Here is an 86,933-nt window from a genome sequence, read left to right as displayed (position 1 = left end):
GACCATGGAAAGTAATTTATGTTGAATTTTTCGATGCAAAAGCTGAAGCTATCAAAAAAGAAAAATATTTAAAAACTGGAATTGGAAGAGAATTTATTAAAAATTTGATTCTCAACAATTAACTCGTAGGGCTCATATCCGCCGCGGCGGACACAGGTTCGAGTCCTGTTCCCGCTACTAAAATGAGTAAAAGCCTGAGAAATATAGATTTCTCAGGCTTTTTTGTGATTCGAAAAAAATCTTGTTTCATTTTTTAAAGATAAAAATCACCAATGTTTTCAAGAAAAATTGGTTCGAGTCCCGTTAAAGATGATAAAACCCATGTTATAAAAATTACTTAGATTTACAATTCCAAAGAAGTAAGATAGTACATAAAATTAGACTCTGAAACACTATCCATTTTTAGTTCTTTTAAGACAATATTAAAACTAAAAAGATGAGCATTACGACTCATCTTTAAATTGTTTATTGCTAATATTTGTTCTATTTCAATATGTTCGAAATTTAAAAAACACTACCGCAATCGTTACTACTAGTATGTTTGAATTAGAACATCAGTTGGAATATTTAGAACTTCGTGTAATTTTCTAATCATTTTAAGAGATAGTTTTCTTTTACGATTTAGGATTTCGCTTGCGCGACTTTTTAGACCTACAATGTTTGCCAAATCATTTTGATTATAGCCCATCTGTTCCATTCTGAATTTTATTGCTTCTATTGGATCTGGCAAGCCAATAGGAAAGTGTTCATTTTCGTATTGGTTGATTAGAATACCAAGTATAAAAAGAGGCTGTCCATACATTCGGACAGCCTCTTTCTTCTTTTTAAAACATTCCTCCTGCTGACATGAACGTCTACGATTCTTATTTTTATAATCACATTCAAGTTAATGAGCGAGACGACCCGATCGCGCGGATTTGTAATCCGTGCCCGCAAAGTTATTCTACAAGAAAGAGTAAATAAAAGATATATGAATTAGTTATTTATAGCTTTTGTTGTATTTTTAAATAAAAAAGGATGTCAACAAAATATAAAGCAACAACAACGGATCAAGCTTATTTTATAACGATAACCACAGTCGGTTGGGTTGATATATTTACCCGACTCAACCAAAAGTACAATATCGTTAATGCTCTACAATATTGTCAAGAAAAAAAAGGACTTGAAATTTATGCATATTGTATTATGCACAGTCATATCCATTTAATGTGCAAAGCCACAAAAGGTTTTATTTTATCAGATGTCATGCGTGATTTTAAAAAATATACATCCAAGAAAATTATTCAAACTATAAAAGACGAACCTGAAAGTAGAAGGGAGTGGCTTTTGGCATATTTTGAAAAAGTGTGTGAGCATCTAAAACGGGATCAAAGTTATAAAGTTTGGCAAGATGGCTATCACGCCGAAATAATTGAAACCAATTGGTTTATAAAACAAAAGGTTAACTATATTCATAACAATCCTGTAAAAGATAAAGTAGTGACCTTGCCAGAGGATTACTATTTTAGCTCAGCAAGAAACTATGCAGGTTTAGAAAATGAATTGGATGTTGAAGTGCTAGATTTGTTTTAGATAATTGAATTACTATGTGGGCACGGATTGCAAATCCGCGCTATCGGGTTTGGAAGAGAATTTATTAAAAATTTGATTCTCAACAATTAACTCATCGGGCTCATATCCGCCGCGGCGGACACAGGTTCGAGTCCTGTTCCCGCTACTAAAATAAGTAAAAGCTTGATAAACATAGATTTATCAGGCTTTTTTATGATTCAAAAAAAATCTTGTTTCATTTTTTAAAGATAAAAATCACCAATGTTTTCAAGAAAAATTGGTTCGAGTCCCGTTAAAGATGATAAAACCCATGTTATAAAAATTACTTAGATTTACAATTCCAAAGAAGTAAGATAATATATAAAATTAGACTCTGAAACACTACCCATTTTTAGTTCTTTTAAGACAATATTAAAACTAAAAAGATGAGCATTACGACTCATCTTTAAATTGTTTATTGCTAATATTTGTTCTATTTCAATATGTTCGAAATTTAAAAAACACTACCGCAATCGTTACTACTAGTATGTTTGAATTAGAACATCAGTTGGAATATTTAGAACTTCGTGTAATTTTCTAATCATTTCAAGAGATAGTTTTCTTTTACGATTTAGGATTTCGCTTGCGCGACTTTTTAGACCTACAATGTTTGCCAAATCATTTTGATTATAGCCCATCTGTTCCATTCTGAATTTTATTGCTTCTATTGGATCTGGCAAGCCAATAGGAAAGTGTTCATTTTCGTATTGGTTGATTAGAATACCAAGTACTTCAAGCTCATCGCCTTCAGGCGTTCCATTTTTAGCATCAAAAATTATTTCAAGTCTTTCAAGAGCCTGATTATAATCTGTTTCTGTTTTTATAGGTTTAATTTCCATAGTTCTTAAATTTCGTTAGCGTTAATTTTATCATATTCCGAATGCGTTCCAATAAAACGAATCCAAGCCATTTGATAATCATAATTTATTTTCACAATCAATCTGTAATTGTTCCCTTTTATATTGAAAACAACACGATTGTCATTCAAAATACTCGCACTTGGATATTCTTGCTTTATTTCGTTTGGGTTTTTCCATTCAGCTTTACTTGCTTCCTGATACCAAGACTTCAATTGTTGTTCACAATCGGCATGTGACTCCCAAAAATCTCTCAATATTTTTTTTGCAATTACTCTCAAGTCTCTAAGTTTTGGACAAAGATAATAAATAAGTTCCCGATACGGGAATTGCTTATGAATTTTATCTGCACAAAATTTGTCCCATGATTACGAACTTATTTATATGTGTAACAAACCACACAAAACCATCCAAATCCGGATAGCTATATGTGATAAATTTCATATATTATTTGTTTTCAAATATTTTTTTTACCAAAAATTTTCAAAAGGGCTTTAATTTGATTGATGATTTTTGGCGTTTATATAAATGGCCATGCAAACAAAAAGCAGAGAAAAAGTTAAGATGCACATTCCAAAATATCGTAATAATCCAAGATAATCTGGTTAGATAATTGAATGCTTCCCGCTACTAAGTAAAGCTTCAGAGAAATCTGAAGCTTTTTGTTTTATAACTTCTGTTCTTGTCCTATGAAACGAAGTCGGAAACTAAGACATTCGCCCGCTATCTATAATAACTCTTTGATGAGCAGGGAATATTTTATTCGGTTACAGGGATAATTTCTTCTGCTTTTTTAATTTTTTCAATGCCTCTTTCTCCCATAATCTGCCCGGCATCCAGCATTCTGATTAAATGGATATAGCACGTTACGAGATCATAATCAAGCTCTTCGGTATGGGGAGACAATGAGATCTGGACAATTTCATAGAGAAAAAAAACAAACTCCTCGGGAGTTTTCTCTTCAAATGCGCTTTCGAATACCAAAAAGGGATTCGCGTATTCTTCTTTACTAAGTGAAGCCAGCTGCGTTATGGACTGATAATCGCCCGAACCTTTCACTTTCCATTTTATGCTTTTCCTCTTTAAGCAATAACACACTTTGATAAAAGAGCATACAGCAGTGTAGAAAACAAAAATTTCGCATGGATTGTCTTGTTTGTATATCTTGTTCCTGTGGCAATGCATGACCACATCACTCAACATCTGCTTGTAGTAATCGAGTTGGGCAAAGTCAAAAAAAGAGTAAAGAGCCTCTAGTGGATTTTCTGCTTCATAGGCTGCCCAAAAATTAGTTTCAAAGTATATCTTATTCTTTTTCATGGCGGGAAAATTTAAAATTTACAAGCGAAGTTCTACTCTTTCAAAAGGATAAACTATTCCGGATTTGGATATACTATCTGACAAAGGGATATTTTACAGATATTTTTTTATCTTTGAAATTCACACTTTTTAATGCAGATGGCTTTATCTTTGCCCCTTTAGAAAATTGATATTTATTATGGAACAGAAAATACATCAGGGAAGAAACGTAAAACGTTTTAGAGAAATGCTTAACATCAAGCAGGAAGCACTGGCTTATGATCTGGGGGAAGACTGGAACCAAAAGAAAATTTCTATGCTGGAGCAAAAAGATGTAATAGAAGACAGTTTGCTGAAACAAATCTCTGCTGTATTGAAAATTCCTGTTGAGGCTTTTCAGAATTTTGATGAGGAGCAGGCAATAAATATTATTGCCAATACTTTTGACAATGGATCAATATTGAATGGCATCAATCATAATCCTACTTTTCATCCAATTGAAAAATTAGTTCAGTTGCACGAAGAAAAAATTGCGTTATACGAACGTATGCTGAAAGAGAAAGATGAAATGATGGCGAGGCTTGAGAAATTGATTGGTAAATGATTATTTATAAAAGATATAGAGGCTGTCCGAAAAGTCGAAGCTAGCCTCTGAGGATTGCATAAATGAAATTCGTCTCCAATAGGAGTCCAAATATTTTAGTATAAAAAGAGGCTGTCCATACATTCGGACAGCCTCTTTCTTCTTTTTAAAACATTCCCCCTGCTGACATGAACGTCTACGATTCTTATTTTTATAATCACATTCAAGTTAATGAGCGAGACGCTAGCACTAATAGAAGATTTTTTAAGGCAAAAGTCTCAAAACCAACACAAAAAATTGATTTATAAATAATTATTAATATTCCAAAAGCTATTGACTTTATAAAAAAAAAAATATAACTTCGTCCAGAAATTAATCAGGTGCGCGTAAAATTTTACGCGCACCTGATTAATAAAATGGCATAATTTTAGTACACTAAGTTAATCATAACTTAAATTATTATTGAGCTTACTTAAATTTTGTGTACTTTTAATAAAGCAATATAATATTATTTATATACCTATCCTCTTTTGAAATTTTATATCGCAAGAGGGAATCAAAATTTTAAATTTAAATCGTTATGGAAGAAACTAAGGTAAAACATAAAACGGATTATCTATTTTCAAAATGTACATTCTGGAGAGGTATTGGTTCTGTTTTTAATGTGCCTGGTAATTATTATGAGTTTCACATTTCAGAAACCGAATTAGAAGCAGACCACAAAGCCTTAACTTCAGATTGGGAAAATATTGGTGAAGACATAAGAGAAGCCAAAAAGAAATTTGAAACGTTAAATCATACTAAGCTTTGTTTAAAATAGATATAAATCATGTCTGAAAATCCTAAAAAAAGCAACAAAAAATCCAAACTTAAGGATGTCGTTCCTATAAAAAATAGTTCATTCAAAAATGATGATAGCACAGATGAAATTGAGAATTCTGAGATTGTTGAAATAAGAGAGGAACTAGAAGAAATAAATCCACATGTTTTCGACGGCTTAGACGAAATAAAACGTAGTGAGGTTTTACAAACGGTTAGTCGAATGACATTACGTGTTACCCAGAGCCACCATTCTGGCCCTCTACCATCCGCTGAGACAATCATTAAGTATGATGCTGTAATACCCAACGGGGCAGACAGAATTATGATTATGGCTGAAAAACAGCAGGATCACAGAATGGCAATGGAAAAAAAAGCCATTTCATCTCAACTAAATCAAAGTCTTGTTGGTCAAATTTTTGGGTTTTTCTTATGCTTATTTGCTCTTTCATTAGCAACTTATCTAGGATTAAACGGGCATGAAGCAATTGGATCAGTAATTGGCGGTACTACCATTTTAGGTTTAGCTGGAATATTCGTTCTTGGCAAAAAAGACAATCCAAAACCTGAAGACAAAAAGGACAACAAAAAACAACTTTCAAAAAAGTCCGAAGAAGAGAAAGAAGAATAAAAACCTCTCATTATAATACAAGAAGAGGCTGCCTCAAAAGCGAAACAGCCTCTTTTTGCTTATATATGTCTAATAAATATATTGAATTACAATACTAATTTTAAATAATTCACTGCGACCCCGATCGCGCGGATTTGTAATCCGTGCCCGCATTCTATCTTAACAGATTTAATAAAATCCAGTTTTTAACTATATCCTTTTTAATAATATTAGGAACGGGCACGGAAAGAATTTACACGCTATCGTTGCGGATATCTGAGCGATCGGGATTATCCCCTCCCGTAATATGTTCCATGAAAGCAACAGCACCTTTCATATGTTTTCCTATAATTGGGGATGATGACCCGTCGAATGCATTTAAAGTAATCGTTCCATAATTTAAAAACCAACCAAAAAAACCACCACTGTCTACTGTCATTCCCAATACTCTTGCCACTGGAATTCGTATGTAACTTTTTTGCCATGGCAGCACACCCGATTCAATTAGGATTTCCCCGTCTTTTGCTATCCATTTGTAGCTTTTAATTGTAAAATATCCTAGTATATTGAATCCTAATAAAATCCAACCAAACAAATACACATTACCATTTCCAAATATTAGCAACATGATACTCATTATAGCTATAAACCATACTGGAGTGTAACATAGCCAGTGCTTTCCTATTTTCATTTCGACCATCTAATTTTTGTTTTTACCGTTAAATTAACACAATAGTAGTCAAACCTAACGAACATATCAAATTTTTAGACATTAATTACCCCGAAGAGTTCTTATGAAAAGCTGTGCGAACGTCTCCTGACTTCGCACCCGCATAGAGAATAAACAAAGAGAAGTCTGTAAAAGTAATAGCATCACATTTATAGAATGTTGGAACGGGTTACTGAACATAGTACGGAATACTATATAAACATCGTACTGGATTTCCATCTTTGATTGCCGGAATCCAGTTTGGGGATAATCTTAAAACCCTTTCCAATTCTTTTCCCGATCCGTAACCAATATCACGAAGAATTTTTATTTCAGAGAAACTGCCGTCTTTTTCAATTTTTATAGTTGCAAAAACACCGCCTCTAGAAGCTTCATCATTCATTAATTCTTGTGGTATAACATAATTTTTCTTTAAAAAAGCATAAAACTTTTGAATCCCTCCCGGAAATTTCGGAAGAATTTCTACCTCAGAGACACTATAAACTTTATTATCTTTTGGCTTACTATCATGACGCTTTTCTAGTTTCATTGTTTGTTCTGGCAAAATCTTATCGATATTTTTAGAAGCCGGCTCTGCCATTGCCGGAACAGTAGTATTTTGACAGCTGAATAACAATAAAAAACTAATGGCTCTTAAAAAATTTCTCATCATAGGTTTTTGTTTAGTGCAAAGAGTTTATATGTAAAAAAACAAAATTTATTCCATTTTGAAGTCAATAATTTAATACAGTTTAAATTTAATTTTAACGAAATTAATTACTTTATCCCGCTCCCCGAAGAGTTCTTATGAAAAGCTATGCGAACGTCTCCTGACTTCGCACCCGCATAGAGAATAAAGGCTTAATTCTACTATTTACAGCTTTTGTCATTCCGATGAAGGAGGAATCACATAACGTGAGCAACTTGTGCGATTCCTCCTTCGTCGGAATGACAACAAAATCAACAAAATTGGTTTTCAACAAATGCTGTGATTAATAGAATTAAGCGCAATTTTTTTAAAACGAATTTTTTGCCACCGATATTGTGACATTTTTTATGAACTGAAAATTTTGTCACCGATTTTGTGATTTTTTTTTCGTTTTAAAAAAAATGTCACAAAATGAAAATAGAGTTAATTCTGTTTATCTTAAATTTAGGTTACTATTGTTTTTCAATTGCCGTTGACTTTAGTCAACGGAATTTAGGTTAACTATTGAATTGGCTTTAGCCAAAAGAGTTATATCATTTTGGCTAAAGCCAATAAATACAATTTCTAAATAACCTTTGGCTAAAGCCAAAGGTTATTGAACTCAAAAGAGCAAAACGTTTTTTATAATGTTCTCAATCTGCGAGCGGATCTATTTAACCCGATGGTTCGGATTTGTAACCGTGCCCACAAAGTATATCTTAACAGATAAATCCAGTTTTTAACTAAACCTTTACATCAGCTTTTATTAATATAGAAACGGGCACGGAAAGAATTTCCAAGCTATCGTTGAACATATCAGGGCTATCGGGGGTTAAATGTATATAATCTAAACATTTAGACAGCTTTTCCGTTGAGGGACGAGCGAGACGCTCATACCAGCTGATTTACTGTATTTATAAAAGAGTAATTTAAACTTTTTCAATTAGTCTGTGATTAATTTGAATTTTACAGGTTGAAAAAATATATCGGAATTTTTCTCAAAATAAATTCCATTTTCTTTTTTATCCAATTTTACCTGGTAATTATGAATTAGGGTAGTTTGTGCAATCACATTGACCTGGTATGTCTCTCCAATTTTGTTTTCTTTTGCTATATCCTGAACAATACCATTGATCACAATCGATTTAGGAACAACAGCAGTGTTATTTAATTCAAAACTAACTACATATCCTCTCTCATTATTCCTGTTATAACTTTTATACGTTTGGTTTTTAATCTCTAAAAGTTGTCGGGAACAGGAAAAAAGAAAAAAAACTCCGAAATAAAAGAATAAAAAGACGGCTTTTGGAATACTATTTTTCATACTTTTAGCGTTTATATACCCACAAATTTAACTTAAATTAAACGATTGAAAAAATAATGAAATTAAAATATATTGTTACAACATTACTTGTAGGATTGGTTTTTACAGCTTGCAGCAAGGATTCTGATGCTAATGAAACTACAGCTACCGAACCAGACGAGATTAACAATTTTGTCTGGAAAGCTATGAATTCCTGGTACTACTGGCAACCTAACGTTGCCAATTTGTCTGACAGCAAAATCGCTTCTACCGCAACATATAACAATTTTATTAACGGAAAAACTCCCGATGCGCTTTTTTATTCACTCCTATATCAAAGAGGAACTATTGACCGATTCTCCTGGATTGAAAACAGTAATGAGATAGTGAATGCTTCAAAAATTGCAGAAGTCGAAAAAAAAGGTGGTTTTAGCTATGGAATTTACCCTAAAGACGCATCCAATACAAATATGGTAGCTTTAATTGACTACATTGTACCTGGCTCACCAGCAGCTTTGGCGGGATTGAAAAGAGGCGATGTTATTACAAAAATAAATGGAAGCCAGCTTACTTCAAGTAATTATGACCAACTAGAAAATTCACAAGTCACCATTACTCTGGCAGCAAGTGTGAAATTTACAAACGGCAGCATGGTAACCACAGACAAAGCAGGAACGGTGACTGTAACAAAAGCTACTATTGATGAAAACCCGGTTGCTTATTACGAAAAGAAAGTATATGGCAGCAAAAATATTGGTTATTTGGTATATAATGGTTTCAAGTCTGATTATAATGACGAACTCAATGCCGCTTTCGCTAAAATGAAATCGGATGGAATTAACGAATTGGTTTTAGATTTAAGATACAATGGAGGCGGTTCATTAGAAACAGCAGTTGCCCTGGCACAAATGATTAATGGCAGTTTTACCAACAAACCCTATATTTACTTAGACTTCAATAATAAACACAATAGTGAAGACGGCTATGAAAATCTTTCCGAAAAAGTGAATATTTTTAACCTGGTTGATAACGAACCCACTTTTCAGAGAGAAGAAAGTATCAACAGCCTTGCTTTGACCAAAATATATGTGCTGGTAAGTTTTCAAACCGCTTCTGCCAGCGAGCTCACCATACAATGTCTGAAAAAATACATTAACGTAATCACAATAGGCGAAGAAACTGTTGGTAAATTTGTAGGATCCAACACACTATACGATTCTCCTGCTTATAATTATATCTCGTATGCCAATCGAAGTACTAAACACAAATGGCAATTGCAACCCATTACCTTTTCCTATTATAACAAAGACAAAGACGCAAATCCATCGAAAATTACACCTGATTACGAAATTAATCCATATAGCGCTTTCTTAAATTTGGTTGAATTTGGAAACGTAAAAGATCCTTATTTGAATAAAGCTCTTGAATTAATTACAGGCCAAACCCTGCGAACTACAGCAAAAACCACCAATCCTTCTTTGTCCTTAAATATTAGTAATCTTGCTGCATTCAACCCTACAAATACTGCCAAAGGTTTATATATAGAGGATTTTAAAGGATTGAAAAAACAATAAATTAAAAACTCAGACAAACTTTGCAAAACTCCATTTCGATGCCATCAAAAATTCCTCAAATGTTTTTTTAACCATAAAACATCAAATAATTCCCCTAAAACACCAAAAGGTGTTTCGCATTGAATTTGATCTTTCATGGTTTTGAATCCATTAATTTAATTAAAAAATGTTTGTGTTTGAATGATGTAAATTTCACTTCTTCTCTAAAATGAGCGTATAGGTTCATTTTGGTAATTCGGCTTTTGTGAGTAAGGTAAAATCCAAAATGCTTTCCTCATGAAGTTACGGTTTCATTTAGATTGATTAAGCCTGATGTAACTCCAACAATGGTCAATTCCAGCTTTTGAAGAAGTCCTCGAAGATTATTATGATGATTTAGTATCGGTAAATCGGCGAGTAATAATTTTAAGCCCACCTCATGTATTGAAATAGCTGTCCTATGACATTTTTTTGTCTTAGACTTGACTTCTGTTTTACTTTTAGTCTAGAAAATAAAATGAAAGATGATAAAATTTATTTTTAATTTCTAACCCAGTTCCAAAAATGAACTAGCTAACAAAGAACTAAATAAATAAACAAACAATACTATGGGAATAATTACAGATTCTGAAAAAGACGGACTTACTAATCCACCAGGAACACCTTTGTATACAACAGTAGTGGTAACTGAAATTGGAAGTATTAATTTTGGTAAGACTTTTAAACAGCCTTTGCCGACTTTAAATCAGGCTATAATGACTGGAAATGGTTTGGAAATTACAGCTATTGTATTAGTTAGAACAACATTAAGTGCAATTGATTTAAAACCTAAAATAAATCAGCAATTCACAATAGGTACTTATGGAGAAAACCAACTGCAATTTTTTATTTACTGTGATGAAAAGCAACTTAAAGCAATTATTGACAGTAATAAAATAGCTGATGGTGAAACAGTTGATAACACATATCGAGTTTTTAAAGTTGAGTTTACTACTACAGATGAAACGGGTTTCCCTACTGGACCTATAGGAATTGAAAATAAAGATATATTTACAGGGATAGATGTTAAATTAGAACACATTAAACAAGTACAAACTTTCCTTTGGAATATCGATCCTGAAACTTCAAGAGGCACTGTGACGACTGTTCAGAATCTAGGACTATAAATGATTAAAAAAATCGAAATAAATAATATAAATTTAAATAAACTTAAGTTTTTTTGTTTTCTTTTTTTGTTTAATTTGAATTCATTTGCTCAAATGAATGGGATTAATCAAGAAATTAAAAATGTAATTAAGAAAAATAAAAAAGTTGATTATCTGGAAAAAACGTATGAATTTTATAAATTAAATAAATGGGATTCTACACTGTTGTATTCTGGAAAGCTATTAAATGTCACTAAAAGGAAAGACTTATTAGATTTAGCTCACTATTTTAGAGGAAAAAGTTTTTTAGGAAAAAAAATATTCAATGAATCGTTAAAAGAATATAATTTAATATCTCAAGAATTTTATTTCTATTCTTATGTTCAATGTTCAATTGGAGAGATATTTTTAAATCAAAAAGAATATAAGAAAGCATTAAAACACTTTACTTCTGTAGCAAAAAACGATAAAACACTTTCTTCAAAATTAGAAAAAAGTGTTTTATTACATAATATAGGTCTCTGCTATTTTCATTTGAAAGAATTTGAAAAGGCAGAAAACTATTTGTTAAAAGGTACTGCATTACAAAAAAAGGAAAACGACACATTATTGTTGATTAGTTCCTACATGGATATGGCCAATCTCTATTACGAGCAATACAAAGACAATCAAGCCATCCCCTATTTTCAAAAAGCCTATGCCTTGTCCAAAAAAATAAAAAATTTTGAGATAAAACAAAACGCAGCTTTGAATATGGCGGTTGTGGAAGAAAACAGAAAAGATCTTACAAAAGCTATGCTGTATCGAAAAGAATATGATACCTGGAAAGACTCCGTAAATAATCAAAACAAAATATGGGCTGTAGCAGAAACAGAAAAAAAATACGCTATAAGCCAGAAACAAAAAGAAATACAACTACTAGAATCTGAAAACAAAGTAAAGGTTTCGCAACGAAATGGTTTTGTGGCATCCTCTATCCTATTCTTATTACTTTTTGGAACAGCTTTTTACTTTTATAATCAAAAAAGTAAAACCAATAAAATTATTGAGGCTCAAAAAGAAGATTTAGATGCTTTAAACGCTACCAAAGACAAACTTTTCTCCATTGTTAGTCACGATTTGCGTTCCTCTGTCAATATGCTGAAAGTTACCAATACAAAGTTGTTAAAAGATATTGCAAATCGGGATTATGATGCATTAGACAAAATTGTACATAAAAATGCGGCGATTACCAACAGTACTTTTAATTTATTAGAAAACCTTTTGCATTGGGCAACGCTACAAACGCAGCAATTGTATTTTCATATCGAATCTGTTGATCTATATTCTGTCATCCAACAAATAGAGTACAATTATAAACCTCTATTTGAAAATAAAAACCTTGTTTTTACGAATACTATTCCAAAAGCTACTCTGGCACTGGCAGATTTAAATTCTTTGAAAATAATTCTTCGTAACCTGCTCGATAATGCTATTAAGTTTTCAAACGAAAATGGAACAATCTCTGTCTATATTGATGATAAAAATGATGCTTTTTATTACCTCATCATTGAAGATACAGGAATAGGAATGGATGAGGAAACAAGGACAAATTTACTCAAAGAAGGAAATTTGCTCAACAAAAAGAAAAACCAAAAAGGAATTGGTACTGGCTTAGGTTTACAACTTTGTAAATCGATGATTCAAAAAAACAATGGTATCTTTACTATCGAAAGCATTGAAAATAGTGGTACAAAAATGATTATCGGACTTCCTAAATACAAATCTAATGGATAAAATAAATATTCTCATTATTGAAGATACTCCCGAAGAAGCTACTGCGCTGCAAGAAGTATTAGAAGAAAATAATTATAATGTAGTTGGAATTGCCAATACTTATCAGGAAGCTTTATCCTTATTCTACAAATTACCTATAGATATAGTTATCATTGATGTTTTTTTAGACGGGAATCCAGATGGTATTACTTTTGCTGAAACTATTTCGACTATACCAGATACTTTAAAACCTTTCGTTTTTTTAACGAGTTCTATAGACAGACAAATTTTTGAAAGAGCCAAACTAACCAAACCTTATAGTTTTTTGCTAAAGCCTTTCAATGGATTAGAAACTTTATATGCCATAGAAATGGCTTTAGAGAAATTTTATGATCAATCTAATGTTTTTATCAACGATCATCAAGATACTATAATAAGTGAGTGCTATCTTTTCATAAAAAAGAAAAACGCCTTAAACAAAGTAAAAATAAGCGACATTATTTACATTGATGTAGAAGATCGCTATTGTAATATCATCACAAAACAAGAGAAATTTGTCATTCAAATCTCCCTAGGAAAAATCAAAGAGTTATTATGCAGTAAAACCTTTGTACAAACCCATCGAAAATACATTGTCAATACGAATACTATCGAAAAAATTATTCTTGAGGATAATTTATTGATTTTAGAGGGAAATCACCAAGTCACGTTTAGCGGAAAATATAAAGAAACAATAAAAAGTTTCACTATTTTAAAATAGGGTATTGTTAGCTCCTACCATTTAAAATCTTCTCCATCGGGAAGATTTTTTTATTTTACACTGATTTGTAAATTTCATTCACACCTCTTTTTCTTTCCATTCACAACAGAGAGTCTTCCATTCACAGCATCTTTTTCATTTACCTCTTATTCAAGAACTAATTTTATCTCAGAAAACAAAAACTAGCGCTAGAGAGTAGTTTTTAAAAACAATTTAACTTTTAAAACAAAAATATTATGTGTACGAATATAACAATCAAATCAGAAGATAATAACGTCATTGTAGGGCGTAGTATGGAAAATGCAGTTAAATTAGAGTCTGAAATTTTTTTCCGAGCTGCTGGGTATGAATATAATCAAGAGTCGTTTCTAGAGGAAACTAAACTTTTATTAGATAAAGTGCCAGTGATGGATGGTAAAAGAATAACGATTAAAGATATTAATTCACTATTGTTGTATAGGTGGAAAGGGAAATATTCATTTGTAGGGCTTAATGCAAAAGAGATTGATGTGGCATCACACGGGATGAATAGTGAAGGACTTGTTACTGGAGATATGACTTTAACTCAAAGTGAATACCAATCGTTTAATGAAAAAGATGAAGGAAAACTAATTGTATATCCTTATTTAACCAACTGGATCTTGAGTACTTGTGCTACTTGTCAAGATGTTAAAGACAATCTAAAAGAATTCTTAGTTGTCAATCCTTTTGAGAACGCTATTCCAGGCTTTTTCTTTCATTTTCCAGTTAATGATGCATTAGGGAATGCAATTGTAATTGAATATGTTAATGGAGAATTACAAATACATGATAATGAGATAGGAGTACTTACTAACGATCCTTTATTTCCGTGGCAAAGGAGAAATTTAGACAATTACGTAAATATTTCACCTGTAAATTTTCCTAGTATAGTTTATGATGAAGATTCTGATAAAGATTCTAAAGGCATACGTCCTAAGGGTAATATTTTTAATGCAAATACTTTAGCGCAGGGCACAGGTTTTATAGGGTTGCCAGGGAGTTCTACTCCTTCTGATCGATTTGTTAGAGCTGCAATGATGAGTAATTATATCTACCAGCCTAAAGATGCAAGTAAAGCTGTTAATATAGCTACACATATTTTGAACACAGTAGATATTCCTAGAGGAACAAGTAGGGAATATGTTGATAGTAGAGCTGATCAACAAGAAAGTGATTTTACGCAATGGATTACTATTTCTGATACAAAAAACCGTAAATATTATATACGCCGTTATGAGAGTCCTCTAATGTATTTAGTAGATTTTGAATCAATACTGTCGAAGTATGATTCAAATTTAGGAGAATTAAACAAGCTTACAATAAAATTTCCAGACAATGATTTAGCTATAAATTTACCTAAAAAGGCTGAGATTAAGAGTTAGAATGTTAAGTGATTAGTTCACAGTTATTAATTAATGCCTGCAAGGACTTAAAAAAAACTTGCAGGTATTTTTCTAGTGCGTTTGTGACCAAAAATATTTCAGCGATTTGAAATTGTATGTTCATATTTTTATACAGTTCAAATTAAAAAACTAAAAAAAACAGGCTTTTATTTATTATTCAACCCCTAGAGTTGTTTATACTAAGAGGCTATATTCAATCTTAAAAAAAACTACAATGAAAACTATTTTTACAATAATGTCATTTGTGATTGCAACGACTTGCTTTGCACAAATCAATACGTTTTATGTTGAACCAAATGAAACAGATAGTGCTTATAAAAAAACAGACACAAATTATGTATGTAATAAAAACAGTAATTATATTGTTAGAAATACAAAGACTAATTTGAATAAACTCTTATTATTTCTTGGAGGAACAAATAGTAAACCAATAGATTACAAAATTTTTAGCGATTTTACTGGAAACCTTGGTTATGATGTAATAAACCTTTCTTATCCAAATAATGTTATGGCAGCAAGCTTAAGTAGTAGTTCTGACAGCTTGGCATTCAATAATTACGAACAAGAAATTTGCAACGGGACTCCTGGAAGTTCTTATGTAAAAGTTGACACCTTAAATTCAATTTATACTAGAACAGTGAAATTGATTAATTATTTAGACAAAACTTATCCAGAACAAAACTGGAAACAATATTTAACCAGCCCATCAACACTTAACTGGTCTAAAATAGCTGTTGGAGGGCATTCACAAGGTGGAGGACATGCCTGTTATTTTGCGAAATTTAATAACGTTGAAAGAGTTTTAATGTTTTCAAGTCCAAACAACTATAGCAACTATTATTCTAGACCAGCAAATTGGATAAGTACTCCAGGTAAAACTGCTATGGATAAGCACTTTGCGTACTTAAATCAATTAGATGATGTGGTACCTTTTAATAACCAAATAAGTAACCTTAAGAACTTAAGACTTTACCCAGCATACGGCGCGTGCTATGTTGAAAATTCTTGTCCTCCATATGGCAATTCCCACTGTTTGTACACGACGCAGCCTCCTGGTTTTCATATTTATTACAAAACTCAAATTTATCATTTTTCAACAATCATCTTTGGGACTAATTTAAATAAAAATGTTTGGACTTATATGCTTACAGCTGTCCCTTCATGTTCAAACGAAAATAAAGACAAATAGTAACATATCAATTTACCGGAACTCAACATCGTCAATATTAAATATTAATTCAAATGATAATTTATTTGATTGCATATAAATTGATCATTTTTTTTTTAGAACATCTATTTTTTAGGGGAAATCAACAAACGAAAACATATCACTATTGACTTTTCATCTCTCGTAACAGGAATAAACATTGTAACTGTTGATAAGAAAACATAGCCAATATAAAAATTTCATGACTTTTTATGTAAATGACTTTAGGAATTTAAGTGTTTTTTAAGACATAGTATAGAACCTATTAGAAAGTCAATATTTAACTTTTAAGTACAAAAGCATCTCTTTTTTAAGGAAGTGCTTTTACTTTTTAAAACAAATCAATATCACAATAACGTTAGGTCATACCGTCATGATTTTAACTGATATCTTCTTTTTAAATTTACACTATCAAATATTAAGGAGGAAGAATGCTTCGTAACGATACTATATTTATTGTTTCATCCAACCATTTAAAATCTTCTCCATCGGGAAGATTTTTTATTTTACACTGATATGTAAATTTCATTCACACCTCTTTTTCTTTCCATTCACAACAGAGAGTCTTCCATTCACAACATCTTTTTCATTTTCCTCTTATTCAAGAACTAATTTTATCTCAGAAAACAAAACCTAGCGCTAGAGAGTAGTTTTAAAAAGTTCTTAAAATAGAAATCTAAACTACATACAATATAATGATTATTAGATGATTATGCATGATGTAATAAGGAGTAAAAACTGTTTTTAAGAATATTCAAAAGATTAGAACAGTGGAGCAGAACCCACTTAAATAAACGAACCTTTCTGCAAAGGTTAATTGTAGGGGCGGAAACCGAAAAGCCTTATGAGTAGGGAAACTAAATATTAACATTATGATAAATGTACATAACAATTCAGGAAATACAATTGATGTTGCTGTCAATAAATGGGCAAGTGATGGAGATACTTCTTTTTTTACAATTAAAAACGGGGGAACTGAAAAGTGGCATAGAGGAGACGTAAATGGCTTTGTCATGGCTATTAAATTTGACAGACATTTAACAAGAAGATATTATGTGAAAGCTGATAGTGTAATTAATGTTGAACCACTGAATGTTGTTTTGGATGGCGGGAATACTATAAATCCTGTAGGGTAAAAGAATTTCTACTATTAGAGCTTGTATAAATTTCTTCTTTATCAGATTTCAAAAAAGAGATTCTATGAAGAAGAAATTTATCACCCTAACAAAACACTAATTCATCACACTCATCTATAAAACACAACAGTGGAGCAGAACCCACTTTAAAAAACGAACCAAAGTCTAGAAAGGACAACTATTCATTTTAAAAACAAGAAATTATGTGTACAAGAATTGTTTATACAAGCGAAAATAATAAAACCATTACAGGAAGAAACATGGATTGGGCTGATTGGTCAAAAGCAAGTGTTTGGGTATATCCAGCAGGTATTGAGAGAAACGGAGCTATTGAAGATCTTCCGGTTAATGAGCAATATTCATGGACCTCTTTATACAAAAGTGTAACAACTGCTGCTCAGGATGCTGCAACGGCTGACGGAATGAATGATCAAGGGTTAGCGGCTAACTTACTTTGGTTATCGACTTCAGAATACCCAAGTGCTACAACACCTGTTCAAGGATCTCCTATCTCCATTAGTGTTTGGGCGCAATACATACTTGATTTGTGCAAAGATGTTCATGAAGCGATTGAAGCCATGAATCAGGTGTATGTCATTACGGCTAATTATCCTGGAACAACTAGAACTGCTGATTGTCATCTGTCTGTCAGTGATAAAAAAGGAAATTCTGCCATTTTTGAATACATCGATGGCGTATTAAATGTTTCAACGAACGTAAAAAGCAATCTGAATAAGGATTGTATTTTGATTGATTCCTTTACACAAGCGCAAGTGCGTGTTATGACAAACCAACCTGTTTTTACAGAACAAATTAAACTCAATTATTTTTGGGAAAACGTAAACGAGAAAGTGTATTTGCCCGGAAGTAGTCAGTCCGTTGATCGTTTTGTGAGGGCTTCCTTTTATACGAAAAACTTAATAGAAGGAAACATCAAAGAAGATGAAGCATTAGCAGGTGTTTTGAGCATTATGCACAATGCTGCACAACCATTTGTTAATAATAGTGCAGATGAAGAAGATCCAAACACCAGTATCACTCAGTACACAACTCTTAGTGACCAGGAAAAAGGGGTCTTTTATTTCGCTGCTTCCCGAAGTCCATTTGTTGTATGGATAGATCTAAATAAGATTTCATTTTCTCAAAATGCTTCGGAAAATGAAATGGGACTTACATTAGAATTTGAAGAAAATGGAACTTCAATTAAAGGACATCCCTTCGCATCTGGTAATGCAATAGATTATTTAATTGAAAAAAAGACTTTCTCGTTTTTAGAAGCCAGTATGGAATCAGTTTCGGCTTAAGTTTGTGATCAGTATCAAGATTACTCGGTAGTAGGGGACAATTTATTACTGCTAAAAGGTAATCACAAAGTAACTTTTAGTAAAACACACAAAGATAGCATAGGCAACTTTACCATTTTCTAAAACAATCTTGTCCTTGTATAAGGTATTTCAAAATCTTCCTTTCTTAGGGAGATTTTTTTATTTGAAATAATTATCCGGAATCAAAATTCATTTATAATATGCTATCTACAGCAGAAAATCTTCTACTCACGACAGAAAAACCTTCATTAACGACATCTTTTTTATTTGTTTTATTTTCAATCATTAATTTCATTTCAGAAAATAAAATCTAGAGTTAGAAAGCGTTTTCAAGAGTAAACCAAAGAAAATACATTCTAAATGCCAATATCATAGCAATCAAAATTTTTTATTTATTAACACTAAATTTATATAAAATGGGACAGTACAAAAGTCGTCAGGAATTTTTAAAAAACAATCCAAGAGCAATTGCATTCTCAGCATTGGCTGAAGCTACGAACATGCAAGAAAAAATTGTCAATCAGGCGATTAAACTTCTCCCAAATCAACTAGAAGGAAAGGAAGTTATAATCATCGGGTCTGGAGTTGGTGGACTTACGACCGCCTATGAACTACTGGCTCAAGAGTCTGGTGCAAAAGTAACCATCTTGGAAGCATCTCATAAAACGGGAGGACGTTGTATGAGCTTACGCACAGGGGATACACTCATTGAAGATGCAAACAGTGATTTGTTCGATTCGAAACCAGGAAAACCACAAGTTGTTCGATTTAAACGCCCAGTGGGAGACTCGGAACCTTACCTTAATGCAGGTCCTGGTCGTATTCCAAGTAGTCACAAACGACTCCTTTCTTACTTAAAACGTTTTTCGGTAGATGTTGAAATATACGTGATGAATTCTGAATCGAATTTGGTTCAAAAAAACAAAAGTTTTGGAGGCAAACCTATGGTTTATCGTCGTTTGGATCATAATACAAGAGGCTGGTTGGCGCACATGGTATACCAAAATGCAGAAGAATTACTTCGCAATTCAAAAGTGGGAATTAGTCAAAGTAACCTTAAAACACGCGTTAAAGAATTACAAAGTTTGATGATTAGTTTCGGTGAGCTTGATGCAGATGGGACCTATAGCGCAACGGCTGGATCACCTGGCTTCGAAGATGGAAAAACACGCGCTGGATATGAAGTATTACCGGGTGTTGCGGCTGGAATTGTAGCCGATGTTTTGAGTTTTGATAAATTGCTAGAATCCAAATTTTGGGAAGGAACGAAATTCTATCAACCCTCAGATTTTCTTTGGCAACCTACTTTATTTCAACCCGTTGGAGGAATGGATCAGGTGCAGCATGCTTTTGCTCAACAAGTGGCAGCTTTGGGCGGAAACATTCTTTTGAACAGTCCTGTCAAAAAAATAAAATGGGACTCAACTAAAGAGAAATACATCATTTCGGTTGGACAAGTTGGAACAGATGAACCGATCTATTACGAAGCTGATTATTGTGTTTGCAACCTTGCGATGCCCTTTTTGAGTGAAATCCTTGATGAAGATCTTTTAAATAAGAATCTTAAATCAAAATTTAAAGAGGCATTAAAAGCCGTTTTTACGGCACAATTTGAACCAACAAAAGCTCCAGGTTACAAACCGCGAGAAGACGGATACGTTCCTCGTTTTTTAGCCTGTACCTCCAAAGTGGGTTGGCAAGCTAATCGATCCTTATGGCAAGGAAGCCCAATTAATCTGAAGACCATGGGAGTTGAAAAATCCGAAGTGGGAGTTGTGCCTATTTTTGGAGGAATCTCTTGGACAGACAATGAAATTCAACAAATCTGGTATCCATCTACGGCGTATCAAGACGAAAAAGGCGTGCTCACAGGGGCTTATAATTTTGATAAAGTAGCACACGATTGGGGTAAATTACCCGTTGAAGAACGACTTGCCAAAGCACGAAATGATGCCAGTAAATTCGGTAGGAAATTTGCCGAAGGATTGGAAGATGGCGTTGCTATCGCTTGGCAAAACATGCCACATATTAAAGGTGGCTGGGCATATTGGCAAGCCGTAGGAAATGCCGAATATGCAACAGAACAGTTCAATACTATTGCACAAGGTTCTGGAATTTATGACGAAACAGGAAAAAAGATAAATCCTAACTTCTTTATTGTTGGGGATCAAATTTCCTCTCTTCCAGGCTGGCAAGAAGGCGCAATTGCAGCTGCATTAAATGCAATTTCGAGAATGGCAAAACCAGAATTTAAAATACCCTATTTGAAAAATTTACCAGATACTCGTTTGATGGTGGAAGGTATATAATCAATACAATAGAAACGAATGGGCGACGTAGAAAGTATGCTGCGTCGCTTTTTTATTACCCTTTCGATTCGAAATTACTATTCGAACCAACAACTGGTTAACTCATTCATCAAATGGGATACTGTATTATTCTAAAATATCTGTCACTTTCACATAATTTTATTTTTGTTCAAAAATTACTAATGTTTTGAAATTTTAAAATTATGATAAATACAGTAGGTATTCCTAGAGGAACAAGTAGAGAATATATTGATCGCACAGCTAATAAACAAGAAAGTGATTATAACCGATGGGTTAGTATTTCAGACACAAGAAATCTTAAATATTATATTTGTGGTTATCCTAGCCGTTTACTGTTTTTAGTAGATTTTAATTCAATACTATCAAGTTATTCTTCAAATTCAGAAGATTTAAATGACCTTAAAACAGATATTCCAACAGGTGATTTAGTTATAAACAGTAACGAAAGTATTTACAAGGCTTTAACTGTAGTTCTCAAAATATTTAATTAATACCTGCTAAGACTTCAAAAGCTTACAGGCATTTTATCAAGTATGTTTGTAACCAAAAGATTTCAGCGATATGAAATGGTATGTTCAAATTTTATATAGTTGAAATTAAAAAACTAAAAAAGGATTTCATTTATTTAGCCTCCTGAGTTGTTTCTACTTTGAACTTTGATTATTATATGCATTTATCACATTCAGCGTTATGCTTATCTGCATCTCTAACAGCTTTTTTTAAGATTTTTTTCCTAATTGTTTTTTAATTCAGTATTTTTTTTGTACCTTACGTTAATAATTATCAATAAGGCATAACCTTATATAAAAGTATTTAGAAAACGATTACGAATAATTACTGTCTTTAATTAATAAAAAATAACATAAACGGCAAGTTCTATTAATTTTAAAACAGAATATCCAAATTGGAATTTTTACAATACTCAAAGACAAATCCTTAGTATTAACTAATAAATACCCCCTTAATCATGAAAAAAATTGCTCAAATCATCTGCCTTCTTTTGACGGTTATCACTATGAGTGCACAACAGGAGAAAGGAATCATCGGTTACTCAAACTGGCTTACCAACTGGTCTGAATTTAAGCCTCATAAAGTAGATTATGGAGAGGCCAATCAAATTTTAGCTGGAAATATTTCTGTTAATACTAAATTACTCAAAAAAAATATATATATATTGCAAGGAAACGTTTATGTAACCAATAAAGCCGTTTTAACAATCGAACCCGGAACAATAATTATAGGTGATTTCGAGACAAAAGGAACCCTGGTTATAACAAAAGGTGCGCAGCTTGTTGCGGATGGATTAGAAACAGATCCCATTGTTTTTACGTCAAACCGCAGCATCAAAAAAGCAGGAGACTGGGGAGGAATTGTAATTCTTGGTGATGCCCCTATCAATAAACTAGGAAACATTGGTTCTTATAACTTAGATCTTGATCCGGCATTAACAACATATGGTGGTGATAATACTTTGTCAAATTCAGGAATTTTAAGATATGTAAGAATCGAATTTGCCGGGAAAAATGTTAAAGGTGTTGATTCATTCAATGGTTTGACAATCGCAGGTGTGGGTAGCAAGACCATTCTGGAGAATATAATGGTAAGCTATTGTGGCGGTAACTCTTTTGCTTTTTATGGCGGAGATGTAAATGCCACCAAGTTTGTTTCGTACAAATCAATTAACGACGATTATAAATTCACACAGGGTGTGCAATGCCGTTTATACAATTCACTGGCTGTAAGATCATCTTACCTGTCCAGCAACAGAGATGGCTCACGCTGTTTGGAGGTAAAATCATACGAAAATAAAAATGAAACTGATTTTACTAAAAAACAAACCTTAGTTTCGGCTGCTAATATAACAATGCTTAACGATAGTGAAAACATTAATGCCGATATTCAGTCAGGTCTTGTTAAAGAAGCTCTTTATATTGCTGAAAATGCTTCTCTTGAAATGAAGCGCAGTGTTATTTCAGGATTTAATCCTGCTGTTTTATTAGACAGCAAAATAGAGATTAATAATGATAATCTCAAAAAAATTAAATTTGAGGAAATGTTTTTTAATCTTTGTACGGCAAACATCCTGACAGAAGGAAACAGCAACAAAGAAGACTTAGAACACTGGTATGGCAACAGTTTGTTTTTTAATGTATATTCTAAAAGCGACAATAAAGAAACATTTGTTGACATATTCGATCCAAAAAGACCGGATTTTAGATTACAATTAGGAAAAATTACTGCTTCAAGCAAATAGATAATCGAAATTAAATATCTCTCGAATTAAAATTAGAACTATAACTTTAGAAAAAAATAAATTTTCTTAAGTCTTGTATAAAAAGTTTGCTGTTTTTTTGAGACGGCTATAGAGTTAAGTGAAAAGCCTGAGAATCCAGATTGTCAGGCTTTTTTTATGTTCAAGAAAATTTACCTGATTTTATCAATACAAAACCAGCTGAGCAAATTGTCTTCATGAATTAACAATACTAAATCCAATTACAGAATAGTCAAAAAATTGCAAGATAAAATTATAATCAAATCCAGAAATTGATTTTATACAATCCCTGGTAATAGATTTAATCTGAATAGTCATAAAATCACTCAATTCTTCAAGTTTTTTTGTAAAGCTTGTTTGTAAATGCCCTTTTTATATTTATTCCAACATATTTTTTTCAGATGTTTGATTCACGAAGTAAGTGGCAGTTTAAATTATCGAAAATGGTTTGAAAATTATCCCGTTAGATCTAAATATTAAAACAAAAGCCTGAGAACATAAACCCTCAGACTTTTGTTATGGTACAATAAAATTTACTTAAATTTTAAAAAAATATAAAAATCCAGAATTTACAAAGGAAATCAGTAACGCTCTGCCTTCAATTTTATCTTCCCTTTCTCAAGCCCTTTACCTGTTACTTCTAACTGGATTGCACCTGCAGTTTCGATTGCTTTAACCAATACCACAAGTTTACCACTGAAAAGCTTCATATGATCCTCGTGAAATATTTCCAGTGATGTTGCATCTCCATTACAGGCAGCTCTGTACGTTCCAGCACCGGTTACTTTAAACTGTAGTTCATTGACTGCTGTAGGACATGGAATTCCGTTTTTGTCTACTACCGAAACCGTTACAAAAGAGATATCCTCTCCATCAGCTTTAATTGTTTTCCGATCTGCATTGAGCACAATTTTATACGGATCTCCGGCAGTTTTAACCTCACTTTTAGCAGCTATTTTGCCATTCGAATCAAATGCTACTACTTTTACCGTTCCTGGCTCATATTTTACATCGTTCCACATCAGGCGGTAGCGGTTTTGCGGGGTAGCATTGTTTTTTTTCTGGATTCCCATACTTTTTCCGTTTACAAAAAGCTCTGCGCTGTCATAATTGGTGTAAACGAAAACCGGAGTAATTTCGCCTTCTCTTCCTTGCCAGTTCCAATGTGGCAGCATATGGATCGTTTTATCTTTCGTATTCCATCTGCTTCTGTAAAGATAAAAACGGTCTTTAGGAAGTCCGGCTAAATCTGAAATTCCAAAATAAGAACTTCTTGACGGCCATTTTTCATCATAAGGCGTAGGCTCTCCTAAATAATCAAAACCTGTCCAGACAAATTCTCCAATAACCCAGGGTTTGTCATCCTGCAATACAAAATCTTCATCCGGAACATTGGACCAGCTGCAGGCTTCGAGATCATACGAAGAACTTTGAAAATCATCGTATTGTTTATTCTTATCCTGCACTACAGGAAACTTATAAATTCCTCTTGAACTTACTGTTGAAGCGGTTTCTGAACCTAAAATAAATCCTTGTGGAAATGTTTTATACGCTTCTTCATAAAGATGCACTCTGTAATTTAATCCCGGAATATCCAGCAAAGCTCCAAAACCAGATTCCATAGTTGCTTTTACCTGATCCATACCAACAGTCACTGGTCTTGTAGGATCTTCTCGGTGAAAAATGTCCTGTAGCCATCTGGCACGTTTTACCCCTTCAGCCCCCCATTGATCCGGAACTTCATTTCCTGAACTCCACATTACAATACAAGGATGATTTCGAGTGGCCCTCACTAAATTTACAATGTCTTTTTCTGCATATTCTTCAAAAAAGCGATGATAACCGTTTTCTACTTTTGGCTTTGCCCATTCATCAAAACTTTCAGCCAGGAACATAAATCCCATTTCGTCTGCGAGTTCAAGCTGTTCAAAAGAAGGCATATTATGGGAGCTTCTAATCGCATTACATCCCATATCTTTTAGAATCGTAAGCTGTCTTCGAAGTGCTGCTTTGTTAACCGCCGCGCCAAGAGGACCTAAATCATGATGAAGACAAACACCTTTGAATTTTGTGACTTTACCGTTAAGGCTAAATCCTGCATGAGGTTCGTATTTAATAAACCGGATACCAAATTTTATGTTTTGTTCGTCTTTTAAAGTTCCGTCGGCTGCGTATAATTTGGTTACTGCGGTGTATAAATAAGGCGTTTCAGGACTCCATAAATGAGGTTTTGCTACTGCTATTGTTTGGTGGAATTTCCCATCCTTCGCTTCTGTGCTTTTTTGTGTTGCTATTATCTTATTACTGGCATCCTTAATTTGGGTCACCATTGACACATTACTGCCATGAAACGCTGCTTTGATATCGACAACAGCATTATTGTCTTTCATGCCGGGAGTGGTAATAAAAGTTCCCCATTGCGCAAAACTTTCGTCTTCGTTTACCACAATACTGACTTTTCTGTAAAGACCGGCTCCGGGATACCACCTTGAAGAAAATGGCATATTGGTCAATTTTACGGTCAATACATTTTCTGATCCAGCGATAAGATCATTGGTAATATCGATGTAAAAATAGCTATACCCATATCCCCAATGTCCAATGTTTTTTCCATTTAAAAAAACCTGTGGTTCACTCATGGCTCCTTCAAAAATAAGAAGTGCTTTTTTTCCTTTTTTAAACTCCGGAAGCGTAAATGTATTGCGGTACCAGCCCGTTCCGATATGCGGGAGCGCTCCTGTACGACCTGTTTTTTCGGTTGGAATTTTTTCTCCGTTTTGTTCGATTGCAGAAACCTGTTTGTCCCACTCTTTATCAAAAGGGCCGTAGATAGCCCAATCGTGAGGTACACTGACTTTCTCCCATTTAGAAGAATCGTAATTTACCGCAAAAGCATCATCTTTTACTTCTTTAGAAAAGTGCCAGTTATCTTTTAAAACAAAGGTTTGCGACATCATTTTTCCGGACGAAAAAATCAGTAGCACTAAGAATGATATTGACTTAAAAATTAGTTTCATTTTCGTTTTGTTCGTTTACCATTAAGAAATTAAGTTTAACCCTAATGGTAAAACTTAATTGTTTATTTAATTTTTGAAAGCATCCAGTGCTGGTGAAGGTTTTCCGTTTTCCAGCCATGCATTTAACTGATAACCGCTCCAGCTTTTTTCGCCTTGTGGCTCCCAGTAAATAACGCCTAAACCTTTATTGTCAGGAACGTTTTTCACGGCTTTTATAGTGGCATAAAGCATTTCTTTGGTGTTTTGTTCTAATGTGTAATCACCGCCAACTTCGACCACCATCACTTCTTTATTATAGCGGGAAGCCATGTCTTTTAGGTTATTTTCTAAATCGGCAATGTTTTCTTTATAATCAGTTTTTAGCCAAAACGGGTAGTACGAAAGACCAATTACATCGTATTTTACATTCAGTTCTGTTGCTTTGTCAAAAAACCATCTGAATTTTTCGTTTTTGTTTCCTTCATCCAGATGTACAATGACTTTAATTTTTGGATCGATAGCTTTTGTAGCCTCATATCCTTTATTAAGCAATTGTGCCAATTGAGGAAAATTGTCTGTATGCCCTTCCGGCCAGAGCATTCCACTCGGAATCTCATTACCAATCTGAACCCATTCCGGAGTTACTCCTGCTTTTTTCAGCAAGGTCAAGACATCAAAAGTGTGCTTGTAAACATCGTTCAGCAATTCTGGAAAAGAATGGTTTGCCCATGCTGCCGGTTTATTTTGTTTACCGGGATCTGCCCAGGAATCACTGTAATGAAAATCGATCATGATGCGCATCCCCATCTTTTGCGCGCGAACCGCCATGACAACTGTTTCTTGGGGGCTACAGTGTCCGCTGGCTTTATCATTATTGGGGTTTACCCAAACGCGCAAACGAAGGGTATTGATTCCTCTGTCTTTTAATAATTGCAGGCAGTCTTTTTCAGAGCCGTCTGCATCATAAAATTGATAACCTGTAGCTTCCATTTGTGGCAGCCAGCCCACATCTGCTCCTTTAGAAAAAGAACCTTCTTTACTTGTCCTTTTTGTTTTACATGAAGTAAATACAAGTGCCATGATAAGTAAAGAAGGTAGTATTATAAAATACTTTTTCATGCTTTATTATCTGGCAAAAGCCTGCATTACAGATAAAGCATTATTGTCAAAACTATATAAGGCCTGATTTTCAAAAGTAGAACCGTATGCAGATTGTTTTCCTCTAAAAGCAACCCATTCTCCACCCCAGTAAGCAAATCCCTGTCCGTGTGTTGAGGCTTTAACTGAAGCTCTGACAGCAAGAACAAAGGCTTTTTGTCCCGCCGGAGTTGCCGGATATCCGGGTATTAATTGGTCATTTGATCCTACAATATTGTTCGTAAAATCATTATACAACAATGTAAAAGGGTAAGCAGTTTCTGCAATCAGTACTTTTTTACCATATTTTTCTCCTAGGGCATCAATTGTAGATGCTACTTCAGTCAAATCTTTTCCGTGCCAGATTGGATAGTATGATAATCCGATATAATCATAATCAATACTATTCATTTTACCAAAAAACCAATCAGTACCGCCACTTTGTATACCAGCATAATGAATCATGATTTTTGTTTTTGGTGCTTTGGCACGAACAGTTTGGCTTGCAGCAGTCAATAAAGCAATACATTGCTGTTCATTGCTAATTAAGTTTCCTTGTGGCCAAAGTAGTCCGCTGTTGATTTCGTTTCCTATCTGGATAATATCAGGATTGATTTCTTTGATAATTGTTTCTGTGTAGGTAGTTACCGCTTTTTTCAAGTCCTCAAAAGATAATTTTTCCCATTCTTTAGGAGTTACCTGCTTTTCCGGATCTGCCCAGCTATCAGAATAATGAACAGTTAACCAAACTCTAAGACCTGCTCTTCTTGACTTTTCTGCCAGTTCTTTTACTTCTGCCATACCGGAACGGCCATTTACCGGATTTTTCCATAAACGGATTCGAACTGTGTTGCAACCTGCATTTTTAAGTGTTGCAAGCATATTTTCTTCCTTGCCATTATTGTAAAACTTAGTCTGAACAGCTTCCATTTCAGGAAGATACGAAACATCAGAAGCTCTAATAAAAGTATCATCTGCTGGTGGTTGAGCAACAATTGTACCTTTGTCATCGTCCTCTGAACAAGCAAATTGAACTGCTGCTATTACAAGCAATCCAAGAAATTTTATATGTTTTTTCATATATATAAGTTTTTATCGATCTATATGTAAAGTAGTTACCAAAAATTAAACCTTTTAAAATAACACACCAATACATACAGCTTTTTGTTTTTTTAATATAATTTAAAAAAGAGGAATAAGAAGCCTCAAATAATAGAAAATTTGAGGCTTATACTTATTTTATTGATTATTGTACTTTGATAAAAGTATAACGACCATCTAAATCGTTTAACCAAATATCATATTTTCCTGCTTCAACAACTATATCTCCACCGTTGTCTCCCCATTGTGTAGCCCATCCGCTTGTGTGGAATTGCATTTTTCCTGCTTTTAAAGTTTGACCTGAAACTTTCCAGATGTGTGGATCAAATGTTGATTTTGTCAAAGCAATGTGTTGCTGCCAACCACTGTCATCTCCGGTTATAGTACTTCCTGAATAAAAAATTTCGCTATGTGTAGTTGCAGTTGATCCTGTGAACGGAGCGATTGTATAAGTTAAATCTTTAATATTGATCTCGAAGGTATAATAACCTGCATTGTCATTCCAGAAATTACCGTCAGGTTGTGCGTCTGAAGTTCTGTAAAATACCTTGTTAGCATCACTAGCATAATAAATAGGAAACCATGAACCAATTTTTTCGATTAGTTTAAATTGGCCAGCATTAAAATATCCTGTATAATAATGTTTTGTATTGTCTTTAGGATCTGCGAAAATTGGCATGTTGTTATTGTTAACATCCCAACCTGCAGAAGTACCCGGACCTACTAAATACAAAGTAACAACAGGTGTTTCTAAACTTCCGTATGGCGTTACTGAAATGGTGATAACATCGGAGAATTTTGGTTGCGCATTTGCTACTCCTGTAGTTGCTTTAATCCTTACATCAATGAAGCTTTCAACATTTGGTGCTAGTCCAAGCTCCAATGCTCTTGTATTAAGTTCTGCAACATCAATGATCGAATAGGTCGAAGTTGATGATGTAACATCAATAGGAGCTGCAAATTCAGTGTCATTGGCTGCAATTTGAACAGTGTATGTAACAACAGTTGGTGCTCCGTAACTTACTTTTTCCCAGCTTACTGTAAGGGCAGTATTGGCTGGTGTAGCTTCATTAAGAATAGTTGAAGAACCACTTTCTGGTGTAATGATGGAGAAAGCCGCTTCCTGAGGTTTTAAAATCATTAAATTCTCTTCGTTTTCACAAGACCATAATCCTGTAAGTATCGCTACAGCAATAAAAATTTTATAAATATTTTTCATTTTTTATCTTTTATATTGTTAAAAAAGGATTTTTTTAGTAACCAGTATTTTGAGTTAAGTTTTTATTTGCTCCCAATGTTGCCTGAGGAACTGGAAAAAGTCTTCTATGAGAAGGAATTGAAATTCCTCTGGCAGCATTTCCTTTCCATGACCAATTGTAAGTTCCTCCGGTATATAATCCAAAACGGATTAAATCCTGTCTTCTGTGACCTTCCCAGTGTAATTCACGTGCTCTTTCGTCAATTATAAATTGTAGATTTAACTCGCTTGCTGTAATATTTGAAGTTGTAGCGTTATTATTTGCTCTCTCTCTCAAAGCATTTACATAAACAAGTGATTGGGCAATGGTACCATTTCCTCCTCTTAAAGTTGCTTCTGCATACATTAGGTAAACATCTGCTAATCTGAACAATGGGAAATCAGTATCTGCAAAATCGGTGTTTTTTCCCTTTACTCCAGCAGACGTTTTATTAGAAAATTTAGATAAAATATATCCTTGCGTTTTTACACTAATATCGGCAATATCTATTGTTCTTTGTTTTGATGAGTTACCGGCAACACCTGTTCCAATAGTATTTCTGTCATCCTGACTGAATTTTGTACCATCAAATTTTTGTACAAATTGTTTTCTGATGCGGAGTGCGCCTGTCCATCCGGTAATTCCAAAATCAGCCGCATTATTTTCCCATTCTCCAATTTGCCCATTGATTAAAAAGGTTGTACCTCCCCAGTTTTGAGTAAGAACTCCATCTGACTGAATTGTAAAAATCATTTCTTCAGATGTATGGTTATCAGCCATAAAGTTTTCCAGATATTTTGGTTTAAGCGTGTATCCTCCTGCAATGATTTCGTTACACATTGTAACACAATCATTAAATCGGTCAGTTTGTGTATATACCTGAGCATTCAAATATATTTTAGCCAGAATCATACGTGCCACAGCCTGATCTACTCTTCCGTATACATTGGTTCTTGCAGGTTTTAAGTCTGGTAAAACCGCTTTTAATTCGGTTTCAATAAATTCAAATAATTGCTTTCTGTCATATTCAGGACCCGAAAAATTCAACGGATCATTTTCTGTATACATAGCCGCTTTTCCAAACAAGTCCATCATGTTGTAATAGGCATACGCTCTTAAAACACGCACTTCTTTTCTGTAAAGTTCAATTTCGGCTACAGTTTCAGCATCTGTAATATTTCTTCCTTTTAATTTTTCAGGTGTACTTTCGCGCAAAAAATCATTGGCATAGGCAACAGAAGCCATTGTACGGCTGTACATTCCTAAAATGATAGGATTTGCAGCTGTCCATATATTTCGTTGTAATTCTGCAGTTCCTTCGTCATTTTCATAACTCCAGATCATTTCGTCTGTTGTTAGTTCCTGTAAGTTCAATAAACATCTCACATACTGGCTTGTTCCGGCAGCTAAACCTTCTAATGAAGAAAAAACTGGACCTTGAGTACCTGTAAGAGTAAGGTTTCCGTATACCCCTGCCAATGCTTTTTTATACCCTTCCGGAGAAGAAAACAAAACATCAGCTGAAAGTACGTCATCATCTTCAGAAACTACATTCAGGTCATCTGTGCAAGAATGAAAAACAGTAGCTATAGCTATAATAGTTATTATTATATATTTTTTCATTTTATTAAAATTTAAGGTTGGCACCAAACAAGAAAGTGCGTTGTCTTGGATAAATCGTTTTATCAACACCGTTATTTGTAATTTCAGGATCTAAACCACTGTATTTGGTAATTACAAAAACGTTTTGTACTCCTGTTGATAGTCTTAAAGAAACTTTTTCATTAATAACTTTATCGAAAGTATATCCTAAAGAAATATTGTCCATTTTTAAGAAAGAAGCATTTTCTACATAAATATCTGACATTAGAACATTCTCAGTGGTTTGAAAGTTAGTTTCTTTTACCTGAGTTGGTATATTATTTAAAACTCCGGCATTTATCAAAGAGTTATACTGTGCTCTTGAAGCATTCATTCCATTAAAAATATTGTTACCAATACTTGCTCTTAAATTGAAAGAGAAATCAAATTTCTTGTAATTCATATTCGATGCAAATCCTAAAGTAACATCTGGATCAGGATTGTTATAAATGTATTTATCAGCATCATTCTTGATATTATCACCGTTCAAATCAGCAAAAGCACCATCAATTGGTTTTCCTGCAGTATCATATAATTGTTTGTAAACGTAGAAAGAATATGGTGTGTATCCTTCTCTGAAAATTTGAGAAGTACTTCCGTTTCCGGTAATATTGTCTCCTAAAAAGATATCTGCATTATAAGCTAATTCACTAATTCTTCTTTCAAATTTAGCCGCATTGAAGTTAACATTCCAAGAGAAGTTTTCCGTTTTAATAGCACTTGCATTAACGGTAAGCTCGACCCCTTTTGTAGTAAAACTACCAATGTTTTGATATACTCTGTTAGAAAAATTACTTCCGTCAGAAATCGCAACATTTGCTAATAAATCTTTAGAGTCTTTGTAGTACATATCTAAACTGGCAGAGATACGGTTTTCTAAAAATCCAAAATCTATACCTGCATTGTAAGTAGTTGTTTCTTCCCATTTCAAACCATTTGTTCGTTTGTATGGAAGTGCGATTGTAACCGGATCAGTTCCAAAATAATACTGAGAGTTTCCTGTTCCGGACTCGTATTTTTGAAGATAACCGTTTGGTTCCGGAATATCCTGCTGACCTGTAATACCATAACTCAATCTTAATTTTAAATCAGATAACGTTTTGTTATCTTTAAATAAATCTTCTTTAAGTTTCCATGCAAAAGCCACAGAAGGGAAATTACCCCAACGATTTTCTTCATCAAATCTTGAAGAACCATCTCTTCTGTATGATAAAGTCAATAAATATTTATCTCTGAAGTTTAAGTTCGTTCTGGCAAAAAAACCAATTAAGACAGTTTCAGTATCTAAAGTAGTCTCTGGGAATGTTGACGGTAGATTTGGGTTTAAAATATTACCGGTCTCGAATCTTGAACTTTCAAATCTTTGATAAGAATATCCTCCTGTTAATTCAAAATTTAATGAGTCAAAAGTTTTATTATAAACTAAATAAGCATCTAATAGTTTATTTTGTCTTTTTGCATCAGTGTATTCATTAGTACCGTAAGGGAAGTTGTTAAGTGTTGGAGATGAAGCTGCATTTGGGTTAACCTTTCTTGTTCTTTCTCCATTAGATTCATCAAAACCTACATTGACAACTGCTCTCACTTCCGGGAAAAAGTAAAGTTTGTAATCTACTTCAAAGTTTCCAAAAAATCGGTTACTTTTTGCGATATCCCTTGTATTAAGCAATTGCGAAACCGGGTTTCTGGCGGCATTTGGATTCAAAGGGTAGTTTCCTTCTGAATCAACCGCGCTAAGATATTCGAAAAAACCATCATATGGTGCACCTTCAACTCTTATAGGCTGTGTTGGGTCAAAACCAATAGCAGTTCCTTCTACAGCATCAGTAAACCTGTTTCTTTCGTGAGCATAATTTGCAGACAATTTTACTTTTAAGCTGTTTTCAAAGAAGGTTGGATTCATTACCAATCCAACAGTATTTCTTTTAAACTCATTTGTGATACGTAAACCTTCCTGATTTGTATTTCCTAAAGTAAGACTCGTAGGAATAATATCGAATAAACTTCCTCTAACCGCCAAACTCTGATCAAAAGATCCTGTGTTTCTGTAAATTGCTTTTTGCCAGTCTGTATTTGCTGTACCTAACTTACCTGAATCCTGAGGTCTTCTGTCTGCGATAAGTTTTCTGAATTCATCTGCACTAAAAACATCAACTGTTTTAGTAAGTTTTCCGGCAGCATATTGTGCATTATAATCAATGGATAATTTACTGCTTCCTTTTTTTGTTGTAATCATAATTACACCATTTGAAGCTCGTGAACCATAAATTGCTGTTGCAGATGCGTCTTTTAAGACTGTCATCGATTCAACTGTAGCGGGATTTAAAGAAGCCAAAAAAGAGGCAGAACCAGTATTCGTTGTGTTTTCTAATGGTAATCCGTCAATAACGATCAACGGGTTGTTGCTTGCAAAAAGCGAACTACCTCCCCTGATTCTTATTTCAGATAAAGAACCCGGAGCTCCAGAAGAATTAATAGACAAACCTGCAACACGTCCGTTCAGAAGGTTTTCAGTGGTAATATTGTTACCTTTATTAAAGTCTTTTGTTGTAAGGGCGACTACAGAACCTGTCGCATCTTTCTTTTTTACAGAACCATATCCAACTTGCACCACAACTTCCTGAAGCAGATTAGGATCTTCCACAAGGGTAACAGTGATATCTCTCTGTGTACCAACAGTAATAGTCTGAGTTGTGAAACCTGTAAATGAAAAAGTAATTTGAGTTTGTTCTTTCAAGCCGTTAAACTGGAATTTACCGTCAAAATCCGTAGTCATACTTAAATTACCTTGTGATACTTTTATATTTACTCCTGGTATAGGTTGTCCGGTGCTTTTGTCCAGAACAACTCCTTTTACTGTGCTCTGAGCGAAAACACAAAAAGGAAGCAGTAATAATAAAAGTAAAAATTTGTTGTAAATTTTTTTCATACTTTTTTATTTTTTTTTGTTTGAGTTGGGTTTTGTGATTAGTGTGCTTTAAACGAAAAAATAAAACATAATTATTCAAACATTCTAGCTTATCAACTCACGCTGCAAAATTAAGGATAGTGGTCGTTCTTAAGACAGGGAAAAATTCATTTATAAAGGGGGGTAATTTCGTAAAAACACCATTGCAATACTTTATAAAAAACATGCTCTTCATTTTTTAGTCCTAAAAAAACGATAAAAACAACAATCAACAATTACAAGAATGCCTTTAATAATCATTTAGTCTGTAATTTTTAACCAATATAATCCCAAAAAACTGAAAGAATAATCTTTAAATTAAAAAGACGCAGAAACTTCAACCATCAATTCATCTAAAAAACAAATGTTGCTTTATACATTATACAATAAATTATTAATTTCGCAAAGTCACAGATTTACTATATTCATAAAAAATTGATCCTGCTTTTAGATCACACCCTTCTTTTTTCTCATACGAAGAGCTGCTTTTTTTAAACCAAAAAATTCTATGAATAAGCTAAACTCCTTTCTTATTATTTGTCTTCTTTGTGTAACTGCATCCGGACAGAATTACCCGATAAGGCATCTTGATATTTCATCAGGACTCTCTAACAATTCTGTTGCATCAATCTATCAGGATCAAAATGGCTATATGTGGTTTGGAACTTTTGACGGGCTCAACAGATATGACGGAAATGATTTTAAAGTTTACCGTCATGTTCATACTGATCCTAATTCTATTCAGGGAAATGCCATAAGCTGTATCGAAGGTGACTATCAAAATAATTTGTGGATAGGAACAACAGCGGGTCCTGTTATTTTTAATGCCGAACGTTCGTCGTTTACACCATTACAATATTTCGGAAAGAATAAAAAAGCTAAAACTTTAAACGTTACGGCTTATGAGATAATTGCCGTACACTCTCAGAATATAATTCTGGTCGCTACAAAAGAGGCAATTGTAGTCTATAAAGAAGGTGAGAAAATTGGAACAGCAATATCTTTTAACGGAAAATTAAATTATATCGCAAGATCAATAGCTTATAATGCAAAGAAACAAATCTTCTATGTTTTTATAACCGGATCCGGCCTTTGCCAATACGCTATTAAATCAAAAAAACTAACACTTCTTAGCAATACCATTACATCAGCAAATTGTATAAAGTTAACCGATGAAGGATTGTGGATTGGCTCAGACGAAGGGGCGTACTTATATAATCTGACCCTGAATACGTGTTCTAAAAATTACTTTCCGGAAAAAACATCAGTACGCGACTTTTTTCAGCAAGACAGCAGACTCTGGATTGCTACTGATGGATCAGGTCTGTTCACTATTACCAAAAAACAGTCTGTACCTGTTTCCTATCAGGCAAGCGGACCTGTTTCATTACTAAACAGTAAATCCCTTTATGATATATTCGAAAGCAAAAACGGAGAAATGTGGTTTGGAACCCTGCGTGGCGGTGTAAGTATGATGGGGAAAAAGCCTCTTTATTTTAATCATTTTAAAAGCAAGTCTCCACAGACTCATAAGCAAGATGAAGATCCTGCCGCAAACTTCATGCTTTCTTTTTGCGAAGATGAAAAGAAAAATATCTGGATAGGCACAGATGGTGCCGGAATGCGATACTGGAACAGGAAACAAAACACCTATGAAGCCTACTCTACAACAGCAGCTGCCGGCAGAAAAATTCAGAGTAATTTTGTGACCAGCATCGTCAGGGATTCTGATAATGCCATCTGGGTATCGATGTGGAAAGGCGGAGTCTGCCGTATCGATCCAAAATCAAAGGCAATTCAGAATTTCTCCATTTATAACCAGTACACTAAAAAAGCCGAACAGGAATCATGGCTGCTGTTTTTAGATTCAAAAAAAACGTTGTGGCTTGCCATTACCAATAACGGAGCCCTTTATCAATTTAACAGAAAGCAAAATAAATTTATCTGCTACAGCAATACTTTGCGCGATGTTACTTCCCTTTATGAAACTAAGGACGGAAAAATCTGGGGCGGAACATTTAATTCTTTTTTTGAGATAAACCCAAAAACAAAAAAAATAAAAAGCTATCATTCTGGTCATACCATCAGATGCATCACTGAAGATCAAAACAAAAATCTTTGGATTGGTTCCGTTGAAGGTGGTCTGCTTTTATTTGATAGAAAAACGGGGACTTATAAAAAATATACCACTCAAAATGGTCTCTCAAGCAATACAATACTCCGCCTTTTAACAGACAAACAAGGAAATGTATGGATGAGTACGTATCACGGAATCTCAAGACTGAACCCTAAGAATAATACTTTTAGAAATTTCGGGCTCACTGATGGACTACAAGGAACACAGTTTAGCTGGAATGCAGGCACAAAACTGTCTACTGGAGAGTTTATTTTTGGAGGGATAAACGGATTCAATGTTTTTCATCCTGACAGTATTAAAGACAAAAAAAATACAGGCAAATTTTTATTAAATGATTTGCTTGTTAATAATCAGTCTCTAAAATTAGACAGTCCTTATATAACAGAAAAAAAACTCGAAATGATAAGCGGTGTTGAGCTTCCTTATGAAAAATCGGCATTGAGTTTTGACTTTGTTTATCTGGATTATGTAAATTCTGAAAAAATTAACACCGCTTATTTTCTCGAAGGGTGGGATAAAAACTGGAACTATACCACAAAGGATAACCGGGCTAATTATTCGAGGCTAACAGAAGGAAACTATGTTTTTAAGGTAAAAACTACTGATGTGTTTGGAAACTGGACCAATGAAGTAACCCTGGCGACGGTAAAAATTCTTCCGCCCTGGTACAGAACATGGTGGGCCTATACCTTTTATCTAATTGCTGCTGCCGGTGCGATTTATGCATACGTAGGCTACCATAAAAACAAGGAAAGGCTTCGCTACGAAATAAAACTTACCCGAATGGAGCATAAAAAAGACAAGGAACATGCCGAAAAACAGTTTTCTATGTTCACCTATATGGCACATGAATTGCGAACTCCCTTGTCTTTAATCATAAATCCGCTCAAAAGTACTATTGACAGAAAAAACGCCCCTGAAGATGATCTTGACCTGAATCTCGCCTATAAAAACGCCAAAAGGTTATTGAGTCTCACAGATCAGTTACTGTTGTTTAGAAAAGCAGAAACGGATCTTGATGAACTCAAAATTTCAAAGATTAATTTAAACAGCCTGTGCCGGGAAATCTATGAAAGCTTTACGCAGATGGCAACGGTAAAAAGTTTGAATTATCAGTTTATTGAAGAAAAAACAGTCGTTGAAATATATGGCGACTACGAAAAAATAGAGATTACGCTGTTTAATTTAATCTCGAATGCTTTTAAATTCACCCCTAATAATGGAACGATAAGTATTGAGATAATCGAGAATAGTGCTGATGTTTCGATCATTATTTCGGATACCGGAAGCGGAATCCATGAAAATGATATTGATACTATTTTTGAAGAATTCAAGCAAATTCAGTCTAAATCCAGCAATGGTTTTGGAATAGGTCTTTATGTTGCCAAATATTTTGTGAATAAACATCATGGCAAAATAAAGTGTGAAAGTAAATTAGGAAAAGGTACTTCGTTCACTATTACGCTTCCAAAAGGAAATAGCCATTTTGCAACAATGAACATCAATGACAATCATCCTAAAATGTCACCTCTGGTAGGAGAACTTCTTGAAGGAATGCCAACTGCTCATCAAAATACATCTGAAAAAAGCATTCAGCCATCAGATCCGGAAAACCTGCAGTCAGCATTAATCAGTACAAAAAAAGTATTGCTCATTGTTGAAGACAATCCCGAAATGAATCATTACCTGGTGCAGCTTTTCTCTAAAAATTATATTGTGTACTCCGCAGCAAATGGACTCGAAGGACTAAAACTTGTCGAAAAACACATGCCTGACATTGTACTAAGTGATATTTCTATGGAAGGCATGAACGGATTGGATTTATGCAAAAAAATCAAACAAAATGATGATTTAAGCCATATTCCGGTGATACTTCTAACCGCTACAACCAGCAATGACATTCATTTGCAAAGCATTACCGAAGGTGCAGATGATTATGTTACCAAACCTTTTGACAGTGAAATACTGCTCGCACGAGTTGATTCGGTTCTTCGCAACAGAGGGCAGTTGCGCAAGTATTTTCTGGACAGCATAACACTTCGTGAAAATGTAAATAAGGTACCACTTGAGTACAAAGAGTTTCTTGATAAATGCATCGAAATCGTAGAAGCCAATATTGAAAACAGCGATTTTAACCTAAAGAGTTTCTCTGCCGCAATGGGCATGAGCCATTCGAGTCTTTACAAAAAGATTAAAGCAATTTCGGGACAAACCGTAAATGTTTTTATCCGGTCTATCAGAATCCGAAGAGCAGCCGTAATTATGTTAACTGAAAATATTAATATCGCGCAGGTAGGCCCTCTGGTGGGAATTGAAGATCAGCGCTATTTCCGTCAGCAGTTCGTGAAACTGTTTGGACTGAAACCTTCAGAATATATTAAAAAATACAGAAATTCTTTTAATAAGGAGTTGAATATTATTCAGAAAAAAGATGATGTTGGATAGTTAGCTAAACAAAGAAATGATTAAATCAAAAGGAATTATGTGATGCAATTAAACTAATTGACATATAATTATCTCCTCATAGCCATCCGGTTATGAGTACTTATGTATGAATTAAAATTTAGAAAACCCCAAAACTGCACCATTGAGTGACAGTAATGAGACCCGCTAAAACTAGAGATTAGTAGATTCAAATTGTTTAAGATCTCTGGTGTTTTTTTGCACCGCAAGGGCAGAAAACATTCCTAATACAAAGGACATTCCGAAAAATCCCTTTTCACTAAGTAATAAATCGGCATTCCAAAGACCTATTATTAGCAATACGATGGAGGCAATAGTACTAAACCAGCTTATACTGTAATATAAATCGGTTACAGGAATACCCTCCAGCCTGTCACGCACACTTTTTTGTACTGATATTACAGAGAAAAGACCAAAAAGAAGAATGGTAAAATAATAACCTTTTTCGTTGTAAGCCATAGCCGAATTATAAAGACCAATACAGTAGGAGGTCATCCCTATAAGTAACGTCATCCAGGATGCGCCGATGAAAGCAGCACTTGGCTTTAAAGGACTGTATCCGTTATTAAATCTTGCATTTTTTGATTCTGAATTGTTGTTTGATTCATTTGATTTTAGCGGTTCCATAATTTTATGTTTTTATAATTATGAGGCAAATGTCTGCATGAAACGGGAGTTATAAAAATCAATTTTACAATAAAACTGATGATATAAAAATACATTTTACTATTTTTGTCCGGATAAAATTATACTTATGAATGCACTTCAGGAAATAGCCAATATGATGAATGAACCTGAAATAAAAGCATTTAAACAGTATCTTTCAAAAAAGAACAAGCGTAAGGACACCAGCAATACAGATTTATTTAATTCTTTAAAAACTGATGATATAAAGTCTAAAAAAAATATTTTACAAGACAGAAGTACCGATGCCTATCATGCCCTCAGAAAAAGACTTTATGACAATATGGTCGATTTCATGGCGAATCGAAGTTTTGAAAATGATACTTCGCAAGAAAATGCAGTACTTCGTCTTATTGTTGTAAGCCGTTTGTTTTTTGAACATAAACTTATAAAAACAGCTTTTAAATGTCTGGCCAAAGCCGAAGAAACTGCGTTGAAGATCGAGCATTTTAGCCTTCTTAATGAAATCTATATGACTCAGATACAATTTGCTCATTTCAATTTGTCAGAACCAATCGAAAAATTGATAGCGAAATTTAAAACCAACAAAAAACAGCTCGAATATGAGGAACAACTGAATTTAGGTTATGCTGTTTTGCGTCGTGAACTTGCTGCTATTCAACACGAAGGCCGAATAACAAACTTTCAGTCACTTATAAAAGACACAATTGAAACACACGGAATATCATTAAAACAGGAGTTAACTTTTAAATCTCTGTATCAAATATTATTTATTGCCAACGAATATGCGTCGCTAAATAACGATTTCTCACTTATACCATCTTTTGTTGTCAAAAGCTACCGGTTTATTAGTAAAAAAAATAATTTGACAGAACGGCATTTGTACTATCATATCTATATCTTATATTTTATAGCTAATTTCTATTTTCGTAACGGTGAGTTTAAGAAGTCTTTGAGCTACCTTGATTTGATGCTTACAGAACTTCAAAAACAATCTGGTAAGTATTATCAGCGTTTCTCTCTTAGATATTTTTTGTTACTGGCATTCAATGAAAATTATCTTGGTCGTTCGCAAAAGGCCATTGAAATTGCCGAAAAAGCGCTTTCTTCAAACAAAAAGTCAGACCCCAACGACATTAACGACATCCGTCTGATGCTGATCGTTTTTTACATTCAGCAAAGTGCCGGGCGTAACGCCGTAAAAGAACTGGCAAAACTAAACCATACCGACAGTTGGTACGAAAAAAAAATGGGCAGAGACTGGACTATAAAAAAGTGTCTTGTGGAAATCCTCCTGCATGTACAGCAGGAAAACACAGAACTGGCTTTATCCCGAATAAAAAGTTTTAAACGTCGTTATAAAAAATACCTTTTAACGGTAAATGAAGAACGTGTTATTCAATATCTTTTATTTACAGAGCAATATGTACTGAAACCTGAAATTATAGAAACACAAAAATTTCAAAAAGGAATAGAAGATTTTATAGTTGCATCACAGCGTGGTCCAAAAGATATTGTAATCATGAGTTTTTTATCCTGGCTGCTTGCAAAAGTGAGGCAAAAAACGATCTATGAAACAACTTTAAATCTACTAACAACCTATTTTTATTCCAAAAAATAACTACGGTCAAAACTTAGCCACATTTACCAGTCCAGAATTTTTCAACTAATACAAGAAAACGATTCAGGCAAACCGAGTTTGTAATTTTACCTGTTTATCCCACACCAACCTTATAATAAACTACCGGGCATCTAAAAAAACCAAAAACAAAACTATTTTGCATATAGATTCAGAAGTAAATACTCCTGAAAATTTAAAATTAAAAACCTTATAAACAATAGATTAACCGCTCATTTTTTTATTTCAAAATAGTTTTGGATACCTTTTTTTATTCCATTTCTCCACAAAAAAATCGCAACTGACGAAAATTACCATCAAGAACTAATTACACCAACGCATTTTAAAAGTTTACAAAATACTGGTTATTAAACTGAAAAATCAAGTTAATCGTTTTTATTTTAAATTTTATCGTTGTGTGCATAATCAACAAAAAAATTGAAAATATCTCAACAAAAAAGTGAGAAATATTTTAACTTTTTAAAAAAAAAATTACATTTGCAGTGAATTTAACAAATAATTCTGTGACAAAAAATTACAAAAACATTTTAATATTCTGTAACTCAATAGCAATCATAATCTTATTACTTTTTATGCTACTTAATTATAACAATTCTTCTAAAATTGTTTACGTAGATAACATCAGGATTTTTGATAATTTTAACATGACAAAGGAATTAAAAAATTCAGGCGAAAAAGAATTTAACTTACAAAAGACAAGAGTTGATTCTTTGTATACAAAACTCCAAACTCCGGGAATTTCTCCTTCAGAAAAAAAAATGATAATGCAACAGTTCATTCAGCAAAAAGAAGAACTAGAACAATTCAACCAACATTTTGCTACTGAGCAATCAACAAAAATCTGGGCAAGAATAAAAAGTTATTCTTCTGAATTTTCCAAAGAAAACAAATACAAGCTTATAATCGGATCAGAGAATAAAATCAATGTCTTATTTGCTGATGAAAATATTGATGTTACCAACGAATTACTTACTTATATAAATAAAAAGTATGAAGGACTCAAGTAGACTTATTTTGGCCTTTCTACTTCTTGTTTTGTTTTCCTGTAAAAAAGAAGATTCCCAATCAAAAAAAAATGACGATTCTGAAATCAGGGATCGCTATTTTAATCTGGAAAAAATAGGCTGGAAATCCCGCTCCTATACACAGGTGGTTGATGACATTGGTTTTACAGCTACCGAAGTTCCTATTCAATATTATTTGTTAAAAGATCAGGGTATTGAAAACCTTCAGCATGTTGATTCTCTTTATGAAGAAAATAAAAGAGAACGTGTAATAGAATTTGTTTTTCAGCAAGATGAGGAAAAAGATTTACTAGGCAAAGATTTTACAGGTATGGATTATACCGCTGCTGTAAAGTACATGTCTTTCGGACTAAACAATGATTTTTATGTGGTGACTTCAAAGAAAGATACAATCCCTTGCTCAGGGGTTAATTTTGAGCGTAATTATAAAATTGCTCCTTTTCAAAAAGTACTACTATTCTTCTCAGGTATTGACCCCAATGACAAAATACAACTAATTTATAATGATTACCTTTTTAGAAAGGGAACATTAAAATTTAAATTCAAAGATCCTTTTACCCCTATAGCCTTATGATTAAGCCAAAAAAAATAAGTAAATTAAAAAAAGTAGTTGCTATTTATTTAGCAATGATGATTCTTTTAGAGACTTTTCAACCAATGCAGATGTATGCTTTAACGGGTGGCCCCTCCCAACCTGAATTTGAAGCCTTCACTCCTATTGGGACTTCTGATATGGTAGATTTAGCAAGCGGTGATTTTAATTATAACATCCCTATAATGGATGTTGGCGGTTACCCTATAAACCTGGCTTACAATTCAGGCGTAACTATGGATCAGGAAGCTTCTTGGGTAGGACTTGGATGGAACCTGGATGTTGGACAGATAAACAGACAACTACGTGGTCTCCCAGATGATTTTAACGGAGATGAAATGATTTATGAAAATAGCTTAAAACCAAATATTACTATTGGTTCAAGTGCAAATGTTTTTATAACCGCTTTCGGTATTAAGGAAGCAAAAGCCAGCTTTGGTTTAGGCATCAAATACAATAATTATGATGGTGTTGGCGTATCTACAAATGCCGGCTTGAGTTATCAGATTAATGATAATCTTTCAGTCCGCATGGATCTTACCTCTTCTGCTTCTGAAGGAGTATCCGTGTCGCCTAGTGCTTCTTTTTCTAAAAGACTTTCTGGCACTGACGAAAAAAACACCAGTTTAGGCATCAATATGGGGGCTAGTTATAATAGCAGAAAAGGTGTTGAAAGTGTTACAATTTCTCCTTCTATTGCAACAACTGCAACAGTTAAAAATGTTAGAGGAACACTAGGCTATAATTTCGGATCATTATTATCTGTTAATAATGCCTCTTTTACCCCTACCAAAAGAGTTGGAATGACTTCTTCTAACTATATGTTTAGTGTAAATGTGGAGGGAGAATTTTGGGGAGTTGAAGGAGGTGCTAAATTCTCCGGATATGTTACAAGTCAGGGGATCAAAGATTCTGAAAAGTATAAAACGGAGAAAGCATACGGTTTTGAAAACACATACAATGCCGGAAAATCGGATATTTTAGATTTCAATAGAGAAAAAGACAGGACTTTTAATAAAAATACGACTTCTTTACCTCTTACCAATAATACTTATGATTTATACAGTATTCAGGGACAGGGAATTTCAGGAATGTACCGCCCTTATAAATCCCAGGTAGGTTATGTATATGATAATGAGACTACAGATGCCAGTTCAGGGGGCAGTTTAGGTTTAGAATTTGGAGCTGGAGGTGGTGTGCACTTTGGGGTTGATGCAACAGTAACCTTAGGCAAAAGCAAATCTGTGATATGGAACCAATCAAATCCTGCATTAGGAAGATTCAAAGAAAAAAAGGGAGGAAACAGACCCGATTATGAAAAAGTATTCTTTAAAAATATTGGAGGAAACCATGTTGATCAGGAATTAAATATCCTGACTAAAAATTTAGGAGGTTATAGACCTATAAGATTAAACATTGAAGGAGAAAAATTTTCAAGAAAAACCAGTCAAAACTACTACACGGATAGTACTGAAACTCCAAAGGTAGATGGAACTAGTACAATTATACGCACAAAGCGTCTATCGAGAAATCAATCTATTCAGAAATTAACACGTACAGAAGCGTTGAGTTACGGCTCAAGTAAATACAAAGACGACCAAGGTCTTGATAATATCAGCCCTTTTTCAATAAAAGGAAAACATGATCATCATACTTCAGAAATAAAGATCACTAAAGACGGTGGAGAGCGCTATATTTATGGCCGTGCGGCTTATAATGTAGTTAAAAAAGAAACCACCTTTGATATAGGTTTAGCAAAAAATGCAGATTATAAAAATGGTTTGGTCCCATATACAAGTGGTACTGACAATTCTACAAATAATGATCAGACAGGAGATAAATATTTTAATCGTGTAACCACACCTGCATATGCCCATTCTTACTTACTAACTTCTGTTTTATCCTCTGACTATCAAGATTTAACTGACAACGGCCCATCTGATGATGATTTAGGTACCTATACAAAATTCGAGTACGAAAATAAGAACAAAGCCAAAACTACTTATAAATGGAGGGTGCCATTCAAACAAAATATGGCTAATTATGACGAAGGGCTACGTTCAAGTAAAAAAGACAATAAAGGAAGTTACATCTATGGAGAGAAAGAATTACTTTATGTTAAAAAAATAGTCACCAAAACACATGTAGCTATTTTTCATCTCACAGATAGAAAAGATGGTTACGGTGTTGCAGATGAAAATGGAGGATTAGGCCTGGATTCAAAAATGTACAAACTGGATAAAATTTCACTTTATTCAAAACCTGAATATGATCTAAGAGGAGAAGAGGCAACACCAATAAAAGAAGCACATTTTGAGTATAATTACAGTTTATGCCAGGGAATTGACAATACTGCAAGTGTTGAAGATGGCCAAAAGGGTAAACTTACACTAAGCAAAGTATATTTTACCTATAAAAACTCAAAAATGGGCAAATTTACACCTTATGTTTTTAATTATGCTCCTAAAACATCTATTGGCAACAAAATATATGATTTGAATGTACCTTATGACATGAAAGCTTATGATGTTTGGGGAGGTTACAAAGTATCAAATGAAAATGTCAATGGCAAAACATTAGGAGAGCTTTCCAATGCAGAGTTTCCATTTGTTGACCAGAGTGATCGGCAAACAGCAGATTTATATGCTGCATCCTGGTTACTTAAAACTATTCAATTACCATCAGGTGGTCTGATAGAAGTCAATTTTGAAGCAGACGATTATGCCTTTGTTCAGGATAAACAAGCCATGCAAATGTATAAAGTAGTCGGGAGCGGAGGCATAACACCTAATGAGAATGATATGGCTAATGATACAAACCCCATACAAAAATTTTCACTAGGGGATTATATCTACATTGAAATCGATAAGAATTTTGATATTACTCAAACGGATGCTGCTAAAAAATTTAAAGAAACTTATTTAAAATCGATAGGAACAGAGGAAAACCCTCTTTATTTCAGATTTTTACTCAATATGGTTAATCAAAATCCTATTGTCCCCGGAGCAAGTACGGATAAATTTGATTACGTTACGGGTTATTTAAGAACTGAAAGTGATTGCGCTCTTTTTATAAAAGATGGAAAAAAATATGCATCGATTCCAGTTCAGAAAGTTGGAAATGGAGATGGGTTTAACTCAGATTCAGAAGTAAATGCTATACAAAAAGCCGGCTGGAATTTTGGAAGACAGTACTTAAGCCGCCTTATGTATGATAAAAATAATGAAGAAGACACTAAAAATGTAAAGGGTGTTGTGATGCAATTGATTGGCTGGATGCCGGAACTTTTAAATATTTTTAAAAGTCCAAACCAACAATTGAAAGATAATGGAATAGCCAGCAAATTTGTTACCAATAAATCCTGGATCCGTCTTATGAATACAAACGGCTATAAAATTGGTGGAGGCAGCAGGGTCAAAAACATACAGCTTCATGATCAATGGGATGTAATGAATACTACCGATAATGTAAATTACAAGCAATTTTATGGTCAAAAATATACCTACACAGATAAGGATGGCAAATCATCCGGTGTGGCTACTTATGAACCTTTGGGCTGTAAAGAAAATCCATTCGTAAAACCCTTTTACGATAAAAAGAAAAAAGAACTTTTATTGGGACCCGATACTGAAAATTATGTCGAAGAACCTTTTGGTGAATCCTTTTTTCCTGCTCCAAAAATAACATACAGCAGAGTTTCAGTTGCTAATTTACCACGGGAAAAAACAGAAAACAGTCAAACTATGGTAGTGAAAAAACATGCTACAGGGACTGTTGTAAGTGAATTTTACACTTCAAAAGATTTTCCAACAATTGCAGATCGTACCACTTTAGCATCCAAATTTGATAAGTCGACAGCTTTAGCCAGCTTATTGAATTTGAATGTAAAAAACCACATTACTTTATCTCAGGGATTCGCTATCCACACAAATGATATGGATGGGAAAATCAAAAATCAAGAAGTGTATGGCGAAGGTCAAAAGGAACCAATCTCTGGAGTTGAATATAATTACAGCAAAACAACTACTGTTAAAAGCTTAAATTCAGGAAAGCTCAATAATACTATACCAACAATTGACTCAAAAGGCCTTATTAGGAATAAGCTGGTAGGTGTAGATTATGATGTTATAAACGATTTTAGGGAAAGTACAACAACAACAACAACTGCAGGAGCACATTTTAATCTTGCAACTTTACCTTTCACCCTGATTGTTATTGTTGTTCCTACGCTTATTCCAACATATTCTAAACATGAAGATCAAATCAGGATGGCTACCACCACAAAAGTGATTCATAGTTCCGGAATACTAGTTGAAAAAATAGCATTTGATAACGGATCAAAAGTGTCTACCAAAAATCTGGCCTGGGATGCTGATACAGGCGAAATTTTGCTCACAGATACCACTAATGAGTATAAAGACCATTATTATAGTTTTAATTTCCCTGCTTACTGGAGTTATGTCGGGATGAGTCAGGCTGCTAAAAATGCAGAATTAACGTTGGAAATAGAACCATCTGATAACAGCTACAGATTCAAAGGAAATTTAACCGAAAAACCTTCTGACTATTTGATTGATGGTGATGAAGTCTGGGTTACAGGACGTAATGCAGAAAAATGGAAAGAAAATATCAGAGCCTGGGTCGTAAAACTATCCGATACAAATTTCAAATTGCTTGATATCAACGGACAATTAGTTAAAAACATCATAACCGATGGAAAAATGAAAGTAATCCGTTCAGGATATCGTAATATGCAAATGGCCTCAATGGCCAGTATAACCTCTATGAGAAACCCATTGTATAAATATGATGCCAATAATAATATAACCTCCGCAAGAACTGTAATAGCTGCCGCAGAGTCAAAGGATAATCCTGCCTATCTCCCAAATGCTAATGACAGGATTGTAAATGCCTCCGCCATACAGTATAATGATATATGGCCTTCACAATGCGAATGTAATCTGCCAAAAATGACATTTGCAGAAGATGGAAGTTTGCAATATGAATACGAAAAAGCTATAAAATCTGATGATGATGACGCAGATAAATATTACAATCCGTATCTATATAATGTTTTAGGAAACTGGAGAGCCAATAAATCTTTTGCGTATTTAACAGGCCGAAATTATACCGCTGATCCTACACCGCGTAAAACCGGATTTTTCATCGATTTTGATTCATTCTATCTTTTTGAAAATAATAAATGGGCAATTAAAAACACCAACAAGTGGACATATGCATCAGAAGTTACACAGTACAACCCGTATGGTCAGGAAGTAGAAAACAAGGATGCTTTAAACCGGTATTCATCTGCTATTTACGGATATAACAATCGCTTTCCGGTGGCAGTTGGTTCCAATACAAAATATAATGAACTGGCTTCTGATGGTTTTGAAGATTATGACAGTAACCCTTTTGACTGCGTCAAAGCATCACACTTTGATTATAAAGCGCAGTTAAAACAAAATGACGTCAGTGTGTCTTCTTCTCAGTCCCATACAGGAAGAAAAAGTCTGAAGGTCGCCCCGGGTAAAAAAGCAACAGTAAAAAAACAAGTAATTCCGTGTGTAACAACAGGAAATACTGTCCAATAATAATATCAAAATTCAAATGAAACTAACCAGCCGATTTATTTTTAGTTTACTATTATTTTTTAGCATAACTAATTTATTTGCTAAAAATACCAGAAATCCAGAAATAAGTTTTGATGTTGCCAAAATTACCGCACCATTAAAACACAGAGATACTGCGAAGCAAAATATAAAACACGAAATTGCAATAGTAAGTGGAATAAATAAAAAACACTATAATGTAATTAAAAAAAAGAAGGATGAAATTTTGCAAAGAACAGCATCTGAACAGAGTGCAAGCACGGAAACCAATAAAACGGCAAATACGTTAGCAATAGTTGATATTCCTCAAACAGAAAAAGATGCTTTATTGGCGCTATACAATAGTACCAATGGAAGCAACTGGACCAATAAAACAGGGTGGGATTTTAGTACTCCTGTTACTTCTGGCTGGTACGGGATTACAGTTACCGAAGGGCATGTTACTGGTGTTGTTTTAAGTAATAATAAATTAAGCGGAACGATACCTGCGGAAATTGGACTGTTAACAAAACTTACATCACTTCAATTACACACTAATCAATTAAGCGGGACAATACCTGCGGAAATTGGACTGTTAACAAAACTTACATCACTTCAATTACACACTAATCAATTAAGCGGGACAATACCTGCGGAAATTGGGCAGTTAACACTACTTCAAACACTTCATTTACATACTAATCAATTAACCGGAACAATACCTGCGGAAATTGGACAATTAACAAAGCTTACATCACTCCAATTACACATTAATAAATTAAGCGGTACGATACCTGCTGAAATTGGACAATTAACAAGTCTTACATCTCTTCTTTTATACAATAATCAATTAACCGGAACAATACCTGCTGTAATTGGACAGTTAACAAAACTTACATCACTCCAATTACACATTAATAAATTAAGCGGTACAATACCTCCTGTAATTGGGCAATTAACTCAACTTAAAACATTTTATTTAAATAATAATCAATTAAGCGGAACAATACCTACTTCAATTGGACAGCTTACAAACCTTACAATACTTTATTTACATACTAATCAATTAAGCGGAACAATACCTACTTCAATTGGTAATTTAACACAACTTAATACCCTTCATTTACATACTAATCAATTAAGTGGGGCAATACCTGCTGAAATTGGACTATTAACAAAACTTACATCACTTCAGTTACAGGTTAATAAATTAAGCGGGACAATACCTAATTCAATTGGACAGTTAACAAAACTTACAGAACTTTATTTACATACAAATCAATTAAGCGGAACAATACCCTTTCAAATTGGACAGTTAACACAACTTCAACTTCTTTATTTACAACAAAACCAATTAAGCGGGCCAATACCTGCGGAAATTGGACAGTTAATAAAAGTTACAAATATTAGCCTGGCTATCAATCAATTAAGCGGGACAATACCTGCGGAAATTGGACAGTTAACACAACTTCAAAACCTTTATTTACATACTAATCAATTAAGCGGGACAATACCTGCTTCAATTGGACAATTAACAAAACTTGTATCACTTCAATTACACGTAAATCAATTAAACGGAACAATTCCTACTCAAATTGGACAATTAACACAACTTAACACCCTTTATTTAAATAATAATGAATTAACCGGGACAATACCTGCTGAAATTGGACTATTAACAAAACTTACAGGACTCCAATTATATGGTAATAAATTAAGCGGAACAATACCTGCTGTAATTGGGCAGTTACCACTACTTCAAACACTTCTTTTAATCCAAAACCAATTAGAAGGAAAAATTCCGGATTTAACAAATGTTAAATCCAATTTAAATTTTCAAAATAATAAGTTTCGATTTGTCGATTTTGCTTCCGAATATGATACATACAAAAGTAAACTTTCTCTTTTTTCATATTCAAGCCAAGCTAAAACAGATTCTGAAATAACAATAAAAAAAGCGGTTGGCGAAACACAAACGTTAACCATGTATGAAGACAATCGTTATACTCCAGCCGATACTTACCAGTGGTATAAAAATGGGCAGGCTATATCTGGTGCCACTTCCAGACAATACACCCTTGCGAATTTAACCCTTGCCAATGCAGGCGATTATTATTGTATCTCCAAAAATCCGCAAATGACTATTACGACGGTCACTAATCAAAATCTTGCTTTAACCCGAAATACAATTCATTTAAATGTTAATAATTGTATTTCTGTTTTAAGTTCGGCTGTGGGAACAGATACGCAAACTATATGCAATTCAGCTGCTATTGCCCCGATTACGTATACTACTTCCGGGCAGATAACGGGAGCTACTTTTTCCGGACTACCAGCTGGTGTAACAGGAAATTTCACATCTAATACTGTAACTATCAGTGGAACGCCATCTTATGCAGGAACTTTTCCTTATACCGTAACCTATGTAGGAAATTGTGGTTCAACTGTAACTTCACAAGGAACTATTACCGTTTCAGTCGAAACAGTAAGTGCGGCTTCAGCTGCGCCGGTTGTATGTAGCAACACAGCTTTAGCTCCAATTACGCATAACACCTTAGGAGGAACATGGACACTTGGCACTCCATCCGGATTGCCTTCGGGGGTAACTGCTGCATGGGCATCAAACATCTTAACCATTAGCGGAACTCCTACAGCCACAGGAGTATTTAACTATAGCATTCCTCTTTTATCGGGATGTGGAAACACTATAAATGCCACCGGAACCATTACCGTTTCAGAACCTGGTACCATAATACTCAGTTCTCCTGCAGGAACAGATAATCAATCTAAAAACGTTAATTCAATCATCACTCCTATTACCTATATTACTACAGGTACTTCCGGAGCTACTATAACAGGATTACCAACTGGTATTACAGGCACTTATGCTTCTAACACGGTAACTATTAGCGGTACACCTACCGTTTCCGGGACATTTAATTATTTAGTAACTCTGACAGGAAACTGCAAAGTTATTGCAACCGGAAAAATAACAACATTGTGTGAGCCAATTACTGGGATCATTAAAATCATTAATCAAACAATACCAACGGTAAGTTATCCTTTTCAATTCTCAAATTCTGCAACAATCAAATCAACAGCTTGTAACGAAACAAATTTTCCAAATACATTTTATGCAAACACTCCAACATTAGCTGTCGACACTATGATCTACTCAAACGATAGCTTAACCACTCCGGTAACTACTGGAAATTTATGGTATAAAAATCAGGACAAAGCATATAAAGTTGACAGCTCAGGCAAAATAGTTATGATTTCTACTTGCGGTACCTCCGGGTCAGGTTCTGGTTATGCATTCCAATTTTCAAATCCCGGTAGAACATCTGCTTCATTAGCTTGTGCTCAAACTAGCTTTACCAATACATTCTATGCCGCAACATCATCTTTAGGAATTGGCACACAAATGTATACAAGCTCTTCACTAACAACAATGGTTGGGAGTGGAAATTTATGGTATCAATTTGGCATTGACGGTGTATCTTATTTAATAGATAATTCAGGAAAAATATCTCAAATTTCGAATTGTGGCGAAACTCCAAACTCTCCCGTTAATTGCATTGTTTCTGATTGGTCACCATGGTCAGATTGTATTGACGGAAGCCAAGTTAGAACAAGAAATATTCTTACTCCAGCATCAAACGGAGGTTCTTTATGTCCTGCATTAACAGAATCTCAATCTTGCACAGTAACGGCAATGACAAGTTATTATCGCTCAATGGGTGGTAATCCACCTGAGGATCCTTGTGCAGGATGGAGCGATAGCCAAAATCCTTGTAATTTGGACCCTGAAGGATTTGAAGATCCTGGATATGTTACTTATTGGACAAATGCAGCTCATACTACTCAGGTAAAAAAGGGTTTTTCGGGTACTCATTATCATTTGGGACAAATCACAGACGCCCCTTGTCTGACTTTTACACATTATGGAATAATAAGTTTAGAAAATGTAGAGTCTTGCACTCCATAGTAATTTGCAAATAATAAATTTAAGAGAAAAAAATAAAATAGATTGATTTGTTAAATAGTACAAATATTCTGTAATTAAAAAATTATGGCAAACCTTTTTAAAATAAAAAAATACTGGATCATTACAATAGGCATGATGCTATTTTCATTGACTTCTTTTGCTCAGGAGTACAACGATGAAACTATTGGTTTTGATGTTGTCAGAATAACTGCTTCATTAAAAGAACATGGTGTTGCGGATCAGGATTTGAAGCGTGAAATCGCTAGAATGCGTGAAATGTACAAAAACCAGTATAGCGTAATGAAAAAAGAGGAAGATGAAATTTTGCAAAAGATAGCATCTACTCAAACTTTAAAAGCGAATAAAGCAGCGAATAGCAGGCTAACCAGTAAAACTTTGCCTTACATAGAAGATATTCCACAAACTGAAAAAGATGCTTTATTAGCTCTATACAACAGTACTAATGGATACTATTGGGCAAAAAAAACCGGTTGGGATTTTAGTACCCCAGTTAAATCGTGGGTCGCAGAGGACCAAACCGGTTGGTATGGTATTAGTGTATATAATGGGCATGTTGTTGGGATTGATTTAAGGAGTAATTTTTTAGGTGGTACAATACCTATAGAAATTGGGCAATTAACTCAGCTTCAATTTTTAGATTTAAGTAGTAATGAAGTAAATGGTGCTATACCTCCTCAAATTGGACAATTAACACAACTACAAAGTTTGAATTTACATGCCAATAACTTTAGTAGTACAATACCTTCTCAAATTGGGCAATTAACATTACTACAAAGTTTGAATTTAAGTAGTAATGAATTAATTGGTACAATACCTCCACAAATCGGGCAATTAACACTACTACAAAGTTTGCGTTTAGATGGTAATCGATTAAATGGTACAATACCTCCACAAATTGGGCAATTAACACTACTACAAGGTTTAAATTTAACTAACAATCAATTGAGTAGTACTATACCTTCTCAAATTGGGCAATTAACACTACTACAAAGTTTAAATTTAACTAATAATCAATTAAGTGGTACAATACCTTCTCAAATTGGGCAATTAATACAGCTCCAACTTTTGGATTTAGGTGGCAATAAATTCAGTGGTACAATACCTCCTCAAATTGGGCAATTAACACTATTACAAAGTTTGAATTTATATAGCAATAACTTAAGTGGCACAATACCTCCTCAAATTGGACAATTGTCACAACTTAATTGGTTAAGGTTATTTAATAATCAATTAAGCGGTCGGATACCTCCTGAAATTGGGCAATTAACACAGCTTCATTTTCTAAATTTAGGACTAAACCAAATCACAGGCATGCCTAGTGAAATTAAGCTATTACACCAACTTCAGGATTTTGATATAAACTTTAATAAAATAAGCAGCATCCCTGCTGAAATTGGACAATTAAAAAGTCTTAGATATTTATATATTAACTATAATCAATTAAGCGGAGTTTTACCCGTTGAAATGGAACAATTAACAAATTTAGAAACGCTTCATTTAAACGGCAATAAATTAAGTGGCAACCTAATCAATTTAGAATCCTTTAACGATTTAGTAGAACTTTATATTGGCGAAAATAATTTTCGGTTCATCGATTTAGCCAGTCAATTTTCAATGTTAAAAAATCGATCATGGCTCGACTTTTATTATACTCATCAAGCAAAAACAGACACTGAAAAAACAATTACAGGAGGTATTGGTGGTACTATAACTCTAAGCATGCATGAAGACAATAGGGTTTTAGATATTGATAGCTATCAATGGTATAAAAACGGTCAACCTATAGCAGGAGGGACTTCCAGACAATATACACTTTCTAATTTGACACTCGACAATGCAGGTGATTATTATTGTGTTTCTACAAATCCAGAAATTACCGGTTTAACATTAACCCGAAATACAATCCATTTAAATATAATAACCTGTACTCCAATTGCAGGAACGATAATCTCTCCTTTAGAGAAATTCTGTAATAATACAGAAAGTGCATTTTCATTTGCCAGCAACAACAGCAATTTGACTTATGATTGGTCTGCAACAACACCAGCAAATATTGTTGTCAACTATATGAAAGGGGACACCTCCGGCATTTATAAATATACGTTTACTACTCCCGGTTCTTATATCATTAAAGCAGAAGTTACAGAAACTACAGGCTGTAAAACAACTTTTACAAAATCAATTACTGTCGACGCCTGCGATTTTGAAAGTACTTGTATCAACAAACCGGTTAATATGTCTTTTGAAACGACTTCTGTTAATCTAAACTACAATTGGTATACCCTAAAACAAGGCAGCGACATACATCTTAACCCCGTTACCAACACAACAGGTTTGTATACTTTTATTCCAACAACAACTGGTACTTATACTATATATCTAAGTACTTATAAAAATAATGAGTGCCAGTTTGAGTTCAGTAAAACTATAGTGGCCAAGTCTTGTGAACCTTTTGTTTCCTGTACAAAATCAAACAGAAATACTGCTAACATAAAAAGTATTTTCACCACTTTGGTAAATAAATTAATTAGTACCCCGGCTGCAACTATTACCGATGGATATACCTGTGATGAACTCAACGCATTAGCGTTTTATGTTAAAGACAAAAATCCGGCTATATATAATTTTACTCATGATACACAACAAGGATTTATTGCCTTCTCGTTTACTGACAAAGCCGAATATGATGTCAAAATTGCTACCAACGGAAATGTTGCTGCTGCTTTTAACTTAGATAATTATGATTCTGATACTATTGAAACAGAATTGCGTACCGGTCTCAATGACCCTTTTAGAAGTTTTGTCAATCACGTAGACTTTTGTTCTGCTTTATATTGTGTTTCTCACATAGCCTTTGTTGTAGATGAATCCGGATCCATAAGTGATACTGAAGCCGGTAAAATAAAAAAACAGCTTAAAAAATATATCCAGCAACAGGCAGACGACAACGATAAACTACAATCAAATGTTTATGTTTCCCTCATCGGAATGTCAGATAACGATGCCGATAACAGAAACGATCATGTACTGCAAATAAGAGTAACTAACGAACCCCAAGTATTAAATAAATTTAACAACTGGATTGATAATTATGGCTCCGTAAATGGAGTACGTCGTACAACTGCTTCTTCAGACTACTGGAAAAGTGGTTTGGATGTCGCCCTAAGTTCAACAATGAAACCTAGTGTGGTGATTATGATTACGGATGGTTGCCAGACGGCTGATGTTGTTGCGTTAAAAAATCAGACTATGTCACGATTTAATAATTCCAAAAGTACTTTAGACACCAGTACGGATAAGCCTCATTTATATGTACTTGGAATAGAAAATGGTTTTTATGTTGATGCAGATAACTATGGAGTTGCTTCATCGACTACACAAGACCCAAATTTTGTTCAGACTGTAACTTCTGCTATTGATTCTAAGGTGGTTCCCAACCTTAGAACATCGCTTAAATATTTATTAGATTATCCGGTTGCCGAATTTCCACAATCAGATATGGTCAATTTTCGTGATTTTGACTATTATGGTTATGGAACATTTAATGCTCTGGCAACTACTGAAAACGAAGCATTTTTATCTGACAACCTGAAACTCACCGGATTTTCGTGCGGAAAACCTACCGACAAAAATTACTGTTCTGACTGCCTTTCTTTTCAGCCCGTTCCCGAAAAAGAATACATGCTGAGTGCATGGGTAAAGGAAGAATCTTCTATACAAGTAAAAACGTATGAAAATACTGCTATTAATATTCATTTTTATAATGACGCAGAGGCCAGCGAACTTCAAAAAATTAGTACACAAAAAATGGTGGCAAGCGGCGATATTATTGATGGATGGCAAAGAATTACCAGTAAATTCCTGATTCCTAAGTTTACAAAAACAATTAGTATTGAACTTCAAAATAATAGTAACGGAATTGCGGCATACTTTGACGATATCAGGATACATCCTCTTGAAGGCAGTATTAAAACATTTGTTTATGACCCTCAAACCTTTAAACTCATGTCTGAACTGGATGAAAACAATTACGCTACATTTTATGAGTATGATAACGAAGGTGGCTTAGTTCGTGTAAAAAAAGAAACTGCCAAAGGAATAAAAACCATTCAGGAAACACGTTCAGGTAATTTTATTAATACGACACAAAATTAAATTTATGCTTTATAAATCTTTATTCATTATCAGCTTTCTCTCAGCCTCAGTATTTGGGCATGCGCAGACTGTCAATGAAGTTTTACAGCGAATGGGTAAACAATACAGTAGTGCTGAATCACTGCAGTATAACTCAAATTATACTTTATATAAAACCGCAGAATCTAAAAAACCAGAGCAGGCTTATAAAGGTTTTTTTCGTAAAAATCCTCAAAACGAGATTTATATGAAAATTGATCAGACAGAAATACTGAATTCTAAAAGCATAAACCTGAAAATCAGTCATTCGGAAAAAGCCATATTGATCTCAGATCCCCTGCAAAGTTACTTTGGAAACTTTGACATTAATCCCTTACTGGATTTATGCAAAATAGAATCATTTAAAGATTTTAAAATATATTGGGAGATAATTCTAATCCCAAAAAAATACTCAAATCTTCCCTACTCTAAAATAGTAGTTCAGATATCTAAGAAGTATTTTTTACAAAAATCAGTTTTCTATTACAATACTGCTGTCAATTTTTCTAAAGATTACCGGTCACCAAAATCCTACATGCCAAGATTAGAAGTGACCAATTTGAACTTTAATAGGAAAGCAGTTAATGCATCGCTTTTTGCAGACAAAACCTATTTTGATTTCTTAAGTAAAAATAAATACGTAACAGCAACACGCTTAAAGAATTATGAAATTATTGACCAACGAAACATTTCCAATAAATAAAATCAGATATATGCATATCAACAAATATATAATAGCATTTACCTTTTTCCTTATTTCATTGTTGTCATTTGCACAGCAGGAAACATTTTCTGGTGAGAAAAAAGTTGGAGATGAGTTATCGTCATTGCCTACCTTAGAAGTTAAGGATCCAAAATTTGAAGACATAAAAAAGCAAAATGTCTTTACCTCAGTTAATCCCAATATATCTATTCATTTTGGGTTTATTGACAATAAAACAAATACAGCCGAGTATGTAAGGATTTATTCGTGCGAAATAAAATTAAAGATAACGGCTTATGACAATTCGGATGCTGTTATAACGTCGTATAAAGATGCCAGCCAGGATAACAAAAACTTTTCTTATCCGGATGAAATCACTTTAAAAATAAAGTATAACAATAAAACTAAAGGATTGCAGTTTGATGATTATGCTGTTTATAAGCTTCCGGGAGTTCATAGAGCAAAAGTAAAAGTAGAAGCTATTACCTATTACAACGAAGCCGGTGCTGTTACAAATGTGACTAACTCATCAGCTTACTTAGAGTTAAAATTTACCACAGATCGTTATTATAATTTACAGCTAGACAGCTCCCAGCCTAATTCTGTTACTCAGCTGGAACATAAATTTATGAAATACACCGGGACTACAGCTGCTGAAGTTGACAATGTTACTGCCGGTGCTGAAGAAATACTGATTTCCTGGAAAAAAAACGCAACTGCGCCAGCTGTAGAATACGAACTCGAATGGACCTGGATAGACAATTTTGCAGAAGATGGTACTAAATTGGCTCCAAATCGAATACCTTTAACCGATCAGGATTTTAAGCTTAACAGTACCCGAATCCAGACTAAAGAAGAAAGTTATAGAATTCCTCTTATTTATTCAAAAGGATATCTTGTCTACAGGGTAAGGCCAGTAGGACGATTTCTAGATGATATTTCGAAAAATTACTATGGGAACTGGACCTCCGGATTTTCCGAAACACATACACATGTTAGTAGCTGGCCAAATTTTCTGGAAATTGATGAAAATCATGAAAAAGGAAAGAAAAACTGGCAATTTCAGTCTTCTTTTGCCGAAGATGGAAAGAAAAAAGAAGTCGTAAGCTATTTCGATGGTTCATTACGAAATCGTCAAACCGTTACCAAAATAAATTCAAATAACAAAGCTGTTGTTGGAGAAGTCATTTATGATAATCAAGGAAGACCAGCTATAGAAGTATTGCCTGTTCCTGTAGAATCTTCAGGAGTACATTTTTACCCGAATTTAAATAAAAACAGTACTGGAACTTCCATCTATACACACAACGATTTTGATTGGGACAAAACAACTAACCAAAATTGCGAACCTTCTCCTGCTCCGGGAATGTCAAACACGAGCGGAGCCAGTAAATATTATTCTGAGAATAATCCGGTTTCAGACAATTATCAGGATTTGGTACCTAAAGCTGATTTGCTTCCTTTTTCGCAAATTGAATATACTCCGGACAATACCGGACGAATTAAAAGAAAAGGAGGAGTTGGGAAAGAACATCAGATTGGAACCGGTCATGAAATGAGGTATTTCTATGGGAATCCTTCACAGTCTGAATTAAACAGGCTATTTGGTTATAAAGTTGGAGATGCTTCGCTATATAAAAAAAATATTGTAATCGACCCTAATGGTCAGGCCAGTGTGAGCTATTTAGACCCGCAAGGCAGAACCATTGCTACTGCCCTTGCCGGAGACAAAAAGGGAAATCTGGTTTCTTTGGAAGATGAAACCAATACCCGTTTACATCAACTGACCACAAAAAGTCTCCTCATTAATAATGATAAATATGCTTCAGGAAATAATAATACTACAGAGGATGGTGTTCGTTTAAATACTACTGTAAATGTTGTGAAACAAGATGCAATCAAATTTACATATGGTCTTACAAAAACCATTGGAAGTTATGCAGATCCTTGTTTAAGTACTAAATACTATCCTTTTGTATATGACTGGTCTGTAAGCATGACAAATGACTGCGCAACTGAATTGCTGTATGGAACAACAAACACAACTGTCCGCTCTACAAAAATTGGCACTTCCAATATTTCGTCTTATGCGCCTTCTTCAATTGATTTTAGTAACCAGATTTTTGAAGGCAAAGAAAAAACAGGTGAAAACACTTATCAATTTCTAAATATTGGCACCTATAATTTCAACAAAAAACTGCAAGTAGATACTCAGGCATTAAATGACTATGCAGATGATTATATTAAAGAACTCAAAAAAAGTACTACGTGTAAACCTGTTATTGCAGAATTTCAAACCGTTATTCAGGAAACGGATTGTAATGTTACGTGTATAAGCTGTGAAGAAGCTCTGGTAAGTTCAAATTTAGAAGACGAAACACAAAGACTTGCATACAAAGCAAAACTTCCCACAGATCAAAGCAGTCTTGGAATTAAAAACGACAGAAAAAGTTATATTGACACTGCCGAAACAAAATATGTGAATGATAATATTCAAAATTTACAAAATATACAGAACACCACTTTCTCTACAGAAGAAATAAGCATCTACACCATACATTACCAAACAGAATTTAGGGAACTGCTTGCTGGTTGTCATGAATTATGCCAGCAACCGGTAAACTCATGCAATGTCAATCTCGAAACGCTGTTGGGAGATGTAAGTCCCGAAGGGCAATACGGATCTATTACAGGCCTGGATCAGGAAACAGACTCGTCAGAAACAGAAGGTATTGAAATTGACCCTTTAAGTGTCTTTAATGAAAATAATCAATTATTATACGGCGGATATAAAAACACAACAGTAACTGACGAAGATACTGATACCACTACTGTTGTGAAAATTTCAAAATTCAACTGGAGATATCCTTATGGTGGTTTCTATAAAGACGCAAACGGAGAACCAGAAACCATCAAAATTATTAAAGAAGAAGACGGATCCTACATTCCTGCCCTAAGACCTCTGGATGATGGCACTATGCCGCCTACTATAGATGACCCTGAAAGCGACGATGAAAAAGACGTTTTGGTGGCACCTCACTATTTAGATCATGTTGCAGATTTCATCAAAGAATGGCAGCCAAGATGGGCAAATGAATTATTACCCTATCATCCCGAATATCACTATTATTTATACAATGTGGGTATTTGCAATAAAACAGATGCCAATGGTACAAATTCTGATGGTTTTGATGAAGCTTTAAAAGATTTGGAATATTTTGATACGGAGAAGAATACTGTCGTACCCAATAATAATATATTTAATACCAGTGGTGGTAAATTATCCGAATTACTAAACATCGTAAGTCCAAAAGATCCTTTTTACAGCTCTGCAAATAGTAATCTAGGAGAGAGTACCCAAGAATACGAATTGCGTAAAGCCATTATGCAGGAAGCCCTGACATCTAATTATGATGGCATGAAATTTAAAAATTCCCAAGGTAATGATCAATCAATGAACATGTTGCAGACCGCTTATTATTTTGCAGTATTTTCAAATGGTATTATGGGTTCTAATAAACTTCAAAATGAATTAAATGTTACCAATACTACTTTACTAAATAATATTAATACTCTCTCAGATCCTTTAAAACAAAGAGTCTGGGCTAATTTTAAAAGTTATTATCTTGCCCTGAAAGAAAAAACACGTACTGTTTTTGCACATATCTATGCCAACAAAAAATTAGGCAATAACGATTGTATCGGCAATGCAAACAGTACCAACTCCTATGCCAGTTTATTAAAAAAATATACCGGTAATTTTTCGACAGTAACACAACTGATCGATAATTCAATAGGTAATGCTCTTGTTTTACCTGCCGGATCAGACGGAGTATTGTCTTCGTGCTCAGAAGAAACTGCATCATATTACGCCGGCAAAGAAAAACGTTTTATCCCGGCTGATTATGGCTATGATGCCGGATTAAGTGATCAGGAAATATTAGCTGCTGCTGAAAGCCAGGCCGATGCCAATTCGTACCTTGAAACCGGAAAATGTCCTTTGGCTTCTGACATGGAAAACTTTTTAAAAGGCTTAGTTGACTCGACGATTCAGCCTAATGGTTTATTGTTAAACATTCCGGCTACCAGTATGCCTTACTTAACAGCAGGGATATTCAATGCACAAAAAAAACCGGAATTTGACTTAGCCACTACTACAATTTCTCCATGGTTAATTGGGAAACCGGAAGGGAATGACCTGACTATAAATTTCTATTCTAATCAAACACCGGACGAACAAAACTCTTTAGCAAGTCCAATTACCCTGAAATTTGCAAGTTTCAATCCTGGATCCGGTACTTATCTTGATCCTTGCGAAACTAGTGTAGCTAAACCACAATGGGCTCAGGTAAAAGGTTTTAAAAACTTCCATTATATAAGTTATGAGGCTTCTACCAAAACATTTAAATTTAGTATCCTCGCTACCATTGTTCGCAACCCTGCAAGCAGCTGTTCAATTCCTGAAGAAGTAATTGTTGAAGGTTATACAAAAGCAGCCGTAGGAGAATGTAATTTTGCTGGTAATAATGGTATAGGCGAAAGTCTGGCTTTAGCCGATAACCAATGTACTAAAAAAGACCTTTTTAGTAATGCTTTAAAAAGTTTAGTACTCGACCTTCAAGGAAATACTTCTTTAACAACTACACAGGATATTACCAATAAAGATGCTTTCAAAAACAGTTACTTAAATACTTATTTTGGTGTAAAATCAGGCGATGTTGTACAATGGAAGTATGAAACGGTTTCCGGCCAAAGACTTTTCTCTATTGCAGTAAACGACACGCTCCGTATGAAAATAAATGCCGGAGATATCGCAGTAAATATTGACAACATTACAGACGCTTTTATTGGCGACCTGAAAGCCGACGGTAAAAGCAACATCTTTAGAGTTGTTACAAAAAAATTCAATGGAACACGATACCGTCTTGATACCAAAACATGGTCTATAACAGCCGGTAAAAACAATGCTTTGTACTTTGCTTGCTGTAGTCCTTGTGGTGAAAATGATTACAATGGAGATGGTTATGGGGATGTTTGTGGAGATCCTAATGCTTCTACACCCGGCATAACTGTATGCCAGCTTAATGCTCAGGACGAAGCCAATTATGAGGAGAATTTGAAAAATGCTTTGAATGAAATTATAACAAATTTCCCTAATGGAAACCAACCTTCTTCTGGTAACAATGCAATCAGTAGTTTTATTTCCGGATCAAATTTAATTCAACATTTTCAGGCATTAAGAACCTATGCGGTAAGTCTTAATCCAAATGCAGCAAATACCGCTGTACAACTTTCAAAATATTCTGCATCCATTGGTTCAGATGCAATATGGCTAAAGTTTGCCAATGATTCTTATGCACATGAAGCCGAAATAAAACTCGCAATACCTAATGCAAATCAAATTAAAACCATTAATTCGATTGATTTTGTTAACGATATCTCCTCAGTCCAAATTAAATATACAGATGTAAATAATCAAAATTTTACAGTTCAAAATAATGCTACAATTACAAATGCAATTGCATTAAATGGTATTCAATCAGTAGTAGCTCCTACCTTTTGTCAGTTTATGACTGAAGATTATCTACCTCCTATAATTACTGCTTGTGATGATTTATATTCGGAGGATGAAAGAACTTTTGAGAATGGATTAAAAGACTTTTTTAATGGAATAATTGAAACTTATACAATAGGATCTCAGGGAACTTTTAATAACAATCAAATAATTAATAATTTTATCACCATACCTAATTTAGTTGAAAGATATCAAGCAGCTAGAATTTGGGCAAACAATAATTACCCAGCTCTTCCAAATAAGTTTACAACACCAGTAAGCCTAACAGGGAATTGTTATGTCCATTTCTATAGCAATTTTATTCAGATACATTTTGCTGGAGAAGTTTATCTGACTTTAAGTTTTCCAAATATTGATAATATTGATAAAATTACTTTTATTGATTATATAAACAGTAGCGATCAGCAAAAAATTAAAATAATATATAAAGACAAAAATGGTCAAACCATTGTAGATGATACTAATGCTTGGATTGCAAATGCTATTCGAGTGAATAATTCATTGGCTGCTCAAACTAGACTGTGCGACTTCTTATCATACTTTGGTTCAAATATTTCAGCGAAAACAAACAAATCTCTTACAGCTAATTCAACTGCAAAATCAGCAACAACCATAGAGAATACCCCACCAACCTGCCAACAACTCTGCATCCCCCCAACAGTAGCACCAGTTGTCTGTGGCGATAAATGGAAAGAATTTGTAGCAGGTATGGAGGCAATCTCCGGATATACACTTCCAGCTGATTTAGATGGTAAGTTCTTTTGTGAGGCAAACTATGGCTATATCAGTACAGATTATCTGGCGTATTTGAAAAAGTTTAATATTACAAGTGTTCAGAGCCCATTTTTTATAAACATTGCAAAATTTGGTTCTACTAATTTAAAATATGGTAATACCAAAACCACTGAAGTAATCAATGAATATTTTAATTATATAGGCGAAAGAACCACAGCCGTTCAGCAAGCAGCAGGCGCAGAAATCGAGATTTTAAACTGGAACGACTATGCAAATACTTATGTAAACACTCATGATGATGTTTGTGCGCCTGCAACGATGGTACCTACTTTTAGTCTGGAAATACCTGTAACCCCAGGAACAAAAACCCCATGCGAAATCTATAAAAAAGCTATTAACGATACCAATATCCAACAAATATCAGAAGCTTTTTATACGGATAAAAGAGAAGCTTTTAAACAAAATTATCTTAAAGCAGCCCTTAAAGACTTAAATGAAACCTTAACCCAAGAGTCATTTGATAAGGAATATCAGTACACTCTGTATTATTACGATCAGGCAGGAAACCTGGTTCAGACAGTTCCTCCTCAGGGTGTTGACAGGTTATCAGCTCCTGATGATCAAACGATTGATAACATCAGAAAAACTCAGCCGGAAAATGAGCTAAATACCGAAAATGTTGCACCTGCCCATAAAATGCAGACGCAATACCGCTACAACTCATTGAACCAACTGGTATGGCAGCAAACACCAGATGGTGGACAGACTACTTTTGCGTATGATCCATTAGGTCGTATTATTGCCAGCCAGAATAGTAAGCAAAAAACTAAGGAGCAATTCAGCTATACCTGTTACGATGGTCTTGGCCGAATCACAGAAGCAGGGCAACTAAAAACAAAAAACGGTCTTGCTTTAACCATCAATGAAAACGGCCGCTTAACAGACACCGGAGGAAATCTAATTGCATCAGACGCCGTAACAAAGTCTATCAATTACCCCTACAACATTGCTGATGAAACAGAACAGGTAACCACAACTATTTATGACAGTCCGGTAAAAGATACCCAAAGCTGGTTTACTTCTTACGGATCAGACAATAGCCATAAAAGGGTTACCGCTGTATTGTACTACGATACGCATACCAGTGCTTCTCCTGTATCCGGTTATGCCAATGGTATCTTTTATGATTACGATGTTCACGGAAACGTAAAAGAACTGGTGCATCATATCAATAACAACCCGAAACTGACAAGCATGAATAATGCTGTCAAAAAAGTAGTGTATGATTATGACCTGATCAGCGGAAATGTAAACAAGGTAACGTATCAGCCTAATAACCCGAAAGACCAGTTTATACACCGCTACGAATACGATGCCGATAACCGAATCAAACAGGTTTATACCAGTAAAGACAATATCATCTGGGAGAAAGAAGCCAACTATCTGTATTACGACCATGGTCCACTGGCACGTGTGGAGCTTGGAGACAAACAAGTTCAGGGTATGGACTATATTTATACTCTACAAGGCTGGTTAAAAGGAGTAAACTCTGAGAAATTAGGTGCTGCATACGATGCCGGTAAAGATGGATTAAATGTTGCTCAGGATGCTTTTGGTTTTGCACTAAATTATTACAAAGGAGATTATCAATCGCGTGCCGGGGTGAGTAAGGATAATGCTGTTTTCAGTTTCAGTAAAGCACAGGCATTAGAACTGGATACTAATAATTTGTTCAATGGAAATATCAAAGAAATGGTTACTTCATTGACAGATCACCAGCAAAATAGTATACCTACTCAGTTCAATTATTACAAATACGATCAGCTGAACAGGATTAAGGAAATGACCTCTAAGTCGATCACAGCGGCTGGGGTTGCTTCAAATGGTTATTATTCAAATTACAGTTACGACAAAAACGGAAATTTAGCTACCCTGAACAGAGCAGATCGTTTAAATGGTAATGTTATACCTATGGATCAGCTGTCTTATAAGTACAATCCCGGCAACAACCAGTTACGTCGTGTTAATGACGCAGTAGGAAATGGCGTTTTTGTAGCTCCGGGCGGTACAGTTAACGATACTTCGTTAGATATTGACAATCAAACCGAAGACGAAAACTATGTGTACGATAATATTGGCCAGTTAACAAAAGACAAACAGGAAGGAATAGACATTGACTGGCGTGTAGACGGAAAAGTGAAGTCGGTTACAAAAAATAATGGAACCGTTATTAGTTTTGAATATGACGGTTTAGGAAACCGAATTGCCAAAACCGTGACCACGCCTACAAAAACCACGACAACTTACTACGAGCGCGATGCACAGGGCAATGTACTGAGTACGTATGAAATGATCAAACAAGGTAATATAACCACTTATTACCTTGTTGAGCAGGACATTTACGGCAGCAGCCGACTTGGAACTGAAAGCCGCAAGATACTAATCAGTGAGGAAAATGGTACTCTGCTTAGGAAAGCACTGAACAGTAAAATAACTGCTAGTAGAGATGCACAGACCCTGACAACAGAAAATCCTGCCGAAAATACTCTTGCAGGCCTACTTTTAGACAATGTAAACGACAGAGCAAGCTGGAACGAAAAACCGGAAAATACATTCAATTTATTTAAAAGCGAAAAGCAACAAACTAAAGTAATAGAATTAACGGGGCACTTAAAGATCGATGCAGCAAATACTGGTACAAATCTGGTCGCAGCTTTACACAGCACTCATAAAGAAGGGAACTGGCCATATGGTAAGTCTTACTCTTACTTAAATTCAATCCTATTATCGATCAGAAAAGACCCAACAGGTTATAAGCCTGTTGTAAGTCTTATAAAATATAGAAGAAACCACCATAGATCTAAAGTCGGATATAAAAAATGGCGTTTCAGCTATAGAAGTGATAAGGAAACAATTGATTACATCATTAAATCCCCACCTATTCCGGAAGATGAATGGGACATAAAAGCGAGAATAGAACTTGACCCAATTGTAGATCAATACAATGTAAAAATTAGTATAAATGGAAATGAATATAGTACATTACGTGGTGTAACAGAAAATTATAGAGGCCCTGAAGAAGAGCGGATGATGAGCGATTCGCCGCGTCTTCCTATTACCTTACCTCCTAACACACTTGGTGCAACATCCATTATCCACAGACCACAAGAAAACACAAACTATCCTGCACTAAGAAGCCAGATATGTGATTTTGGCTATACCATTGACAATGGTCAGGAAAGAGAAGATGTTGTAACCAATTTCTACAGTTTTGATGAAGAAACCGGAACCATCGCCAATTCTTCTATCGGACATGATTATGACATGACATTGGTTAATAGTCTCCCTTTTACTAACATTCTTTTTTCACAAACCTATTGTGGTTCTAATGACGATGACAAAGATGCTGATGGTGTAAAAGACGATATTGATAAGTGTCCTACAGTATTCAATCCAGGACAGGAAGATGATGATGAAGATGGTGTTGGAAATGTATGCGATAATTGCCACTTAAAACGTAATGGTAAAGATGAGGCAGCTTTAGAAGGTATAGGAAATCAATTGGATACTGATGGTGATGGTATAGGTGATGCCTGTGATAATTGTAAAAGATTTGCTAACTTTGACCAGGCTGACACTGAAGTAGATGAAAACGGAAAACCAAATCCTGACGGATATGGCGATACCTGCGACAATTGCAGGACTATTTACAACCCTGATCAGCTGGATGAAAACAACAACGGTATTGGAGATGTCTGCGAAGGACTCGCACAAGGTATGGGTAAAAATTCATTTGCCACTACTCCACTCACTGCTTATCGTTTTGTGGGAGACAAACAGTATGAATTATCGAACCATTTAGGTAACGTTCTTTCGGTAATTTCAGACCGTACTCTTTTTGCAAATAGTACTTTCATAGCTGATGTTCAAAGCTACTCAGATTACTATCCTTTTGGAATGCTAGTACCTTCGCGACATGGGAAGTCTGAAGATTATCGTTATGGGTTTAACGGTAAAGAGAATGATAATGAATTAAAAGGTGAAGGAAATAGCTATGATTTTGGAGCGAGGATGTATGATCCGAGAGTAGGAAGATGGTTTGCCGTTGATGCAAAGTTTAAAAAATATCCAGACTTAAGCCCGTATATATATGTTGCAAACAATCCAATACACTTTGTAGATTATGATGGAAATGATTTTGGTATTATAATAAATCATAAGACTAAACAAATAATGATAGTTACAACAGTTTATACAACAGATAGAAAAGCTTATGATCAGGCTATGAAGGCTGCTGAACAATGGAATAGTAAAAGTGCGACAGTTGATAGTTATAGTGTAGCTTTTTTTGTTATAGTTATGAAACCGTCAACAGGTAATTTTACGACAACTCAATTAGCCTCAAGTAGTCGAGTTAGATTCGGGGCTGCTTCTTCGGATTCAATGAATGACGAAAATTCTAATATTTATGCAGGAATTAATGGACCAAATTCGAAGTCAATAAATAGCAATGGAGGAAGTTTTGTTGGAGGTGTTACTGCGAATGGTAAAGTAATAAGTATGAATAATGAAGCAAGTATGGGGGATATGGGAGATTACGAAGATTTAGTTGCTCACGAAATGGGACATTTATTTGGCTTAGATGATGAAGATGGGAATAGTGATGGTAGAACAGATCCTTACTATGGTGGTGCAAATGGTATTATGGAATATGTAGGTACAAATTTAAGTTCGGTTAGTGATAAAGATGTAAAAGCGGTTTTAAAGTTTGCAAAAGATGCCTTGGCTGGAAGAACTGTTTCTACAGATGCTAAAGTATCAATTATTTCACAAGAAGGTTCTAGTAATGGAACCAATCCTCTTGGTATCACAAGTAATACGAATCAAAAATATGAACTGAATATAGAAGAATTGCCGGAATAGTTCTTAATATTTTAAACTTGATGAATTATAATTATGAAAAAAGTATTAATTATTTTGCTTTTTTGTTTTCCAAGTATTGCTTTACCTTGTTCATGTATTGGTAAGAGTAAATTAAAAATAGAGATTGAAAAATCTAATATTATATTTTCTGGAAAAATACTATCTAAAAGAATATTTTCTATTAAAATTGAATATGTTCCTGAAGAATTTTCTCCTAAAAAAGTAGAATATACAGTTCTATTAACGAAGAAATATAAAGGAAAGATATTAAATGATACTTTAAGAATTGTTACAGGAATAGGTAATGGAGATTGTGGTTATAATTTTTTAATTGATCACACCTATATCATTTATGGAGTATATTCAGAGAAATATTTCGAAGGCGGAGAAAAAGTTAATCAATTTATTGAAACTGATATTTGCTCAAGGACAAGGCTTTATGAAGGCTTAGAGGAAAAGAAAATAATAAAATATTTAAAAAAACACCCCTCAGCTGGTTCGAGCATTAGGTAATACAGTTGCTGTCGCGATGCCCCAGGCTGGCGCGAGCAGAAATAAGTTCAAAGGCTAGTGCGAGCATCTTGCTCGTACCCAGCTCACCCCACTGGCGCTCGTTTGTTCGTTATTCTGGTCCCCAACTGGCGCTCGTTTGTACGTTATTCTGGTGCTCGATTGCATCGAGTACCTACTTAAATTAGAAGGCAAAAGATAGCGTTTGCAACGCGGGTAATTAACCAAAAAAGCAACACCCCACTGGCGCTCGTTTGTCCGGGTTCTCTGGTGACCCGAACGTCCTTGATATGTCACGCAACGATAGCGCAGAAATGTTTTCTGTGCCCGCAACGATAAGACACAAAGTATTAAAACTACGACCCTGAAAAAGTTGTAGTTTTTTTTATTTACAACCGAACCATTTTCAACTCTCAACTAAAATTGTATTTTTGGCAAAAACCAAAACATGAAAAAACCGAGTCCAATAATACCCTTATTCAATCAATTCATTAAAGAAACTGAAACAGGGAAACGACTCAAAAAGAACGGGGAAAAAATAAAACCAGACTCCATTCAAAACTATAAATATGTATTGAATAATTTGATCCGGTTTTCGAGTGAAACTAAATTTGAGCTCCGCATCTGCGATGCTTCTAAATTGGATAAACGCGAACTAAAATCTGAGAAAAGTTACTGGAAAAAATTCTATCAAAAGTTTACAGAATTCTTATACAAAAAAGGCTGTCATGATAACTATGTAGGTGCTAATATCAAAGTGATTCGGGTATTTTTTAATTATCTCAAAAACGATAAAGATTTACATACAGGCGATTTTCAGCGGTTGTTTTATGTACGAAAAGAAGAAATCGAAATCTTTGTACTCTCACCGGAGCAGCTAAAATTTTTAATACACGACAAAGAGTTTGAACAAAAGCTGATACCAAGTTACAAACGAATTAAAGATATTTTTGTTTTTGGATGCACTACTGGTTTACGTTACTCTGATATTTTTTTATTAACCAATAAAAACTTCGAAAAAATAGAGGGTGAATGGTACTTAAAACTCAAATCCAAGAAAACCAAAACGTTTAGTTTTATCAAATTATCAGCTTATGCCGTGACTATTTTTCAGCGATATACCACAACTAATAACAAAGCGACGTTGTTTGGAAACACCAGTTTATTCAATTTCAATAAAAGCTTAAAGCAAATAGGAGAACTTGCCGGTTTTACAACTCCCATAGAAGTTTCAAGGGAAAAGCAAGGAAAAACCCAACGGATCACTAAAAAAACAGACGCATCAAAAAACAGATTTTGCGATAAAATGAGTTCTCACATGATGCGTCGAACCGCTATTACCACATTATTAATTTTAGGAATGCCGGAACATTTAGTTCGCAAAATTAGCGGACACAGTCATGCCAGTACTTCTTTTAATCGTTATGTGCATTATGCACAAGCGTATATGGATAAGGAAATTGAAAAAGTTCATAGTAAGCTGGAGAGTTATTAAAATAAAAAACTACAACTTTTTAGGGTTATAATTTTAATACTTTTGTGTCTTATCGTTGCGGGCACGGAAAGCATTTCCGCCTATCGTTGTGTTGACATATCAGCACCATCTGGAATGTTTCTTTTGGAACTTGATTTTTAAACATGAAAAAAGGAACATTTCTGCTCCTTGATTTTATTCTTTTTGTTTATTCGGATTTTGCCTAGTATCAAAAATTCTTGCGATAAATACAGTTTCATTTTCCTCAATGTAAAGTAATTTATAATGTCTTACGATGATTCTTCTAAATTTAGGTTGTATCTCATCTTGTTGGTATTGTTCTGCAAAATGGAGTTCTTTAGTGGCTTGCAGTATTTCATCTTTTATGGCTTTTGCACCCTGAAGGGATTTTACTTTGTAATTTTCATAAATCGCTTTTAACTGTGCTCTGGCGGTATTTGTCCAAACCTTTTTTAATTCGCCCATTACCAGTTATTTGATTCTTTTTCTAAATCTTCCTGAGAGGTATATTCGCCTCTTTTTATTTCTGCTTTTGCTTCTTGAAGTTCTTCTTTGTAGGTCGTTCTGGTTAATGGTTCTCCATCAATTGTATAAGCCACAATATCATTTTCCTGATAACTTTCTATAACTGCCTTAACGACTTTTAAAAGACGCTCGTCAGCTGTTTTTATATATTCTAAAATACTATCTCTCAATTCTAAAGCTCCCATAATCGTATTTTTTTTTAATATTACAAAGGTAATTATTTTGTTCCATATTTTTATTTTTAGTTTATCGGATGAAAACCATTGGGTACGAGTGGAACACTCGCACTAGCCGTTGAACTTATTGCTGCTCGCGAGACATGTTGTGGGCACGAGCCTGAGGCATCGCGCCAGCCTGGGATACGTTTGGCAAAAGATTAACCGAATGCAGAAAAGCAAAAAACCTTTCGCAAAAAGAACTGGCAGAAGCTTTTGTTACTTCTCATACTACAATCGGTAAGTACGAACGTGATGAGATGATACCCAGTATTGATGCTGCTAAAAAATTAGCCAACATATTAAATACTTCCGTAGGGTATCTTTTGGGAGAAAACCAACAAAGTGATTTATTCAAAGACCCTTTAATGTTGAAGAGATTTCAGGATATTGCAACACTCCCTGAAAAAGACAGAGAATGTTTACTTACTACAGTGGATCATTTTATAAAGTCTGCTAAAATAAGTTTGATGTAATAAAAGCAAAAAAGCAACTCATTTACGAGTTGCTTTTTTTGCTAATTACCCGCGTTGCAAACGCTACCTTTTGTCTTCTAATTTAAGTAGGTACTCGATGCAATCGAGCACCAGAGAACTCGGACAAACGAGCGCCAGTGGGATGAACATTTACTGCTCATCCTTTACTAAATCACTTTCAATTATCATTCTTTTTCAATACGTTATAAATATAAAATCTTATATCACTAACTCTGAAACACTACCCCATCTGGTTGACTAGATTTTAAAAATAATTTAAATTCTTTAATCAATATTTCATATGCATTCTTTTCATTATTATTTGCACTTATTCTTAAAATGTATTCTGTCCAAAATAATGAAGTTTTCCTATTTCTATTATTTAGCCATTCAGAAAAAATATTATTGATAGAAGTTGAATGAATATCATCAATACAAGTTAAATAGCCAAACAAGTAAGAGGACAATTCCGGATAATTAGGATTTACAAAAAACATTTTGGGTTTCAGTTCAATCTCATTAATAATTCTATTTAATATTCTTAAAATATTTTCTTCCATAATTATTTAAAAATTAAATCACTACCGTATTCAAATAATTCTTTATATCTATCGATATGCATTCCACTAGGTCCTGTCATTCTATCATAAACCATATTGTCTTTGAATACAGCTTTATGGTAATACCATCCCGAAATTGTTTCTTCACCATACTTTACTGGTCCTAACTGCATTCCTCTTGGATTTGATACTGTTAAAATATCCCCTCCTATCATTTTTTGAATTTTTAAAGCATCCGCATCACAACTAGCAATTTCAATTTCTTTCGCTGTAAGTATTTTTTTCCAAGGCCATCTCGTTGTAAATCCTTTTGAGGCAGCTCCAAGTGATTTAGGTATTACATTAGGGGTACGCATTAACTTTAAAACTCTTCCGAGCATTAGTGCATTTGCTTGTTCACCAATAAATTTACCAGTAAAAGCTTCTCTTGAGTTATAAGCTGCATATCTATATGCACCATTATCTGCATGACAAGATGCACAACCATACCATCTGAGACCATCTGACCCTTCTCTGTCCAAAGTACCCATATCACTTGGATACATGAACTTAAATTCAGGATTATCTTCTCCAATTGTATTGACAACAAGAGTATTAGAAGCTACTTGATTATATAATCTTCCATTTTCTACCCATTGATTATTATAACCACGCTGTACGGCTGCTAATGACGCTTGCATATTGGAAAACTTTTTCTCGAAAGAAACGGGTTTTCCTTTTACTACTACTTCTTCCAAGTTAACGGTTGCTCCATTATTTGCACCAGCTCTAGCACTTGTATAAGGGCCATAGACCGTACCTCCGCCATTAAGTGTCTGAGCTTCTAATCCTTCTAATTCAACTGCATCCATAACCCTATTTTCACTAAAAGCGTAAGGTGAATTGTGTGGATACTTAGGCGCTAAAGGATCAACGGCAAAAAACCTTCCCACCCTAGGATCGTGCATCCTGTATGTATAGTTAAGCGAATTCCCTTCACCTTTCAGCTCATTATCCATTTCCTGCCCCTGGAAGCCATAACGATACGATTCAGACTTCCCATGTCGCGAAGGTACTAGCATTCCAAAAGGATAGTAATCTAATACAAGCTTACCTCAATAAATAAAAGAACTTGCGTGTCATTTTAAAAGCTTCAAAATTGCAGTTTTTAGCAATTTTTGGCATTTCAAAGTTAGTAAAACAGGAGAAATAAAAGCCTTTTTTTCAGTTTCAAAATTGTTTTTTTTCTTCTATGTGCTTAATGAAATATTAGTCCTATCAAACGTACAAATTATTTTTGCAAGCTAATAAAAAAAAACTATCTTGCCTCGCTTATAAAAAACGCTCACTGTACTTTGAAAACAACTACTATTCAACGCTTTATATTCTTATTTTTAACCTTTACCTTAGTTTCTTTTGCTGATCCTTATACCCTAAAAAGAATCTCTGACAAAGATTTCAGATATGAATTTTATACAACAGATAAAAAAATAGCCCCAAAGCTCGACAAAACCTATTATTGGTTCAAAGGCGGGCTTATACATGAAGCACAGGGAGGTTTTGCCGGGGTTTTGCTTCATGACAAATTTATAAAAATGTACCACAGCAATCAGCTGGCTGAGCAAGGGCAGTTTAAAGAAGGGCTTCGTATTGGTTTATGGAAAACCTGGTACCCTAATGGGGCATTGGCTACTACCCTAACATATTACAAAGGTTTACGCCACGGAAAATATTTCAGATATAATGAAAATGGTACATTAGTAGAGAACGGAAGATTCAGTTCGAACCTTAAAACCGGAAAATGGACCAATACAGAGACAAAAGAAATAACAACCTACAAAAAGGGCGTAATCGTTAAACAAAAAGAAATTTTTACCAAATCTGAAAAATACCGAATCAAACGGGAAAATGCCAAATTAGAAAAAGCGAAGGAAACACAAAAAGAATTAGAAGCTACATCAGATGCTGCTAAACTGGAAAACTATAAAGCCCTGGAAAAAGAAGAAAAAGCGTTAGAAAAAGAGAGGGTTAAAAAAGAAAAAGAAGCTGCAGCCGCTGCTAAAAAAGCAGAAAGAGAAGCTAAAAAGCGGGCTAAGGAACAAGCCAGGAATGCGCCTAAAAAAGATTCTAAAGTAACTATCTTCTTCAACAATCTTTTCAAAAAGAAAGATAAAGCTCCTAAATAATGGTTAAGGCTCATAGTTTGTTATACGCCATTTATATTTGCCTGATTGTTTCTATTATTTGCGGAGCACTGTTGTATTTCTCAAATTTATACAATCAGCTTAATTTGTATTATAACCTGCAGGAAGAACTTTATATTCAGAACCAATCGGTTTTAAACTTTGCTTTGGGAAACAAAACGATTCCAACAGAGATTGAAAAAGACGAAAACTCAGGAATCGAAGGCAGCTACGAAACAAAAACATACGGTTTACTGTCTTTAATTTTAGCCAAATCCTATGTTTCAACCGACACGGTTTCATCTGTACATTTTGTTGGTGCACAAAATACAGATAAAAATGCCATTTATCTGACCAACTTATCAAAATCACTCTATTACTCCGGAAAAGTAAAACTGATAGGAAATAATCAGCTTCCAAGTCCTTTTATCGAAACCTCTTATATCAACAACAACCTCAATCAGCTTGTTGTAAAAGGAGAAAAGAGTATTTCAGAACCTTTTTTACCCGAAATAAATACTAATTTCAAAAAAATATTTCAAGGGATAAAATCTGAAAAAATAAAACTGTCTGAGATAGAAAAATCAAATGATTCTTTGTACTACAACTCTTTTTTTAACAACACCAAAGAAATTCAGGTAAAATCGACTTTAGGAAATATCATCATCAAAGGTAATTTCATTTTACGGTCTGAAGATTCTATCCGGGTTAAAAAAAATGCAGTCCTGGAAGATGTCATTTTAATGGCCCCAAAAATAACTTTTGAAGAGGGTTTTAAAGGAACCGTTCAGGCATTTGCAACCAAAGGCATTGAATTGGAAGAAAAAGTCACTTTACACTATCCATCGGTAATTTGCGTATATAATGAAAGTATTGAAGAATCTAAAATAAAAATAAAAAAAGAATGTCAGATTACCGGTGCTGTTGTTCTGTTTGGCAGCACAACCGAGATGATTGATAAAAATTCAATCGAAATAGAGGAAGACGGGCTTGTGTTTGGAGATTTATATTGCAGCGGAAAACTAATGCTCAGAAGCAATGTTTACGGTTCAGTTTATACGAATCGGTTTTTTCTGAAAACCAGTTCTTCATCATACGAAAATCTGATCAGCGATATTGAAATCAATACCGAAAAACGTCCTGATTATTATATTTCGATTCCATTGTTTAACACTCAAAAGACAACGTATGGTGTTATCAAAAAAGTATTATAACCTGAGCGCCAATTCCATATTAGAATCGGTTATTGCACTGACTATTATCTCTATATGCCTGTATTTTGCTGTGATGATTTTTGCATCGGTTTATACCCCAAAAACTTCAGCTAAATTTTACAGCACTCAAAATAAAGTTAACGAGCTTTTTTATTTATCACAATTAAAAAGCGATTCCTTATCTAACGAAAGTGAAGATGAAAATCTTTTGATAGAAGAAGAAAACATTAGTACTGAACTTAAAAAGATTTCGATTGACTATAAGGACAGTACACAATTCAGGTTTCAAAAAAGCTTTTATGTTCAGATCCGTCCGTGATAATTCAAAATCTCTTCCCGCATTTTCTATTATTGAAGCGGTTGTTGGTATGGCCATAACGGCTATTATTATGGGCATTTTGTTTGTTATTTTTTCGATTGTTACCGGAAGAATGCTGGACTTTAAAAACCAAAATCAATTGGTAAATGATCTGAACAGACTAACGTATAGCCTAAATAAAGATATTTTTGAACAGGAAAAAATGACGGTTTCTGAAAGTGAACTACAGTTTAACGGATATGCCGGAGAAAGGGTTTCTTATCAGTTTTCTGACGATTATATCCTGAGAAACAGTGAAACTTTTATTGATACATTCCGCATCAAACTGAACAGAATGATAATGGATACGGTAAAAAGCAAATCGGAACAATTTGTTTTTCAAAAAATAAAATTAAATATCGAATCTAACGAAAAGGAAATGGATTTACGATTTTATAAGAGAGTGTATCCTAATGAATTATTACAAGCAATTAAAAAATAATGAGTTTTGATTTAACGACATACAAAGCACCTAAAGCCGAAAAGAAAGATTTCAGGATTGAAACCGGTTCTTTTCAGTTCTCTAAAAAACTTTCTGATAAAAAAAAGGAGATTTTCTACAGGGAGCTGGGCATGCTTTTGCGATCCGGTGTTGATTTCAAAAAAGCATTAGAGATTCTAAGCAATCAGTCAAATAATAAATTTGAGAAAGAGCTTATTCTTCAAATTAAGGAAAAAGTAGTCGAAGGAAGAAGTATTTACGAATCAATGCTTGAAACCAATCAGTTTTCACCTTATGAATATTACAGTATTCAGATTGGTGAGGAAACCCGGAAATTAGAAGAAGTTTTGGGTGAATTGCAAAAATATTTTAACCGAAAAATCCAGATGAAAAGGCAAATCATATCGGTCATGACTTATCCAACAATTGTGATGCTGGTTACGGTTCTGGTTCTTTATTTCATGCTCAATAAAGTAGTTCCGATGTTTAGTTCGGTCTTTAAACAATTTGGAAGCGAACTGCCGAAAAGCACTCAGATTATCCTGAAGATATCAAATCATTCAGGACTCATTTTTTCTATTTTAATTGGTATTATAGTGGGTTTGATCGCAATTCATATGTTATCTAAAGACAAAGATAATTACAGGTCGTTTACCACAAATATGGTTTTAAAAATTCCATACTTTGGAAACCTGATTCGAAAAATTTATATTTCACGTTTTTGTCAGGCCATGAATTTGTTGATCACTTCAAAAACAACCCTGATCAATTCGCTAACCTTAACAGCAAAAATGATTGGTTTTTATCCGATTGAAATCGCTATAGACCAAATAAAAGAAGACATTACAAGAGGAGCTTCCTTAAATGAAAGCTTAAAAAAACATACTGTATTCGAAAACAAAATGGTTTCAATGGTAGAAGTTGCTGAACAGGTGAACCAGCTTGAAACTATGTTTGAGAGACTGACAGAACAATATAATGAAGAAATAAGCCATCAGACAAAAATGATTGGAGTGATTCTGGAGCCCATGATTATTATCGTAATTGGAGCAATCGTAGGCGTTATTATGGTATCTATGTATGCCCCAATGTTTGACTTAAGTAAAATTATAAATAAATAGCAGATATTTCAATTCAATTTGTATTTTTGCGACCTATTGATTAACAGATTTTAACACAAAAAAAAGCACATTAATGTTAAAAAAAATTAGAACATATCAAAAACTAAATAAAACCCTAAAGGTTAAAGCATACTCGTTAACTGAGATTTTAATTGTATTGTGCATCATTGGCATTTTATTACTGATGGTATTACCAAATCAAACCTCTGTAATTGGGCAGGCTAAAGCTATTGAAGCTCAGGCAATGCTTAATCAGGTTTACGGACTGGAAAAAAGTTATTTTTACAGACATTCAAAATATTCAGGCAGTTTAGAAGAAATTGGATTTGAACAGGAAAAAACGGTTGAAGAAGGCGGTCAGGCTGTTTATAAAATCGAAATATTAGAAGCCTCTAATGACTCCTTTTCTGCAAGAGCTACTGCTACATCTGATTTAGATGGTGATGGCAGTTTTAATACATGGGAAATTGACAGTAAAAAAATATTAACGGAAGTAACAAAAGAATAAATTGAAAGTAGCCCCGATAATTTTGTTGCTTTGTTTGGTATTTATTTTTTTTCAGGATCTAAAATACAGAAGAATCCATGTCATTTTACCTTTTATAATCTTTAGTATATCCTTTCTTGTAGTTCCTTTAAAAAAATATGATCTAGTAGAAATATTACTTTTAAATACAGGTTTCTTCTTTATCACTTTAGGCATATTAACACTTTATATGAGTTTGAAAACGAAAAAATTCCTGAACCCGTTTGAAAATTATTTTGGATTGGGTGATTTGTTATTCTATATAGCCATAACTCCACTATTTTTATTGAAAAATTATATTTTATATTTTATTTTATCCATGTTATTTGCGATTTTAATGCAATTGGGATTAAAAAAGTTTATTAAAGAAGAAACTGTTCCGTTAGCAGGATTTTCAGCATTATTTTTATTCATTATACTGTTGAAAGACAACTTTATTGATTTTCAAAAAATCACTTTATTATAATGACACAAGAAATCAAAATTCTTCCTGAAATCCAACATACTGTTTCTAATGATTTAGCAAACCAGTACCGCGTTTTGCCTAAAGCATTATTTGAAAACAATTTGGAATTATATGTTGATGCTTCTAATAATAGCGAAGATGCCAAGGAGGAATTAGAATTATTTTTAGGAAAAAACATTGTTTTTCATCCCATAAATGCAGCCGAAATAGAAAAAGCATTGTCTATATATTATCGAAAGGAAAGAGCGTTAAGTTCGAACAAATCCTTAAATGTAGATAAGGGCGATTTTCTTGAAAACCTGCTTACCGAAGCAAAATCTTTAAAATGTAGCGATATTCATTTTGAAGTTTATGAAGATTCATCCCGAATTCGTTTCAGGATTGATGGACAACTGATTGAACGTTATAAAATAGAACGGGATAATTATCTTGAACTAGTCAATAAGGTCAAAATAAAAGCTAAATTAAATATTACCGAAAAAAGGCTTCCGCAAGACGGAAGAATTACCAATGAATCATTTGATATCAGGGTTTCTATTTTGCCAACATTATTTGGAGAAAAAATAGTAATGCGTCTTTTGGGGCAGGATGCTTCAAATATAGACCTGAGCACTTTAGGACTTCAAAAAGAAGAATTAGAAAGCTATCTTGAAGCGGTAAAAAAACCAAACGGAATCATTTTGATAAGCGGTCCAACCGGTTCAGGAAAAACCACTACACTTTATGCAACTTTACGATTACTCAATGACAGCCGAAGAAATATTGTAACCGTTGAAGATCCTATTGAATACACTTTAAAAGGAATTAATCAGGTACAGCTCAAGGAAGATATTGGTCTAACGTTTTCTTCTGCTTTAAAGTCATTTTTACGTCAGGATCCTGATGTAATCATGTTGGGAGAAATTCGTGACTCAGAAACTGCTCTTATGGCAATACGTGCTTCATTGACAGGACATTTGGTCTTGTCAACTATTCACACTAATTCAGCAATAGGAACAATATCAAGGCTAATTGATATGGGGGTTCCCTCCTACTTAATTGCCGAAACCTTAAATTTATCTGTTGCCCAGCGACTTGTTCGAAAACTTTGTGAAAATTGTAAAAAACAAACGCCAATCAATCCTAAAGACTTTCCGATGAATTTTAAATTTCCCTACGAAATTTCATCCTATTACAAACCGGTGGGTTGTAATCAATGTTTTCATACAGGCTATAAAGGGAGAACAGCAATTTATGAAATATTAAATATTGACAACAAAATTGCCGAAGCAATCAAAAATAACACGATTACCAAATTATATAGTAATGACAAGAGCTATAAATCTCTGCCCGAAAAAGCATTTGAGATTTTAGCAATCGGAGAAACTTCTCTGGAAGAAATATATTCAATTTTAATAAACATATAAATAAATGCTTAAACAGGTTCTTTTCGTACTAACTGCGTTATTTTTTACCAATATTCTTGTAGCACAACAAGATATAGTTGAATTAGGCAGGAAATTTGACGAACTATCAATACAAAAAAAAGGATTAAACGAGACTATTAAAATTGATGTTTCAGGGCTTACACTACATGATTTTATTTCTTCAATAGCCGAAGAACATCAGCTGAACATTGATGTAGATATAGAACTTAGCCAGCCGGTATCCAATAATTTTTTTGATGTTACGGTTAAAGATGTTTTCATTCATCTTACTCAAAAATATGATCTTGAAGTATCTTTCATGAATAATATCATAGTCTTCAAAAAGAGAAAAATTACAACTGTCGTTCCCAAAAAGCTGCCTAAAATTATAGATGTTACTTACAATTCTCAAAATGACTTTTTATCAGTAAAAGTGGAAAATGATACTCTTTCTGCTGTGGCAAAAGCGATTATTGATAAATCCGAAAAAAATCTGATCCTGGCACAGGATATCAAAAACATCCGGATTTCTTCTTATATTTTAAATCGTCCTTTTGATCAGGTGATTGAAATGATGGCAAAAGCAAACGATTTATCGGCTGTTAAAGATGATAACGGATTCTACTTTATACAAAAAAATACAATTGCCAATATAAATACATTAAACAGCAATACTAAAACGAAACAGCCAAAGGTAGGCCTCGGTGTTCCTGGTTTTTATGAAGTAAACGTCAATAAAAATGGTTTTTTACAAGTAAATGCATACATGGCCGATGCTTCTGATTTATTAACCGAAGCGGCCGAAAAACTCCACATCAATTATTTTTTATACAATAAGCCCGAAAACGAAAAAACTACGCTTTCTGCAGACAATATCACTTTTGATGAGTTGCTGGCAAATATCTTTAAAGGGAAAAAATATACTTTTAAAAAACAGGATAATTTATATTTAATTGGTGAGGAAGCTACGGAAGGATTAAGAATAACCGAAATGATTCAGTTAGAAAACAGATCGATTGAATCCATAATCAATTCGCTGCCAAAAGTTTTTTCGGAAAAATTAGAAATAAAAGAATTCACAGAATTAAACGGATTAATTGTTTCCGGATCAAGATCTATACTGGAAGAATTAAAAGTATATATCAAACAAATTGATAAGGTTGTCCCGATGGTGCAAATTGAAGTCATTATTGTGCAGTACAACAAATCATATGAAATTCAGACCGGAATGAAAGCTGGCTTAGACAAAATAAATTCGGTTCAGACTGGCGGAGTATTATTTCCTAATTCTGATATGACTTTAAACGGAACTTCTGTAAATAGCTTAATTGATGCTTTTAATGGTTTCGGCCTTTTTAAATTAGGAAAAGTAACAGAATCATTTTATCTTAATTTGAAGCTCCTGGAAAGTAATTCGGCATTAAAAGTTGAATCCACTCCTAAAATAGCCACAATAAGCGGACACGAAGCAAAACTATCAATTGGAGAAACCAGTTATTATTTTGAACAAAATAACCGTTTAATAAATAGTAACATTGGAAATGATATCTTAAATTCCGGAACATGGAAATCTACAGATGCTAATTTAAGTGTATCGATAAAACCATACGTTTCTACCGATGAAAACGTAACATTGACTATTGCTGTAGAAAAAAGTTCTTTCTTAGCCAGAGCCGGTGAAGATGCCCCTCCCGGAAAAGCTACTCAAAAATTTGAGTCTTTAGTAAGGGTTAAAAACGGTGAAATGATTTTACTGGGTGGTTTAGACGAATTGAAAAAAGAAAACACAGGAACCGGAACTCCCCTAATATCAAGAATCCCTATCATCAAATGGTTTTTTAGCAGTAGAAAAAAAGGGAAAAATGATTCTAAACTTCATATTTTTATTAAACCAACGGTTATTTATTAATGTTAGCAACTCTATCTAAATTCATAAAAATAAACGACTTAAATGTTGTTGGTGTAATCAAAAAAGAAGATTATGATATTTATAATTTGCTGACTATTAAAAAAAAAGCAAACAAGATTTCTATAGTCGATAAACAAACTTTTGAAACCCTTGAAGAACTGAGCAGAGCCGCAGATAAAAAACTGCCTCTTTTAATTGTCGTAGAAGGCAAAGGCGTCCTGAATAAGGAAATCGATTATAATAATGAAACAGATGTAAACTGGCAAAAAAATATTGACCATAACGCCATTTATTTTACTGATTTAAAAGGACTTAAATCTAATTTCATCAGTTTCTGCAGAAAAAACATTGTTGAGGAAACCATTTCAAAATTTCAAAAAAAAGGTTTTCAGGTGATTGATGTTTACATTGGTTCTTTTTTATCAGCCTTACTTAATAATGTTCTAAAAAAAGATACCTTATTTTCAAATGATTTACGATTAGAATTTGAAAATGAAAGGCTTCTTAGTTTCAGTAAACAAAATGAAGAGGTTAAAACAATAAATTACAAGATTGCCGATGAAACTGTTTCCAATACCTTTTTACCTTTATATGGTGCTATTATTCATTTTTTTGTTAAACCAAAAGAAGTTTCAAAAACAACAAACTCAACTTTAAACAGCGAAGAATTAATTTATAAGAAAGCTTTTGGATATTTTGGAGTAGCAATATTAGCTGGTTTTCTAACAACACTATTAATCAGTTATTTTATGATTCAGTATTATGGAACAAAAAATTCCGAATTGAATCTACAGACCGTATACTCAAACCAGTCCTATCAATTGATATTGGATTTAGAAGCCCAAAAAGAAAGAAAACTCAACATATTAAAAGAGTCAGGAGTTTTATCCTCTAAATTTCTTTCTTACTACGGGTACGAAATCATCAAATCGATACCCTCAAATATTTCTTTAAATGAATTAAATATCATTCCGCTAAAAGAAGAATACAAAGAAAATAAAAAAGCTTTTTTTGAAACCAAAACCATTATCATAAGAGGAGAAACTTTTCAGGAAGAGTCCTTTAATAACTGGCTGGACGATTTAAAAAAGATGAACTGGTTACAACGCTTTGAAATTATCAGCTTAAAAAAAGACAAGAAAAACAAATCCGTTTTTGAAATAAAAATAACCCTGAAAGATGTTTGAAAACTATTCGTATAAACAAAAATTTTATGCCTTAGGTGTGCTATTTTGTATTCTGTCCATAACAGCCTACAAAAGATCATTTCATACTTTATTTGATGTAGTTCACGAATATCGAACACTATCAAAAAAAGCTGATGACATCAACAAAAAAGCAAAGAACACAGATGGTTTAACCAAAGATATTGCCTATTTAGATAAAATCATTGGCAAAGAAGGAACGACCAAAGAAATGGTACAGCAAGGCATAGTAAGTTTTGCCTCAGAAAATGCCCCTGGCGTTTCCATAAGTGACCTAAAACCTATACACGATTTTCCTGAAGATGATTATCATATTATTACCAATCAGCTGGATGTAACCGGAAACAGTAATCAACTGCTCTCTCTCGCCTATGATTTTGAAAAGAAATTTAATCTTTCCAGAATTGTAAGTATGAATTTTTACACTATAAAAAAAAATAACAAATCTGAAATTTTACATCTAAAAATGATTTTTCAAAACTATGAAAACAATAAATAAATTACTGTTGATTGCATTATCAATCCTTACTTATTCGTGTGATGATATCCTTGAAGAAGACATCAGTGACAATACTGTTCAGCTTATTTCCCCAACAGAAAATACAACCATAGAAAGTAATGTTGTGAATTTTAAATGGTCAAGCCTTAAAGGAGCTGATAAATATAGGATTCAAATATATGAAGACGAGATTTTATTACTTGATTCATTAACTGCCAGTACCAATTTAACCTTACCCTTAGAGACAGGAAGTTATAGCTGGAGTGTAAGAGGAGAAAATTATGCTTATGAATCTCTTTACTCATCTAACTCTAATTTTTCAACCGTTATTCCTGATGATTTAACCAACCAAAAAGTTGTTTTATCGAGTCCCGAAAACAATAAATTTTTTAATCACATCAACATTCCTCTTGTTTGGGAATTACTTGCAAATGCGACTACTTATAACTTGAAAATCGTCAACGCAACAACTGGTCTTGAAGTATATGCCAAACCTGATTTGACTGTAAAGTCATTAACGCTGGATTTAACCTCTTTAGAAGAAGGCAGTTACGAATGGCAATTAACAGCCAAAAATGATGAAAGTGAAACTAAAAAGTATGCTTCACGCAAATTTAATATTGACACCACAATTCCTAATCAGCCAAAAAATACATCACCTACAGACGATTTTAAACAAACATCAAATCTGAATATTACATTTACCTGGAGTATCGCTACAGATATCGGTATTTCTAAATCTCCCGTTTCCTATATAGTAGAATTTGCAAATGATAGTGATTTTAATACTAATGTTCAAACACAAAACAGTAATTCAACAACACTTCAAAAAACATTTACAGCTACAGGAATATATTATTGGAGAGTAAGAGCTATCGATGGAGCAGGGAATGTTGGTACTAACAGTGCTGCATTTAAATTTACTTTAAATTAAAATGGCGAAAAAGAAAATTAATATAATACTTATTCTGTTTGTCTTAGGACTATGGGGCACTATTGGCTACAGAACACTGTACCGCCAGTTTTCAGACAGTAAAATTATTAATGCAACACAGGATCAAAAGTACAATGCATCAATTAAACAAATCAATAAAGATACATTTGATCTGGAAAAAATAAATCGGGATCCCTTTCTGAATAAACAATTTCAGAATACTGTTGCTATCCAAAAACCACCCCATTATACTCTTATTAAAAAAACAACGGTTCAGACGGTTCAAAAACCTAAGTCAAATCTTAGCTGGCCTACACTGCAATATTATGGATACCTAAAATCGAAAGATAGGGAATTAGTATTACTGAAAATAGATTCTAAATTATACAAATTAAAACTTAATGAACCTCAAAATGGCATTATCGTCAAAAAAAAATACAAAGACTCCATAGAAGTTAATTTTAACTCAGAAACTAAAATGATTCTTTTGAAATAATTAATCAAATCATTATTAATCTGGTTCATGAAAACACTGGGGTTTTACTTCTTTTAAATTATCTCCTGAAGTTCAGGATTAACAATAAAATTAGAGATTCTATTTAATATAATCTCAAAACTTGTTATTTTTTTAATCAAAATTCACTAACAATGAGTTCAGCATTAACCATGATCTGTTGAATTGTTTCTGTTACATCTTTATTCTTTAAAAGAGGGAGCGTATTCTCCATAGCTTTTGTAATTAATATAAAAAATATACCATACCAGAATTTTCAGAAGCTACATGCAATTCTTTATTTTAATTAACTTATTTAACATAAAAAATGTTAAAATGCCCCCGTTTGTAAAATAGTTACAATTATTTCTTAAACTTAAAAAACAACTTCATTTTTTCATTGCATTAACACAGAGATTGCATCCTGATTTTCATTAAAAAAGAAGACCTCATCTTTTTATTAATCATGAATTTAACTATTATTTTTAACCTTTTTTTGTTAAATAAATAGTTTTTTTTTATGTGTTAATTATCTCTTCCCCCTTATATCAAGCTTGATTCAATCCCTCACAAATCCTATATTTTATGTATTTATAAAATATTAACACATATATTATAGTATCAATATTTAATTCAAACAATAAAAACACATAATAAAAAAAGCAGGATAGTACAGGATAGAATTAGCAACATAACCTTTTACGTTTGACATATCAATATTTACTAAAAAAAAGTTAAAACTAACTAGCCTTTCAACTATAATAAACTAACCAGAAATGAAGAAAAAAATACACCAATTACTTGTCTTTTCATTTTTAATCCTTCTGTCAAGTTGCAGCAAGGATGCTTATGATGATTACTATGAGCGACCAGACTCCCTGGAACCTCCTATCTACCAGCGACTTGAATCCCTTGGGAATTTTAAAAATCTTTTGGTTTTAATAGAAAAAGCCGGATATAAAGACATTTTAGGCAAAGCAGGTTATTGGACTATGATGGCACCTAATGACGAGGCTTTTACTAAGTATTTTCAGGAACAAGGAATAACAGATGTAAATAAAATTGATGCTGAAACTGCAGCAAAAATTGTCAGATATGCCCTTATATACAATGCCTTCCGTACCGAGCAGCTGTCAGACTACCAATCTGCAACAGGATGGGTAACTGATAATGCTTTTAGAAGAAGGACTGCGTATTATGACGGATTCGTAAATAAAACAATTAATGGAGAATCTAAAGTGATCGTGGGTGCCAATCGTAATGGAGCTTATGCTATTGGAGACAACAACAATAAATATATCAGTTATTTTACAGATGAGCATTTCGCAGCAAAAAGCTTAAGTGCTGTCGATTTTAATTATTTCTATCCTAATGCGCAATACTCCGGATTTAATGTTATGGATTCTAAAGTTACCCAAGCTGATATTGTTGCTGAAAATGGAATTATTCATGAAGTTAATAAAGTAAATCTTCCGTTACCAACACTTGAGCAATATTTACAACAAAACCCAAAATATAGTAAGTTTCGTGAATTACTGGAAGATCATGGACTGGTTTCTTACTACTTTAATCAGGATGTTACAAACACATATCGTAATTACACTGGAAAATCAGATAATGTTTACATTAAATTTTATGATCCTACTTTGTCATTTTCTCCAAATAATGAGAATTATTTAAAACAGGCTGATAATGACGGTCAAAGTGATTTTTATACGATGTTAGTTCCTGAAAATGGACCTTTACAAGAATTTATAGACAAGGTATTACTCAAAAATTATA

The 86,933-nt window shown here is 33.9% G+C and carries 57 protein-coding genes and 2 pseudogenes (1 of these 59 running past the window's edge); 41 read left to right on the top strand and 18 right to left on the bottom strand.

Translation table 11 applies throughout. The annotated features are described in order from the left end of the window. Positions 1-532: 532 nt before the first annotated feature. Positions 533-796 (bottom strand): annotated as a pseudogene (locus DMB65_RS09630) (helix-turn-helix domain-containing protein); the annotation flags it as partial. A gap of 221 nt (positions 797-1,017) precedes the next feature. Between DMB65_RS09630 and DMB65_RS09625 the strand changes: the two are divergent. Next, positions 1,018-1,572: an REP-associated tyrosine transposase gene (locus DMB65_RS09625; protein ID WP_110306438.1), complete on the top strand. Its 555-nt coding sequence runs from the start codon at positions 1,018-1,020 to the stop codon at positions 1,570-1,572. 500 nt (positions 1,573-2,072) lie between these two features. Here DMB65_RS09625 and DMB65_RS09620 read toward each other — a convergent pair whose 3' ends face one another. The 3 genes from DMB65_RS09620 to DMB65_RS09610 all read right to left on the bottom strand — a co-directional run bounded on the left by DMB65_RS09620 (position 2,073) and on the right by DMB65_RS09610 (position 3,767). Beyond that, on the bottom strand, positions 2,073-2,429 hold the full coding sequence (locus DMB65_RS09620; RefSeq protein WP_110306437.1) for a helix-turn-helix domain-containing protein: 357 nt from the start codon (positions 2,427-2,429) through the stop codon (positions 2,073-2,075). Between the two features lie 5 nt (positions 2,430-2,434). Continuing rightward, positions 2,435-2,728: a type II toxin-antitoxin system HigB family toxin gene (locus tag DMB65_RS09615; protein ID WP_110306436.1), complete on the bottom strand. Its 294-nt coding sequence runs from the start codon at positions 2,726-2,728 to the stop codon at positions 2,435-2,437. 478 nt (positions 2,729-3,206) lie between these two features. Beyond that, the gene (locus tag DMB65_RS09610) at positions 3,207-3,767 is read right to left on the bottom strand and encodes a hypothetical protein (RefSeq protein ID WP_110306435.1); all 561 of its coding nucleotides are present in this window, start codon (positions 3,765-3,767) and stop codon (positions 3,207-3,209) included. A 178-nt stretch (positions 3,768-3,945) separates the two neighbouring features. Between DMB65_RS09610 and DMB65_RS09605 the strand changes: the two genes are divergently transcribed. The 3 genes from DMB65_RS09605 to DMB65_RS09595 all read left to right on the top strand — a co-directional run bounded on the left by DMB65_RS09605 (position 3,946) and on the right by DMB65_RS09595 (position 5,779). After that, positions 3,946-4,350 (top strand): helix-turn-helix domain-containing protein, encoded by a 405-nt coding sequence (locus DMB65_RS09605; RefSeq protein ID WP_110306434.1) that lies wholly within the window; start codon positions 3,946-3,948, stop codon positions 4,348-4,350. Between the two features lie 559 nt (positions 4,351-4,909). Continuing rightward, positions 4,910-5,149 (top strand): hypothetical protein, encoded by a 240-nt coding sequence (locus DMB65_RS09600; RefSeq protein WP_110306433.1) that lies wholly within the window; start codon positions 4,910-4,912, stop codon positions 5,147-5,149. Positions 5,150-5,158: 9 nt separating this feature from the next. Beyond that, entirely contained in the window at positions 5,159-5,779 is a 621-nt protein-coding gene (locus DMB65_RS09595; RefSeq protein ID WP_110306432.1) for a DUF2335 domain-containing protein, read from the top strand. Positions 5,780-6,011: 232 nt separating this feature from the next. Here the strand turns inward: DMB65_RS09595 and DMB65_RS09590 are convergent, their stop codons facing one another. The 3 genes from DMB65_RS09590 to DMB65_RS09580 all read right to left on the bottom strand — a co-directional run bounded on the left by DMB65_RS09590 (position 6,012) and on the right by DMB65_RS09580 (position 8,479). Continuing rightward, complete coding sequence (locus tag DMB65_RS09590) at positions 6,012-6,386, bottom strand: YdbT family protein (protein WP_123955318.1); 375 nt, start codon at positions 6,384-6,386, stop codon at positions 6,012-6,014. Positions 6,387-6,657: 271 nt separating this feature from the next. Further along, positions 6,658-7,140, bottom strand: coding sequence for an energy transducer TonB (locus tag DMB65_RS09585; protein WP_123955316.1), 483 nt, complete (start codon positions 7,138-7,140; stop codon positions 6,658-6,660). 958 nt (positions 7,141-8,098) lie between these two features. Then, entirely contained in the window at positions 8,099-8,479 is a 381-nt protein-coding gene (locus tag DMB65_RS09580) for a hypothetical protein (protein ID WP_110306429.1), read from the bottom strand. Between the two features lie 56 nt (positions 8,480-8,535). Between DMB65_RS09580 and DMB65_RS09575 the strand changes: the two genes are divergently transcribed. From DMB65_RS09575 to DMB65_RS09525, 11 genes are all read left to right on the top strand, one after another. Then, positions 8,536-10,032 carry a S41 family peptidase gene (locus tag DMB65_RS09575; RefSeq protein WP_110306428.1) on the top strand — a complete coding sequence of 499 codons (1,497 nt, stop codon included), beginning with the start codon at positions 8,536-8,538 and terminating at the stop codon, positions 10,030-10,032. A gap of 587 nt (positions 10,033-10,619) precedes the next feature. Then, the gene (locus DMB65_RS09570) at positions 10,620-11,177 is read left to right on the top strand and encodes a hypothetical protein (protein WP_110306427.1); all 558 of its coding nucleotides are present in this window, start codon (positions 10,620-10,622) and stop codon (positions 11,175-11,177) included. 93 nt (positions 11,178-11,270) lie between these two features. Continuing rightward, positions 11,271-12,932 (top strand): tetratricopeptide repeat-containing sensor histidine kinase, encoded by a 1,662-nt coding sequence (locus DMB65_RS09565; protein ID WP_110306447.1) that lies wholly within the window; start codon positions 11,271-11,273, stop codon positions 12,930-12,932. Beyond that, the gene (locus tag DMB65_RS09560) at positions 12,925-13,671 is read left to right on the top strand and encodes a LytR/AlgR family response regulator transcription factor (RefSeq protein ID WP_110306426.1); all 747 of its coding nucleotides are present in this window, start codon (positions 12,925-12,927) and stop codon (positions 13,669-13,671) included. The genes DMB65_RS09565 and DMB65_RS09560 overlap by 8 nt, the downstream gene beginning before the upstream one ends. A gap of 236 nt (positions 13,672-13,907) precedes the next feature. Continuing rightward, a complete protein-coding gene (locus tag DMB65_RS09555; protein ID WP_110306425.1) occupies positions 13,908-15,074 on the top strand; it encodes a linear amide C-N hydrolase in 1,167 nt (388 codons plus the stop codon). A gap of 235 nt (positions 15,075-15,309) precedes the next feature. Beyond that, entirely contained in the window at positions 15,310-16,284 is a 975-nt protein-coding gene (locus tag DMB65_RS09550) for a BPSS1187 family protein (protein WP_123955314.1), read from the top strand. Positions 16,285-17,174: 890 nt separating this feature from the next. Continuing rightward, positions 17,175-17,438, top strand: a complete 264-nt coding sequence (locus DMB65_RS09545; RefSeq protein ID WP_110306423.1) for a hypothetical protein — start codon at positions 17,175-17,177, stop codon at positions 17,436-17,438. A 203-nt stretch (positions 17,439-17,641) separates the two neighbouring features. Continuing rightward, entirely contained in the window at positions 17,642-18,742 is a 1,101-nt protein-coding gene (locus tag DMB65_RS09540; RefSeq protein ID WP_110306422.1) for a linear amide C-N hydrolase, read from the top strand. 437 nt (positions 18,743-19,179) lie between these two features. Further along, positions 19,180-21,072 (top strand): flavin monoamine oxidase family protein, encoded by a 1,893-nt coding sequence (locus DMB65_RS09535; protein WP_110306421.1) that lies wholly within the window; start codon positions 19,180-19,182, stop codon positions 21,070-21,072. A gap of 203 nt (positions 21,073-21,275) precedes the next feature. Then, a complete protein-coding gene (locus DMB65_RS09530; protein WP_110306420.1) occupies positions 21,276-21,584 on the top strand; it encodes a hypothetical protein in 309 nt (102 codons plus the stop codon). A 476-nt stretch (positions 21,585-22,060) separates the two neighbouring features. After that, complete coding sequence (locus tag DMB65_RS09525) at positions 22,061-23,347, top strand: hypothetical protein (RefSeq protein ID WP_110306419.1); 1,287 nt, start codon at positions 22,061-22,063, stop codon at positions 23,345-23,347. Between the two features lie 599 nt (positions 23,348-23,946). On the opposite strand, the gene DMB65_RS09520 is transcribed toward DMB65_RS09525, so the two are convergent. From DMB65_RS09520 to DMB65_RS09495, 6 genes are all read right to left on the bottom strand, one after another. Beyond that, the gene (locus tag DMB65_RS09520; RefSeq protein ID WP_110306418.1) at positions 23,947-26,382 is read right to left on the bottom strand and encodes a DUF4982 domain-containing protein; all 2,436 of its coding nucleotides are present in this window, start codon (positions 26,380-26,382) and stop codon (positions 23,947-23,949) included. A gap of 66 nt (positions 26,383-26,448) precedes the next feature. Next, on the bottom strand, positions 26,449-27,480 hold the full coding sequence (locus tag DMB65_RS09515) for a glycoside hydrolase family 53 protein (RefSeq protein WP_110306417.1): 1,032 nt from the start codon (positions 27,478-27,480) through the stop codon (positions 26,449-26,451). 6 nt (positions 27,481-27,486) lie between these two features. Next, complete coding sequence (locus tag DMB65_RS09510) at positions 27,487-28,578, bottom strand: glycoside hydrolase family 53 protein (RefSeq protein ID WP_110306416.1); 1,092 nt, start codon at positions 28,576-28,578, stop codon at positions 27,487-27,489. Positions 28,579-28,744: 166 nt separating this feature from the next. Beyond that, positions 28,745-29,818, bottom strand: a complete 1,074-nt coding sequence (locus DMB65_RS09505; RefSeq protein ID WP_110306415.1) for a SusE domain-containing protein — start codon at positions 29,816-29,818, stop codon at positions 28,745-28,747. Positions 29,819-29,852: 34 nt separating this feature from the next. Further along, complete coding sequence (locus tag DMB65_RS09500) at positions 29,853-31,460, bottom strand: RagB/SusD family nutrient uptake outer membrane protein (RefSeq protein ID WP_110306414.1); 1,608 nt, start codon at positions 31,458-31,460, stop codon at positions 29,853-29,855. A 4-nt stretch (positions 31,461-31,464) separates the two neighbouring features. After that, a complete protein-coding gene (locus tag DMB65_RS09495) occupies positions 31,465-34,407 on the bottom strand; it encodes a SusC/RagA family TonB-linked outer membrane protein (protein ID WP_110306413.1) in 2,943 nt (980 codons plus the stop codon). Between the two features lie 526 nt (positions 34,408-34,933). Between DMB65_RS09495 and DMB65_RS09490 the strand changes: the two genes are divergently transcribed. Continuing rightward, positions 34,934-39,007 carry a hybrid sensor histidine kinase/response regulator transcription factor gene (locus DMB65_RS09490; RefSeq protein WP_110306412.1) on the top strand — a complete coding sequence of 1,358 codons (4,074 nt, stop codon included), beginning with the start codon at positions 34,934-34,936 and terminating at the stop codon, positions 39,005-39,007. Between the two features lie 171 nt (positions 39,008-39,178). Here the strand turns inward: DMB65_RS09490 and yiaA are convergent, their stop codons facing one another. Beyond that, a complete protein-coding gene (yiaA, locus tag DMB65_RS09485) occupies positions 39,179-39,652 on the bottom strand; it encodes an inner membrane protein YiaA (RefSeq protein WP_110306411.1) in 474 nt (157 codons plus the stop codon). Positions 39,653-39,779: 127 nt separating this feature from the next. On the opposite strand from yiaA, the gene DMB65_RS09480 reads away from it, so the two are divergent. From DMB65_RS09480 to DMB65_RS09435, 10 genes are all read left to right on the top strand, one after another. Next, a complete protein-coding gene (locus DMB65_RS09480) occupies positions 39,780-41,291 on the top strand; it encodes a tetratricopeptide repeat protein (protein ID WP_110306410.1) in 1,512 nt (503 codons plus the stop codon). 590 nt (positions 41,292-41,881) lie between these two features. Beyond that, a complete protein-coding gene (locus DMB65_RS09475; protein ID WP_123955312.1) occupies positions 41,882-42,316 on the top strand; it encodes an OmpH family outer membrane protein in 435 nt (144 codons plus the stop codon). Continuing rightward, the gene (locus tag DMB65_RS09470) at positions 42,300-42,908 is read left to right on the top strand and encodes a hypothetical protein (protein ID WP_110306408.1); all 609 of its coding nucleotides are present in this window, start codon (positions 42,300-42,302) and stop codon (positions 42,906-42,908) included. The genes DMB65_RS09475 and DMB65_RS09470 overlap by 17 nt, the downstream gene beginning before the upstream one ends. Next, positions 42,905-48,520, top strand: a complete 5,616-nt coding sequence (locus DMB65_RS09465; RefSeq protein WP_110306407.1) for a hypothetical protein — start codon at positions 42,905-42,907, stop codon at positions 48,518-48,520. Before DMB65_RS09470 ends, DMB65_RS09465 begins: the two co-directional genes overlap by 4 nt. 16 nt (positions 48,521-48,536) lie before the next feature. Beyond that, positions 48,537-52,505: a leucine-rich repeat domain-containing protein gene (locus tag DMB65_RS09460; protein ID WP_110306406.1), complete on the top strand. Its 3,969-nt coding sequence runs from the start codon at positions 48,537-48,539 to the stop codon at positions 52,503-52,505. Positions 52,506-52,589: 84 nt separating this feature from the next. Continuing rightward, complete coding sequence (locus tag DMB65_RS09455) at positions 52,590-56,681, top strand: leucine-rich repeat domain-containing protein (RefSeq protein ID WP_110306405.1); 4,092 nt, start codon at positions 52,590-52,592, stop codon at positions 56,679-56,681. 4 nt (positions 56,682-56,685) lie between these two features. After that, positions 56,686-57,402 (top strand): LolA family protein, encoded by a 717-nt coding sequence (locus tag DMB65_RS09450; RefSeq protein WP_110306404.1) that lies wholly within the window; start codon positions 56,686-56,688, stop codon positions 57,400-57,402. 10 nt (positions 57,403-57,412) lie between these two features. Continuing rightward, a complete protein-coding gene (locus DMB65_RS09445; protein ID WP_123955310.1) occupies positions 57,413-68,635 on the top strand; it encodes an RHS repeat-associated core domain-containing protein in 11,223 nt (3,740 codons plus the stop codon). A gap of 33 nt (positions 68,636-68,668) precedes the next feature. Next, the gene (locus tag DMB65_RS09440; protein WP_110306402.1) at positions 68,669-69,148 is read left to right on the top strand and encodes a hypothetical protein; all 480 of its coding nucleotides are present in this window, start codon (positions 68,669-68,671) and stop codon (positions 69,146-69,148) included. 445 nt (positions 69,149-69,593) lie between these two features. Next, the gene (locus DMB65_RS09435) at positions 69,594-70,640 is read left to right on the top strand and encodes a tyrosine-type recombinase/integrase (protein WP_110306401.1); all 1,047 of its coding nucleotides are present in this window, start codon (positions 69,594-69,596) and stop codon (positions 70,638-70,640) included. A 174-nt stretch (positions 70,641-70,814) separates the two neighbouring features. On the opposite strand, the gene DMB65_RS09430 is transcribed toward DMB65_RS09435, so the two are convergent. Further along, positions 70,815-71,105: a type II toxin-antitoxin system RelE/ParE family toxin gene (locus DMB65_RS09430; protein WP_110306400.1), complete on the bottom strand. Its 291-nt coding sequence runs from the start codon at positions 71,103-71,105 to the stop codon at positions 70,815-70,817. Then, positions 71,105-71,350 (bottom strand): hypothetical protein, encoded by a 246-nt coding sequence (locus DMB65_RS09425; protein ID WP_110306399.1) that lies wholly within the window; start codon positions 71,348-71,350, stop codon positions 71,105-71,107. Before DMB65_RS09425 ends, DMB65_RS09430 begins: the two co-directional genes overlap by 1 nt. 158 nt (positions 71,351-71,508) lie before the next feature. Here DMB65_RS09425 and DMB65_RS09420 point away from each other — a divergent pair, with 158 nt between their 5' ends. Then, positions 71,509-71,856: a helix-turn-helix domain-containing protein gene (locus DMB65_RS09420; protein WP_110306398.1), complete on the top strand. Its 348-nt coding sequence runs from the start codon at positions 71,509-71,511 to the stop codon at positions 71,854-71,856. A 227-nt stretch (positions 71,857-72,083) separates the two neighbouring features. Here DMB65_RS09420 and DMB65_RS09415 read toward each other — a convergent pair whose 3' ends face one another. Further along, positions 72,084-72,416, bottom strand: coding sequence for a hypothetical protein (locus DMB65_RS09415; RefSeq protein ID WP_110306397.1), 333 nt, complete (start codon positions 72,414-72,416; stop codon positions 72,084-72,086). A 2-nt stretch (positions 72,417-72,418) separates the two neighbouring features. Beyond that, positions 72,419-73,480 (bottom strand): annotated as a pseudogene (locus DMB65_RS09410) (hypothetical protein); the annotation flags it as partial. A 270-nt stretch (positions 73,481-73,750) separates the two neighbouring features. Here DMB65_RS09410 and DMB65_RS09405 point away from each other — a divergent pair. The 14 genes from DMB65_RS09405 to DMB65_RS09340 form a co-directional block, all read left to right on the top strand. Beyond that, on the top strand, positions 73,751-74,581 hold the full coding sequence (locus DMB65_RS09405) for a toxin-antitoxin system YwqK family antitoxin (RefSeq protein ID WP_110306395.1): 831 nt from the start codon (positions 73,751-73,753) through the stop codon (positions 74,579-74,581). After that, positions 74,581-75,792 carry a hypothetical protein gene (locus DMB65_RS09400; RefSeq protein WP_110306394.1) on the top strand — a complete coding sequence of 404 codons (1,212 nt, stop codon included), beginning with the start codon at positions 74,581-74,583 and terminating at the stop codon, positions 75,790-75,792. The genes DMB65_RS09405 and DMB65_RS09400 overlap by 1 nt, the downstream gene beginning before the upstream one ends. Further along, the gene (locus DMB65_RS09395; protein ID WP_110306393.1) at positions 75,767-76,111 is read left to right on the top strand and encodes a hypothetical protein; all 345 of its coding nucleotides are present in this window, start codon (positions 75,767-75,769) and stop codon (positions 76,109-76,111) included. Before DMB65_RS09400 ends, DMB65_RS09395 begins: the two co-directional genes overlap by 26 nt. Then, positions 76,092-76,592: a PulJ/GspJ family protein gene (locus DMB65_RS09390; RefSeq protein WP_110306392.1), complete on the top strand. Its 501-nt coding sequence runs from the start codon at positions 76,092-76,094 to the stop codon at positions 76,590-76,592. Before DMB65_RS09395 ends, DMB65_RS09390 begins: the two co-directional genes overlap by 20 nt. After that, positions 76,592-77,713 (top strand): type II secretion system F family protein, encoded by a 1,122-nt coding sequence (locus tag DMB65_RS09385; protein WP_110306391.1) that lies wholly within the window; start codon positions 76,592-76,594, stop codon positions 77,711-77,713. Before DMB65_RS09390 ends, DMB65_RS09385 begins: the two co-directional genes overlap by 1 nt. 73 nt (positions 77,714-77,786) lie before the next feature. After that, entirely contained in the window at positions 77,787-78,221 is a 435-nt protein-coding gene (locus DMB65_RS09380; RefSeq protein ID WP_165834905.1) for a type IV pilin protein, read from the top strand. A 214-nt stretch (positions 78,222-78,435) separates the two neighbouring features. Then, on the top strand, positions 78,436-78,705 hold the full coding sequence (locus DMB65_RS09375) for a hypothetical protein (RefSeq protein WP_123955308.1): 270 nt from the start codon (positions 78,436-78,438) through the stop codon (positions 78,703-78,705). Continuing rightward, on the top strand, positions 78,705-80,111 hold the full coding sequence (locus tag DMB65_RS09370) for a GspE/PulE family protein (RefSeq protein WP_110306389.1): 1,407 nt from the start codon (positions 78,705-78,707) through the stop codon (positions 80,109-80,111). The genes DMB65_RS09375 and DMB65_RS09370 overlap by 1 nt, the downstream gene beginning before the upstream one ends. Before the next feature lie 4 nt (positions 80,112-80,115). Next, complete coding sequence (locus tag DMB65_RS09365; protein WP_110306388.1) at positions 80,116-82,020, top strand: type II secretion system protein GspD; 1,905 nt, start codon at positions 80,116-80,118, stop codon at positions 82,018-82,020. After that, positions 82,020-83,207, top strand: a complete 1,188-nt coding sequence (locus DMB65_RS09360) for a hypothetical protein (RefSeq protein WP_110306387.1) — start codon at positions 82,020-82,022, stop codon at positions 83,205-83,207. Before DMB65_RS09365 ends, DMB65_RS09360 begins: the two co-directional genes overlap by 1 nt. Beyond that, on the top strand, positions 83,200-83,724 hold the full coding sequence (gene pilO, locus DMB65_RS09355; RefSeq protein ID WP_110306386.1) for a type 4a pilus biogenesis protein PilO: 525 nt from the start codon (positions 83,200-83,202) through the stop codon (positions 83,722-83,724). Before DMB65_RS09360 ends, pilO begins: the two co-directional genes overlap by 8 nt. Then, complete coding sequence (locus DMB65_RS09350; RefSeq protein ID WP_110306385.1) at positions 83,708-84,658, top strand: hypothetical protein; 951 nt, start codon at positions 83,708-83,710, stop codon at positions 84,656-84,658. The genes pilO and DMB65_RS09350 overlap by 17 nt, the downstream gene beginning before the upstream one ends. 1 nt (position 84,659) lies before the next feature. Continuing rightward, the gene (locus tag DMB65_RS09345; RefSeq protein ID WP_110306384.1) at positions 84,660-85,154 is read left to right on the top strand and encodes a hypothetical protein; all 495 of its coding nucleotides are present in this window, start codon (positions 84,660-84,662) and stop codon (positions 85,152-85,154) included. A gap of 773 nt (positions 85,155-85,927) precedes the next feature. Beyond that, a protein-coding gene (locus tag DMB65_RS09340) for a fasciclin domain-containing protein (protein ID WP_110306383.1) crosses the window boundary here: on the top strand, positions 85,928-86,933 show its 5' portion. 1,199 nt of this gene lie beyond the right edge of the window; the window shows 1,006 of its 2,205 coding nt (coding positions 1-1,006); it begins with the start codon at positions 85,928-85,930; its stop codon lies beyond the right edge, outside the window.

Source organism: Flavobacterium cheongpyeongense, assembly GCF_003202435.1.
GTDB lineage: Bacteria > Bacteroidota > Bacteroidia > Flavobacteriales > Flavobacteriaceae > Flavobacterium > Flavobacterium cheongpyeongense.
This window is presented reverse-complemented; position numbering and strand designations above follow the sequence as displayed.

Coding starts and splice junctions, on each gene's coding strand:
- DMB65_RS09480 (WP_110306410.1), top strand. CDS start 39,780: ATGAATGCACTTCAGGAAATAGCCAATATGATGAATGAACCTGAAATA.
- DMB65_RS09390 (WP_110306392.1), top strand. CDS start 76,092: ATGTTCAGATCCGTCCGTGATAATTCAAAATCTCTTCCCGCATTTTCT.
- DMB65_RS09380 (WP_165834905.1), top strand. CDS start 77,787: ATGTTAAAAAAAATTAGAACATATCAAAAACTAAATAAAACCCTAAAG.
- DMB65_RS09370 (WP_110306389.1), top strand. CDS start 78,705: ATGACACAAGAAATCAAAATTCTTCCTGAAATCCAACATACTGTTTCT.
- DMB65_RS09585 (WP_123955316.1), bottom strand. CDS start 7,140: ATGATGAGAAATTTTTTAAGAGCCATTAGTTTTTTATTGTTATTCAGC.
- DMB65_RS09360 (WP_110306387.1), top strand. CDS start 82,020: ATGTTAGCAACTCTATCTAAATTCATAAAAATAAACGACTTAAATGTT.
- DMB65_RS09595 (WP_110306432.1), top strand. CDS start 5,159: ATGTCTGAAAATCCTAAAAAAAGCAACAAAAAATCCAAACTTAAGGAT.
- DMB65_RS09525 (WP_110306419.1), top strand. CDS start 22,061: ATGAAAAAAATTGCTCAAATCATCTGCCTTCTTTTGACGGTTATCACT.
- DMB65_RS09575 (WP_110306428.1), top strand. CDS start 8,536: ATGAAATTAAAATATATTGTTACAACATTACTTGTAGGATTGGTTTTT.
- DMB65_RS09620 (WP_110306437.1), bottom strand. CDS start 2,429: ATGGAAATTAAACCTATAAAAACAGAAACAGATTATAATCAGGCTCTT.
- yiaA (WP_110306411.1), bottom strand. CDS start 39,652: ATGGAACCGCTAAAATCAAATGAATCAAACAACAATTCAGAATCAAAA.
- DMB65_RS09445 (WP_123955310.1), top strand. CDS start 57,413: ATGCATATCAACAAATATATAATAGCATTTACCTTTTTCCTTATTTCA.
- DMB65_RS09545 (WP_110306423.1), top strand. CDS start 17,175: ATGATAAATGTACATAACAATTCAGGAAATACAATTGATGTTGCTGTC.
- DMB65_RS09500 (WP_110306414.1), bottom strand. CDS start 31,460: ATGAAAAAATATATAATAATAACTATTATAGCTATAGCTACTGTTTTT.
- DMB65_RS09450 (WP_110306404.1), top strand. CDS start 56,686: ATGCTTTATAAATCTTTATTCATTATCAGCTTTCTCTCAGCCTCAGTA.
- DMB65_RS09475 (WP_123955312.1), top strand. CDS start 41,882: ATGCTACTTAATTATAACAATTCTTCTAAAATTGTTTACGTAGATAAC.
- DMB65_RS09510 (WP_110306416.1), bottom strand. CDS start 28,578: ATGAAAAAACATATAAAATTTCTTGGATTGCTTGTAATAGCAGCAGTT.
- DMB65_RS09455 (WP_110306405.1), top strand. CDS start 52,590: ATGGCAAACCTTTTTAAAATAAAAAAATACTGGATCATTACAATAGGC.
- DMB65_RS09580 (WP_110306429.1), bottom strand. CDS start 8,479: ATGAAAAATAGTATTCCAAAAGCCGTCTTTTTATTCTTTTATTTCGGA.
- DMB65_RS09495 (WP_110306413.1), bottom strand. CDS start 34,407: ATGAAAAAAATTTACAACAAATTTTTACTTTTATTATTACTGCTTCCT.
- DMB65_RS09425 (WP_110306399.1), bottom strand. CDS start 71,350: ATGGGAGCTTTAGAATTGAGAGATAGTATTTTAGAATATATAAAAACA.
- DMB65_RS09435 (WP_110306401.1), top strand. CDS start 69,594: ATGAAAAAACCGAGTCCAATAATACCCTTATTCAATCAATTCATTAAA.
- DMB65_RS09345 (WP_110306384.1), top strand. CDS start 84,660: ATGGCGAAAAAGAAAATTAATATAATACTTATTCTGTTTGTCTTAGGA.
- DMB65_RS09565 (WP_110306447.1), top strand. CDS start 11,271: ATGAATGGGATTAATCAAGAAATTAAAAATGTAATTAAGAAAAATAAA.
- DMB65_RS09610 (WP_110306435.1), bottom strand. CDS start 3,767: ATGAAAAAGAATAAGATATACTTTGAAACTAATTTTTGGGCAGCCTAT.
- DMB65_RS09430 (WP_110306400.1), bottom strand. CDS start 71,105: ATGGGCGAATTAAAAAAGGTTTGGACAAATACCGCCAGAGCACAGTTA.
- DMB65_RS09540 (WP_110306422.1), top strand. CDS start 17,642: ATGTGTACAAGAATTGTTTATACAAGCGAAAATAATAAAACCATTACA.
- DMB65_RS09625 (WP_110306438.1), top strand. CDS start 1,018: ATGTCAACAAAATATAAAGCAACAACAACGGATCAAGCTTATTTTATA.
- DMB65_RS09590 (WP_123955318.1), bottom strand. CDS start 6,386: ATGTTGCTAATATTTGGAAATGGTAATGTGTATTTGTTTGGTTGGATT.
- DMB65_RS09350 (WP_110306385.1), top strand. CDS start 83,708: ATGAAAACAATAAATAAATTACTGTTGATTGCATTATCAATCCTTACT.
- DMB65_RS09560 (WP_110306426.1), top strand. CDS start 12,925: ATGGATAAAATAAATATTCTCATTATTGAAGATACTCCCGAAGAAGCT.
- DMB65_RS09365 (WP_110306388.1), top strand. CDS start 80,116: ATGCTTAAACAGGTTCTTTTCGTACTAACTGCGTTATTTTTTACCAAT.
- pilO (WP_110306386.1), top strand. CDS start 83,200: ATGTTTGAAAACTATTCGTATAAACAAAAATTTTATGCCTTAGGTGTG.
- DMB65_RS09555 (WP_110306425.1), top strand. CDS start 13,908: ATGTGTACGAATATAACAATCAAATCAGAAGATAATAACGTCATTGTA.
- DMB65_RS09520 (WP_110306418.1), bottom strand. CDS start 26,382: ATGAAACTAATTTTTAAGTCAATATCATTCTTAGTGCTACTGATTTTT.
- DMB65_RS09535 (WP_110306421.1), top strand. CDS start 19,180: ATGGGACAGTACAAAAGTCGTCAGGAATTTTTAAAAAACAATCCAAGA.
- DMB65_RS09570 (WP_110306427.1), top strand. CDS start 10,620: ATGGGAATAATTACAGATTCTGAAAAAGACGGACTTACTAATCCACCA.
- DMB65_RS09465 (WP_110306407.1), top strand. CDS start 42,905: ATGATTAAGCCAAAAAAAATAAGTAAATTAAAAAAAGTAGTTGCTATT.
- DMB65_RS09490 (WP_110306412.1), top strand. CDS start 34,934: ATGAATAAGCTAAACTCCTTTCTTATTATTTGTCTTCTTTGTGTAACT.
- DMB65_RS09400 (WP_110306394.1), top strand. CDS start 74,581: ATGGTTAAGGCTCATAGTTTGTTATACGCCATTTATATTTGCCTGATT.
- DMB65_RS09530 (WP_110306420.1), top strand. CDS start 21,276: ATGATAAATACAGTAGGTATTCCTAGAGGAACAAGTAGAGAATATATT.
- DMB65_RS09460 (WP_110306406.1), top strand. CDS start 48,537: ATGAAACTAACCAGCCGATTTATTTTTAGTTTACTATTATTTTTTAGC.
- DMB65_RS09385 (WP_110306391.1), top strand. CDS start 76,592: ATGAGTTTTGATTTAACGACATACAAAGCACCTAAAGCCGAAAAGAAA.
- DMB65_RS09515 (WP_110306417.1), bottom strand. CDS start 27,480: ATGAAAAAGTATTTTATAATACTACCTTCTTTACTTATCATGGCACTT.
- DMB65_RS09440 (WP_110306402.1), top strand. CDS start 68,669: ATGAAAAAAGTATTAATTATTTTGCTTTTTTGTTTTCCAAGTATTGCT.
- DMB65_RS09415 (WP_110306397.1), bottom strand. CDS start 72,416: ATGGAAGAAAATATTTTAAGAATATTAAATAGAATTATTAATGAGATT.
- DMB65_RS09605 (WP_110306434.1), top strand. CDS start 3,946: ATGGAACAGAAAATACATCAGGGAAGAAACGTAAAACGTTTTAGAGAA.
- DMB65_RS09550 (WP_123955314.1), top strand. CDS start 15,310: ATGAAAACTATTTTTACAATAATGTCATTTGTGATTGCAACGACTTGC.
- DMB65_RS09470 (WP_110306408.1), top strand. CDS start 42,300: ATGAAGGACTCAAGTAGACTTATTTTGGCCTTTCTACTTCTTGTTTTG.
- DMB65_RS09600 (WP_110306433.1), top strand. CDS start 4,910: ATGGAAGAAACTAAGGTAAAACATAAAACGGATTATCTATTTTCAAAA.
- DMB65_RS09395 (WP_110306393.1), top strand. CDS start 75,767: ATGGTGTTATCAAAAAAGTATTATAACCTGAGCGCCAATTCCATATTA.
- DMB65_RS09505 (WP_110306415.1), bottom strand. CDS start 29,818: ATGAAAAATATTTATAAAATTTTTATTGCTGTAGCGATACTTACAGGA.